Source organism: Streptomyces hokutonensis (genome assembly GCF_000376565.1).
In the GTDB taxonomy this organism is placed as follows: Bacteria; Actinomycetota; Actinomycetes; order Streptomycetales; family Streptomycetaceae; genus Streptomyces; species Streptomyces hokutonensis.
In genome coordinates this window covers 110,491-225,833 of record NZ_BARG01000033.1, presented here as the reverse complement: position 1 = coordinate 225,833, position 115,343 = coordinate 110,491, and the positions used below count along the sequence as shown (strand labels likewise).

91 protein-coding genes and 1 pseudogene (1 of these 92 running past the window's edge) are annotated in these 115,343 nt (G+C 71.1%); 45 read left to right on the top strand and 47 right to left on the bottom strand.

Annotated features, from left to right (window positions below; translation table 11 throughout):
• Positions 1–645: the 5' portion of an ROK family protein gene (locus SSP08S_RS20290; protein ID WP_019069457.1), read on the bottom strand. The gene continues 312 nt to the left of window position 1, outside the view; 645 of the gene's 957 nt are visible here — the first part of the coding sequence; its start codon is at positions 643–645; its stop codon lies off the left edge, out of view.
• A 205-nt stretch (positions 646–850) separates the two neighbouring features.
• Between SSP08S_RS20290 and SSP08S_RS20285 the strand changes: the two genes are divergently transcribed.
• Positions 851–1,888, top strand: a complete 1,038-nt coding sequence (locus tag SSP08S_RS20285; protein WP_019069456.1) for a LacI family DNA-binding transcriptional regulator — start codon at positions 851–853, stop codon at positions 1,886–1,888.
• An 8-nt stretch (positions 1,889–1,896) separates the two neighbouring features.
• Complete coding sequence (locus SSP08S_RS20280) at positions 1,897–2,688, top strand: hypothetical protein (RefSeq protein ID WP_019069455.1); 792 nt, start codon at positions 1,897–1,899, stop codon at positions 2,686–2,688.
• Here SSP08S_RS20280 and SSP08S_RS20275 read toward each other — a convergent pair.
• On the bottom strand, positions 2,634–4,559 hold the full coding sequence (locus SSP08S_RS20275) for a serine/threonine-protein kinase (protein WP_026178663.1): 1,926 nt from the start codon (positions 4,557–4,559) through the stop codon (positions 2,634–2,636). The genes SSP08S_RS20280 and SSP08S_RS20275 overlap by 55 nt on opposite strands.
• A 95-nt stretch (positions 4,560–4,654) precedes the next feature.
• Complete coding sequence (locus SSP08S_RS20270) at positions 4,655–5,959, bottom strand: DUF6986 family protein (protein WP_019069453.1); 1,305 nt, start codon at positions 5,957–5,959, stop codon at positions 4,655–4,657.
• A 183-nt stretch (positions 5,960–6,142) separates the two neighbouring features.
• Between SSP08S_RS20270 and SSP08S_RS20265 the strand changes: the two genes are divergently transcribed.
• Positions 6,143–7,036: an endonuclease/exonuclease/phosphatase family protein gene (locus SSP08S_RS20265; RefSeq protein WP_019069452.1), complete on the top strand. Its 894-nt coding sequence runs from the start codon at positions 6,143–6,145 to the stop codon at positions 7,034–7,036.
• Positions 7,037–7,101: 65 nt separating this feature from the next.
• On the opposite strand, the gene SSP08S_RS20260 is transcribed toward SSP08S_RS20265, so the two are convergent.
• From SSP08S_RS20260 to SSP08S_RS55585, 4 genes are all read right to left on the bottom strand, one after another.
• On the bottom strand, positions 7,102–8,064 hold the full coding sequence (locus SSP08S_RS20260; protein ID WP_019069451.1) for an electron transfer flavoprotein subunit alpha/FixB family protein: 963 nt from the start codon (positions 8,062–8,064) through the stop codon (positions 7,102–7,104).
• A gap of 68 nt (positions 8,065–8,132) precedes the next feature.
• Positions 8,133–8,921 carry an electron transfer flavoprotein subunit beta/FixA family protein gene (locus tag SSP08S_RS20255; protein ID WP_026178662.1) on the bottom strand — a complete coding sequence of 263 codons (789 nt, stop codon included), beginning with the start codon at positions 8,919–8,921 and terminating at the stop codon, positions 8,133–8,135.
• A gap of 244 nt (positions 8,922–9,165) precedes the next feature.
• A complete protein-coding gene (locus tag SSP08S_RS20250) occupies positions 9,166–9,675 on the bottom strand; it encodes a flavin reductase family protein (protein ID WP_019069449.1) in 510 nt (169 codons plus the stop codon).
• A gap of 208 nt (positions 9,676–9,883) precedes the next feature.
• Positions 9,884–10,297: a TlpA family protein disulfide reductase gene (locus SSP08S_RS55585; RefSeq protein WP_019069448.1), complete on the bottom strand. Its 414-nt coding sequence runs from the start codon at positions 10,295–10,297 to the stop codon at positions 9,884–9,886.
• A 75-nt stretch (positions 10,298–10,372) separates the two neighbouring features.
• Between SSP08S_RS55585 and SSP08S_RS20240 the strand changes: the two genes are divergently transcribed.
• Both SSP08S_RS20240 and SSP08S_RS20235 read left to right on the top strand, forming a co-directional pair.
• On the top strand, positions 10,373–10,789 hold the full coding sequence (locus tag SSP08S_RS20240) for a DUF4395 domain-containing protein (RefSeq protein WP_019069447.1): 417 nt from the start codon (positions 10,373–10,375) through the stop codon (positions 10,787–10,789).
• Between the two features lie 185 nt (positions 10,790–10,974).
• Positions 10,975–11,703: a lysophospholipid acyltransferase family protein gene (locus SSP08S_RS20235; protein ID WP_019069446.1), complete on the top strand. Its 729-nt coding sequence runs from the start codon at positions 10,975–10,977 to the stop codon at positions 11,701–11,703.
• A 4-nt stretch (positions 11,704–11,707) separates the two neighbouring features.
• Here SSP08S_RS20235 and SSP08S_RS20230 read toward each other — a convergent pair whose 3' ends face one another.
• From SSP08S_RS20230 to SSP08S_RS20210, 5 genes are all read right to left on the bottom strand, one after another.
• Positions 11,708–12,400 carry a B3/B4 domain-containing protein gene (locus SSP08S_RS20230; RefSeq protein WP_019069445.1) on the bottom strand — a complete coding sequence of 231 codons (693 nt, stop codon included), beginning with the start codon at positions 12,398–12,400 and terminating at the stop codon, positions 11,708–11,710.
• An 8-nt stretch (positions 12,401–12,408) separates the two neighbouring features.
• Positions 12,409–12,981, bottom strand: coding sequence for a transglutaminase domain-containing protein (locus SSP08S_RS20225; protein WP_019069444.1), 573 nt, complete (start codon positions 12,979–12,981; stop codon positions 12,409–12,411).
• An 86-nt stretch (positions 12,982–13,067) separates the two neighbouring features.
• Complete coding sequence (locus SSP08S_RS20220; protein WP_019069443.1) at positions 13,068–14,138, bottom strand: threonine aldolase family protein; 1,071 nt, start codon at positions 14,136–14,138, stop codon at positions 13,068–13,070.
• Positions 14,135–14,881, bottom strand: a complete 747-nt coding sequence (locus tag SSP08S_RS20215; RefSeq protein WP_019069442.1) for an SDR family NAD(P)-dependent oxidoreductase — start codon at positions 14,879–14,881, stop codon at positions 14,135–14,137. The genes SSP08S_RS20220 and SSP08S_RS20215 overlap by 4 nt, the downstream gene beginning before the upstream one ends.
• Before the next feature lie 38 nt (positions 14,882–14,919).
• Positions 14,920–16,317: a DUF6421 family protein gene (locus SSP08S_RS20210; protein WP_026178661.1), complete on the bottom strand. Its 1,398-nt coding sequence runs from the start codon at positions 16,315–16,317 to the stop codon at positions 14,920–14,922.
• Between the two features lie 403 nt (positions 16,318–16,720).
• Between SSP08S_RS20210 and SSP08S_RS20205 the strand changes: the two genes are divergently transcribed.
• Positions 16,721–17,404, top strand: a complete 684-nt coding sequence (locus SSP08S_RS20205) for a glycerophosphodiester phosphodiesterase (protein ID WP_026178660.1) — start codon at positions 16,721–16,723, stop codon at positions 17,402–17,404.
• Positions 17,405–17,407: 3 nt separating this feature from the next.
• Here SSP08S_RS20205 and SSP08S_RS20200 read toward each other — a convergent pair whose 3' ends face one another.
• Positions 17,408–17,947 carry a GNAT family N-acetyltransferase gene (locus tag SSP08S_RS20200; RefSeq protein ID WP_019069439.1) on the bottom strand — a complete coding sequence of 180 codons (540 nt, stop codon included), beginning with the start codon at positions 17,945–17,947 and terminating at the stop codon, positions 17,408–17,410.
• 75 nt (positions 17,948–18,022) lie between these two features.
• On the opposite strand from SSP08S_RS20200, the gene SSP08S_RS20195 reads away from it, so the two are divergent.
• Together SSP08S_RS20195 and SSP08S_RS20190 are read left to right on the top strand one after the other, a co-directional pair.
• Positions 18,023–18,415, top strand: coding sequence for a VOC family protein (locus SSP08S_RS20195; RefSeq protein ID WP_019069438.1), 393 nt, complete (start codon positions 18,023–18,025; stop codon positions 18,413–18,415).
• A gap of 95 nt (positions 18,416–18,510) precedes the next feature.
• Positions 18,511–19,275, top strand: a complete 765-nt coding sequence (locus SSP08S_RS20190) for a VOC family protein (protein ID WP_019069437.1) — start codon at positions 18,511–18,513, stop codon at positions 19,273–19,275.
• Positions 19,276–19,302: 27 nt separating this feature from the next.
• Here SSP08S_RS20190 and SSP08S_RS20185 read toward each other — a convergent pair whose 3' ends face one another.
• The 3 genes from SSP08S_RS20185 to SSP08S_RS20175 all read right to left on the bottom strand — a co-directional run bounded on the left by SSP08S_RS20185 (position 19,303) and on the right by SSP08S_RS20175 (position 24,270).
• Positions 19,303–21,879: a carbohydrate-binding protein gene (locus tag SSP08S_RS20185; RefSeq protein WP_019069436.1), complete on the bottom strand. Its 2,577-nt coding sequence runs from the start codon at positions 21,877–21,879 to the stop codon at positions 19,303–19,305.
• A gap of 118 nt (positions 21,880–21,997) precedes the next feature.
• The gene (locus SSP08S_RS20180; protein ID WP_026178659.1) at positions 21,998–22,585 is read right to left on the bottom strand and encodes a MarR family winged helix-turn-helix transcriptional regulator; all 588 of its coding nucleotides are present in this window, start codon (positions 22,583–22,585) and stop codon (positions 21,998–22,000) included.
• Positions 22,582–24,270 carry an FUSC family protein gene (locus tag SSP08S_RS20175; RefSeq protein WP_019069434.1) on the bottom strand — a complete coding sequence of 563 codons (1,689 nt, stop codon included), beginning with the start codon at positions 24,268–24,270 and terminating at the stop codon, positions 22,582–22,584. The genes SSP08S_RS20180 and SSP08S_RS20175 overlap by 4 nt, the downstream gene beginning before the upstream one ends.
• Positions 24,271–24,454: 184 nt before the next feature.
• Here SSP08S_RS20175 and SSP08S_RS20170 point away from each other — a divergent pair, with 184 nt between their 5' ends.
• From SSP08S_RS20170 to SSP08S_RS20155, 4 genes are all read left to right on the top strand, one after another.
• Positions 24,455–25,012 (top strand): DUF5134 domain-containing protein, encoded by a 558-nt coding sequence (locus SSP08S_RS20170; RefSeq protein WP_019069433.1) that lies wholly within the window; start codon positions 24,455–24,457, stop codon positions 25,010–25,012.
• Positions 25,013–25,119: 107 nt separating this feature from the next.
• Positions 25,120–26,055 (top strand): M56 family metallopeptidase, encoded by a 936-nt coding sequence (locus SSP08S_RS20165; RefSeq protein WP_019069432.1) that lies wholly within the window; start codon positions 25,120–25,122, stop codon positions 26,053–26,055.
• 59 nt (positions 26,056–26,114) lie between these two features.
• Positions 26,115–26,777, top strand: coding sequence for a phosphatase PAP2 family protein (locus SSP08S_RS20160; RefSeq protein ID WP_019069431.1), 663 nt, complete (start codon positions 26,115–26,117; stop codon positions 26,775–26,777).
• Between the two features lie 25 nt (positions 26,778–26,802).
• Positions 26,803–27,498, top strand: a complete 696-nt coding sequence (locus SSP08S_RS20155) for an HAD family hydrolase (RefSeq protein ID WP_019069430.1) — start codon at positions 26,803–26,805, stop codon at positions 27,496–27,498.
• A 46-nt stretch (positions 27,499–27,544) separates the two neighbouring features.
• Here the strand turns inward: SSP08S_RS20155 and SSP08S_RS20150 are convergent, their stop codons facing one another.
• Complete coding sequence (locus SSP08S_RS20150) at positions 27,545–27,793, bottom strand: DUF2630 family protein (protein ID WP_019069429.1); 249 nt, start codon at positions 27,791–27,793, stop codon at positions 27,545–27,547.
• Between the two features lie 264 nt (positions 27,794–28,057).
• Here SSP08S_RS20150 and SSP08S_RS20145 point away from each other — a divergent pair, with 264 nt between their 5' ends.
• The gene (locus tag SSP08S_RS20145; protein WP_019069428.1) at positions 28,058–28,735 is read left to right on the top strand and encodes a TetR/AcrR family transcriptional regulator; all 678 of its coding nucleotides are present in this window, start codon (positions 28,058–28,060) and stop codon (positions 28,733–28,735) included.
• A 23-nt stretch (positions 28,736–28,758) separates the two neighbouring features.
• On the opposite strand, the gene SSP08S_RS20140 is transcribed toward SSP08S_RS20145, so the two are convergent.
• Entirely contained in the window at positions 28,759–29,223 is a 465-nt protein-coding gene (locus SSP08S_RS20140; protein WP_043259554.1) for a DUF6214 family protein, read from the bottom strand.
• 233 nt (positions 29,224–29,456) lie between these two features.
• Here SSP08S_RS20140 and SSP08S_RS20135 point away from each other — a divergent pair, with 233 nt between their 5' ends.
• Together SSP08S_RS20135 and SSP08S_RS20130 are read left to right on the top strand one after the other, a co-directional pair.
• Positions 29,457–30,803, top strand: a complete 1,347-nt coding sequence (locus tag SSP08S_RS20135) for an FAD-dependent oxidoreductase (protein WP_019069426.1) — start codon at positions 29,457–29,459, stop codon at positions 30,801–30,803.
• 127 nt (positions 30,804–30,930) lie between these two features.
• Positions 30,931–32,280, top strand: a complete 1,350-nt coding sequence (locus SSP08S_RS20130; RefSeq protein WP_019069425.1) for a nucleobase:cation symporter-2 family protein — start codon at positions 30,931–30,933, stop codon at positions 32,278–32,280.
• Here the strand turns inward: SSP08S_RS20130 and SSP08S_RS20125 are convergent.
• Positions 32,277–33,548, bottom strand: coding sequence for an SGNH/GDSL hydrolase family protein (locus SSP08S_RS20125; RefSeq protein ID WP_019069424.1), 1,272 nt, complete (start codon positions 33,546–33,548; stop codon positions 32,277–32,279). The genes SSP08S_RS20130 and SSP08S_RS20125 overlap by 4 nt on opposite strands.
• A 52-nt stretch (positions 33,549–33,600) precedes the next feature.
• Positions 33,601–34,929, bottom strand: coding sequence for an extracellular catalytic domain type 1 short-chain-length polyhydroxyalkanoate depolymerase (locus SSP08S_RS20120; protein WP_019069423.1), 1,329 nt, complete (start codon positions 34,927–34,929; stop codon positions 33,601–33,603).
• A 249-nt stretch (positions 34,930–35,178) separates the two neighbouring features.
• On the opposite strand from SSP08S_RS20120, the gene SSP08S_RS20115 reads away from it, so the two are divergent.
• Positions 35,179–36,129 carry a pectate lyase family protein gene (locus SSP08S_RS20115; protein WP_026178658.1) on the top strand — a complete coding sequence of 317 codons (951 nt, stop codon included), beginning with the start codon at positions 35,179–35,181 and terminating at the stop codon, positions 36,127–36,129.
• Positions 36,130–36,161: 32 nt separating this feature from the next.
• Positions 36,162–36,956, top strand: coding sequence for a pectate lyase (locus SSP08S_RS20110; RefSeq protein WP_019069421.1), 795 nt, complete (start codon positions 36,162–36,164; stop codon positions 36,954–36,956).
• A gap of 119 nt (positions 36,957–37,075) precedes the next feature.
• Here SSP08S_RS20110 and SSP08S_RS64520 read toward each other — a convergent pair.
• Together SSP08S_RS64520 and SSP08S_RS20100 are read right to left on the bottom strand one after the other, a co-directional pair.
• Positions 37,076–37,387: pseudogene (locus SSP08S_RS64520) on the bottom strand (hypothetical protein); the annotation flags it as partial.
• Positions 37,386–38,144: a PaaX family transcriptional regulator C-terminal domain-containing protein gene (locus tag SSP08S_RS20100; RefSeq protein ID WP_019069419.1), complete on the bottom strand. Its 759-nt coding sequence runs from the start codon at positions 38,142–38,144 to the stop codon at positions 37,386–37,388. The pseudogene SSP08S_RS64520 and the gene SSP08S_RS20100, both read right to left, overlap by 2 nt.
• A gap of 74 nt (positions 38,145–38,218) precedes the next feature.
• On the opposite strand from SSP08S_RS20100, the gene SSP08S_RS20095 reads away from it, so the two are divergent.
• Both SSP08S_RS20095 and SSP08S_RS20090 read left to right on the top strand, forming a co-directional pair.
• Entirely contained in the window at positions 38,219–39,886 is a 1,668-nt protein-coding gene (locus SSP08S_RS20095; RefSeq protein ID WP_019069418.1) for an acyl-CoA dehydrogenase family protein, read from the top strand.
• A gap of 86 nt (positions 39,887–39,972) precedes the next feature.
• Entirely contained in the window at positions 39,973–41,982 is a 2,010-nt protein-coding gene (locus tag SSP08S_RS20090) for a HEAT repeat domain-containing protein (protein WP_019069417.1), read from the top strand.
• A gap of 174 nt (positions 41,983–42,156) precedes the next feature.
• On the opposite strand, the gene SSP08S_RS20085 is transcribed toward SSP08S_RS20090, so the two are convergent.
• The gene (locus tag SSP08S_RS20085; RefSeq protein WP_019069416.1) at positions 42,157–42,741 is read right to left on the bottom strand and encodes an Rv1733c family protein; all 585 of its coding nucleotides are present in this window, start codon (positions 42,739–42,741) and stop codon (positions 42,157–42,159) included.
• A gap of 280 nt (positions 42,742–43,021) precedes the next feature.
• Between SSP08S_RS20085 and SSP08S_RS20080 the strand changes: the two genes are divergently transcribed.
• The 4 genes from SSP08S_RS20080 to SSP08S_RS20065 all read left to right on the top strand — a co-directional run bounded on the left by SSP08S_RS20080 (position 43,022) and on the right by SSP08S_RS20065 (position 47,373).
• Positions 43,022–44,107, top strand: coding sequence for a WD40/YVTN/BNR-like repeat-containing protein (locus SSP08S_RS20080; protein WP_051105946.1), 1,086 nt, complete (start codon positions 43,022–43,024; stop codon positions 44,105–44,107).
• A 172-nt stretch (positions 44,108–44,279) separates the two neighbouring features.
• The gene (locus SSP08S_RS20075) at positions 44,280–44,957 is read left to right on the top strand and encodes a uracil-DNA glycosylase (RefSeq protein ID WP_026178657.1); all 678 of its coding nucleotides are present in this window, start codon (positions 44,280–44,282) and stop codon (positions 44,955–44,957) included.
• Positions 44,958–45,340: 383 nt separating this feature from the next.
• Positions 45,341–46,354 carry an N-acetylglucosamine kinase gene (locus SSP08S_RS20070; RefSeq protein ID WP_051105936.1) on the top strand — a complete coding sequence of 338 codons (1,014 nt, stop codon included), beginning with the start codon at positions 45,341–45,343 and terminating at the stop codon, positions 46,352–46,354.
• A 95-nt stretch (positions 46,355–46,449) separates the two neighbouring features.
• A complete protein-coding gene (locus SSP08S_RS20065; protein ID WP_078532466.1) occupies positions 46,450–47,373 on the top strand; it encodes a sirohydrochlorin chelatase in 924 nt (307 codons plus the stop codon).
• A 112-nt stretch (positions 47,374–47,485) separates the two neighbouring features.
• Here the strand turns inward: SSP08S_RS20065 and SSP08S_RS20060 are convergent, their stop codons facing one another.
• Together SSP08S_RS20060 and SSP08S_RS20050 are read right to left on the bottom strand one after the other, a co-directional pair.
• The gene (locus SSP08S_RS20060) at positions 47,486–48,523 is read right to left on the bottom strand and encodes a lactonase family protein (protein WP_019069411.1); all 1,038 of its coding nucleotides are present in this window, start codon (positions 48,521–48,523) and stop codon (positions 47,486–47,488) included.
• A gap of 682 nt (positions 48,524–49,205) precedes the next feature.
• The gene (locus tag SSP08S_RS20050) at positions 49,206–50,699 is read right to left on the bottom strand and encodes an FUSC family protein (RefSeq protein WP_019069409.1); all 1,494 of its coding nucleotides are present in this window, start codon (positions 50,697–50,699) and stop codon (positions 49,206–49,208) included.
• A 168-nt stretch (positions 50,700–50,867) separates the two neighbouring features.
• On the opposite strand from SSP08S_RS20050, the gene SSP08S_RS20045 reads away from it, so the two are divergent.
• The 5 genes from SSP08S_RS20045 (at position 50,868) to SSP08S_RS20025 (ending at position 57,031) form a co-directional block, all read left to right on the top strand.
• Positions 50,868–51,344 carry an Lrp/AsnC family transcriptional regulator gene (locus SSP08S_RS20045; protein ID WP_019069408.1) on the top strand — a complete coding sequence of 159 codons (477 nt, stop codon included), beginning with the start codon at positions 50,868–50,870 and terminating at the stop codon, positions 51,342–51,344.
• A gap of 19 nt (positions 51,345–51,363) precedes the next feature.
• Complete coding sequence (locus SSP08S_RS20040; RefSeq protein WP_019069407.1) at positions 51,364–52,044, top strand: HAD family hydrolase; 681 nt, start codon at positions 51,364–51,366, stop codon at positions 52,042–52,044.
• A 58-nt stretch (positions 52,045–52,102) separates the two neighbouring features.
• On the top strand, positions 52,103–54,277 hold the full coding sequence (locus SSP08S_RS20035) for a TerD family protein (protein ID WP_019069406.1): 2,175 nt from the start codon (positions 52,103–52,105) through the stop codon (positions 54,275–54,277).
• Positions 54,278–54,473: 196 nt separating this feature from the next.
• Complete coding sequence (locus tag SSP08S_RS20030; RefSeq protein ID WP_019069405.1) at positions 54,474–55,154, top strand: class I SAM-dependent DNA methyltransferase; 681 nt, start codon at positions 54,474–54,476, stop codon at positions 55,152–55,154.
• Between the two features lie 161 nt (positions 55,155–55,315).
• Positions 55,316–57,031 carry a SpoIIE family protein phosphatase gene (locus tag SSP08S_RS20025; protein ID WP_019069404.1) on the top strand — a complete coding sequence of 572 codons (1,716 nt, stop codon included), beginning with the start codon at positions 55,316–55,318 and terminating at the stop codon, positions 57,029–57,031.
• A gap of 3 nt (positions 57,032–57,034) precedes the next feature.
• On the opposite strand, the gene SSP08S_RS20020 is transcribed toward SSP08S_RS20025, so the two are convergent.
• Positions 57,035–58,516: an MFS transporter gene (locus tag SSP08S_RS20020; RefSeq protein ID WP_019069403.1), complete on the bottom strand. Its 1,482-nt coding sequence runs from the start codon at positions 58,514–58,516 to the stop codon at positions 57,035–57,037.
• 281 nt (positions 58,517–58,797) lie between these two features.
• Here SSP08S_RS20020 and SSP08S_RS20015 point away from each other — a divergent pair, with 281 nt between their 5' ends.
• Complete coding sequence (locus SSP08S_RS20015; RefSeq protein WP_019069402.1) at positions 58,798–59,697, top strand: amidohydrolase family protein; 900 nt, start codon at positions 58,798–58,800, stop codon at positions 59,695–59,697.
• Positions 59,698–59,732: 35 nt separating this feature from the next.
• On the opposite strand, the gene SSP08S_RS20010 is transcribed toward SSP08S_RS20015, so the two are convergent.
• Positions 59,733–63,149 carry an ATP-binding protein gene (locus SSP08S_RS20010; RefSeq protein WP_026178656.1) on the bottom strand — a complete coding sequence of 1,139 codons (3,417 nt, stop codon included), beginning with the start codon at positions 63,147–63,149 and terminating at the stop codon, positions 59,733–59,735.
• 155 nt (positions 63,150–63,304) lie between these two features.
• On the opposite strand from SSP08S_RS20010, the gene SSP08S_RS20005 reads away from it, so the two are divergent.
• Positions 63,305–64,003, top strand: a complete 699-nt coding sequence (locus SSP08S_RS20005; protein ID WP_019069400.1) for a hemerythrin domain-containing protein — start codon at positions 63,305–63,307, stop codon at positions 64,001–64,003.
• A complete protein-coding gene (locus SSP08S_RS20000; protein WP_019069399.1) occupies positions 64,000–64,917 on the top strand; it encodes a pyridoxamine 5'-phosphate oxidase family protein in 918 nt (305 codons plus the stop codon). Before SSP08S_RS20005 ends, SSP08S_RS20000 begins: the two co-directional genes overlap by 4 nt.
• A gap of 7 nt (positions 64,918–64,924) precedes the next feature.
• Here the strand turns inward: SSP08S_RS20000 and SSP08S_RS19995 are convergent, their stop codons facing one another.
• Both SSP08S_RS19995 and SSP08S_RS19990 read right to left on the bottom strand, forming a co-directional pair.
• Positions 64,925–66,385, bottom strand: a complete 1,461-nt coding sequence (locus SSP08S_RS19995; RefSeq protein WP_019069398.1) for a glycoside hydrolase family 76 protein — start codon at positions 66,383–66,385, stop codon at positions 64,925–64,927.
• 33 nt (positions 66,386–66,418) lie between these two features.
• Complete coding sequence (locus tag SSP08S_RS19990) at positions 66,419–68,032, bottom strand: glycoside hydrolase family 27 protein (protein WP_019069397.1); 1,614 nt, start codon at positions 68,030–68,032, stop codon at positions 66,419–66,421.
• A 204-nt stretch (positions 68,033–68,236) separates the two neighbouring features.
• Between SSP08S_RS19990 and SSP08S_RS19985 the strand changes: the two genes are divergently transcribed.
• Positions 68,237–69,406, top strand: coding sequence for a glycoside hydrolase family 76 protein (locus tag SSP08S_RS19985; protein WP_019069396.1), 1,170 nt, complete (start codon positions 68,237–68,239; stop codon positions 69,404–69,406).
• 2 nt (positions 69,407–69,408) lie between these two features.
• Here the strand turns inward: SSP08S_RS19985 and SSP08S_RS19980 are convergent, their stop codons facing one another.
• From SSP08S_RS19980 to SSP08S_RS19965, 4 genes are all read right to left on the bottom strand, one after another.
• On the bottom strand, positions 69,409–70,398 hold the full coding sequence (locus SSP08S_RS19980; RefSeq protein WP_019069395.1) for a LacI family DNA-binding transcriptional regulator: 990 nt from the start codon (positions 70,396–70,398) through the stop codon (positions 69,409–69,411).
• Between the two features lie 135 nt (positions 70,399–70,533).
• Positions 70,534–71,829 (bottom strand): ABC transporter substrate-binding protein, encoded by a 1,296-nt coding sequence (locus SSP08S_RS19975; protein WP_026178655.1) that lies wholly within the window; start codon positions 71,827–71,829, stop codon positions 70,534–70,536.
• A gap of 38 nt (positions 71,830–71,867) precedes the next feature.
• Complete coding sequence (locus tag SSP08S_RS19970) at positions 71,868–72,779, bottom strand: carbohydrate ABC transporter permease (protein WP_019069393.1); 912 nt, start codon at positions 72,777–72,779, stop codon at positions 71,868–71,870.
• On the bottom strand, positions 72,763–73,725 hold the full coding sequence (locus SSP08S_RS19965) for a carbohydrate ABC transporter permease (RefSeq protein ID WP_245607915.1): 963 nt from the start codon (positions 73,723–73,725) through the stop codon (positions 72,763–72,765). The genes SSP08S_RS19970 and SSP08S_RS19965 overlap by 17 nt, the downstream gene beginning before the upstream one ends.
• 229 nt (positions 73,726–73,954) lie before the next feature.
• Between SSP08S_RS19965 and SSP08S_RS19960 the strand changes: the two genes are divergently transcribed.
• A complete protein-coding gene (locus tag SSP08S_RS19960; RefSeq protein ID WP_019069391.1) occupies positions 73,955–75,298 on the top strand; it encodes a glycoside hydrolase family 125 protein in 1,344 nt (447 codons plus the stop codon).
• Positions 75,299–75,328: 30 nt separating this feature from the next.
• Here SSP08S_RS19960 and SSP08S_RS19955 read toward each other — a convergent pair whose 3' ends face one another.
• Positions 75,329–75,721 (bottom strand): hypothetical protein, encoded by a 393-nt coding sequence (locus SSP08S_RS19955; RefSeq protein WP_158697183.1) that lies wholly within the window; start codon positions 75,719–75,721, stop codon positions 75,329–75,331.
• A gap of 231 nt (positions 75,722–75,952) precedes the next feature.
• On the opposite strand from SSP08S_RS19955, the gene SSP08S_RS19950 reads away from it, so the two are divergent.
• Positions 75,953–76,519, top strand: coding sequence for a dihydrofolate reductase family protein (locus SSP08S_RS19950; RefSeq protein ID WP_019069389.1), 567 nt, complete (start codon positions 75,953–75,955; stop codon positions 76,517–76,519).
• A gap of 18 nt (positions 76,520–76,537) precedes the next feature.
• On the opposite strand, the gene SSP08S_RS19945 is transcribed toward SSP08S_RS19950, so the two are convergent.
• Complete coding sequence (locus SSP08S_RS19945; protein WP_019069388.1) at positions 76,538–78,178, bottom strand: glycosyl hydrolase family 28 protein; 1,641 nt, start codon at positions 78,176–78,178, stop codon at positions 76,538–76,540.
• A gap of 246 nt (positions 78,179–78,424) precedes the next feature.
• Here SSP08S_RS19945 and SSP08S_RS19940 point away from each other — a divergent pair, with 246 nt between their 5' ends.
• The 6 genes from SSP08S_RS19940 to SSP08S_RS19915 all read left to right on the top strand — a co-directional run bounded on the left by SSP08S_RS19940 (position 78,425) and on the right by SSP08S_RS19915 (position 88,932).
• The gene (locus SSP08S_RS19940; RefSeq protein ID WP_019069387.1) at positions 78,425–79,960 is read left to right on the top strand and encodes an acyl-CoA carboxylase subunit beta; all 1,536 of its coding nucleotides are present in this window, start codon (positions 78,425–78,427) and stop codon (positions 79,958–79,960) included.
• Positions 79,961–80,029: 69 nt separating this feature from the next.
• The gene (locus SSP08S_RS19935) at positions 80,030–81,781 is read left to right on the top strand and encodes a fatty acyl-AMP ligase (protein WP_019069386.1); all 1,752 of its coding nucleotides are present in this window, start codon (positions 80,030–80,032) and stop codon (positions 81,779–81,781) included.
• On the top strand, positions 81,778–85,782 hold the full coding sequence (locus SSP08S_RS19930; protein WP_245607914.1) for a type I polyketide synthase: 4,005 nt from the start codon (positions 81,778–81,780) through the stop codon (positions 85,780–85,782). Before SSP08S_RS19935 ends, SSP08S_RS19930 begins: the two co-directional genes overlap by 4 nt.
• Before the next feature lie 113 nt (positions 85,783–85,895).
• Positions 85,896–86,819 (top strand): alpha/beta hydrolase, encoded by a 924-nt coding sequence (locus SSP08S_RS19925; protein ID WP_026178653.1) that lies wholly within the window; start codon positions 85,896–85,898, stop codon positions 86,817–86,819.
• Between the two features lie 122 nt (positions 86,820–86,941).
• Positions 86,942–88,195 (top strand): PucR family transcriptional regulator, encoded by a 1,254-nt coding sequence (locus SSP08S_RS19920; protein WP_019069384.1) that lies wholly within the window; start codon positions 86,942–86,944, stop codon positions 88,193–88,195.
• A gap of 95 nt (positions 88,196–88,290) precedes the next feature.
• Positions 88,291–88,932 carry a cutinase family protein gene (locus tag SSP08S_RS19915; RefSeq protein WP_026178652.1) on the top strand — a complete coding sequence of 214 codons (642 nt, stop codon included), beginning with the start codon at positions 88,291–88,293 and terminating at the stop codon, positions 88,930–88,932.
• A gap of 56 nt (positions 88,933–88,988) precedes the next feature.
• Here SSP08S_RS19915 and SSP08S_RS19910 read toward each other — a convergent pair whose 3' ends face one another.
• The 4 genes from SSP08S_RS19910 to SSP08S_RS19895 all read right to left on the bottom strand — a co-directional run bounded on the left by SSP08S_RS19910 (position 88,989) and on the right by SSP08S_RS19895 (position 95,054).
• Positions 88,989–90,722 (bottom strand): hypothetical protein, encoded by a 1,734-nt coding sequence (locus SSP08S_RS19910; protein WP_043259552.1) that lies wholly within the window; start codon positions 90,720–90,722, stop codon positions 88,989–88,991.
• A gap of 113 nt (positions 90,723–90,835) precedes the next feature.
• Positions 90,836–91,270, bottom strand: coding sequence for an OsmC family protein (locus SSP08S_RS19905; protein WP_019069381.1), 435 nt, complete (start codon positions 91,268–91,270; stop codon positions 90,836–90,838).
• 72 nt (positions 91,271–91,342) lie between these two features.
• Positions 91,343–93,265, bottom strand: coding sequence for a S1 family peptidase (locus SSP08S_RS19900; protein ID WP_019069380.1), 1,923 nt, complete (start codon positions 93,263–93,265; stop codon positions 91,343–91,345).
• A gap of 100 nt (positions 93,266–93,365) precedes the next feature.
• Positions 93,366–95,054, bottom strand: a complete 1,689-nt coding sequence (locus SSP08S_RS19895) for a peroxidase family protein (protein ID WP_019069379.1) — start codon at positions 95,052–95,054, stop codon at positions 93,366–93,368.
• Positions 95,055–95,374: 320 nt separating this feature from the next.
• Between SSP08S_RS19895 and SSP08S_RS64210 the strand changes: the two genes are divergently transcribed.
• Both SSP08S_RS64210 and SSP08S_RS19885 read left to right on the top strand, forming a co-directional pair.
• Positions 95,375–98,260 carry an AAA family ATPase gene (locus SSP08S_RS64210; protein ID WP_026178650.1) on the top strand — a complete coding sequence of 962 codons (2,886 nt, stop codon included), beginning with the start codon at positions 95,375–95,377 and terminating at the stop codon, positions 98,258–98,260.
• Positions 98,261–98,640: 380 nt separating this feature from the next.
• Positions 98,641–102,912: a discoidin domain-containing protein gene (locus SSP08S_RS19885; protein WP_019069377.1), complete on the top strand. Its 4,272-nt coding sequence runs from the start codon at positions 98,641–98,643 to the stop codon at positions 102,910–102,912.
• Positions 102,913–102,985: 73 nt separating this feature from the next.
• On the opposite strand, the gene SSP08S_RS19880 is transcribed toward SSP08S_RS19885, so the two are convergent.
• The 6 genes from SSP08S_RS19880 to SSP08S_RS19855 all read right to left on the bottom strand — a co-directional run bounded on the left by SSP08S_RS19880 (position 102,986) and on the right by SSP08S_RS19855 (position 110,422).
• Positions 102,986–104,338, bottom strand: a complete 1,353-nt coding sequence (locus tag SSP08S_RS19880; RefSeq protein ID WP_019069376.1) for a beta-1,3-glucanase family protein — start codon at positions 104,336–104,338, stop codon at positions 102,986–102,988.
• Positions 104,339–104,502: 164 nt separating this feature from the next.
• Complete coding sequence (locus SSP08S_RS19875; RefSeq protein ID WP_019069375.1) at positions 104,503–105,852, bottom strand: D-arabinono-1,4-lactone oxidase; 1,350 nt, start codon at positions 105,850–105,852, stop codon at positions 104,503–104,505.
• 65 nt (positions 105,853–105,917) lie between these two features.
• Positions 105,918–107,189, bottom strand: a complete 1,272-nt coding sequence (locus SSP08S_RS19870; RefSeq protein ID WP_019069374.1) for an MFS transporter — start codon at positions 107,187–107,189, stop codon at positions 105,918–105,920.
• Between the two features lie 41 nt (positions 107,190–107,230).
• The gene (locus SSP08S_RS19865) at positions 107,231–108,454 is read right to left on the bottom strand and encodes an amino acid deaminase/aldolase (RefSeq protein WP_051105945.1); all 1,224 of its coding nucleotides are present in this window, start codon (positions 108,452–108,454) and stop codon (positions 107,231–107,233) included.
• 46 nt (positions 108,455–108,500) lie between these two features.
• The gene (locus SSP08S_RS55575) at positions 108,501–109,364 is read right to left on the bottom strand and encodes an SDR family NAD(P)-dependent oxidoreductase (protein WP_051105934.1); all 864 of its coding nucleotides are present in this window, start codon (positions 109,362–109,364) and stop codon (positions 108,501–108,503) included.
• A gap of 86 nt (positions 109,365–109,450) precedes the next feature.
• Entirely contained in the window at positions 109,451–110,422 is a 972-nt protein-coding gene (locus SSP08S_RS19855; protein WP_019069371.1) for an SMP-30/gluconolactonase/LRE family protein, read from the bottom strand.
• A 112-nt stretch (positions 110,423–110,534) separates the two neighbouring features.
• Between SSP08S_RS19855 and SSP08S_RS19850 the strand changes: the two genes are divergently transcribed.
• Positions 110,535–112,076 (top strand): succinic semialdehyde dehydrogenase, encoded by a 1,542-nt coding sequence (locus SSP08S_RS19850; RefSeq protein WP_019069370.1) that lies wholly within the window; start codon positions 110,535–110,537, stop codon positions 112,074–112,076.
• 40 nt (positions 112,077–112,116) lie between these two features.
• Positions 112,117–112,926 (top strand): class II aldolase/adducin family protein, encoded by an 810-nt coding sequence (locus tag SSP08S_RS19845; protein ID WP_019069369.1) that lies wholly within the window; start codon positions 112,117–112,119, stop codon positions 112,924–112,926.
• Between the two features lie 20 nt (positions 112,927–112,946).
• On the opposite strand, the gene SSP08S_RS55570 is transcribed toward SSP08S_RS19845, so the two are convergent.
• Complete coding sequence (locus SSP08S_RS55570; protein WP_063739168.1) at positions 112,947–113,594, bottom strand: TetR/AcrR family transcriptional regulator; 648 nt, start codon at positions 113,592–113,594, stop codon at positions 112,947–112,949.
• Positions 113,595–113,776: 182 nt separating this feature from the next.
• On the opposite strand from SSP08S_RS55570, the gene SSP08S_RS19835 reads away from it, so the two are divergent.
• Positions 113,777–114,538 carry a class I SAM-dependent methyltransferase gene (locus SSP08S_RS19835; protein WP_019069367.1) on the top strand — a complete coding sequence of 254 codons (762 nt, stop codon included), beginning with the start codon at positions 113,777–113,779 and terminating at the stop codon, positions 114,536–114,538.
• Positions 114,539–114,584: 46 nt separating this feature from the next.
• Here the strand turns inward: SSP08S_RS19835 and SSP08S_RS19830 are convergent, their stop codons facing one another.
• The gene (locus SSP08S_RS19830; protein ID WP_019069366.1) at positions 114,585–115,331 is read right to left on the bottom strand and encodes a phosphotransferase family protein; all 747 of its coding nucleotides are present in this window, start codon (positions 115,329–115,331) and stop codon (positions 114,585–114,587) included.
• Positions 115,332–115,343: the final 12 nt, after the last annotated feature.

Sequence of the window (115,343 nt, the reverse complement as noted above, 5' to 3'; positions counted from 1 at the left end):
GGCCACCGCGGCGGCCGAGGTGTCACCGTCCGAGCCCGGCCGCCAGCCTCCCTCGACCGCCCGCCGGGCGATGTTGGGACCGCTGGCGATCCGCTCGACACAGCCGCGCGAACCGCACGGACAGGCGTCCCCGTCCAGGTCCACGCTGATGTGGCCGATGTGGCCCGCGTTGCCGGTCGGCCCGGGATGCAGCTGCCCGTTGAGGACGAGACCGCCCCCGACTCCGGTGGAGACCACCATGCACAGCGCGTTGGCGTGCCCGCGCGCCGCTCCCTGCCAGTGCTCGGCCGCCGTGATGGCCACGCCGTCACCGATCAGCTCCACGGGCAGGTCACCGGCCGCCGCACGCACCCGCTCGACGAGCGGATAGTCGCGCCAGCCGGGCACGTTGACGGGACTCACGGTGCCCGCGGAGGCGTCCACGGGACCCGCGCTGCCGATGCCGAGGGCGCTCGCGCGGGACCACGAGGGCGATGCGGTGAGTTCCGCGAGCACCTCCTCCACGGCCCGCATCACGGTGTCGCCGTCGTCCTGCGAGGGCGTCGGGCGCTGCGCGCGCACCAGGATCTTGCCGTGGCCGTCCACCAGCGCCCCGGCGATCTTGGTGCCGCCGATGTCGAGCGCGGCCACGAGGTCGGTGTGCATCAGTGTCAGATCTCCCCGTCAAACATGAGAACCACCAGAAGGTGAGTTGGACCGGTCTCGCGGTGGGGGCGCAGGCCGTTGATATCGGTGGACAGTCTCTCTCGCATATGACAACGTTGTCCAGGCTCTATGCTCGACGCCACATCCTCATACAAACCCATGGACCTATGCATCCCCCGTGGACGACAGGACAGGACAGCGCATCGTGCCAGAGACCGCCCGCCGCCCCGAGAACCGCTACGGCAACCGTCCGACCATGAAGGACGTGGCCGCGCGCGCCGGTGTCGGCCTGAAAACGGTGTCGCGGGTGGTCAACGGCGAGCCGGGCGTCACCCCCGACACCGAGCGCCGCGTCCAGGAAGCCATCGACGCACTGGGGTTCCGGCGCAACGACAGCGCCCGCGTCCTGCGCAAGGGCCGCACGGCCAGCATCGGCCTCGTCCTGGAGGACCTCGCCGACCCGTTCTACGGCCCCCTCAGCCGCGCGGTCGAGGAGGTGGCCCGGGCCCACGGCGCCCTGCTCATCAACGGCTCCAGCGCCGAAGACCCGGACCGCGAGCAGGAGTTGGTGCTCGCGCTGTGCGCCCGACGGGTGGACGGTCTTGTCGTGATCCCGGCCGGGGACGACCACCGCTACCTGGAGCCGGAGATCAAGGCGGGCGTCGCGACCGTGTTCGTGGACCGTCCGGCCGGACAGATCGATGCCGATGTCGTCCTGTCCGACAGCTACGGCGGCGCACACGAGGGGGTCACCCACCTCATCTCCCACGGCCACCGGCGCATCGGCTTCATCGGCGACATGCCCCGCATCCACACGGCCGCCGAGCGCTTGCGCGGCTACCGGGCCGCCATGGAGGACGCCGGTATAGCCGTCGAGGACTCCTGGATGTCCCTCGGTGTGACCGACCCCGTGCGGGTGCGCCGGGCCGCCGAGGAGATGCTGTCCGGCCCCTCCCCCGTCACCGCGATCTTCGCCGGCAACAACCGCGTGACGGTCACCGTCGTCCGCGTCCTCGCCGAACAGTCCCGCCGGATCGCCCTCGTGGGCTTCGACGACTTCGAACTCGCCGACCTGCTCCAGCCCGGCGTGACCGTCGTCGCCCAGGACGCCGCGGCCCTCGGCCGTACCGCCGCCGACCGCCTCTTCCGCCAGCTGGACGGGACGCTCATCGCCCCGGAACGCATCGAGTTGCCGACCCGGCTGATCACCCGGGGCTCGGGCGAGCTGCCGCCGTCGGACTGAGCCGAACCGTGAACGACCGTACGCTGGAGGCTCTGGGGCTGGCCCGGGCACCGCGCGAGTTCCCGCTCGACTACCCGGGCGTCTGGCCCGCCACCTCCGGACTCCTCGTCGGGGACCGGCTGCTGCCCCTCGACGACCGCGTCACCTACGACGACCGCACTCCGGTCCTCGCCATCGGTTCCAACGCCTGCCCCGCCCAACTGCGGCACAAGATGGCGGAGTTCGGGATCGACTCCCCCGTGCCGATGGTGAAGGTCCGGGCCACCGGTGTCGACATCGGCGTCTCCGCGCATGTGAGCCGCGTGGGCTATGTGTCCGCGTCGCCGGTCAACTCGCCGGGTGTCGTACGGGAGTTGTTCGTGACGTGGTTCGACGCGCGGCAGCTCGCGGTCGTAGATGCGAGCGAAAGGGCGTACGACCGAGCATGGTTGACCGGGCCCGAGTTGCGTTTCACGTCGTCGGACTCCGGGGAGTCGCTGCGGGGCGCGTATGTCTACGTCAACCGGTACGGGGTGTTGCGTGACGTGCGTAACGGCACGGGTGTGCCGCGCCGGCATCCGGGCGAGCAGGCGCTGCTCACCGAACTTCTCGCCGCCTCACCGGAGTTGAGGAAGCTGTTCGGGCGGACGCCGGAGGAATTCTGCACGCGGTCACGCGCCGACCGGGAGTTGTGCGAGCGGGGTACGCGGCTGTTCCGGGAGGAGGGGTTGGTGACGGTGTCCGGTCTGGAGCGGTTCGTAGCGCCTCAGCAGACCGGCAGCCCCGGGACGGGTTCGTCGTTGCCCCCGCCCTTGATGTAGACGTCGCTGACATAGACGTTCGTGTTGCCGCTGTCGTCGTCCGTCTTCGCCCACCAGACATTGGTCCACTGGCCGTAGGTCTCGCGGCGGCCCAGATTCACCTGGCAGTAGAAGTAGTTGGTGCCCGCGCCGAGGACGCCGACCTCGGTACCGGACGCGGTGTAGGACTTGGCGGTGCGCCACACCTGGCAGTTGTACTTGCCGCCGCCGATGGACTGACAGGCGGGGGCGGGGCTGGAACTGGGGCTGGTTCCGGTGGTGGGGGTGCTGTTGCCGCCCGTGCCTCCGCCGCCGGAGGACGTGGACCTGCTCGGCGAGGCGGTCGGCGAGTGACCGGCGGTCGGGTCCCCGCCCTTGCCGGTGTGCTGCTCGGTCGGTGCCTGCGTCCCGTCGGCGCCCTGTCCCGTGGGCTTGGCCGAGTCCGAGCGCTTGGCGTCCGCGCGTGCGGTGGGCGAGGTGTCGCCGGCGTCCTGGGCCGGGGGTGAGCCGCCCTGCGAAGTGACCGACGCGTCACCGGAGTTGACGTAGTGGGCGACGACCACTCCGGCACCGGCGAGCACGACCGCTGCGGCAGCGGCGGCGATCAGAACGCGTGCCTTGCGGCGGGGATGGGCGGGGTGCGCCATGGGCCCGGTCGGTGGGGTCGGTGCGGGCATCGGGGCGAGGGGCGGGCCGAAGCCCTGGGGGACAGAGGTGGGAGCGGGCGTGGAGACGAGTGGGAGGGCGTCCGATCCAGCCGGCGGAACCGGTGAACCGGGGGCTTGGGCTCCCGGTCCGGGCGGATTTCCGGAGGTACCCGCCGCGCTCGGCTCTCCTGCTCCGGCCGGGACGTCGAGCTGCGCCGCACTCCCAAGCCCCGTGGTGCGGGCCGCCGTTGACTCCTGCGGGTCCTTAACCCGAGCTTCCGGCCCAGCACTTCCGCTCGGTGTCGGCGCCCCCGCTCCGAAGCCCACCGCCACCGCAGCAGCCCCTCCCCCGGCCCCCCGCAACACGGTCGTCGCCGAGTCCGTCTCCGGCGCCTGTGCCACCGCTTCCAGCAGTCTGCGTGCCTGATCGGCGTCGGGGCGCAACTCGGGGCGTTTGTCGAGGAGTTGGCGCAGGACGGGGGTGAGCGGGCCGGCGCGGTGGGGTTCCGGCAGGGGCTCGTCGACGATCGCCGTGAGAGTGGAGTACGTCGAGGTGCGGCGGAACGGTGAGGCGCCCTCGACGGCGGCGTACAGCGTGGCGCCCAGGGCCCAGACGTCGGAGGCCGGGCCGGGGTCGGCGCCCTGCGCCCGCTCGGGGGCCAGGTAGTCCAGGGAACCGATGAGTTCGCCACTGCGCGTGAGGTGCGTGGCGGAACCGTCGCCCGGGTCGTCCATCGTCGCTATGCCGAAGTCCGTGAGGACGACCCGGCCCGAGCGCTCCAGGAGGATGTTCCCGGGCTTCACATCGCGGTGCAGCACACCGGCGGCGTGGGCGGCGGCCAGCGCCTCCATCACCTTCGCGCCGATCCCGGCCGCCTCGCGCGGGTCGATGGGACCGCGCTCCCCCAGTACGTCGTCCAGGGAGGGGCCGTCGATCAGCTCCATGACGATCAGCGGGCGTCCGTCGACCTCCGCGATGTCGTGCACGGCGACGACGCCGGGATGGCGGACCCGTGCCGCCGCCCGCGCCTCGCGCTGCATCCGCAGCCGCAGATCGGCGAGTTGGGGCGCGTAGTCGTCGGTGAAGGTGCGCAGTTCCTTGACCGCGACCTCACGGCCGAGGACCTCGTCGACGGCGCGCCAGACCACACCCATGCCGCCCCACCCGAGCCGGGCCACGACGCGATAGCGTCCGGCCAGCAGTCGGCCGACTCCGTCCACGCGTCCGCTCTCCCCCGAAGACACTGCCGCTCCGTTCCTGTGGCACATCCATGAACGCCGTACAGCCTACGGGGCGACAGTGACAACGGGAGATGGCGGCGACAGCTGTGACAGGTCCGCTACTTCGCGGACACCGTCAGGTCGCCCCGGCGGGGCGCCGCGAAGCCCTCAAGGTCCGTCCGGGTCAGCCCGGTCGCGCCGGCCACCTCCGCGATGTCGAGCGCGCCGCAGTCCAGGCCGCGCAGCAGATAGCCGCTGAGGGCCTTGGCTGTCGCGGGCTCGTCCATGACGTCGCCGCCGGCCCGGTTGGCGTAGCGGGCGAGGCGGGCCGCGGCCTGTTCGAAGCCCTCGCGGTAGAAGGCGAAGACGGCCGCGTAGCGGGTGGGGATGTGGCCGGGGTGCATGTCCCAGCCCTGGTAGTACGCGCGGGCCAGCGCCCGCCGGGTGAGGCCGTAGTGCAGCCGCCAGGCGTCGTGGACTCGCTCCGTCGGCCCGACCGGCAGCACATTGGTCGAACCGTCCGAGACGCGTACGCCCGTCCCCGCCGCCGCGACCTGCATGACCGCCTTCGCGTGGTCGGCGGCCGGGTGGTCGCTGGCCTGGTAGGCGGCGGAGACGCCGAGGCAGGCGCTGTAGTCGAAGGTGCCGTAGTGCAGGCCGGTGGCGCGGCCCTCGGCGGCCTGGATCATGCGGGCGACCGTGGCGGTCCCGTCCGTGGCCAGGATGGACTGGCTGGTCTCGATCTGGATCTCGAAGCCGATCCGGCCGGCGTCGAGCCCGTGCGCCTTCTCGAAGGCCTCCAGGAGCCGCACCATCGCGGTGACCTGCTCGGCGTAGGTGACCTTGGGAAGGGTCAGGACCAGCCCCTCGGGCAGTCCACCGGCCGCCATCAGTCCGGTCAGGAAGATGTCGAGGGTGCGGATGCCCCGGTCGCGCACCGGCGCCTCCATGCACTTCATCCGGATGCCCATGTACGGCGCCGCCGTGCCCTTCGCGTACGCCTCGGCGATCAGCCGGGCCGCGCGGGCGGCGGCCTCGTCCTCCTCGCCGTCGGGGCGGGGGCCGTAGCCGTCCTCGAAGTCGACCCGCAGGTCTTCAATGGGCTCGCGCTCCAACTTGGCCCGCACGCGCGCGTGGACGGGTTCGGCGAGTTCGTCGGAGAGGCCGAGGACGGCGGCGAAGGAGGCGGCGTCGGGGGCGTGTTCGTCGAGGGCGGCCAGCGCGCGGTCGCCCCAGGTGCGGATCGTGTCGGCGGCGAAGACGTCACCGGGGACGTAGACCGTGTGGACGGGCTGGCGGGTGCCGGGGTCGCCGGGGTAGCGGCGCTCCAGTTCGGCGTCGACCGGTGCCAGGGAGGCGCTGATCTCCTCGCCGACCGCGCCCGCAAGGCTCGTCGCCACCTTCTCCTGCTCGCCCTGACCCATCCCACAGCCTCCAGGTTTCCGCTCTACGGAATCAACAATCCGTAGAACGAAGTTATCCGTGGATCTTCCCGCCGGTCAACACCCTGTCCACGGCGTGAACCCACGGCGTTCACTCCCGCCCCGAGGCCCTCTTCCGCCCGACGCCCCGCCCCTTCATCCTGACTCGCAAGGGGAGGGATGCACATGTCGACTGCCTGGACGGTGACCCGTCGCGCGGGGCTCACCACGCTGGTGGCGGCCGCCATCGCCGTGCCACTGATCGGAACCGTACGCGCCGACGCCGTCCGGCACGAGACCCGTCTGCTGGACGTCATGACCTTCAACCTGCGCTACGCGAGCAGCTCGGAGCCCAACAGCTGGCAGGTCCGCCGCCCGGTGATGCGCGACCTGCTGCTCCGCGCGGCGCCCGACATCATCGGCACCCAGGAGGGCCTCTACGGGCAGCTCCAGGACATCAAGCAGGACCTGGCACCGCACTACGACTGGATCGGCAGCGGCCGCAAGGGGGGCAGCCACGACGAGGAGACGGCGATCTTCTACGACACCCGCCGGCTCGCCCCCGTCGAGTACGACCAGTTCTGGCTCTCCGACACGCCCTCCGTGATCGGCTCGAACACCTGGGGCGGCGCCCATCCGCGCATCGCCACCTGGATCCGCTTCCGCGACCTCGGGGACGACGGACGGCAGTTCTACGTCCTCAACACCCACCTGGACAACGCAAGTCAGTACGCCCGCGAGCGCGCCGCCACGCTCATCGCCGAGCGCCTCGCCCGCCTCGACCGCTCCCTGCCGCTCGTGGTGACCGGCGACTTCAACACCGCCGCGTACACCACCTCGGTCTACGCCACGATGCTGGGCGCCGGCCTCAGGGACACCTGGGACGCGGCGGCCGGGCGCGGGCAGCTGTACGGCACCTTCCACGGCTATCGGGCGCTCATTCCGGAGGGGATCCGCATCGACTGGATCCTGGTCGGCGAGGGGATCACCGTGCGCCGTACGGTCATCGACACGTTCTCCGAGAACAGCCAGTTCCCGAGCGACCATCTGCCCGTGCAGTCCACGATCAGCCTGGGATGAACAAAGGCTCCCGCGACCACGTGGGTCACGGGAGCCTCGTACAGCCCGAAGGCATCAGCCCGGTATCAGCCCTTGCGGGTGTTGATCTCCTCGGTGAGCTGCGGGACGACGTCGAAGAGGTCGCCGACCACGCCGTAGTCGACGAGGTCGAAGATCGGGGCCTCGGCGTCCTTGTTGACGGCCACGATCGTCTTCGAGGTCTGCATGCCCGCGCGGTGCTGGATCGCGCCGGAGATGCCGTTGGCGATGTAGAGCTGCGGGGAGACGCTCTTGCCGGTCTGGCCGACCTGGTTGGAGTGCGGGTACCAGCCGGCGTCGACGGCGGCACGCGAGGCGCCGACGGCCGCACCGAGGGAGTCCGCGAGGGCCTCGATGATCGCGAAGTTCTCCGAGCCGTTGACGCCACGGCCGCCGGAGACGACGATCGCGGCCTCGGTCAGCTCCGGGCGGCCGGTCGACTCGCGCGGGGTGCGCGCGGTGACCTTCGTGCCGGTGGCCTTGTCGGAGAAGGTGACCGCGAGGGCCTCGACGGCGCCGGCGGCCGGGGCGGCCTCCACGGCGGCCGAGTTGGGCTTCACGGTGATGACCGGGGTGCCCTTGGAGACACGGGTCTTGGTGGTGAAGGAGGCGGCGAACACCGACTGCGTGGCGACCGGGCCCTCGTCACCGGCCTCCAGGTCGGTGGCGTCGGTGATGATGCCGGAGCCGATGCGCACCGCGAGGCGGGCGGCGATCTCCTTGCCCTCGGCGGAGGACGGCACCAGGACGGCGGCCGGGGAGACGGCGTCGTAGGCGGCCTGGAGGGCGTCCACCTTCGGTACGACGAGGTAGTCGGCGTACTCGGCGGCGTCGTGCGTGAGCACCTTCACCGCGCCGTGCTCGGCGAGCGCGGCGGCGGTGTTCTCGGCACCGGAGCCGAGGGCGACCGCGACGGGCTCGCCGATACGGCGGGCCAGCGTCAGCAGCTCCAGGGTGGGCTTGCGGACGGCACCGTCCACGTGGTCGACGTAGACGAGAACTTCAGCCATGGGAATGGTCTCCTGCGTGCTTGCGAAGTCTGAGGGGCGGTGAGGGAGCCTGCGGAGGGTCGGGGCCCTTAGATGAACTTCTGGCCCGCGAGGAACTCGGCGAGCTGCTTGCCGCCCTCGCCCTCGTCCTTGACGATCGTGCCGGCGGTGCGCGCGGGGCGCTGGGCCGCGGAGTCGACGGCGGTCCAGGCGCCCTCGAGGCCGACCTCGTCGGTGTCGATCTCCAGGTCGGAGAGGTCCCAGGCCTGAACCGGCTTCTTCTTGGCGGCCATGATGCCCTTGAAGGACGGGTAACGCGCCTCGCCCGACTGGTCGGTGACGGACACGACGGCCGGCAGGGAGGCCTCCAGCTGCTCGGAGGCGGTGTCGCCGTCCCGGCGGCCCTTGACGACGCCGTCCTCGACGGAGACCTCGGAGAGCAGCGTGACCTGCGGGACACCCAGGCGCTCGGCCAGCAGGGCGGGGATCACACCGGCGGTGCCGTCGGTGGAGGCCATGCCGGAGACGACCAGGTCGAAGCCGGCCTTCTCGATCGCCTTGGCCAGCACCAGGGAGGTGCCGATGACGTCGGTGCCGTGCAGATCGTCGTCCTCGACGTGGATCGCCTTGTCGGCACCCATGGACAGCGCCTTGCGCAGGGCGTCCTTGGCGTCCTCCGGGCCCACCGTCAGGACGGTGATCTCCACGTCGTCGTCCGAGTTCTCGGAGATCTGCAGCGCCTGCTCGACCGCGTACTCGTCGAGCTCGGAGAGCAGACCGTCCACGTCGTCCCGGTCGACGGTCAGGTCATCGGCGAAGTGCCGGTCGCCAGTGGCGTCGGGCACGTACTTCACAGTGACAACGATCCTCAAGCTCACGCCGGCTCTCCTACTGCATCGTCATTTTTCGGCTGCCTACTTCCAGGCAGCATAGGCGCCTTGAACGGCCGTTCCCGGTGCGGGCGGCCGGTGCTCCGAGCGAAATATTACTCGCCAGTACGCAGCACTACGCTCCCTCAGCAGGTGCCCGCTAAGCAAGCGCTTTGAACTGTGACCTGTGCAACGCAGCGTAATCGGAACTCGACGCTTCCGCAGGGTGGCCCGTCACCCACCGGGAGTGGTCTCAGTCACGCAGCCCGTTGAAGCGGCCCTGGTGATAGAGGAGCGGGCGGCCGGAGCCCGCGTGGTCACCGAGGACGACCTCGGCGATGACGATGCGATGGTCCCCTGCGGGCACGCGCGCGACGACCCGGCACACCAGCCAGGCGAGCACGCCGTCGAGGACCGGAACGCCCTCGGGCCCCTCGTGCCAGACGGTGGGCGCCCCGAACCGGTCGGCGCCGCTGCGGGCGAAGGTGGCGGCCAACTGCTCCTGATGCTCGCCGAGTACGTGCACGCCGACATGGTCGGCCCCGGATATCGCGGGCCAGCTGGACGCGCCGGTGCTGATCCCGAAGGACAGCATCGGGGGCTGGGCCGAGACGGAGCTGAGGGAGGTGGCGGTGAAGCCGACCGGACCGGTCTCACCGTACGCGGTGATCACCGCCACACCGGCCGCGTGCTGCCGGAAGACGGAACGCAGGAGGTCGGGGGAGGCGAGCTGAGAGGTGCCGAGATCGGGCGTGGCCGTCATGGGGCTGTCCTTCTTGGGGAGGCGACGAGCTGGACCGTGGCTGCTCAACAGCCCGGACAGCACGCGCTCGCGGTGCGTGCGAGGTCGACGTGCGCCCGCCCGAAAAGAAGGAGTTCCGAAGGCATACAGTCAGGCTGACGATAGGTGGTGTGCGCAGTCAAGTACGTTCCGGCATATGGGAGATGACTCACCGCTTCCGCCCGAATCGTCAAACCGCCTCCCCCAGGGCCGCGATGACATCCGCCTTGCGGGGGAGCCCGGTGGCGCGCCGCACGACCCGTCCGTCCGCGTCGAGCACCAGCACGGTGGGGGTCTTCAGGATGTCGAGTTCCCGTACGAGGTCCAGATGGTCCTCGGCGTCGATCTCGATGTGACGCACTCCGGGGACCATGCCGGCCACCTCGCCCAGCACCCGGCGCGTGGCCCGGCAGGGGGCGCAGAAGGCGCTGGAGAACTGCACCAGGGTGGCCTTCTCGCCGAGGTCGCCGCCCAACTCGGCGACGCCGAGCCGTTTTCCGCCGTCGCGCCCGCGCACCCGTACCCTCCCGCTCCGCCGCCGATGCAGCACTCCGTAGGCGCTCGCCGCCGCGAGCACCACCACGCACACCACGAGTCCGGTCATCCACTGCTCCAGCGTTCACGAGACTGCAAAGATTCCCAGCACCACGAATCGTTTCCGCTGCGGAATCCTAGGTTCATGGACATCGATGTGAGAGGACCGCGTTTCGGGGCGGCCCTGACGACCGTGGTACTGGCGGTCGTGCTGGTCACCGGCAGCTTCTGGCTGCTGGCGTGGCAGACCCTGGCGTTCGCGCTGGGCGCGGCAGGCGGCGTGGGCCGTTCGCCGTACGGCTGGCTGTTCCGGAAGGCCGTACGGCCGCGGATCGGGCCGCCGACGGAGTTCGAGTCGCCGGAGCCGCCGCGGTTCGCGCAGGCGGTCGGGCTGGTCTTCGCGGGGGTGGGCCTGGTCGGTTTCGGCCTGGGGCCGACCTGGCTGGGGCTCGCGGCGACCGGTGCCGCGCTGGCCGCCGCGTTCCTCAATGCCGCGTTCGGGTACTGCTTGGGGTGCGAGATGTACCTGCTCGTACGGCGGGTGACGGTTCGCGCAGAGTAAAGGAAATTTAAAAGTCCGAGGTGGATCAAGTGATGGACGTGACGAGGATCTCGCCGTTCTCCGGCACGAGGACTGGCCAGTCGTTCGTTCTTCGGGCACGATCTGCGCAATGCCGTAAACCTACGGCTGCGTAACTTTCCCGCCCGGAGAACCCCTTCAGGCAGAGAGAAGGGTCCACCCCGTCCATGGCTGAGCTTGTCTACCGCCCCGTCGTCGGTCTCGCCCAAACGTTGTTCAAGGTCTGGGACCTCAAGATCGACCTCAAGGGATCGGAGAACATTCCGCGCTCGGGCGGCGCCGTGCTGGTCAGCAACCACATCAGCTACCTGGACTTCATCTTCGACGGCCTGGCCGCCCTGCCGCAGAAGCGCCTGGTGCGCTTCATGGCGAAGGAGTCGGTGTTCCGGCACAGGATCTCCGGTCCGCTGATGCGCGGCATGAAGCACATCCCGGTGGACCGCAAGCAGGGCGAGACCGCCTACCAGCACGCGCTGGAGTCGCTGCGGTCCGGCGAGATCGTCGGCGTCTTCCCCGAGGCGACGATCTCGCAGTCCTTCACCCTGAAGAGCTTCAAGTCCGGTGCCGCGCGCATGGCCCAGGAGGCCGGCGTCCCGCTGATCCCGATGGCCCTGTGGGGCACGCAGCGGCTGTGGACCAAGGGTCACCCGAAGAACTTCAAGCGCAGCCACACCCCGATCACCATCCGGGTCGGCGAGCCGGTGGAGGCCCCTCAGGACCAGTACGCGGGCGCGATCACCCGCCGGCTGCGCGAGCGCGTCCAGGAGCTCCTGGAGGCCGCCCAGCGCGCCTATCCGGTACGCCCCAAGGGTCCGGACGACACCTGGTGGATGCCGGCCCATCTCGGCGGCACCGCGCCCACCGCCGAAGAGGTCAAGGCCGCCGAGGCTCGCTGAATCGTCACGCCGGGGCGTGGACAGTGATCCGCGCCCCGGGGCTGAACTTCTCCAGCAGTACGGCGAGTTCGGCGCCCGCGCGTTCCACCTCGGCGACGGACATCGGCGCCAGGCTCTCCAACAGGAAGACGGCGGACATCGATTCCTCCGTGAGCCTGGTGCGCGGCCCCTGTCGCCAGTTCCAGCGGCGACAGGTGACACCGGCCGCGTCGGTCCACACCACCTCGCCCGCGTCGGGGTGTTCGACGATCTCCTCGCCGCCCGCGACGGTCACGAACTCCTCGTCCCCGGTGGCCCGTTGGAGGGTCATCCCGCCCTGGATGCGGTCGGTGTCCTCACCGCCCACGGGGATCAAGTACGCGACGCTGATGGCGTTGTAGAGGTCGACCAGCACATTGATCCGGGGCAGTCCGGCGTCCGTGAGCGCCCTCTTGGCCAGCGCCTCGGCCGAGTTGCGGGTCCGCGACGGCTTCGACCCGAACGCCGTGTACACCTCGCGCCAGGCCGCCATGTGCGGGTCCTCGTGCGGGGCACGACCGTCGAGTCGTACGGCGAGGCGGCGGGCCGCGTCGTCGAGGAGCGCCGAACTCGCTTCGGTGCTCGGCCCGTTGACCAGTCCGTGCGCCTCGATCACGACATGCGTGAAGCCGGGTGCGAGGGTGCGGACTTCGTCGGACACGGTCAGGGTCAGCGTCATGAGGTGCCTCAGAGTGCGGTCGGGAGCGTCTGCCACAGGTACGGCCGGTCGGGAGCGGCCTTCAGGGCGCTCAGGACGACCGGGTGCGGTTCAGCGTACAGCACCGGATAGTCCAGCTCATTGAACTCCGGATCGGGTACCAAGGCCAGCCGCTCGCCGTCGAGGGAGAACTGCGCGTCCACGCCCGGTTTGTTGCCGCGCGGATCCTGCCGGTGCCAGGCCCCGTTGAACCGTACGGCGATCAGCCCGTGCACCACGTCGAACTTCTGGTAGCACAGGGCCGTCGGGATGTCCTCGGCCCGCAGCAGCGCGGCCAGCGCGTGCGCCTTGGCGTAACAGATGCCGGTGCCCTGCTCCAGGACGTCGGAGGCCCGCCAGGTGACGCGCGGGTCACCCGCGTCCTGCGAGTGGGGGATGGCGTCCCGCACGAACTCGAACGCCAGTCGTGCATAGCCATACGAATCCACGGCGCTCTTGGCGAGTCGCGCGGCGGTCTCGCGCACGAGGGGATGACCGTGGTCGATGACCTCGTCGGCGGCCAAGTAGGCGGACAGATCGGGGGTGTTCTGGATCAGCTCCATGGGTGGAGAGCATAGGAAAGCGATCACCCGAGAGTCAATGACTTTTCAGGCGACCGCATACCTATGCATCATCTGTTCAAGCTTGACTAGCGGGCCATCTCCTCCTTGAGCGCCGCCACGAACGCGTCCACGTCGTCCTCGGTCGTGTCGAAGCCGCACATCCAGCGGACGTCGCCGGCCGCCTCGTCCCAGAAGTAGAAGCGGAACCGCTCCTGAAGGCGCACGCTCACGTCGTGCGGGAGGCGGGCGAAGACGCCGTTGGCCTGCACCGGGTAGAGGATCTCCACCCCGTGCACCGCGCGCACGCCCTCGGCGAGGCGCTGGGCCATCTCGTTCGCGTGACGGGCGTTGCGCAGCCACAGGTCCTTGGCGAGCAGCGCCTCCAACTGCACAGAGACGAAGCGCATCTTGGAGGCCAGCTGCATGGACAGCTTGCGCAGGTGCTTCATGTGGCTGACGGCGTCCTGGTTGATGACGACGACCGCCTCGCCGAAGATCGCGCCGTTCTTCGTCCCGCCCAGGGAGAGGATGTCGACGCCCACCGCGTTGGTGAACGTCCGCATGGGGACGTCCAGGGAGGCCGCCGCGTTGGCTATCCGGGAGCCGTCGAGGTGGACCTTCATGCCGCGCGCGTGGGCGTGGTCGCAGATCGCGCGGATCTCGTCGGGCGTGTAGAGGGTGCCGAGTTCGGTGCTCTGGGTGATCGAGACGACCTGTGGCATCGCGCGGTGCTCGTCGTCCCAGCCGTAGGCCTGCCGGTCGATCAGTTCGGGCGTGAGCTTGCCGTCGGGCGTGGGCACCGTGAGCAGCTTCAGGCCGCCCATGCGCTCGGGGGCGCCGCCCTCGTCGACGTTGATGTGGGCGCTCTCGGCGCAGATCACCGCGCCCCAGCGGTCGGTGACCGCCTGGAGCGCGACGACGTTGGCGCCGGTGCCGTTGAAGACCGGGAATGCCTCGGCCGTGGCGCCGAAGTGGCTGCGGATGATTTCCTGGAGGTTCTCGGTGTAGTCGTCCTCGCCGTAGGCGACCTGGTGGCCGCCGTTGGCGAGGGCGAGGGCGGCGAGCACCTCGGGGTGGGCGCCGGCGTAGTTGTCGCTGGCGAAGCCGCGGATCTCCGGGTCGTGGTGGCGCCGTGCGTCGGTCTTCGGAGGGTTCACGGCTTCTCGGTCAGCCACAGACGGTTTCCGTTCACTTCGGTGGCGGGCTTGTCCCAGACGCCGGCGATGGCCTCGGCGAGGTCCTTGACGTCGGTGAAGCCCGCGAACTTCGCGTTGGGGCGTTCGGCGCGCATCGCGTCGTGCACCAGCGCCTTCACCACCATGATGGCGGCGGCGGAGGTGGGCCCGTCCTCGCCGCCGGCCTTGCGGTAGCCGTCGGCCATCGCGAGGGTCCAGGCCTCGGCGGCGGCCTTCGCGGCGGAGTACGCCGCGTTGCCCGCCGTGGGCTTGCTGGCGCCCGCCGCGCTGATCAGCAGATAGCGGCCGCGGTCGCTGCGCTCCAGGCCGTCGTAGAAGGCCAGGGAGGTGTGCTGCACGGTGCGGATGAGCAGCTTCTCCAGCAGGTCCCAGTCGGCGAGGTCGGTCTCGGTGAAGGTGGCGCTGCCGCGCCAGCCGCCGACGAGGTGGACCAGGCCGTCGACGCGGCCGAAGTCCTTCTCGATGTGCGCGGCCCAGTCACGGGTGGCCTGCGGGTCGAGCAGGTCGACCGTGTCGCCGACGACGGTGGCACCGCCGTGCGCGTAGCGGGCCGCGTCCACGGCCTCCGCCAGGCGTTCGGGATGCGCGTCCGAGCCGACGACGGTCGCGCCCGCCTCCGCCAGCCGCAGCAGCACGGCCCGGCCTGCCGGTCCGCCCGCTCCGGCCACCGCGATCACCGCGCCGTTGAGCGCCCCGTTCCCCATGGTCCTCGCCTCCTGAGCCACTTCGGTGCTGCGGTCGCTCACGCGGCGATCCGCTCGGCGCTCTCCGCCGTGATGCCCTTGGTCGAGGCGATCACGTTCTTCAGCTTCTTGGAGAGGGCCTCATAGAACATGCTCAGCGGAAACTCGTCCGGAAGCACGTCATCCACGAGTTTCCGCGGCGGCTGGCTCAGGTCCAGGGCGTCGGGACCCTTGGCCCACTTGGAGCCCGGGTGCGGGGCGAGATAGGTCGCGACCAGGTCGTAGGCCTTGAACCAGTGGACGAGCTTGGGGCGGTCGATGCCGGCGCGGTAGAGGTCCTCGATCTCGGCGCACAGCTGGTTGGTGACCTCGGGGGCGCGGCGCCAGTCGATGTGCAGCTTGTTGTCGGTCCAGCGGACGACGTCGTGCTGGTGCAGGTAGGCGAAGAGGAGCTGGCCGCCGAGTCCGTCGTAGTTGCGGACGCGCTCGCCGGTGACCGGGAAGCGGAACATGCGGTCGCACAGGACCGCGTACTGCACGTCACGGGCCTGCGGGACGCCGTCGGCCTCCAGCTTCACGGCCTCCTTGAAGGCGGTGAGGTCGCAGCGCAGCTCTTCGAGGCCGTACATCCAGAACGGCTGGCGCTGCTTGATCATGAACGGGTCGAAGGGCAGGTCGCCGTGGCTGTGGGTGCGGTCGTGGACCATGTCCCACAGGACGAAGGCCTCCTCGCAGCGCTTCTGGTCGTCGACCATGGTGGCGATGTCCTCGGGCAGTTCCATGCCCAGGATGTCGACGGCGGCCTCGGTGACCCGGCGGAAGCGGGCGGCCTCGCGGTCGCAGAAGATGCCACCCCAGGAGAATCGTTCCGGCGCCTGGCGTACGGCGATGGTCTCCGGGAAGAGCACGGCCGAGTTGGTGTCGTAGCCGGTCGTGAAGTCCTCGAAGGTGATGCCGCAGAACAGCGGGTTGTCGTAGCGGGTCGCCTCCAGCTCGGCCAGCCAGTCGGGCCAGACCATGCGCAGGACGACCGCTTCGAGGTTGCGGTCCGGGTTGCCGTTCTGCGTGTACATCGGGAAGACGACCAGGTGCTGGAGTCCGTCCCGGCGGTTCGCGGCGGGCTGGAAGGCCAGCAGCGAGTCGAGGAAGTCGGGCACCTGGAAGCCGTCGGCGGCCCAGCGCTCCAGGTCCCGGACCAGGGCGGCGTGATAGGCGGCATCGTGCGGGAGCAGCGGGGAGAGCTCCTCGACGGCACCCGTCACCCGGCGCACGGCGTACGCGGCCTCCGCGCGGTCCGGCGCCCCCTCGGCCGCGAAGTCGATCGACCCGTCCTTGGTCTGCCATGGCCGGATCCGCTCCACGGCATCCTTGAGCACGGGCCATGCCGGATGCTCCACCACCCTGGTCACGGGAGGAACCCGCTCCTCCGAACCCACCTGCACAAGAATTTCCGTCATGTCCCATCCTCCACGGGAGAATCCAGCGTATGGGAACCGTATACATATGTGGATTCTCTCAGCAAGAGGATCTTCGGGAGATTATCCTGCCAACCCCTACCCGTGACCGAACTTTTTCCTGCCGGAAACCCTGATGACCACCGAAGGGGCATGGCGCCGCTACCCAGGGACCGAGGCGCCGAAACCGGCCACCGGTCAATCGCCCAGGGACGCGCCCACGCCAGGGTGACCGCTCCGGCCGGTGCCGTGCAGGTCGGCCGCCGCCGTCTCCGCGATCCTCCGTGTACGCGCGGGTCCATCGCCGGGCCCGGCCGTTAGGCTGCGGCTCTGCCGCGTGGACGCCGGTGTCCGGCCGCGCCCGCGCGCGCGTGCCGAGCCGCCGTCGACGGAAGCGAGTTGAACCTTGAACTTCCTTACCATCGGTCACCGCGGAGTCATGGGTCTCGAACCCGAGAACACTCTCCGTTCCTTCGTCGCCGCCGAGCAGGGCGGCCTCGATGTCATCGAACTCGATCTGCATCTGAGCAGGGACGGCGCCCTCGTCGTCATGCACGACGCCGACGTGGACCGTACGACCGACGGGACCGGTCCGATCGCCGAGCGGACCCTGGACGAGCTGCGCACCCTGGACGCGGGCCGCGGCGAGCGCGTACCCACCTTCGAGGAGGTGCTGGACGCCGTCCGCTCGCCGCTCCAGGCCGAGATCAAGGACCTCGCGGCGGCACGGGCGCTGGCCGAGGTCATGCACCGGCGGGACCTGGTCGGACGGGTCGAGGTGTCCTCGTTCCACGACGAGGCGATCACCGAGATCGCCCGTCTGGTGCCCGGTGTACGCACCGCGCTGATCGCGAGCCGCTTCGGTCCCGAGGTGGTGGAGCGGGCGACGGAGGCCGGTGCCGAAACAGTCTGCCTGAACATCCGCCGACTGACCCTGGAGGTCGTCGAGGCGGCCCGCAAGGCGGACTTGAAGATCATCGGCTGGGTGGTGAACACCCAGGACCACCTGCGGCTCGTACGCGCCCTGGAACTGGACGGCGCGACCACCGACTACCCGGAGATCAAACGCACGGGCCGCTTCACCGCGTGAGGGCTACGCGAGTTCCTTGACCAGCAGCTCGAACTGAAGGTCGTCGCGCTGCGGAATGCCGAACCGCTCGTCGCCGTACGGGAACGGGGTCATCCGGCCCGTACGGCGATAGCCGCGGCGCTCGTACCAGGCGATGAGGTCGTTGCGCACGGAGATCACGGTCATGTGCATCTCGCGCACACCCCAGGTCTCCCTTGCCGCGCGCTCCGCCTCCGCGATGATGACCTTGCCGAGGCCGCCGCCCTGGAGCTGGGGGCTGACGGCGAACATCCCGAAGTAGGCGTGGTCGCCCCGGTGTTCGAGCTGGCAGCAGGCGACCACCCGGCCGTCGCGTTCGACGACCAGGAGACGGCTGTCGGGAGACTTGATGACCGCGAGCACGCCCTCGGGGTCGGTCCGCTGCCCTTCGAGGATGTCCGCCTCGGTGGTCCACCCGGCCCGGCTGTCGTCACCCCGGTAGGCCGACTCGATCAGCACGACGAGGGCGTCCACATCGGCGTCGGTGGCGTCGCGGAAGGTCAGTCCGGTGGCGGCGGTGTCCATGGTGCACAACTCCGATCAGAGGCGCGGCTCGGCAGTGACGAGAGTAACGCGGCCCGAAGACTAGGCTCCGGCCGCATGGTGCACGTACTGAGCAGCCGTATCCTGCTCCGCCCGACCGACCCCGACCGTTCCCGCGCCTTCTACGGCGAGCAGCTGGGCCTGCCCGTCTACCGGGAGTTCGGGACGGGGGTCGAGCGCGGGACCGTCTACTTCCTCGGCGGCGGCTTCCTGGAGGTCTCCGGACGCTCCGAGACCCCGCCCTCGCCCGCCGTGCGGCTGTGGCTGCAGGTCGCGGACGCGGGGGCCGCGTACGAGGAGTTGCGGGCGAAGGGGGCCAAGATCGTACGGCCGCCGGTGAAGGAGCCCTGGGGGCTGGTGGAGATGTGGGTGGCGGATCCGGACGGGACGCGGATCGTGCTGGTGGAGGTGCCCGCGGACCATCCGCTGCGGTATCGGCCGGGGATCTAGGCCTACGGCGGGCAGGGGCCGTTCCGTGTCGGTTGGCCGGGGTCGTGGCCCGGGCTTAGCGTGCTGGAAGGAGTACTTCCTGCGGAAGGAACGCCATGAAGCTCGACAGGCCGGTGACCGGCGGGCCCTGTTGGGTCGAGCTCGGGACCAGTGACCTCGAGGCGGCCAAGGGGTTCTACGCGGACGTGCTCGGCTGGCGTCCGGAGACCGATCCCCGGCAGGAGGCGGGCGGCTACACGGTCGCGCACGTCGGGGACGCGGCGGTCGCCGGCCTGACGCCCCTGTTCCAGGAGTCGCAGCCGGTGGCGTGGAACGTGTCGTTCGCGGTGACGGACGCCGACGCGACCGCGGAACGGGTGCGTACGGCGGGCGGGACGCTGCTGATGGAGCCGATGGACGTGTTCGACATCGGGCGCTTCGCGGTCGCCCTGGATCCGGGCGGTGCCGTGTTCCAGATGTGGCAGGCGCGGACCTTCCCCGGCGCCGGACTGTTCAACTCGCCCGGCGCGCTGGGCTGGGTGGAGCTGCTGACGCGGGCGCCCGAGCGGGCCGAGGCCTTCTACACGAGCGTGTTCGGCTGGACCGTCCGGCCGTCGGCGCACTACCCGCAGTGGGGCATCGACGGCGCCGACTTCGGCGGCATGATGGCGATGGACGACAAGTTCCCGCCCCAGGTGACACCGCACTGGCTGCCGTACTTCGCGGTGAACGACGTCCACGCGGCCGCCGCCGCGACGACCTCGGCGGGCGGCGCGGTCCTCATGGAGCCCCGGTCCGTCGGCGACGTACGGCGGATCGCGGTGCTGCGGGATCCGCAGGGGGCGGTCTTCGGGGTGCACGCGGCGAGCGGGGAGGGCTGAGCCCGTTCGCCCGCCCGCCACACGCGGTCAGGCCAGCGGTGTCACCGTCACCTGGTCGATCACCGGGGCGTACGCGGAGCGTTGGCCGTACGGGTTCCTGGACCGGCCGTCGTGGTCCGGGAGTTCGTCGGCCGTGAACGTGAGGGTGTTGGCGCCCTCGTCGAGGGTGACGGGGACGCTCAGGTCGTGGAAGTTGTTGAAGTGGAAGGTCGTGGGGAACAGGACGCGCTGCGGGGCGGCCCCGTTGACCGCGATGTCCGCGTGGCGGCAGACCGGGTCCGGGTTGTAGTGGGTGGCGGGCGCCTGCTCGCCGTTGGAGTAGCGGATCGTGAGCGCGTACCGGCCGGCCCGCTCCGCCGTCACGGTGAGGGTGAGGGCGTTCCCGGGCCCGCCGCCGATGCCGTCGACCGCCTTGCCGCCGGTGGCGAACGTGTGGGCGCCGGTGACCCGGGCACCGCCGGTCGTGGTGCCCTCCTCGGCCGGGTGCGTCGAGGTGGGGAGGAGACCGCGTGACGGGTCTGTCCGGAGGCGGTCCAGGACGAGGTCGTCGGAAGTGGCGGTGACGGTGACCTTGTTGATGCCCGACGTGAGGAAGAGGGACAGGGGAGATCGTTCAACAATCCCTACGTTCTCACCGTTGATCGTCAACTCGCCCTCCCCGGGGCCGATCCGGTCGACGGTCACCGTCGCCTCCCCGTCGTCCGCCGCGTGCACCCAGAAGGTGGAGGTGCCACCCCGCGGCAGTACGGCGACACCCGGGCCGGAGGCTCCCCTGATCGCGTAGTCGACACGCGCGCCACCACCCAGGGCGGCGAACTCGGCGTCGTACAGCGCGGACCCGGTCCCCCGGTCGTCGCGGAGGGCGAGGTCGAGCTTGTCGACGACCGCATCGCCCCGCGTGACACCGAGGTCGGGGTCCTTGGCGGCGAGGGTGATGGTGTGCGCGCCGGCGGTCAGTTCGACCTGGGTGTCGGTGTGGCCCCACACCGCCCACTTGTAGCCGAGGGGCAGCCGAAGTTCGCACGGCTGACCGCCGTCGACGCGGAGGAAGACGTTGGTGGGTCCCTGCTCGCACACCGCGTCGGCCAGGTTGTACGAGTTCGCGAAGACGCTCACGTCGTACGTCCCGTCCTGCGGGACCTCGACGGAGAAGGCGAGCACGCCGTCGGAGCCGGTGCGGAGTCCGCCCACGTGGTAGCCGGTCGAGGTGGCGAACTTGTCGACGTCGGACGGCGACCCCTCGGGCCCGTTCAGGGAACGGCCGCCACCGAGATAGGTCGCGAACTCGGCCTGGTACGTCCGCCGCCAGCGGACCGAGGGCGGCAACGCTACGGCGCCCTCGCCGCCCGGGGACAGGATCACCTGGTACGCCGACATCTCCTCCAGATCTGTCAGACGAAGCGTCACTTTCCCGTCCACGACGGCGAGTTCATGGTCAGCAAGTCGCAACGGCTGCGCGGAGGCGCCGACTTGGCCCGTCCACGGGATCTCCAGGAGCCGAGCGTGGACGGTCGTACCGAAGACTTCCGGGTCGACGTGCTCGAACACGACGTCCGCCGAGCCGCCCGCGCCGCCGAGCAGCACCCGCGCCTGCCGCTTGTCCCGGTCGAGCGCGGCGACGCCCTGGAGCGTGTACTGCACGTTCGGGTGGGGCGCGGTGACCCGGACGGTGTGGCCCGTGAGCTGGCCGTAGGCGTTGAACAGCCACCACTGCCCGTTGCCCTTGTTGGCCTGGACCGCCGAGTCGTTGAGGTTGCCGTCGATGTTCCAGTACGCCATGTCGGCGTCGACCTTGGACTCCTCGATGGCGGCGATCCACTGGATCATCTGCCCCGGGACGGACAAGTGGTAGTTGTGGGCGTACTCGTTGATGTTGACGGGGAGCGGACCGATGCCCAACTCCCGTTCCAGGGCACGGTATTTGGTGACGTTCGTGCGGATCTCGTCCGGCGAGGACAGCTCGTGCCAGGTGACGATGTCGGGCAGTACGCCCTCGGCCTCGGCGAACTCCAGGAAGCCCTTGACCTCGTCGTACAGTTCGCAGGTGTTGGGGCCGGCGATGCGGGCGTCGGGGTCGAGGTCCTTGATCAGGCGGTAGATGTCCCGCCAGGCGGTGAAGTAGGCGCGCGGGTCGGTGCGCCAGGAGGTCCCGTCGTAGCTCCACTCCCCCGTGCCGAACATGTTGCCCTCGGGCTCGTTGAACGGGACGTACACGACATGGGACCGGTACTCGCCGAGTGCCAGCACCTGTTCGACGTGCCTGCGGACGCGTGCCGTGAAGTCGGCGAGGCGCTCGGGGCCGGTGGCGCCGGGCCATTCGTAGGGGAAGCCGCGGTAGATGTCGGTCAGGTAGACGTAGACGTCCTTGCCGCCCGCCTCGACGAAGGGGCGCAACATCTCCAGGGCGTCGGCGCCCGGGTGCTGGACGCCGTCCTGGGCCTTGGTGGAGACCGTGCGGACGTACATGCCCTCGACGACGTTGCGGCTGGGGACACCGTCGCCGTAGAGGCCGTAGAGCGTGCCGCTCGCGCCTCCGTGGAAGGGGCCCGTGTCGGTGCCGAGGTCGATGGTGAGCGTCTCGCGGGCGGAGGCTTCGGCTGCCACGGCATCAATCCCTTGTTCGGCATGTCGTACGACAGTCGGCGTCCCGAACCGACCTGGTCGAACGTAGGGAGATCACGCGGCCCACGTCAACGGTCCGTCACCGCTCGCCTACGGCGGCTCAGACGCGCAGCACGCCCAGCCGGCCTTCCAGCTGGACCAGCAACTCGCCGAGCAGCGTGGCGAGTTCGCCCTGTCCGGGGGTGTCGAGACCGGCGAGCACGGTGGTCTCGTAGGCGAGCTGCTCGGGCAGGATCGCGTCGACGAGCTCGCGGCCGGTGTCCGTCAGGCGGACGTGCGCGACGCGGCGGTCGCGGGTGTCGCCGCGGCGCTCGACCAGTCCGCGTTCGGTCAGCTGCTTGAGGCGCTTGGTGACGGCGGCCCCCGAGGAGAAGGTCTCCCGGGTCAGCTCGCTCGGCGTCAGCTCGTGCCCGGTGCGGCGGAGCGCGCCGAGCAGGTCGAACTCCGGGCGGCTGAGCCCGGCCCGGCGCAGCGGCGCGTCCTCGGCCTGCTGGAGCAGGGCGGCACACCGGTTGATACGGCCGATGATCTCCATCGGACCGGTGTCGAGATCGGGGTGCACGGCCTGCCACTGCCCGACGACGGCGGCGACGGTGTCGTGGCGGGGAGCGCTCGGTGAGGGGTCGTCGCGGGCCACATCCGGAGAGGCACCGTTTCCGTCCGCCGGCCGTCCGTTCATTGACGTCATCCCCGTACGCCCTCCGTCTTCCTGCACGTGCGCCGATCCGCGGCCGGCCGGGGCTGCGGTCCCCGGCGTCGTACCGTCGCGGCGAGCGTACGGTGTCCGGACTGCTCGGCGAGCACGACCCGCTCCTGGGGCAGGGCACGCTGCCACCACTCGCCGGACGCGGCGTCGACGGTGGCCCGCAGTTCGACCAGCGCGGCGGCGAGCGCGCGATGCGCGGAATCCAGGGCTCCGGGGACGGGGGCCGGTTCCGTCAGGAGGCGCGCGGCCCGCCCGCGCGCCCCTTCGACCGCGGTCAGCGCCTCCTCGATGCGGTCGGTCGCGCGGCGATTGGTGACGACGACCGCGGCCACGAGGCCGACCAGAGCGCCGACAAGGGTGTCCACGACCCGCTCGGTGATCAGCTCCCCGGGCTGCTGGGTCCGGGCGAACTCGGTGATGAGCAGCGCCATCGGGGTCACACAGACGCTGCCGAGCCAGTAGTTGCGGCCGATCAGCGCCTCGGCGCCGAAGTTGAACGCGAGGCAGCACAGCACGAGCGCCGCCGGATGGGAGTGCGCGAGCGGGGCCACACCGGCGAAGACGAGCACGCCCACGAGGTTGCCGACGACCCGCTGCACTCCGCGGCCCCAGGTGAGGGTGATGTTGGCCTGGTAGAGGGAGGCGGCGGTGACGAGTGCCCAGTAGGGGCGGCCGACACCGAGGGCGAGGGAGGCGTATCCGGCGAGGGCACAGCCGATCGCCGTGCGCAGCACGAGGGGGGCGAGCGGGCCGAGCCTGGTCCACAACGGGAGGGCGGGGGTGGCGAGTTCGGCGTCCACACCCATGAGTTCGGCTACGGCGTCCACCGGGTCGTCGGTCCGTGGGACCGGTCCCTTGCCGCGCAGTTCGCGGGCCCAGGTGCGCAGCGGCTCCGGGTCGGTGTCCGCGGGCGCGGCGAGGGCGACCTCGGCGCGGACGACGAGGCGTTCGAGAGCGCGGCGGGGCTCGGTGCGGGCGCCGGTGGCGAGCAGGGACTGCCAGGCCGCCTGGACGGCCGCCGCCGTGGCGGCACGCGCGCGTGCGTGGCCGTCGCCTGTGCCGTGGGCGGCGGCGTACCCGGCGGCGGCATCCAGGGCCTGGGCCGTGGCCCTGCGCTCGGGGCCGTAGGGCCGGACCAGGCCGGGTGCCATGCCGACGAGCCAAGCCCAGACGCCCGCCGCGGCGGCCAGCGCGAGGTGGCCGGGGACCTGGGCGGGCGTCTGCGGTGCGAAGAGCGAGGCGGAGCTGATGAAGGTGAGGACGACGTTGCCTGGCGGGCCGATCCGGGTCGCGTCGCACAGTCCCTTCTGTACGGCGGCCAGGACGGCGCCGACCGTGACCAGCACGACGGCGTTCGTCGCGAGGGAGGCGGTGACCAGTGCGACGGCAAGACCGCCGATCATCCCGAGCACCACCCAGAGCAGCGCGCGGGCCCGGGCGGCGTAGGGCTTGTTGTGGGCGTAGAGCGCGCACAAGGAGCCGGCCATCGTGTACATCGCCAGATCGAGGCGGCCCAGGGCGAGCAGGGTCAGGTTGGGCGGGGCGACCGAGGCGACCGCGCTGAGCGCGGGCTTGAACCAGATGTCGGAGGGCCGGCCGAGGCGCAGCACACCGACGAGCGGAAGGCGTCGGACGCGCGGGGTGGGGACGGGGGTCGCACTGCTCATGTCGGACAAGTTTAGCAGGTGTTTTACTCGTGAATTAGTTGCGCGAATACGCCTCCGACCTGCCGCACTCCGCCGAGTGCTCCCCATGTACACCGTTGCGCTCGATTGCGCCCCGTGCGGCACGGGCAACCTGTGACCGATCGTCTACGAAGAGTGAGAACCGGGGTGGAACGGGGGGCTGCGCATGCACGGACCGGCTTCGCCCGGCTGGCTGCTGGTCGCGCTGTGCGCGGCGACCGGGGCCTACTGCCTGCTGCGGATGCGCAGCCCCGTCGAGGAACAGCGGCGGGCCGCCGGCGGCGAGGCCCTGATGGGCTTCGGGATGGCCGCGATGGCCGTACCCGCCGCGGTGTTCGCACCGCCGTCGTGGGCCTGGCCCGGCTACGCTGCGGTGTTCGGCGCGGCGGCGCTGCGCGCCCTGTGGACCGCGCGCAGGAGCCCGCACCATGTGCACCATCTGCTGGGCACCGCCGCCATGGTCTACATGGCGCTCGTGATGGGCTCCTCCCCCGGTCACCACCATGAACACGAAGGCTCCGGAGTCCCGCTGGTGACAGGTGTGTTGCTCCTCTACTTCGTGGGATACGTGCTGCTGTCGGGCATACGGCTGGTACCCGTCACCGGCGTGACCGTCGCCGACGGCGGGGGCGGGAGCGTCGGGTGGGGCGACCGACCGGAGCTGGCCAGGGCGTGCCGGCTGTCGATGGGGATCGCCATGGTCGCCATGCTGTTGACGCTCTGAGGATCCGAGGGTTCAGGAGATCCTCGCACTGTACGAAACCGTGGTCTGCGTCACTTTGCCGTAGCAAGCCGTACCCCTGATCACCGCGGCGCTCATAGGGTGCTCCCATGATGGTCCCCGCGGCACTGTTGCTGCTCGGCGCCTTGGCCGCCGTCGTCGCCCCACGGCTGCTCGCCCGGGCCGACTGGCCGGACCATGAGCCGGTGCTCGCGCTGTGGGTGTGGCAGTGCGTCGTGGCGGCCGTCCTCCTGTGCTGCGCCCTGTCGATGACGCTCAGCGCCGCGGCCGCGTGGCAGGCGGTGCGCGGCCATGTCTTCGCCAACGCCCCGCACGCCGTCCTGGACGCCTATCCCCTTGTGACGACCGGGCCTTGGGCCGCGGCGACCGCGGTAGCCCTCGCGTGCGGCGGGGCGTGGACGGCGGCGATGCTGGTCCGTGAGGTCCTGCGGGCCCGGTCGCGGCGTCGGCGGCGAAGGGCCGAACTCCTCGTACGCGCACCCCTGTTGCCCGGCGAGGGGCCGGGCGCCGAGCCGCTGGTCGTGCTGGAGGGCGAGCGCCCCGACGCGTGGTGGATGTCCGGTCCCGCGCCTCAACTGGTCATCACCACAGCCGCGTTGCGCCGACTGAAGGGGCGGCAACTGGACTCCCTGCTCGCGCACGAACAGGGGCACGCGCAGGCCCGGCACGACTGGCTGCTGCACTGTTCGGCCGCGCTCGCGACCGGGTTTCCGCAGGTGCCGGTGTTCGCCGCGTTCCGGGACGAGATGCACCGCCTGGTCGAACTCTCCGCCGACGACATGGCCTCCCGCCGCTTCGGCCGCCTCACGACCGCGCTCGCGCTCGTCGAACTCAACGAGGACCGTGGGGTGTTCGGGCCGTGCCCGACCCCGCATGCCCATGTCCCGCAGCGAGTGCACCGGTTGCTCGCGCCCCAGGACCGGCTCACGACGACACGCCGTCTGGGGCTGACCGCCACGGCGGCGCTGGTGCCGGTGATTCCGGTGCTGGTGGCGTTCGTACCGGGGCTGCGGGCGCTCGGCTGAGGTCGACGTGGACCGGCACGGAGGGGCATGGACCGGTACGGATCGGTGAGGATCGTTCCATGCACCGTCCGTCCCGCCCTGCTCGTCGGCACACCACCGTCGTCCTGGCCCTGCCCCTGACTCTGGCCCTGTGCTCCGGGCTGCTCGTCACCCTCATCGCGGTCGACTGGCGTCCGCTGATCGACCTCGACCGCCGGATCGCCGTAACCACTCATCGCTGGGCGGTCGAGGACCGCGGGGTGACACAGGTGTGCCGCATCCTGACGGACTGGGTCTGGGACCCCCTCACCCTGCGCCTTGTATGCGCGGCCACCATGGTGTGGCTGGTGTGGCGGCGTTCCGCGTGGTGGACGGCACTGTGGCTGGCGGCCACATGTGCGCTCGGCACAGTGCTGCAGCAGACCCTGAAGGCACTGGTCGACCGCCCCCGCCCGGTGTGGCCCGACCCCGTCGACTCCGCCCATTACGCGGCCTTCCCCTCGGGCCACGCCATGACCGCCACCGTGGTCTGCGGACTTCTCCTGTGGCTGCTCCACCGCTCCGACGCCGGACGTGCCGTGTGGCGAACGGCCATGACTCTGGCCGTGATCTCCGTGGCGGGTGTGGGACTGACCCGTGTGTGGCTGGGTGTGCACTGGCCGTCGGACGTGGTGGGCGGCTGGGTGCTCGGTGCGTTCGTGGTGGCAGTGGCTGTCGGGGTGTACGAACGGCGGTGGGCGTGAGCGAGTGGCTGAGTAAGATCACCGCATGAGTGCCGTCCTCTTCGACTTCTCCGGAACCCTCTTCCGTATCGAGTCCACCGAGTCCTGGTTGCGTGCCGTACTGCGGGAGACCGGGATCTCGCTGCCCGAGCCGGAGTTGGCCGAGGCCGCGCGGGCACTGGAGTCGGCCGGGGCGCAGCCGGGTGGGGCGCGGCCGGAGCGGCTGCCCGCGGAGTTCGCCGAGATGTGGGCGGTCCGGGACCGGAGTGCGGAACAGCACCGGGCCGCTTTCACCGGAGTCTCCCGCCAAGTCCCGCTCCCCGACCCGGCGTTGCACGACGCGCTGTACGACCGGCACATGAAGCCGGCCGCCTGGACGCCGTACCCGGACACGGAATTCGTGCTGCGCACGCTGCGCGAGCGCGGCATCGCCGTGGGCGTGGTGAGCAACATCGGCTGGGATCTGCGGCCGGTGTTCCGGGAGCACGGCCTCGACGCCTACGTGGACACGTACGCGCTGTCGTACGAACACGGCATTCAGAAGCCGGACCCGCGGCTGTTCGCGGTCGCCTGCGAGGCGCTCGGGGTCGACCCGAAGGACGTGCTGATGGTCGGCGACGAGCGACACTCGGACAGCGGGGCGGCGGCCCTGGGCTGCGGGGTTCACTTCGTGGACCACCGCCCGGTGACCGAACGGCCGGACGCCCTGCGCCCCGTGCTCGACCTGGTCGGTCAGGGCTGAGCCGGGGCCGGCTCCAGGAGTCCAGGAGCCGACCCCGCCCGCCGAGTCACCCCTGATACCCCTCGACCTCGGACTCCGGGCGCACTCGCGCCTCGTCCGGGTTCTCGCCGAACTCCACCTTGGCGCGGCGCTGCCGCAACAGGTCCCAGCACTGGTCGAGTTCGCGTTCCAGCTGGCCGAGGCGCTGGTGCTCCGTGGTGCTGTCGATCGTGCCGGAGGCGAGGGCCTCCCGGAGCTTGCGCTCGTCGTCGACCATCTCGTTGATCCGCGCGAAAATCTGCTGGTCCTGGTCCATGCCCGTGCGCCTCCTCGGCTCGTCACCCGTGCCCACTCTAGGGACGGATCACGTGCCGTGCGACAGATGTGCGAGAAGGCGCGGCGCCGGACGCCGGGCCAAAGGTCGCCCCGGGTAACCATTGGGGTGAAAAGGAGCCGCCCGCCTGAGACGATCCCCCGCGTCGCCCCAGACGGACGGCAGCATTTCGACGGGTCCTCGCGACGGGGACCCGTACGTCCTGAGTATAGTTGGCTGATAGCCAGTCAACGCAGGAGTTACAGCATGTCCCCGCGAAGCGCCTCGGTCAATGAAGAGTTGCGACGGCGTTCCCGGGAGCGGCTCCTGCAGGCGGCGGTCGAGTTGGTCGGTGAGCGCGGCTTCGAGGCCACGACCTTGGGTGACATCGCGGACCGGGCCGGCTCGGCGCGCGGACTGGTGTCGTACTACTTCCCCGGAAAACGCCAGTTGGTGCAGTCCGCCGTGCACCGGTTGATGCACCGCACGCTGGAGGAGGCGCTGGAGCGTGAGCCGCGCACCACGGACGGACGGGAGCGCATGGCGCGGGCCATCGACGCGATCCTGGGCCTCGCGCACGACCGGCCCGTGCTGATGCGCCAGCACATGGCCGGGCTGCTCCAGGGCGAGGGCTTCGTACAGTGCCCGGAGCAGCGGCGCCTGGCCGAACTGCTCGGGGAGACGATCGCGCGGTACGGATCGGGGAGCGCCCCGTCCGACTACCCGATGCTGCGGGCCCTCCTCATGGGCGCGGTCTACGCGGCACTTGTGCCCGGGGTGCCGATGCCGATCCCGGTGCTGCGTACCGAGTTGTTCCAACGGTACGGACTCGACTGGGAGTTGGGGATCCCGCCCGACAACGGCACGCCGCGCCCCGCGGCCGACACGGACCTCTCACGGTTCTTCGCGACGGACGACCGGCCGGTCGAGGATCCCACCACATAGCTCACCCCGCCCAACTCACCGGCTCAGCGGCGCGCATGACGAGGCGTCAGGTAACCCGCGTCGCGCGCCTGGGAGATGAGCCGGAGCGAGCGGCGTCGGCTGTGTCCGGTCGCGCACATCACCGCGAGGACGGGATCGACGCCCTCTTCCTGTGCGGCGCGGTACTCCTGGGCGACCAGCCACCGTCCCTCGATGCCGCGCGGCCAGGGCGGCCGGGCCCGGCGCGCCCCGCCCACCTCTGCCTCCTCCTCGCCCACCGGCCCCGGTTCCAGGCCGCACGCCTCGAAGAGCGGCCCCTCGATCCAGTCGGCCAGCACCGTCAAGTCGTCGAGGGAAAGGGCCGGTTGGGCCCGTACGTCCTCGACGGAGAGGCCCTGGTCGGAGACCACGGCGAGGGCGTCGACCCGGGCGCCGTCGGTGAAGGCCAGCCGGACGTGGAACCACGAGGTGGCGCCGTCGTGCTCCTGCACTTCCCACGCGGGCCACACGGAGACCGCGCCGTCCTCCGGGCAGCGATCGGAAAGATTAACAAAGGATGCTTCTAGCACACACGCAACGTAACCGCATGATCACATTCCATACGAACGGACACGCGCGCCCCGGTCGCGTACGGGTCCGCACGGCACCCTGTCAGCGGAGCCCCTGTGGTGGGACCCTGGAGTTGCCAGCGGTCTGACGATTCACCGATCTCCTGTGTGCCTGACGGGTGAGGAGTTCCGCCGTGCTGCGTGTCGCCGTCGTCGGTTCCGGGCCGAGTGGGGTCTACACCGCCCAGAGCCTGGTCCAGCGGGAACCCGGGGTGCTGGTCGACGTCCTGGACCGGCTCCCGTGCCCGTACGGCCTGGTGCGCTACGGCGTGGCACCGGACCACGAGAAGATCAAGTCGCTGCAGAACAATCTGCGGACGGTGCTGGAGCACGAGCGGGTGCGATTCCTCGGCGGGGTGCAGGTGGGACCCGGCGGGCTGCCTGCCGCGCGGCTGCGGGAGCTGTACGACGCGGTCGTGTACTGCGTGGGCGCCGCCACCGACCGTCACCTGGGGATTCCGGGCGAGGAGCTGCCGGGCAGCTGGTCGGCGACCGAGTTCGTGTCCTGGTACAGCGCCCACCCGGACTCCACCGCCGACGGTTTCGTGCTCGGCGCGCGCTCGGCCGTGGTCATCGGCGTGGGCAATGTGGCGGTGGACGTCGCGCGGATGCTGGCGCGCGGCGCGGCCGAGCTGAGCCGGACCGACATCCCTCAGGCGGCGCTCACCGCGCTGGCCGCGAGCGGGGTGACGGACATCCACATGGTGGGCCGGCGCGGCCCCTCGCAGGCCCGCTTCACCACCAAGGAGCTGCGCGAGCTGGGCGGTCTGCCGGACAGCGAAGTGACCGTGGATCCGGCCGAGTTGGCGCTCGACCCCGACTTCCTCGATCCCTCCGCCCTGCCCGCCGCGCAGCGCCGCAACGTGGAGACGCTGCGCACCTGGGCGGCCCTGCCTCCCTCGGGAGCCGCCCGCCGTATCCACCTCCGCTTCTTCCTCCGTCCCGTCGAACTCCTCGCCGACGCGGGGCGGGTGGGCGCGGTGCGCTTCGAACGGACCGCGCCGGACGGGCACGGCGGGGTGCGCGGCACGGGTCAACTGGAGGACATCGAGGCGCAGTTGGTGCTGCGTTCGGTGGGCTATCGCGGGGTGCCGCTGGACGGACTGCCGTTCGACGCCGAGCTCGGCGTCGTGCCGCACCGGGCGGGCCGCGTCCTCCGCGAGGGGAGGGCCGTACCCGGCGAGTACGTGGCCGGCTGGATCAAGCGGGGCCCGACGGGCGTCATCGGCACCAACCGCCCGGACGCCAAGGAGACGGTGACGTCCCTGCTGGAGGACGCCTCCACGCTCGTACGACAGGAAGCGTCCGAAGACCCGCTCACCGTGCTGCGTGCCGAGGGGATCGAGCCGGTCGAGTGGGCCGGGTGGGAGGCCATCGAGCGGGCCGAGGCCGAGCTGGGGGCCTCGCTCGGGCGGGGCGGTGTGGTGAAACTGCCCGGCTGGGAGGCCCTTCGGGAGGCTGTGCGCGCGTCGCGCGCTTAGCAGATGGGCATGACACACGGCGGCAACACCTCAGAAATCAACAAACTGTTCAAGGCGCTTACGGTCTCGTGCTGTCCGCATGTCTCTCCCCTCCCCCTCCTCCCCTCTCCGCCGCTCAGGAGTGTCCATGGCAACGACCACACCCGTGCATCCCGTCGACGAGGTCCCACCCGTACGGCAGTTGGCCGCCTTCGGACTGCAGCATGTGCTCGCGATGTACGCGGGCGCGGTGGCGGTTCCGCTGATCGTCGGCGGGGCGATGAAGCTGTCGGCCGCCGATCTGGCGTATCTGATCACCGCCGACCTGCTGGTGTGCGGTATCGCGACGCTCATCCAGTGCATCGGCTTCTGGCGGTTCGGGGTGCGGTTGCCGATCATGCAGGGCTGTACGTTCGCGGCCGTGTCGCCGATGGTGCTGATCGGTACGACGGGCGGCGGACTGCCCGCGATCTACGGCTCCGTGATCGTCGCGGGGCTCGCCATCGCGCTCCTGGCACCGGTGTTCGGCAAGCTGCTGCGCTTCTTCCCGCCGCTCGTGACCGGCACGGTGATCCTGATCATCGGTCTGTCGCTGCTGCCCGCGGCGGGCAACTGGGCGGCGGGCGGCCAGGGTTCGAAGGACTTCGGTGAGCCGAAGAACCTCGCTCTCGCGGCGTTCGTCCTCGTGGTCGTGCTGGGTGTGCAGCGGTTCGCGCCCGCGTTCCTGAGCCGGATCGCGGTGCTGATCGGCATGGCCGTGGGGCTGGTGGCCGCGGTGGTGTTCGGTTTCACGGACTTCAGCGGGGTCGGGGACGCCGACTGGGTCGGCATCAGCACGCCGTTCCACTTCGGTACGCCCACCTTCCACGCCTCGGCGATCGTGTCGATGCTGGTGGTGGCGCTGGTGACGATGACGGAGACGACCGGCGACCTGATCGCCGTCGGCGAGATGACCGACCGGAAGATCGAGCCGCGCTCCCTCGCGGACGGCTTGCGCGCCGACGGCCTGTCCACCGTCCTCGGCGGCGTCTTCAACACCTTCCCGTACACGGCCTACGCCCAGAACGTCGGCCTCGTCGGCATGACCCGGGTCCGCAGCCGCTGGGTCGTCGCCGTCGCCGGCGGCATCCTCGTCGTCCTCGGTCTGCTTCCCAAGCTGGGCGCGGTCGTCGCCGCCATACCGGCACCGGTGCTCGGCGGCGCGGGCCTGGTCATGTTCGGCACGGTCGCCGCGAGCGGCATCCGCACCCTGACCCAGGTCGACTTCAAGGACAACCACAACCTCACCGTCGTCGCCGTCTCGGTGGCCGTGGGCATGCTGCCGGTCGGTGTGCCGACGGTGTACGCGCAGTTCCCGGACTGGTTCCAGACGGTCATGAACAGCGGCATCAGCGCGGGCTGCCTGACGGCGATCGTGCTGAACCTGGTGTTCAACCACCTTGCGGTGAAGGGCAGTTCGGCCGCGGCCCCCGCCACCGCGAAGGAGCCGGCCGTCTAACGCAGCAGTCCGGCGGGAACCGTCGCGGCCAGCACGCCGTACCCCGCCGGATTGAGATGCAGCCAGTCACCCACCTGGAGGGACTCCAACAGGCGGCGCGGGTCGGCCGGATCGCGTACGGCGCGGTCGAAGTCGAGGACCGCGTCGAAGTGACCGCCCGTCCGGATCCAGGTGTTGACGGCCCGGCGGGAGAGCTCGCGTTCGCCGGCCGGGTCGTCGTAGGTGTTGCCGCCGAAGGGGAGCAGGGTCGCGCCGTAGACGCGGATGCCCTGGGCGTGGGCGCGGACGACGATCTGGTCGTAGGCCGCCAACAGGTCCTCGGTGACCTGGTGTTGGGCGGCCGGGGTCGCGTCGGCCGTGCCGATGTCGTTGACGCCCTCGAAGACGATGAGGCGGGTGACTCCGCTGCGGGAGAGGACGTCGCGGTCGAGGCGGGCGAGGACGTTGGGGCCGAGGCCGTCGTTGAGGACCCGGTTGCCGCCCGCCGCCTGGTTCAGGATCGCTACGGCGGCGGTCGCGGGGTGGGCCCGGAGGCGGTCGTAGAGCTGGTCCGGCCAGCGGTCGTTGGCGTTGGTCGTGGAGCCGCGGCCGTCGGTGAGCGAGTCGCCCAGGATCGCCACGGCCGTGATGGTGCGCGGGGCCAGCACCTCGACGTCGCTCAGCAGATACCAGTGGTCGACCGGGGTCGCACCGGGCAGGTCCTCGCCCCGTGTGTGGTCTCCGAGTTGGAGATACGACGTCGTGCGCGAGCCCGGGTGCGAGGTGAGCGCGAGTGACGGCTGGCCCGTCGCCAGGTAGGTCGTCACGGTCAGGACGGATGCGGCGGGCAGGTCCAAGTCCAGGGGATCCGAGACCAGTTGGGCGCCGACCGGGACGGTCGCCGAGCCGCGTCCGGCGAACGTGACCGGTCTGCCGCTGCCGGGCACGATCGCGCTCGCACCCGCCTTGCCGTCCTGCGGGAGCGCCACCGTCACCGCGGTGAGCGGCAGCGGAGTGTCGCCGTAGGCGTTGGAGAAGCGCAGTCGCAGGGTGCGGCCTCCGGTGGTGACGCGAAGGGTCTGTCGCAGGGTGGTGTCGACCAGGACCGATCTGGTGCCGATGAAGGGCGCCGGTGGCAGGTTGCCGGGCTCGGTGAGCTGGGGCATCGCTGTCCAGGTGTTCACCCAGTGGGAGCCGGGGAGCGTCGAACTAACCTCGGCACGCATCGAGTTGGGGGCTACCAGCGCCGAGGTCGTGGCGCCGATCACGGTCCGTCTCGTGAGGTGCACGGAATCCGCCTTCCTCGGGGAGGAGTTGGGAGCGAGGGACACGGGGTGCGGGTCAACCGACCGTGCAGGCAGTCCCGTTGAGCGTGTAGGCGGTGGGTGCGGCGCTGTTGCCGGTGTGGTTCGCCTGGTAGCCGATGGTCACGCTCGCGTTCGGGGCGATCGTGCCGTCGTACGACGCGTTGGTGGCCGTCACCGTGCCGGAGGCCGGTGTGTACGTGGCGCCCCAGCCGTTGGTGATGGTCTGGCCGGTGGGCAGGGTGAAGCCGAGCTGCCAGCCGCTCACCGTACTCGTGCCGGTGTTGGTGATCGTCACGGAGGCGGTGAGGCCGGTGTTCCAGGCGCTGGTCGTGGCCGTCACCTTGCAGGGGCCGGTCGAGGGCGGGGGCGTGGTGCCGCCGCCGGAGAGGCCGAAGAAGGTGAGGACGCGGGCGCCCATGCCGTAGGTGTAGAGGTTGTGGGTGACGCCCTGGAGGCTGATCGCCTCGACGGGGGCCTGGTCACCGGTGGCGCCGTAGCGGGTGCGGGTCCAGCCGGTGGCCGGGGAGTCGGTGGCGGCCGGGGTCTGGCTCACGCCCTGCACGTTGGTCCACTGTTTGATCTCCTCGCCGAAGTTGGGGTAGCGCAGGGTGTCGTCGGCGGTGCCGTGCCAGAGCTGCATCCGGGGGCGGGGGCCTGTGTAGCCGGGGTCGGCGGCGCGCACCAAGTCGCCCCACTGCTGCGGGGTTTGGACGACCGTCCCGTTGGCGCAGGCGGTGTTCCACTCGGAGCCGTCGGTGGTGGCGAAGCAGCCGAACGGCACGCCGGCGAAGGCGGCGCCGGCCGCGAACACGTCGGGGTAGTCGCCGAGCAGGACGTTCGTCATCATCGCGCCGGAGGAGATGCCCAGGGCGAAGACGCGGCCCGGGTCGGCGGAGTAGGTGCTCTTCACCCAGTCGACCATGGACTTGATGCCGACCGGGTCGCTGCCGCCGTCGCGGTGCAGGGCCTGGGGCGAGGAGACGTCGAAGCACTTGCTGGCGCGGGTGACCGACGGGTAGACGACGATGAAGCCCAACTGGTCTGCCAGCGAGGCGTATTCGGTGCCGGAGTACATCGCCGGGCCCGATCCCCCGCAGTAGTGCACGGCCACGACGACCGCAGGGTGGGCGGTGACGGCGGCCGGGACATACACGTACATCTGGAGGTTGCTGGGGTTGGCGCCGAAGCCGGTGACCTCGGTGAGGGTCGCGGTGGGGACCGCCTCGGTGCGGGCGGTGGCCGGGGGCGCCAGCAGGGTCAGGGCCGCGAGCAGCGGCACCAGCGCTCCGAAGAGGGCGACGAGTACCGAACGCGGTTTCTTCCGGGCGGACTTGAGGGTGTTGTCGGCGGCTGTGATGCGCACGTCATCGTCCCTTCCTGATCGCGGCTCGTGCGGCTCGTGCGGCGTCGTTCAAGGGGGGAACCATCGGCATCGTGACATGGACATGAGTCTCATGGAAGCGCTCCCACGCTCCGAATAGTTTCGCGCGGGGCGTTGACTAGAAAGCGCTTGCACCCTACGTTCCGTTCAGAAGTGTGACCGCGCGGTCCTTCATGGCGTACATCGTTCACGTATCCGATCACCCATGCCCTGTTGAAGGGACGCACCCGCATGCGTACTCGTAGATCAGCTCTGACGGCGGTCGCGCTCGCCGCGACGGCCGTGCTCGCGCTCCCCCACTCCGCCTCCGCGGCCGACGCCTCACCGGTCGGCTTCGGCGCCGGCACGACCGGCGGCGGCAGCGCCACGACGGTCACGGTGTCGACGCTGGACGCCTTCAAGTCGGCCGTCACCGGCAGCACTTCGAAGGTGGTGAAGGTCAACGGCCTGATCTCGCTGAGTGGTCAGGTCGACATCGGATCCAACACGACGGTCCTGGGCGTGGGTTCGGCGTCCGGATTCACCGGTGGCGGGCTGCGCCTGAAGAAGGTGACGAACGTCGTCGTGCGCAACCTGAACATCAGCAAGCCGGTCGCGCCCGCCGACGGCATCACCGTGCAGGCGTCGACGAAGGTGTGGATCGACCACAACGCCTTCTCGTCCGACCTCGACCACGACAAGGACTACTACGACGGACTGCTCGACATCACGCACGCCTCCGACTACGTCACCGTCTCCTGGAACACCTTCAAGAACCACTACAAGGGCTCGCTCGTCGGCCACAGCGACAACAACGCGAGCGAGGACACCGGGCATCTGCGGGTGACGTACCACCACAACTGGTTCGACCAGGTCAACTCCCGTGTCCCCAGCCTGCGTTTCGGCACCGGGCACTTCTACGACAACTACGTCGTCGGCGCCGAGACCGCCGTGCACTCGCGCATGGGCGCCCAGATGTTCGTCCAGAACAACGTCTTCCGGGACACGGAGGTCGCCGTCACGACGAACCGGGACAGCGACCTGGACGGCTACGCCAACCTCAGCGGCAACGACCTCGGCGGAGCCGCCACCGAGATCTCGCAGGTCGGCACGTTCACCAGCCCGCCGTACAGCTACACCGCCGAGCCCGCCTCGACCGTCGTCGCCTCGGTGACCGCGGGCGCGGGCACCGGAAAGCTCTGACCACTCCCCCACCTCGGAGAAGGAATCGGGACATGACTTCTTCCGCACGATCGCGTGCGCTCACCGGCACGCTGGCCGCCTTCGGCCTCTCCGTTGGCATGATCATGGCATCCGGTGCGCTCTCGCCGGCCAGTGCCGCCACCTGGCCCACCGCGAGCGGCAGCCAGGCCGTCACCTCGACCATCTCGGTCTCGGGCACCAAGGACTACGGGATGCTGCGCCTGTACGGCAGCGGTGACCTGGGCACGGGCAGCCAGGACGAGGACCAGGGCCCCATCCTGGAGCTGGCCCCCGGCGCCGTCGTCAAGAACGTCATCATCGGCTCCCCCGCCGCCGACGGCATCCACTGCCTGGGCAGTTGCACGCTTCAGAACGTCTGGTGGGAGGACGTCGGCGAGGACGCGGCGACCTTCCTGGGCTCCTCGTCGTCCAACGTGTACACCGTCAACGGCGGTGGCGCGAAGGAGGCCAGCGACAAGGTGTTCCAGTTCAACGGCGCCGGCACCCTGAACGTCTCCAACTTCGCGGCGCAGACCTTCGGTACGTTCGTCCGCTCCTGCGGCAACTGCAAGACGCAGTACAAGCGCACGATCAACCTCAACACCATCGAGGCGACCTACAAGGGAAGCCGGATCGTCGGCATCAACACCAACTACGGCGACAGCGCGACTCTGAAGGCGATCACGATCGTCGGGGACACCAGCAAGAAGATGATCCCCTGCCAGAAGTACATCGGAAACAACACGGGCGCGGAACCGACCACCAACGGCACGGGCGCGGACGGCACTTACTGCAAGTACGCGGCTTCGGACATCACGTACAAGTAAGGCCGCCGCGGTGACGGCGGCCGCACGAAGCGTCCCCGCACGACGCTTCGCACGGCCGCCGTCATCGTGCGGGACGACCGGCAAGGTCACCGGCTCCGTCGCGGCGGCCGGGAACGGGGCTACGGCCTGGCGATCTCTTGCCGGAGCTGATGCGTGAAGCGACGCAGCAGGTCCAGCGTCTCCCGGAATTCGGCCCGGCGGTCGTCCCTGCCGTCGGAGGGCAGGGTGCTCCAGACCCGACGCGCGAGAGCGTCCGCGAGATCGACGGTCTCTTCGGCGCAGAGCAGGTAGAGGGCCGAGCGCGCCTCCTGCATCCGGTTCGCCAACTCGTTGGCTCCGGGACCGTCGTCACTCAGCTGCGTTTCCTTCAGGTGGTCCAGTAGCTGAACTACGGCTGTGTTGAAGCCGATCCCGGCTTTCAGCTTCTTGTCAACTCCCCGGATTCCCCAGCACCGTCGCGATCAACTCCCGCCGGTGGCTGGTGTATTCGGCGCGCAGGGTGGGTCCCGGCCAGTCGGCGGGCAGGAGTTCGGGGGGCAGGACCGGGTCGGCGAGCAATTGGCGTACGACGGCGGCGAGTACGGTGAATCGGTCGCCCGGGCGGTCGGCGGTGGCGTCGATCCGGGCGAGCAGCGCCTCGGCCGTTTTCGCCCAGGACTCAAGTGGCCACAGGTTCTCAGCCAGTTGGCGGGCCGATTCCTCCGGTCGGGTGGTGAAGTGCCGGGCGACCGTGCCGAGTTCGTCGGGTCGGGGTCGTAGCAGGTTGGCCGGGCGGAGCCAGACTCCCTCGCGGAGTTCCGCGAGCCGCAGTGCGGTCAACTTGCCGCGCAACTCCGCGCGTTCGGCGGGGCCTCGGCCCGTCGCGGTGACGACGGTCATCTCCCAGTCGCCGTCCCAGGGGCGGGTCTCGGGGTGTACGGCGATGTCCTGGCGGCGCTGGCGTTCCAGCAGCCGGTCGCTGAGCCGGTAGACGGCGTCCGTGCTCCGCAGATCTCCGGCCGCGACCATCCGGCTGAGCGCGGCCCGCAGGGTGGATCCGGCGACGCCGAGCGGCTCGACGGCCCGCAGCAGATCCCGTACGGGCAGCTCGGGCGGATGCGTGCCCAGCAGCAGGCTGAGGACGACCGAGCGCGCGGACAACGGACGCAGGTCCACCTCACCGGGCCCTTCCGACTCGTTCATCCGCATGGCCTCGTACTCTACGGGGCAGCCATCGTGTTACATCATTGATGCGACCGCAGGAATAGTGCAACACTGCCCGTATGGCCCACACACTCGCGCACACGCCGCCCCAGCCCCGGAACGCCACGCACGACGTCACCAACCAGCCCCCGCCCCTGACCCCCTACGACGCCTCCGAGGACACGGCCCTGCTCGAGGGGCTGCGCCGGGAGGGGGCCGGCTGGGCCGAGGAGGACGTACGGCGGCTCGGTCGGGCGGCGGGGAGTGCGGAGGCGCAGGAGTGGGGTGAGCAGGCGAACCGGCACGAGCCGGAGCTGCGCACGCACGACCGGTACGGCAACCGGATCGACGAGGTCGAGTTCCACCCGAGCTGGCACCGGCTGATGGGCGTCGCCGTCGCCGAGGGACTGGCGGGCGCGCCCTGGGCGGACGAGCGACCCGGTGCCCATGTGGCCCGTACCGCACGGGGGTTGGTGTGGGGGCACACCGACGCCGGACACGGCTGCCCGACCTCGATGACGTACGCCGCCGTTCCCGCGCTGCGCGCCCAGCCCGAACTGGCCGCGGTCTACGAGCCGTTGCTCACCAGCCGGGTGTACGCACCGGGTCTGCGCGCCCCGACCGAGAAGCGCGGGCTGCTGGCCGGCATGGGGATGACGGAGAAGCAGGGCGGCTCGGACGTCCGCACGAACACCACGGCGGCCACCCCGACCGCCGAACCCGGGGTGTACACACTGCGCGGGCACAAGTGGTTCACGTCGGCGCCGATGTGCGACGTGTTCCTCGTGCTGGCGCAGGCTCCGGGCGGGCTGTCGTGCTTCCTGGTGCCCCGCGTGCTGCCCGACGGCAGCCGCAACGTGTTCCGTATCCAGCGGCTGAAGGACAAGCTGGGCAACCGGTCCAACGCGTCCTCGGAGCCGGAGTTCGACGGGACCGTCGCCTGGCTGGTCGGACCCGAGGGGCGCGGTGTCAAGACCATCATCGAGATGGTCAACTGCACCCGCCTGGACTGCGTGATGATGTCGGCGACGCTGATGCGCAAGACGCTCGTCGAGGCGGGTCACCATGTGCGCCACCGCGGCGCGTTCGGCGCACGGCTGCTCGAACAGCCGCTGATGCGCAATGTGTTGGCCGATCTGGCGCTGGAGTCGGAGGCCGCGACGACCCTCACCCTGCGGCTGTCGGGCGCGGCGGACCGTGCGGTGCGCGGGGACGACTCCGAGGCCGCGTTCCGCCGGATCGCCACCGCCGTGGGCAAGTACTGGGTCACCAAACGCGGCCCGGCCTTCACGGCGGAGGCCCTGGAGTGCCTCGGCGGCAACGGCTACGCCGAGGACTCCGGCATGCCCCGCCACTACCGCGAGGCGCCCCTCCTCTCCATCTGGGAGGGCTCGGGGAACGTCAACGCCCTTGACGTACTACGGGCGTTGAGCCGGGACCCCGGCCCGGCGGAGGCCCTGTTCACCGAACTCGCCCTGGCGCGAGGCGCGGACGCCCGCCTGGACGCGGCGGCGAGCCGGCTGAAGAGCGCGCTGAGCGAGGCGACGGAGACGGGCGCGCGCCGCCTCGTCGAGCAGATGGCGCTCACCCTCCAGGCGTCCCTCCTGGTACGGCACGCCCCGCCCGCTGTCGCCGACGCCTTCTGCGCGACCCGGCTGGGCGGCGACTGGGGATACTCCTTCGGCACCCTCCCCGACTCCACCGACCTCGGCGCGATCCTCTCCCGCGCCCTGCCCGACGGGGACTGACCCTCGGTCACCTCTCGATTCCGCTTCGTTGTCAGTGGCGTGGTGCAGACTCGCGATCAGTTGGCACTTCGTCTGGGGAGGGCAACGTGTTCACGGGGATCGACGAGGTCGACTGGGCCTCGCTGCGCCATGCGTACGGCAGTGCGGAGGACGTGCCCGGACTGCTCAGAGGACTGGCCTCCACGGACCCTGTCGAGCGGGCGAGCGCCCTCGACGGGATGTACGGCGTGGTGCACCGCCAGGGGACGGTGTACGACTCGACGCTCGCCTGCGTTCCGTTTCTGCTCGAGCTCGCCGTCGAGGAGGGGGTCGCGGAGCGGGGCGAGTTGGTGGAGCTTCTGGTCGGCATCGGGCGGGGGCGCGGGCCGGCGGAGGCCGCCTTACGGGCCGGGGCCGAGGTCTTCGTCGTGCTCGTCGGCGACCGGGACCCCGGTGTGCGCCGGGCCGCGGCCGAGGGCCTGGTCCGGTTCCTCGATCAACCCGCGCGCGTGCTGGACCTGTTGCGGCAGCGGATCACGGTCGAACGCGACGACCGGGTGCTGCTCGCTCTCGTCGAGAGCCTCGGTCTGTTCGTACGACGGTTTCCGGCCCACGCCTCCGAGGCCCTGGACACCCTGCTGGCACTCGGCACTCCGCCGTACGATCCCGGGCTACGGCTCGCCGCACTCGGCCAACTCGCGGGCTGCGCACCGGATCTGCTCCCCGCCGACCTGGTCCCGAGGGTCGTGGGCCTGCTCGGGGAGCGGTCCGAGCGGCGCCGGTCGGGCCTCCATGGACGGGACGACATCGACTGCCCGGACACGCTCGCCGGGCGGTTGTGGCGACTTCGCCCCTCGGACGAGGAGGGCGCGCAGCTCGTGCGCACGCTGCACACCGCGCTCGGCGGGCGGCTCGCCGAGCGGATCGCCCTGTTGGAAGGGCAGTTGGCCGCTCCGGACTCCACCGATCGGTGCAACGGGGTGTGGATGTCGGCCGGACTGTTCCGCGAGTGGCGGGCCGACCACTCGGCACTGGTCGCGCTGGTCGGAGAGCAACTGGGCACGGAGGCGGGCCGGTTGCGCGATGCCGCGTCGTCGGTCCTGGGGGAACTCTTCCACCTGGCCGCGCCGGCCGCCGATCACCTGCAGGCGCTGGTGAGCGCGCGCCCCGACCTGTGGACGGAGCGCTGGGAGCGTGGGGCGCCGGCGCTGGGCGGCGCGCTCAAGGCCCTTGCCCGCAGCGGCGATCCACGGGCGGCACCGGTACTGGCCGAGGTGCTCGCGGGGCCCGTCGTACCCGACGACCTGGGGCGGGTGATCGTCCACCTGGGCCGCTCGGCCGCACCGCTCGCCCCGGCGTTGCGGCACCGGCTCGGCCGTGTACCCCTCGACTCCCCGGAGACGTCCGACCGCGCCGTACCGCTGCTGTCCGCGCTGACCGCGCTCGCCGACCGGGAGGCCGTGCCGGAGGTGCTGCGGCTGTTGCGCGGGGTGCCGGACGGGGTGCGGTCCGGGCAGCGGGTCGTGGCGTCGGCGGTGCGGGCGCTCGATGTGTTCGGGGTCGGGGCGGAGGGTGTCGTACCGGTGCTGCGGGGGCTGTTGGAGTCCGACTGTGCGGGTGTCGCGGCGGGTGCGTTGTGGTCGGTGGAGGGGGATGCGCCGGCCGTACTGCCGTCCCTGTTGCGGGAGTTGGCGAGTCCGGACGGGCAGCGGCGCCGGGTGGCTGCGGACGTGCTGGCGCGGGTGGGGGTGGCCGCGCGGGTCGCGTCGGACGGGCTGGCGGGGATGGTGGCGGCGGAGTGCGTGGAGGAGCGGGTCGGGGGGGCGCGGGCGCTGTGGCGGGTGACCGGGGATGCGGAGAGGGTGCTTCCGGTGCTGCGGTCGGCTTGGACCGGGCATCCGCGTATGCGGGGCGCTGTCGCCGCGTGCCTGGTCGGCATGGGGGCGGCCGGGGCATCGCTGCGCGACCTGGTGGAGGCGGAACTCGCCGCGCCACGACGGCACTTGGCGCGGAGCGGCGGACATGGGAGCCGGGACGTATTGGAGGACGAGCGGCTGTTGGCTGTGTGCCGGGAGATGGTGGCGAGAGGTGGCGCCGCGTGGGGCGGGGAGGGGTGACGGGTGGTGGCGCCGCGTGGAGCGCGGAGAGGCGACGGGCGGTCGTACCGCGTGCGGCACGGAGAAACGACGGGCGGTCGTACAGCGTGGAGCGGTGACGGGCACAACGAGGGCCCCCGCAGCGACCTGCGTGCCGGGGCGCTCATGTCGTGCCGGGCGGTCGGCTCGTACTCCTCAGCCCGTCTTACGGCTCCACAGCGGGCCGAAACGTGCCCACTCCTCGTCCCACTGGTCCATGCGCCGGCGTTCCAGCCGGATGCGGAGGGCGCGCGCGCTGATGAAGGGGACGGCCGCCGCGCCCATTCCCAGCAGGGTGCCGATCAGCGCCGCCCGCAACTGGGCCTGGGACGCGGTGGCGGGCTTGGTGACCAGATGGCCCCGCGGGTCGGTCCAGATGGTCACCGGAGTGCCGATGCCGCTGCCGGAGGGGACACGGATCTGGCCGGTGTGCGAGGAGCCGTCCACGGCCGTCCAGCGGACCTTCGCCCAGACGAGTTCGCTGTTCGTTCTCCCGGAGTTGGCCGGGGAGGGGCCGGGCGCGTCCTGGGTCACCAGTGCCACCACCGGTTTCCACTCGACGCGTTCCTGGGCCAGTTCGTGTTCGACGGACCGGGTCGCCGTCAGACCGGCCAGCACGCCTGCCAGGACGGTGATCAGCCAGGCGCCGAGCACGATCCACGACTCCACCGCATCGGCGCGGCGCTTGAGCGGATTGCGCCGCCACCGCCACAGCCACACCTTCGGACCTCGGAACGCCATCGAAGGCATCCTCCTCATGAACGCACTGACATGCCGAACCGACCTCCCATACGGGAGACGTCCCCTCGATGCTCACGACGAATACCCCGACTCGACGGTCCCATGGCTGACGAGGTGTTCGCGGGCTTTTCGCGAGAGGCGTCCCCGGGATCCGTCCCTCGGGCCCGGATCGTGGCGCTGACCTGCGGTGACGTCCGTTCCGGGGGTGACTGTCAGTGGTGGGGTGCAGACTGGCGGGTGAGGGGGCGAAATGGCCAAAAACGCGGTGGAGGTGATCGTCATGACAGAGGTGCTGCTCGCGGTGGGCACGCGAAAAGGCCTGTTCATCGGGCGCAGGCGGGGTGGAATCTGGGAGTTCGACGAGAGTCCGTACTTCAACGCGCAGGCGCTGTATTCGGTCGCGATCGACACACGGGGCCACATGCCGAGACTGCTGGCCGGTGGTGACAGCGCCCACTGGGGTCCGTCCGTGTTCCACTCCGACGACCTGGGGCGTACGTGGGTCGAGCCGGAGGAGCCGGCCGTCAAGTTCCCCAAGGACACGGGGGCTTCACTGGAGCGGGTGTGGCAACTGCACCCGGCCGCGGCGGAACCGGACGTGGTGTACGCGGGTACGGAACCGGCCGCGTTGTACCGCTCCGAGGACCGCGGTGAGAGCTTCGACCTCGTCCGTCCCCTCTGGGAGCACCCCACCCGCTCGCGCTGGGTGCCGGGTGGCGGCGGGGAGGGGCTGCACACCGTCCTCACCGACGAGCGCGACCCGAAGGCCGTGACGGTCGCCGTCTCGACTGCCGGAGTTTTCCGCACCCGTGACGGGGGCGCGAGCTGGGAGCCGTCCAACTCCGGTGTCTCCGCGGTGTTCCTGCCGGATCCGAACCCGGAGTTCGGCCAGTGCGTGCACAAGATCGCGCAGGACGCGGCGACCCCGGACCGGCTGTATCTGCAGAACCACTGGGGGGTGTACCGAAGCGACGACGCGGGCGCGCACTGGACGGACATCGGCGAGGGGCTGCCGTCCACGTTCGGCTTCGCGGCGGCGGCCCATCCCCATCGCGGCGACACCGCCTATGTGTTCCCGATCAACGCGGACGCGGACCGGGTGCCCGCCGGACACCGGTGCCGGGTCTTCCGTACGGCCGACGCGGGCCGGAGCTGGGAGGCGTTGTCGGCGGGGCTTCCGGCCGAGGACCACTACGGCACGGTGCTGCGCGACGCGATGTGCACGGACGGCGCGGACCCGGCGGGCGTGTACTTCGGCAATCGCAACGGCGAGGTGTACGCGTCGGACGACGACGGGGACAGCTGGCGGCAGTTGGCGTCCCACCTCCCCGATGTGCTGTGCGTGCGCGCCGCGGTGATCGCATGAGGACGGGAACTCCCCCGCGCACGTCGGCATCGGCCTCGGGCGCCGGAACCGCCCAGTGGGCAACTGCCTTATGGGGAGGCTTCGTTCACGCGGGCCCACGGTCCGGTCGTTCTCGATCGGGCCCGGGCCACCGGTTGATCGTCGAGCCGTGTACGGCAGTAGGGTGACGCCCGTGGCACCACGACCGTTGCATGAGATTGTCGAACCGGGCTGGGCGAAAGCCCTGGAACCCGTGGCCGGACGCGTCGCCGAGATGGGGGACTTCCTGCGCGCGGAAATTGCCGCCGGGCGCACCTATCTACCGGCCGGACCGAATGTCCTGCGGGCCTTCCAGCAGCCCTTCGACGACGTCCGCGTCCTGATCGTCGGACAGGATCCGTACCCGACGCCGGGGCACGCGGTGGGGCTGTCGTTCTCGGTGGCCCCCGAGGTACGTCCGCTGCCGCCGAGCCTGCTCAACATCTACCGCGAGCTGAACACGGACCTGGGGCTGCCCCAGCCGTCCAACGGTGATCTGACGCCGTGGAGTCAGCAGGGGGTGCTGCTGCTCAACAGGGCGCTCACCACTGCCCCGCGCAGCCCGGCCGCCCACCGCGGCAAGGGCTGGGAGGAGGTCACCGAGCAGGCGATACGAGCGCTGGCCGCGCGCGGCAAGCCGCTGGTGTCCATCCTGTGGGGCCGCGACGCCCGCAACCTGCGCCCGCTCCTCGGCGACCTGCCCTCGGTGGAGTCCTCCCACCCGTCCCCGATGTCGGCCGACCGCGGCTTCTTCGGCTCCCGCCCCTTCAGCCGCGCCAACGACCTGCTGGTCCGGCAGGGAGGACAACCGGTGGACTGGCGCCTGCCGTGACGACCGGTCCGGGGGACACCGGTTCGGACGGGGCGGCGGAATCAGCGGGGGTGCCGGACGGAACGGTTTCCGCGGGCGGGGCTGCCGGGGCCGGCGGCAACGCCGAGGGGACTTCGGAGGGGCCGATTTCCGTTGGCCCGTCGGCTGAGACCAGAAGCAGCGCCACGAGACCCTCGGACGGACCGGTGTCCTTGGCCCGGTCCGCCGAGGCCGGCGTTCCGGATGGGACGGTGTCCTTCAGCCGGGCCGCCGATGCCAGAAGCAGCGCTGAGGGGATTCCCGGCGGTCAGGTGTCCCTTGGCGGCACCGCCGGGGCGGGCACAGCCGCCGGGAGTGCGTCGGGCAGGCTCCCCGAGCCGGCTCCCTCCGCGATTCCTTTCGCGGTGCCTCCACCGGCACCCCCCGCACAGGACACCCGCGCCGGATTCCTCGCCGTGGACTCCGGGGGTTCCGGGCTGCGGGTCGTCGTGGGGGAAGTCGGGCGTCCGGTGTCCGTGCCGCTCGTGTCCGGGGAGCCGGTGTGGACCGGTGCGCGGGGGATCGACGCCGGGCATTTCATGGAGCAACTGGCCCCCATGGTGCGGGAGTTGGCCGGTGATGCCGGGCATGCCGAGTGGGGTACGGCCGTCATCGGGGCCACCGGGCTCGCCACCCTTGGAGACGGGTTGCGGGAGGAGTTGCCGGGGGCTCTGGCGCGGGAGTTCGGGGTGCGGGCGGTCGCGCTCGTCGCCGATGCCGTGAGCGCCTATGTCGGTGCCCTCGGGATACGGCCCGGTGCCGTGGTCGCGGCCGGTACGGGACTCATCGCGATCGGCACCGATCTCACCGGCTGGCGGCGGGCCGACGGCTGGGGACATCTGCTGGGCGACTGCGGCGGCGGGGCGTGGATCGGGCGGGCCGGGCTGGAGGCGGCGCTGCGGGCGTACGACGGGCGGGACGGCGGTTCGGTGCCGCTGCTGGCCTGCGCGGAGGAGCAGTTCGGGCCGATGTCCGGACTGCCCGGCAAGCTCTACCCACGGCCGGACCGTCCCGCCGTACTCGCCTCCTTCGCGCCCCGGGTCGCCCAGTGCGCCCCGGACGACCCGGTGGCGGCGGGCATTCTGCGTGCCGCGGCCCGGCACATGGCCGAGTCGGCGGCCGCGGTCTGCCCGACGGCCGGCGAGCCTCAGGTCGCCCTCACCGGTGGCCTGTTCCGGATGGGCGCCCCCCTCCTCGTACCCGTGCGCGAGGAGTTGGCGAAACGGCTGCCGCACGCGCGACTCGTCGCGGCGGCGGGCGATCCGCTGGACGGTGCCGTACGGATCGCGCGCGACCTCGCGGCGGACGCGCTCACCCTGCCGGCCGACGGCGTGATGGTGCACGTGGTGGGCGTGGCGGGCCAAGGTGATCACTTCTGATCCGTACGTAACTCATCAGACAAAACAGGACGGATACCGCTCACCTGCACCCTCCCCGAACAGGGGAGCCCAAGAAGCCAGTAACATGCCTCGCCATGAGCTCCCCCACTGGGCCCGCGTCCGGCCTGCCAGTACGAATGCCGCGACCTCGCCAGCCCGGGCGGCACCGCCGACCCGAGCCGCTGGCGGCTCCCGAGGGCGCGCCCGCGCTGGTGCTCGCCGTTCCGGGCACGCCCAGCGCCGCCACGCGCAGCCTCGCCGAGGAGGTCGTGAGCATCGCGCGCTCCGAGCTGCCCGGTCTGGACGGGCGCATCGGTTACCTCGACGGGGACGACGCCGAGTTCCCCACGCTGACGGCCGTGCTCGCGCACGCGGCCGAGGAGCGCACCGCCCGCTTCGAGCGGGCCAAGGCCGCCGGTGCCGACGTCAAGGAGCCCGACGGTCCCGTCGCCGTCGTCGTGCCGCTGCTCGCCGGTCCGGACAGCGCGCTGCTGCGCCAGGTCCGCCAGGCCGTCATGGACAGCCGCGTCGCGGCCGACCTGACCGATTCGCTCGGCCCGCACCCGCTGCTCGCCGAAGCACTCCACGTACGGCTCTCCGAGGCGGGTCTCGCCCGTGCCGACCGGGCCCGGCTGTTCACCGTGGCGACCGCCGCGGACGGCATCATCCTCGCCTCCGTGGGCGGCGAGGAGGCCGTGCAGGCGGCCGGTATCACCGGCATGCTGCTCGCCGCGCGTCTCGCCGTGCCGGTGATGGCGGCGGCGCTGGACCAGGAAGGTTCGATCGCGGCCATCGCGGAGCAGCTGCGCGGGTCCGGCTCGCAGCAACTGGCCCTGGCGCCCTACCTGATCGGCCCCGAGATCGACCCGGGTCTGCTCCAGGCCGCGGCCGCCGAGGCGGGCTGCTCGGCCGCCGAGGCGCTCGGCCCGTATCCGGCGATCGGCAAGCTCGCGCTCGCCAAGTACACGACGGCGCTGGGTATCGCCCCGCCGCAGCAGCAGGGTGCACCGGTTCGCTGACCCGATCCGGTCCGGCTTGGCCCGGCCTGGCACGTGTAACGCCGTAGCGCCGAAAGGGCCCCTCCTCACGCGGGAGTGGGCCCTTCGGCATGCCGTGGACACGGCCGTGGGGTCAGTCGAACACCACGCAGGACGCGGCGGTCACGTCGATCGAGCCGCCGGGGCGCGGAACGCCGGTGACGGGGTCGACGGCGAACCAAGTCACGTCTCCGGACCGCTCGTTCGCCACGTACAGGTGTCCGTCGGCCTCGGCGAGGGCGCGCGGCCAGTGGCCCCCGCAGGGCACCGTCCCGACCAGGCGCAGCCCCTCCCCCTCGACGGCGAGCACGGACAGCACGTCCTCGCCGCGGGTCGCCGTCCAGACGAAGCGGCCGTCCGGTGAGGTGACGATGCCGGAGGGGTAGGCGGCGTCGCCGACCGGGGCGCCCGGCAGTACCGGGGTCTCGGCCAGCGGTTTCAGTGCGCCGCGTTCGGCGTCCCAGCGGCAGGCGGTGACGGTCGGGGTGAGTTCGTTGAGGACGTAGGCGCGGTCGCCGTCGGGGTGGAAGGCGAGATGGCGGGGGCCCGAACCGGGTCTGAGGGCGATCTCGCGGTGCAGTACGGGGCGCCCGTCGTCCAGCGTGCACACCAGCACGGAGTCGGTGCCGAGGTCGATGCCGACGGCCCAACGGCCGCTGGGGTCGGGCTGGATCTGGTGGGCGTGCGGACCCTGCTGGCGCAGTTCGTGCGGGCCCGAGCCGGTGTGCCGGAGCTGTCCGGAGGGGCGGTCCGCCAGGGTGCCGTCGGGGCGGACCGGCACGGCGGTGACGCTGCCGGAGCCGTAGTCGGCGGTCAGGACGTGCCCCGCGTACAGGCTCAGGTGGGTCGGTCCTGCGCTGCCGAGGCGCACCGGCGGGCCGAGCGGTTCGGGCTTGTCGCCGTTGACGCGGTACGCGGCCACCGCACCCTCGTCCGTCTCGCTGACCGCGTAGAGGGTGTCCCCCTCGGGCGCCAGGGCCAGATACGAGGGGTCGGGGACGCCGTCGACACTGCTCAGGACGGTCAGTGCACCGCTGTGCGCGTCCACGGCCACCACGACGACACCGGGACCGCCCGCCGCCGTGAACGACCCGATGAAGGCCCGCCGTTGCCGCCCGCCGCCGTCTGTCACCGCTGTCCCCTCTCGGTTCAGTGCTGTCCGGGGTGACGGTAGCAGTCGATCATCAGCGGTCTAGACCAAAGCGCGGAGTCTGTCTCAGCAGAACCTGTCGGACCGCGCACGCAAGGCTGGGCAAGTTCGGCGCGGGGCCGTTCCAGCCGGTACAGATGGGCCGACGCGGATTGGCCGGACAGGCGCGTCGTGCCGCGGCCGCCACCCCACCGGGCCGAACCGCTCAAACCCCGACGAGCCCGAACCGGGCCGCACCCGCAGCGGACCCGCGAATGCCGCGGGAGCCCGCTCCAACCCGTACAGATGGGCCGGCTCGAGTTCCACCGGCAGCCCGGGCCTACGGGGCGTCGAACGGCGACATCACGCCGTCAGCGAGGGCCTCAACCGCGGTCCCGACGCGGTGACCGGGCAGACCCGGCGCGTGAGACCCACCCTCACAGGGCCGAACCCGCTCAAGCCCCGACGAGTCGCGAACCCGACCGCACCCGCAGCGGACCCGCGAAGGCCGCGAGAGCCCGCTCCAACCCGTACAGATGGGCCGGCGCGAGTTCCACCGGCAGCCCGGCCTACGGGGCGTCGAACGGCGACATCACGTCGTCAGCGAGGGCCCTCAGCCGCGGTCCCGACGCGGTGACCGGGCAGACCCGGCGCGTGAGACCCACCCCCATCGGGCCGAACCCGCTCACGCGCCCACGAGCCGCGAACCCGATCCCGCCCGCAGCGGAGCCGCGAGTTCCGCGAGGGCCCGTTCCAGCCCGTGCAAATGGGCCAGCGCCGGTTCCGTCGGCGGCCCGCCAACAGTCGCCGTGAGCGGTGACACCTCGCCTCCGGTGAGTGCCTCGACCGCGGTCTCGACGCGACGGCACGCGGCGGCGAGGCGAGCGTCGTGGGAGGCCTGCGGGTCGGCGGCCACCACGGCCAGGCCGCGGATCTCGTGGGCGCAGTCGTCGAGCAGGGCCAGCACCCGGCGGGCGCGGCGTTTGCGGCCGAGCATCGGGTTCAGCGGGTGGACGAGGGGCGCGACGGAGAGCCGTACCCGGCCGAGGAGTTGTTCGAGCTCCGTAATGCGTTCGGCGGGGTCGGCGCGGCCGGAACCGGCCAGGCGGGCGGTGGCCTCGGCGGTGCAGGTGTGGACGCAGCGCAGGGCGCGTTGGATCCAGGCGTCCGTGGTGGTGTGGGTGGTCACCGGGAGCACCAGCAGGACGGCCAGTACGGCGCCGAGCGCGCCGACGCCGGTCTCGGTGAAGCGCAGGGCCAGCAGGCCGGGGGTCAGGACGCCGAGGAGGCCGTAGAGCAGCTCGGCCATCAAGGTCACCGAGAGCATCATCCAGGTGTAGGAGACGGCGGCCGAGTAGAAGATCCCGAAGACGCAGGCGGCTACCAGGATCGCGGTCACGACGGGGGCGCCCGCGACCGGTACGGCGACCAGCAGGCCCAGCGCGATGCCGAGGACCGTGCCGAGGACGCGGCGGAAGCCTCGGACCACGGTCTCGCCGCGTGAGGCGGTGTTGACGAAGATCCACCAGGTGGCGCCGACGGCCCAGTACCAGCGCTGACCGGACACCAACTGGCCGACGACCAGGGCGAATCCGGCGCCCGCGGTCGCCTGGACGGCCTGTCGGGTGGTCACCCGGGCCAGGCCGCGGCCGGCCGGCGTGGCGGGTACGGCGGGCGGGGGCAGCCGGCGTTCGTAGCACCACAGGCCGAAGCGGACCGTCGCCGCGGTGAGCACGGAGAGGGCCACGGCGGCGTAGAGCGCGGGCAGTTGGGCGGTGGTCGCGTGCAGGAACTGGGCCACGAAGAAGGTCATGAACGCGAACACGCCGAGGCTGTGGCCGCGCGGTCCCCAGCGGCGGGCGTAGACGCCGGCGCCGACCACGGCGAGGAAGGTGAGGTCGCGGGCGACGGGGTAGGCGTGCAGTTCGGCGGCTGCGGCGAGCACCGGGAGGCCCACGCAGGGCAGCAGCGCGGTGGTGACGGCCTGTCCGCGCACCGTGGCGTCCGTGACGGTGAACAACGCGAGCAGCGCGGCGAGGCCACCAGTGACGGTGCCCGCGAGGGACTGTCCGGTCAGGCCGCAGACGGCCACCGCCAGGCCGATGCCGAGGACGGCCCGCGCGGCGAACCGCAGCCGTATCCGCCCCGGGTCCGGAGCCACGAACACCCGCTTCAGCACTGCTTCCCCGCCCCTTGCGCACGCCCACGAAAAAGGCGCCGCGGAGGTCCGCAGCGCCATCGACGCGCCCATCACAGCATCACCCGGCAGGCTGGCTCAAGTGACCTCTGAATCACTGGGCCATTGGCACAGCCAATTGTTATTGAGCCATTGGTACAGTCATGACCCATGAGCGTGGACGAACTCGACACCCGCATCCTGCGACTGCTCCTGGAGCAGCCGCGTACCAGCGTGCGCGAGTACGCCCGGCTCCTCGGCGTCGCCCGGGGCACCCTCCAGGCCCGGCTGGACCGGATGGAGCGGGACGGGGTGATCACCGGTACCGGCCCTTCCCTGTCCCCCGCCGCCCTCGGTCACCCGGTGCTCGCGTTCGTGCACATCGAGGTCACGCAGGGGCATCTCGACGAGGTGGGGGACGCGCTGGCCGCCGTACCGGAGATCGTGGAGGCGTTCTCGATCACGGGTGGCGGGGATCTGCTCACCCGGGTCGTGGCGCGGGACAACGGTCATCTGGAGGACGTGATCCAGCGGCTGATCAGCCTGCCGGGGGTGGTGCGCACGCGTACCGAGATGGTGTTGCGCGAGCGGGTCCCGCACCGCCTGCTGCCGCTGGTGGAGGCGGTAGGCCGCGCGGCCGGGAAGTGACCCTTGGCATCCTGAGGTCATGAGCAACCTCGGCGGCCTCTCGGTCATCTTCGATCTCGACGGAACACTCGTGGACAGCGAGCCGAACTACTACGAAGCCACCCGGCAGACCCTCGCCGACCACGGCGTCCCGGACTTCACCTGGGCGCAGCACGAGCGCTTCGTCGGCATCAGCACCCAGGAGAGCCTCGCCCTCCTCAAAGAGCGCCACGGGCTGAAGGCGCCGGTGGAGGAGCTGCTCGCGGAGACGAACAGCCGCTATCTGGCGCTGGCCCGGGCCGCCACGCACGCGTATCCGGAGATGCGGAAGTTCGTGGAGCTGCTGGCCGCCGAGGGGGTGCCGATGGCCGTGGCCTCGGGTTCGTCGCCGGAGGCGATCGAGGCGATCCTGAGTGGGACCGGGCTCGACGCGGTGCTGCGGACCGTGGTCTCGGCGGACGAGGTGGCGTACGGCAAGCCCGCGCCGGACGTCTTCCTGGAGGCCGCGCGCAGGCTCGGGGCGGCTCCGGCCGACTGTGTGGTCCTGGAGGACGCGGCTCCGGGCGCGGCGGCGGCGCACGCGGCCGGCATGCGCTGCATCGCGATCCCGTACGTGACCGCGCAGGCCGACGCCCCCGAGTTCGGCACGGCGGGACTGCTGCTGCGGGGCGGCCAGGCGGAGTTCAGCGCGCAGGGGGCCTACGCCTGGCTGGTCGGCTGACCTCCTGGCGACGTAAACCCGAATGCGCCCGCTTGTTCGGTTCTGGGAGCATGTCGGAATGATCGACCGACTCGAACCGCTGGTCATCCGGCACACGCTCCGCGTCCCCGCGCCCACGGGTCCCGTGGGTGAAGGCGCCACCGTCGCGCGGCAGTTCGACGCCGCGCTGTTGTCCGTGGGCTTCAAGCTCTCCCCGGAACTGCTGGAGCGGCTGTCGGGGCTGGCCGGGGAGACGGTCGTCCGGATCGCCGGCCGCACCCTGCGGACCGTCCGCGCGATGGTCGGCGACCACGTCCGGCACAACGTCTACTTCCTCGACTTCCCGGCCAACGTGCCCGACACGGTGGACTTCTGGATGTCGTGCGTCGCCGCCGCGCTCTACGACGAGGAGACCTCGGCCGCGACGCTCAAGCAGTTGCGGACCGGTGTGGTGAACCTGCTCGACCTGCCGACCTACGGCCGGTACCAGCACACGTACGCCGAAATGCTCGCCGCCCAGGACGAGTTGATCGCGGCGGTGGGCGACCGGATCACGGTGCTGCACCCGGGCGGCGACCTGGCTGATGAACTCACCGCCCTGTACCTGCAGTTGGCGGGCAGCGTCACACCGCTGAGCGAGGAGCACCTGAGTGATCTCCGGGCGCTGGCCGAGCGGTGCGGCGACGGGCCGCAGCCCGAGGCGATCCCGGTCCGGGAGAACCGCGCGGTCGTCAACGAGGCCCGGTTGAAGGCGGGTTCGGACCTCCTGCTGGACACCGTCACCGATGTGCTGCGGCTGGCCTGCGCGCTGTCGGACGGCGATGTGGCGCTCGCGGAGCCGACCCGCTTCAAGTCGCTGTCGCGTCCGGTGCGCCGGGCCCTGCTCGCGGGGCTTGACTCGGTGGTCGCCGCGGCGCCCGCCAAGCTCGCCGACGTGACCGCCCACCGTGAGGAGTGGAAGCGGCTCGGTGAGCGGCTGCACCCGCACGAGTACCCGAAGTGGCCGCACGCCGCCGAGGTGTTCGCGGTCGCGCGGGGTGAGCTGAAAGCGCGGTCGTTCGACGGGCGGGTCGAGGCACTCCTCGCGGAGAACGACGTGTTGGGGGCGGTAAAGCTGCTGAGGTCCGCGCCCGGCAAGCTGTTCCGCGCGCTGGACCGGCTGCTGCGCACCGCGCTCACGCAGGAGGAGCGGGACGCCGTGGTGGCCGCCGCCGAGGAGGTCGCGCCCGAGGTGTCCGGCCGGGTGGTGCTGTCGGTGCGCGAGCATCTGCACAACAGGGCCCGGGAGACCGGGGAGTTGCGGGTGTTCGTGAACCGGCGGGGCCGTGCCTGGGTGGCCGACGACGAGCGGACGGTCGTAGGGCCGGTGGAGCGGGAACGGCTCATCGCCGCGCTCGACGACGAGACGCGGCGTCGACTGCCTTCCGCGGAGCGGCTGTTGGTCGATCCGGAGGTGCTCGACGTGGCCCTGCCGTTGAGCGGGAAGGCGACGGCGGCGGGGCTCGGGGTGCTGCCGCGCGGGTCCGTGTCGGCGGTGGAGGGCGAGTTGCTGCGCTTCTTCGTGTACTGGAAGGAGTCCGAGCAGCGCACCGACTTCGATCTGTCGGCGCTGATGCTCAACGCGGACTACTCGACGAACACCTGGTTGTCGTACACCTCGCTGACCGATGTCGAGGGTGAGCACTCCGGTGACATCGTCGAAGCACCGGACGGGGCCTCGGAGTTCATCAATCTGCGGCTGGGTGCCGTGCGCGGGGCGTTCATCGTGCCGCAGGTCAACATCTTCGCGGGCGAGGGCTTCGAGGAGGTCGAGGAGTCGTTCTTCGGATTCATGCTGCGCGAGAGCGAGCAGCAGGGGCGGCCGTTCGAGCCGCGTACCGTGCGGATGAAGTCGGAGCTGCGCGGTGCGGGGCGGGTCGCGCTGCCGCTGGTGTTCCTGCGCGGGGAGGACGGTCGCTGGCGGGCGAAGTGGCTGCACCTGTATCTCAAGGGCAGCCCGTCGGCGAACCGGGTGGAGGAGAACCGGGTGACGGTGGCGAACCTGCTGCGCGGCATCGTGGAGCGCGAGCAGCTCACGGTGCGGCATCTCGTCGGCCTGATGAGCGGGGAGACGACCGAGGTGACGCTGTGGGACGGCGGGGCGGTGCCGGACGACGGTCCGGTGACGTATGTCGGTCTGCGCCGCCCGGACGGGCTGCCCGAGGGCTCGCGGATCGTGACCCTGGAAAATCTGCGCGACCTGATCCCCGCCTGACTGGTAACGTCGGCTTCGGCGAGGCCATGAACGGACTTCCTTCTCATCTTCCTAATGAATTTAGTCCGTTCGCTTTCCTCGCCCCCGACGTCGCGTGAGGGGTGCCCCAGGGCACCCCTCACGGCGTTCCCCCACTTGAAACGCACTTTCCCCACTTGTGGGACAATCCTCTATGCGCGGATGAAAGGCCACTTCAGTGAGCAGAGCGAACGACGGGGCCGACTACGGCAGCCTGCGGCTCGACCGCTCGGGTCAGGCCGAGGCCTTCGACGCCATCGGGGACCGCTACGACGAGGCCTTCCCGCACAAGGAGGGCCAGATCGCCGCCGGTGACTGGCTGATCGAGTCCCTCGCCCCGGGCTCCCGGGTGCTGGACCTCGGCAGCGGCACCGGCGTGCCGACCGCCCGCCAGCTGGCGGAGGCGGGCTTCGAGCTCGTGGGCGTGGACCTGTCCCGGCGGATGGTGGAACTGGCCCGCACATACGTCCCCGGCGGCACGTTCCACCAGCTCGACCTGGCCGACCTGCGCCCGGGCGGCCCCAGTGACCTGGGCCGTTTCGAAGGCGTCGCCGCGTTCTTCTCCCTGCTGATGCTGCCGCGCGTGGAGATCCCCCTCGCCCTGCGCACGATCCACCACCTGCTGACCCCGGGCGGTCTGTTCGCCCTGTCGATGGTGGAGGCGCATGTGGACGACTTCGCGATCCCCTTCCTCGGCAACACGATCAGGGTCTCCGGCTACCTCCTCGACGACCTGCACAAGATCCTGGACGACGCGGGCTTCGAGATCGTGAAGGAGACCTCCTACACCTACGCCCCGGCGGTCGCCGACGTGCCGCCCGAGGAGCAGGTCTTCCTCTGCTGCCGACGGCGCGACTGAGGCCGTAGCACCGACCCGGCGGCCCTGGGCCGCACCAGTGGACGGGACGAAGCGTGACGGAGCCACACAGCCCCCGCGAAGGCCCCGCCGGAACCGCCCGGCGAGGCGGTCCGGCGAGCGGCCGGGCCCCGGTCCCGCCGCCGGATCCGGGATGGGACCGGGTGCCTCTCGCAGCCGTACCGCAGACCGACCGGCTCCAGTACCTGGACGTGGCGACCCGGCGGATCGCCCGTGGAATGGACCTGGACGAGACGCTGCGCGAGTTGCGGTGGGCGGCGGTGCCCGCGTTCGCCGACGCGATCGTCATCCACCTGCACGATCCGCTGCCCGTCGGGGACGAGAAGTCGGCCGCGCCCGTCGTTCTGCAGCTGCACAGCATCGACCGGGCGCCGGAGGCGCGGACCGCGCTGCTGATGCCGCACGCCGAGTACGCGGACGTGACCGAGCGGATACAGCCGGTGCTCGACGGACGGCTCGCGAAGCTGCTGCTGGCCGGACAGCCGGCCTTCGGCGACGCGGACGACATCGGGCCCGCGGTGGCCGAGCTGCTGGGGCCCGCGGCGAGCGCGCCGGGGACGCTGCCGCAGGGCCGGAGGCTGATCATCGCCCCGCTGCACGGCCGCCACCACGTCATGGGCACGGTCGTGCTGCTGCGCCGCCCCGACCGCTCCGCGTTCACCGGCGACGACCTCCTCGTCGCCTCCCAGCTGGCCACCCACACCGCGATCGGCGTCCAGAAGGCGGTGATGTACGGCCACGAGGCCTCCGTCGCGGACACCCTCCAGCACACGATGCTCCCGTCCTCGCTGCCCGAACCGACCGGTGTGCAGCTGGCCAGCCGCTATCTGCCCGCGTCGAAGACCGCGCAGGTCGGCGGCGACTGGTACGACGCGATACCGCTGCCCGGCAACCGGGTCGCGCTGATCGTCGGCGACGTGATGGGCCACTCCATGACCTCGGCCGCGATCATGGGCCAGCTGCGCACCATCGTGCAGACCCTCGCCGGTCTCGACCTGCCCCCGCACGAGGTGCTGCACCACCTCGACGAACAGGCCCAGCGCCTGGGCAGCGACCACATCGCGACCTGCCTGTACGCGATCTACGACCCGATCTCGCACCGCCTCCTCATGGCCAACGCCGGCCACCCGCCCGCCGTGCTGCTGCGCCCGAACGGCCACGCGGAGGTCCTGCGGGTCCCGCCGGGCGCCCCGATCGGCGTCGGCGGAGTCGTCTTCGAGTCGGTGGAGATGCCCGCGCCCACCGGCACCACCCTGGTGCTCTACACCGACGGCCTGGTCGAGTCCCGCGACGTGGACGTGGGGACCGGCGTCGAGGCCCTGCGCACCCACCTCCAGTCCACCAGGCACGGACACCGCCTGTCCTCGCTGGAGCGGCTCTGCGACCGCATCCTCGCCGCACTGGCGCCTGGTCCGCGCGACGACGACATCGCGCTGCTCACCGCCCGCTTCGAGGGCTTCCCGCCGGACAGCGTCGGCTACTGGCACCTCGACCCGCACCCGCTCACCGCGGGCCAGGCCCGCCGGCTGACCCGCCGGGTGCTGCGCCGCTGGGGCCTGGACGCCCTGCTCGACCCCACGGAACTCATGGTCAGCGAGATCGTCACGAACGCCGTACGGTACGCCTCGCGCCCGATCTCCCTGCGGCTGCTGCGCACCGACGTGCTGCGCTGCGAGGTGACCGACGACTCGCCCCAGGTGCCCCGGATGCGGGAGGCGGAGCCGGGCGACGAGGGCGGCCGGGGACTGTTCCTAGTGGACCGGCTCGCGCAGCGCTGGGGGGCGACGCGGCTGAGCACGGGCAAGGTGGTGTGGTTCGAGCAGCGGATCCCGAAGGAGCCGCCGTATCACGGGAGTTGACGCTCAGACCGGTCCGACTCCCGTGCCGCCCTTGAGACGTTCCAGGTCGGACGGACGGACCTGGATGACGACCACGGCGATCAGCGCGGCGACCACGGTGAAGATCGCGGCCATGACGAAGGCGGCCGACGCTCCGGAGGTGAGGACCTGGTCGCCCCAGGTGCCCGGGAGCTGCCCGGTGTGCTGGAAGCGGAGCCGTTCGGCCGGGGTCGCCTGGGAGAGGAACGCGGGGATCTGGTCCTTCGCCTCGTTCCTGCTGGCCGTGCCGAACATCGTCACCAGGATGGACAGGCCGAGTGAACCGCCCACCTGCTGCATGGCGTTGAGGAGTCCGGAGGCCGCGCCGGTCTCCTGGACGGGGACGTCGGAGAGCGCCATCAGGGTCAGCGAGACGAACTCCATGCCCATGCCCAGGCTGAACACCAGCATCGGGCCGAGGACACTGCCCGCGTAGGTGGAGTGGACGTCCGTCAGCGTCAGCCAGGACAGGCCCCCGGCCGCGAGGATCGCGCCCACCACCATGAACGGCTTGGGCCCGTAGGTCGGCAGGAACCGTGAGGCCAGGCCCGCGCCGACCGCGATCACCGCGCTGACCGGCAGGAAGGCGAAGCCGGCCATGAGCGGGCTGAAGCCCAGCACGTCCTGCACGAAGAGCGTGAGGAAGAAGAACATGCCGAAGATCGCCGCGGCGAGGCAGAGCATGATGCCGTACGTCCCGGCCCGGTTGCGGTCGCGGAACATGTGCAGCGGGGTGATCGGCTGCCGGGAGCGCCGCTCGACCATGACGAACAGGGCGAGGACGACGACGGCCGCACCGAACGAGGCCAGGGTGAGCCAGTCGCTCCAGCCCTCCTGCGCGGCCCGGATGAAGCCGTAGACCAGCAGCACCATGCCCACGGTGGAGGTCAGCGCGCCGGTGAGGTCGAAGTGGCCGGGATGGCGTTCGGACTCGCGGATCCAGCGCGGGGTGGCGAGGACGATGAGCAGTCCGATGGGCACGTTGACGAAGAGCACCCACCGCCAGTTCAGCCACTCGACGAGGATCCCGCCCATCAGCAGCCCGATCGCGCCGCCGCCCGCCGAGACACCGGCGAAGACCCCGAACGCCCGGTTGCGCTCCGGTCCTTCGCGGAACGTCGTGCTGATGAGGGCGAGGGAGGTCGGTGAGGCGATGGCGCCGCCGACGCCCTGGAGGGCACGGGCGGCGAGGAGTTCGCCGGAGTTCTGGGAGAGCCCGCCGAGCAGCGACGCGAGTACGAAGAGCAGCACGCCGAACACGAACACGCGCCGCCGGCCGAGGATGTCGCCCGCCCTGCCGCCGAGGAGCAGCAGACCGCCGAAGGTGAGGGTGTAGGCGTTGACGACCCAGGCCAGGCTGGTGGTGGAGAACCCCAGCGCGCTCTGGATGTGCGGGAGCGCGATGTTCACGATGGTGATGTCGAGGACCACCATCAACTGGCAGGAGGCGATCACCAGCAGCGCCATGGTGTTTCCGCCACCGCCCGTGTCCCGGGTGGTGGCGGTCTGCGCTGGGGAGACTTGCCGAGGGCCGCTGCTCATGGTGCTTCGCACTCGCGAGAGGACGGTGGACGGTCGCGCCCACCGGATTGCTCACCGTTCGACGGTACGCCCGGCCCCCGCTCCCCACCACTCGATCATCACCGGCCGAGCCGCTAGGTTCACTCATGACAGGACATGGGGAGAGACCATGGGTGACCGTGGTCGTCGTCGACGGGCACACTCAACGCCTTGGCGGGAGAAGCGACATGACCAATGTCGACGTACACCAGCATCTGTGGACCCCTTCGCTGGTGACGGCTCTGCGCGCCCGCCGCGAACCGCCGTATCTGGACGGCTGGACCCTGTTCCTGGACGGTGAACCGCCCTTCGGGATATCGCCCGCCGACCATGACGTCGCCCGGCGCGCGGAACTCGCCGCCGCCGACGGTCTCGACCGGGTGCTCGTCTCGCTGTCGGCCCCGATCGGCGTCGAGTGGCTGCCCGCCGCCGAGGCACGGCCGCTGCTCGACGCGTACCACGACGGCGCGGCGGCACTGCCCGAGCCGTTCGGGGCCTGGGCCGCGGCCTGTGTGCGGGACATCGACGCGACGGCGACCGCCAAGGACCTCGACCGCGGCTTCGCCGGTCTCCAGCTTCCCGCCAACTCCCTTGCGGACGCGGCCGGTTACGACCGCTGCGCCCCGCTCCTCGACCTGCTCGAAGAACGCGACCTCCCCCTCCTCGTCCACCCGGGGCCCGCGGTGGGTTCCCCGGCGGACCCCGGCTGGTGGCCCGCGATGGTGCCGTACGTCCAGCAGATGCACGCCGCCTGGTACGCCTTCCACGCCTTCGGCCGGCCGCGCCACCCGCGCCTGCGGGTGTGTTTCGCCCTGCTGGCCGGACTCGCACCGCTGCACGGGGAACGGCTGGCCGCCCGGGGCGGCGGACCCGGGCACGCCGACCTCGGGGTGTTCGTCGAGACGTCGTCCTACGGCCCGACCGCCGTCGAGGCGACCGTCCGCGCCCTCGGTGTGAACGCCGTGGTCCAGGGCTCGGACCGGCCGTACGCCGAGCCGCCGCGGCATCCGGGCCACGGGCTGGGCGGAGCGGCGGCGTACGCCTTCCGCATCGCCAACCCACGCAGGCTGCTGACCGGCCAGGGATGACGGGCCAGGGATGACGGGCCGGCTCCTCGCCCTTCCTACGTCGCGAACGTCCGGCGTTTGGACTGCGCTGCCGCCAGGGCCGCCGTCGCCTCGCGGGCCCGGTCGGCCAGGTGGGCCGAGCCCCAGGCGAGGGCGGTCCGCTCGGCCAGGGTGTAGTGGTCGGCCGCCGGACCGTCCTCGCCCAGGAGCCGGTACAGGTCGGCGAGGGCGTGGGCGAGGGGGCGGGTCGCGTAGGCGGCTCCGGCCGCGCCGGCGAGCTGGTCCCGGACCGGCAGCAGCTGCGGGACCAGTGCCGACGCCAGGTCCAAGTCGCCTTGCAACACGGCGAGTTGGGCGCGGAAGTCGAGCTCCAAGCCGTACAGGTGGTCCGTCACGGGCTCCGGCGGGCAGCGCACCGCGAGTGACTCGTCCAGTCTGCCGAGGCGGGCCAGGATGAGGGCGAGCGCCACCCCGCAGGGGGCGCCGACGGTCTCGTAGACCTTCCGCATCACCGGTTCGATCTCGGCCACCCGGTCCTGGGCGAGCCGGATGGTGGTCAGTCCCAGCGTGCGCAGTCCGCGGGCGTGGTGCGAGCCGACGCGGCGCAGCAGGACGTCGGCCTCGGCGTACCCGGCCTCGGCCGCGTCGAAGCGGCCGGCGACCGTCGCCAGCATGGCCGAGGTCGCGACGCCCAGGCCCTGCGCCCACACCATGCGGTAGCGGTGGGCGAGTTCGAGTCCCCGCTCGGTGTGCCGGCGTACCGCCGCGGGGTCGTTGAGCGTGCCGGCGGTCATGCCGTCGAGGTGTTCGGGGACCCAGCGGTAGGCGGGCAGGTCGTGCGCGTGGGCGAGCCGGCGGAGTTCGGCGACCAGCGGGGTCCGCGCGGCGGCCTGTGTCTCCAGCGGCAGGAGCCTGGCCGAGGTCATCAACGCGGCGGCGAGCAGGCGTGGTTCGCCGTTGGACCGGGCCAACTCCAGTTGGGTGCGGGCCGCTTCCAGGGCCTGGGGCGCGTTCTCGGCCGCCACCGCCTCGACGTAGACCTGCAACACCCGTGCGCGGGTGGGGTCGTCGAGGCCGGGATCGGCTGCGAGCCGTTCCAGGCGCTCCAGTGTGGTCCGGTCGCTGAAGCCCTCCAGTCTGCTGCGCCAGGGCGAGGGTTCGGTCCAGGCGCCGTAGACCGCGGCCACCAGGTCGCCCCGGTCGGCCTGTTCGGCGAGTTCGACGGCACACTGCCGGGTGCGGCGGGCCGCGTCGGTGGAACCGGCCCTGACCTGCGCGCCGAGCAGCCGCACCAACAGGCCTACGGTGTCCTCCAGTTGAGCCGGGCCGTCGGCCGCCGCGCGGGTCTCGATCGCCTGCTGGATCAGGTCAACGGCGACGTCGTGGGCGTAGCGCCGTTCGGCCGCCTCGGCGGCGCGGAGCGCGTAGTCGACGGCGAGGGGCGCGTGCGCGGTGCTGCCGGAGTGGGCGAAGTGGTGCGCCAGGGCGGCGAGTTCGTGCGGGCGGTGGCGGCGCAGCGCGTGCGCGACGCGGGCGTGCAGGCGGGCCCGGCGTACGCCGGACAGGTCGGTGTACACGGTGTCGCGGACCAGCGCGTGCACGAACCGGACGCGTCCGGGGCCGGACTCGGTCAGCAGGTCCGCGGCGAGGGCCGCGTCGAGGCCCGCCAGCACGGTGTCCTCGTCGGTGTCGGCCGCGTCGATCAGGACGGCCGCGTCGGCCTCCAGGCCCACGACGGCCGTGAGCCGCAGGGCCGCGCGGGCGGCTGCGGGCAGCAGCGCGAGCCGTCTGCGCAGGACGTCGCGTACGCCCTGCGGGACCTCGGAGACGGCGACGAGGGCGCCCTCGCTGGACAGCAGCCGTGCGCTCTCCAGGACGTAGAACGGGTTGCCGCCGGTCCGTTCGGCGAGGGCCGTGACCGTCCAGGCGTCGACGGGTTCACCGCACACGGCGTCGACGACGGTCGCTACGTCGTGCGGGCGCAGACCGGTCAGCGCGACGCGGCGCGGTGCGACGGGGGCGAGGTGGGCGAGGGTCTTGCCCAGGTCCTCCCCCGCCTCGGCGGGCCGGTAGCTGGCGACGGTGAGCAGGGGTACGCCGGTGACGGTGGCCGCGGCTTCGAGCAGGGCGAGGGTCTCGCCGTCGGCCCGGTGCAGGTCCTCCAGGACGACGGCGAGGGGGAACTCACCGGCCGCCGCGCGGAGCCAGGCGGCGAAGGCGCGATGCATCCGGAAGCGGCCGGCGGTCGCCTCGTCCCGGGTCGCGACGGCCGCGCTGTCCTGCTCGCGCAGCAGCACGGCCAGTTCGTCGGGCCGGGTGGGCGGCAGTTCACGGGCGAGCGCGCCGAGCGCCTCCGCCCAGGCCCAGGCGGGCGGCGCGCCCTCGTACTGCGGGCACCGCCCGACGACCACCGTCCATCCGGCCGACCGCAGCCGTCCCTCGACCCGCCCGAGCAGCGCGGACTTGCCCACCCCGGCCTCACCGGTGACCAGCACGACACCGCCCCGGCCCCGGGCGGCCCGCGCGGCGGTCTCCACCGCGTGCAGCTCGCTGTCACGGCCCACGAAGAGGGCGGCTCCGGCGCGTGGTTCACCGCTGTGGGTGGGCACGAGGCCGGTTCCGCCACCGAACTCGCCAGCCCTCGCTCGGTGTTCGCCGTGCCCGGCGACCAACGCGCTTGACTCGGCGCGCGGTTCACCACGGTGCGGCACCTGTGCGCGCAGCACGTCGAGCCGTCCGTTCAGTACCGCCTGTTCCAGTTCGGTCAGTGCCTGGCCGGGGTCGCAGCCGAGTTCCTCGCGCAGGACCCGGGTCGCGCCCCGCAGTGCGGCAAGGGCGTCGGCCTGTCGTCCGCAGGCCCACTGGGCGAGGGCGAGCAGCCGCCATCCCTCCTCGCGCAACGGGCTTTCCCGTACGAGGAGTTCGGCGGCCGGTACCGCCTCGGCGGGGCGGCCGGTGCGCAGGTCGGCGCCGACGGCGAGTTCACGGGCCTCGGCGCGCAGCGCGGTCAGGCGGGTTACTTCCGGCTCGGCCCAGGCCTCGTCGGCGTGTTCCGCGAAGGCCGGGCCCTGCCACCAGGCGAGCGCCTCGGCGAGCAGGGCGCGGGCCTCCTCGGCCGGTGCCTGCCGGGCGCGGGCGACCCAGCTCTCGAAGCGCCAGGCGTCCACCGCGTCCTCGGGCAGCCGCAGGGCGTAGCCGGGCGGAGCGGTGACCAGGACGGTCGCCGGGGTGCGCGGCGGCCGGCCCGGTTCGAGGGCGCGGCGCAGGTGGGACACATAGGTGTGCAGGGAGACCGTGGCACGGCTCGGCGGTGCCCCGCGCCACAGCGCGTCCGCGATCCGGTCGACGGGTACGACGGTTCCGCGGGCCGCGATCAGCAGCGCCAGCACGGCCCGTTGGCGTGGAGCACCGAGTTCTACCGGTCGCCCCTCGTCATCGGCGCCCAACGAACCCAGGACTCGAATACGCAGCACGGCGCGGGAATCTACCCGAGCCGTGTCGAAGCCCGGTCAACGGACGATAAACGCCCTTCCCACAAGCCTGCGGCCGAGGGCGCCAAGTGAACACCAAGAGGGTCGTACGACCCTCGGAGGCTGTTGCCGATATCCGATCGTTGGAGCAAGCAAGCGTGTCACCCACCAGCACGACGGACGAACTTCCCACGGCCGAGCGTCCGTACACCCACGAGATGATCGTGGTCCACCGCGTCTTCCGCCGCGAGTCGGCGTATCTGCCCCGCCTGGTACGAGCCGTCCCCGACGGCGACACCGCCCGCGCGAAAAAGATCGCCGACCATCTGCGCGAGTACGTGGCGGGACTGCACAGCCACCACTCCGTCGAGGACGAGCTCATCTGGCCGCACCTCCAAAACCGGGCCCCGGACGCCCGGTTGGTGGCCCGTATGGAGGAGCAGCACCAGCGGATCGACGTGAGCCTGACGGTCGTGACGGAGTGGACGGCCGCGTGGGAGCGGGCGGCGGACACCGTCGCCGGTGAGGAGTTGGCGCTCGCGCTGGAGCAGCACTCGGCCGTGCTGCTCGAACACCTCGCCGACGAGGAGCAGTTGGTGCTGCCCCTGGTCGCGGAGCATCTGTCGGTCGAGGAGTGGGACCTGGTCGGACGCCGCGGTCTTGAACGGATCCCCAGGAACAGGCTGTTGATCGCGCTCGGCGCGATCCTGGAGGACGCCACGCCCGAGGAGCAGGCGTACTTCCTCGGCAGGACCCCGCTGGTCGGCCGGCTGCTGTGGAAGGCCGTCGGCCGCCGCCAGTACGCCGCCGCCTGCCGGGCGATACGCGGCCCGCTGGACGGGGAGCAGAGCCGATGACCCTTCTCGACTCCGCGCCGCTCGACGTCCTGGACGCCTACCGCACCTGCGAGTTCGTCACCCTCGGCCGCGACGGCACACCGCTGGCCTGGCCGACCGCCGTACGGCGGCAGGAGGACGGCACGCTTCTGCTGAGCACATCCCTGGCCTTCGCGCAGAAGGCGCTGAACATCCGCCGGGACGGCCGTGTCGCCCTCCTCTTCTCCGACCCCACCGGCAGCGGCCTCGACCACGCCCCGCAGATCTTCGTCGGCGGCCGTGCGGAGTGTCCCGACGAGATCATGACGGGTCCTCAGGGAGCCGAAGACTACTGGCGGATGCTGTTCGAACGGCAGCCGCACAGCAGGGCCTATGTCTCCCCTCCCCTGCGGCCGTTGACGACCTGGTACTACCTCCGGCTCCTGATCACCGTGACCCCGGACCAGGTCGTCGTACGACCGCCGCTCCCCGCGTCGGACCAACAGGCCCCGGGGACGGAGCACTTGCTGCCGGGCGCGGCCCAACTCGCCCGTTTCTCCTCGGCGGTGCTCGCCGCGCGCGACACGTCCGGGGCACCGGTGCTCGCCCGCACACGGCCCGTGCCGACCGGGGACGGCTTCGCGGTGGAGGTGCCCGCCGGCTGCGCGGCGACCGAAGGCCCGGCCTCGCTCCTGGTGCACCGGCACGACGAGCAGCTGAACAACATGCACAACGCCCTGGTCCGGGGCACCCTGAAGGCCGTGGGCGACGGCTGGCTGCTGGTCCCCACCAAGGTGGTGGAACCCATGGGCACGGGCCGCCCGACCGACGCGTTCCGCGTCCTGCGCGACACCCGCCGCGCCACCGCCCGCTATCTGGAGCGCCGTGGCCTGACTCGTCCCCGGGTCCGGTGGGACGAGTTCAAGGCCTTGGCAGCAGCCGCGAAACGGAGGTGACGGACCGTCAATTCGCCGCGTTCATCAGGTCGAGCGCGCTCTGTTGCCGGGCCGCGTCGGTGGAGTCCAGCGGCCCGGCCCAGTGCAACCCGTATGCGTCGAGGGCGTTGCGGTCGCTCGCGTAGGCGGCGGTGGCCTGGCGTGTGATGTACGAGGTGTAAGGGCGGTCGGACAAGCGGGAGTTGAAGGCGCTCAGCCCCCGGATGTACGCCCCCTTGAACGACGGCCCGTCACCACCGCAGCCGCTCGCCTCGCACGGTTCCCGAAGAATCCCACCGGAGTTGAGAGCCGCCGACGTGGTCGAGGCGTCGCCGATCTGCCGGCCGGTGGTGAGGAGGCCGGCGTCGCCGGTCGCCCGGTACAGCTCCGAGAGGCCGCCGAGCAGCACGCCCTGGTTGTACGACCATGTCGTGTCGCCGTTGTTGCCGCAGGTCGCCAGGTTGATGCCGTCGTTGACCAGATGGGAGCCGTTGATCATGCCGGTGCCCTTGAACCAGGACCACTCGGCGCTGGCACGTCCGAGGTACGTCGTGTCGCCCGCGATGCGGTTGTGCAGGGCCGCGTTCAGCTCCAGGTAGAGGGAGTTGGCGATCGCGTTCTTGTAGGTCTTGGCGGTGCTCCACCACACGCCGCCGCCGCAGGTCGAGTCCCAGTAGCGGGCCATGTAGTCGGCGTCCGCGCGGGCGGTGTTGAGGTAGCGGGAGTCGCCGGTGAGGTCGTATGCGTCGACCCACGCGAGTCCCCACCAGCCGGTGTCGTCGATGTAGTCGTTGGTGAAGTTGCCGCCCTGGGCGGAGAGGTTGCGGTCGTAGGTGTTGGCGACGGCGTACTTGTAGCTGCCCATCCCGGTGACGCGGATGTTGTCGATGAGGGCGGTCAGGGCGTTGGCGGAGTTCCACCAGCCGGTGGTGTCGAAGAGGCCGGTGCCCAGGTTGTACGACTGCATCAGCGCGGTGGCGGCGGCAGTTGGGCGGCTGCCGGCGTTCCAGGTCGTCCGGGCCCACTGCGTACAGGCGATCTCAGCCCGGTCACCGGCCTTGCCGCAGGCGCGCAGGGCGCCGACGCCGAGGGCGTTCCAGTCGTCGACGTTGTACATCAGCGTGCGCCAACCCCCTTGCCCCGCAGGGATGGTGGTGTCGCCGAGCTTGCTGCCCGAGCTCCAGGTACGGCCGCCGTCGAAGGAGCGGTCGAGCCAGACCTCGTCGCCGGGGCTGCCGTTGGTGATCGAGGCCCAGCCCATCGCGTCGGTGTCGTCGAAGTGCAGGGTGAGGGTGCGGGAGTAGATGGTGGCGGACACGGGTTGCCGGTCCACCGGGGACAGGGCGGGGTCGCGGGCGTCGCAGTACTTGTTGCAGATCGTCGCCTCGGCGGCGGCGCTCGCGACGCCCGTGGAGACCGGCACGAACAGGGCCAGGGCGGCGATCAGACCGGTCCCGACTCGTTTGACACGTCTGGCAGTTGAGTTCATGCCGGCTCCATCGAAGTGGGGGATTGCGGATGGTCAGCCCAGGCGCCACTGCTGGTTGGCGCCGCCGTTGCAGGACCAGAGTTCCAGCGCGGTGCCGTTGACATTGCCCGCGGGCTGGTCGCCGCCGGTGACGTCGAGGCAGAGGCCCGACTGGGTGCCGGTGACGGTGCCGTTGGGGTTGAGGCTCCACTTCTGGTTGGCGCCGCCGTTGCAGGTGTAGAGCTGCACCTTGGTGCCGTTGCTCGTCTGGTTGTTGTAGGCGTCCAGGCACTGGGTGCCGCCGTAGAGCCGGAGTTCACCGGCGGCGGTGATGGTCACGGCCTGGTTGGTGCCGCCGCCGCAGTCCCAGATCTCGATCTTGGTGCCGGGGGTGGTCTCGCCGTTGTAGGCGTCGAGGCAGCGGTTGGAGGAGGCGCCGATGAGGGGGTGGGTGGTGCCGACACTGGTGCCGCTGCCGGCGGAGACCCGGTACATGACCGAGCCGTGGCCGGGGACGCTCGCCGAGATGGTGCCGGTGGTGGAGCTGATCACGTGCGACCAGAGGTTGTTGAGCTTGTACGAGGACGCCGAGGGGAGGCCGGCCGCGGTCGCGGAGGTGGTGATGGTGGCGGCCGAGGAGTTCTCGTTGAAGAGGACCACCGAGACGTCGCCGTTGGCGAGCGGCTTGGAAAGGACGTGCAGGCCACCGGAGTTGGCGATCTCGGTGCCCTGTTTGCCCAGGGAGTCCTGGTCGACGGCGATGACGTCCTTGTTGCCGTAGAGGGAGAGCGTGGCGGCGGTGGCCTTGCGCAGGTCGGTGCCGGCGATCAGGGGTGCGGCCATCTCCGACCAGAGGCTGAAGTGGGCACGGTCCTCGGTGAACGACATGCCGTTGCCGACCTCGAGCATGTCCGGATCGTTCCAGGCGCCCGGCTTGGCGTACGAGGCGAGTTTGACGTTGGCCTTGTAAATGGACACCACGGTCGAGAAGTTGACGTTGATGTCGTCGGTGGTGCGCCAGCTGTTGCCGACGCCCGCGCCCCAGGTCCACACGTCGGCGAGACCCCAGTTGCAGAGGCTGTAGACGATCGGGCGGCCGGTCGCCGCGAGGGCGTCGCGCATCGCGGTGTAGCGCTGCTGGTCGGGCACGTTCTGGTGGTTGCAGTTGTCGTACTTGAGGTAGTCGACACCCCAGGCGGCGAAGCTGTTGGCGTCCGTCTGCTCGTGGCCGAGGCTGCCGGGGTAGCCGGCGCAGGTGGCGGTGCCGGCGCTCTCGTAGATGCCGAGCTTGAGGCCCTTGCCGTGGACGTAGGCGGCGGTGCCGCTGATGCCGTTCGGGAACTTGACCGGATCGGGGACGAGTTGGCCCGCCGCGTTGCGGGCCGAGGTCATCCAGCAGTCGTCGATGTTGACGTACTGGTACCCGGCGTCCTTCAGCCCGGAGGAGACGAGGTAGTCGGCGGTCTGCTCGACGAGCTGCTCGGTCACGTTGCAGCCGAAGGCGTTCCAGTCGTTCCAGCCCATCGGGGGCGTCCTGGCGAGGCCGTTGTCGAGGGCCTGGGCGGGCGGTGCGGCGCGGAGTACCAGCAGGGCCGGGACGAGGGCCAGCAGCAGCGCCATGGTGAGGGCGGCGCTCAGGCGTCTCTGGAACGGTGCCGGAACGGTCATGTCGAGGTCTCCTGCTTCGCCGTGGGGGGCTGCACGAACTCACCGTTGGAAACGTAACCATCGCGAGGGTTCCACTCGCCCGGTTCGCCCGTCAATGGTCCGGACCAGAATGAACCGGGAGTGAACTGCCCGTGCCGTCAGAGGCGTTGACGGCCTCCTGAGTCGATGGCAACGTTTCCATCACCCGCACCCTTGGAGGCCACCATGTCCCTGCGCCCCTCCCGGCGAGTGATGATCGGTTCCGGTCTGGCCGCGCTGACGGCGACGGCCGTCACACCGGCGGACGCGGCCGAACGGCCCGGCTCCGTAAAGGCGTTGTCCCGCGCGAGAGACGCGTACTCCGCGCTGAGAAGACACTTCGACACGTCGGACGGCTCCGGGCTCGTCCGCGAACAGATCCCGGCGGCGGGCGGCGACAACCCGTACTCGTACGAATGGCCCTTCTCCCAGGTGCACATCGCCGCCCTCGATCTCACCGCCGTGGACGGGGAGTTCGAGCCGGAACTGTCCCGGCGGGCGGCGGCGCAGGAGCACTACTGGAAGCCCGGCGGAGGCACCACCGGCCTTCCCGGTTACGCCTCCTACCCGGTCGCGCCGTTCGGCTCGGGCGGTGACATGTTCTACGACGACAACGAATGGGTCGGCCTGGCCAAGATCCAGCGGTATCTGCAGACCGGGGACACCGCCGCGTTGGACCGTGCCAAGGAGATCTTCGCCCTCGTCCGGTCCGGCTGGGACACCGACAGCGGTCATGCCGCGCCGGGCGGGGTCTTCTGGACGCAGGCCGACTGGAGCCACGACCGCAACACCGTCTCCAACATGCCGGGCGCCCAACTCGCCCTGCGGCTGCACCAGATCACCGGGCAGAGCGACTACCTGGACTGGGCGAAGCGCTTCTACGACTGGACGAACACGCACCTCCAGAGCCCAAGTGGCCTGTACTGGGACCACCTTGACCTCCAGGGGACCGTCGAGAAGACGTTCTGGTCCTACAACCAGGGCGTACCGGTAGGTGTCGCGGTGCTGCTGTACGAGATCACCCGGGACCGCTCCTACCTGCGCCAGGCGGAGCGGATCGCCGCCGCCGCGTACGCCTACTACGTCACGCAGGGGCGGCTGTTCACGCAGCCCGTGTTCTTCAACTCGATCTTCTTCAAGAACCTGCTGCTCCTGGAGTCGGTGACCGGGAAGGACACCTGCCACCGGGCGATGGCCGGCTACGCCGACCAGGTGTGGGACACGATGCGGGACCCCGCCACCGGACTCGTGCACTTCGACACGGCCGGTGGCACCCAGGCGATCCAGCAGGCGGCCCTGGTGCAGCTCTACGCCGTGCTCGCCTGGCCGCGTGCCAAGTGGCGGACGCTGTACTGACGTTACGGGTGCCCGATCTCCCCCGTGCCGCGCGCGATCAACTCGACCGGGAGGACGGTGCGTTGGGAGGGGGAGTCGTCGCCGTCGATACGGTCCAGCAGGATATGGGCGGCCCTGCGGCCGAGTTCCTCGGTGTCGGAGGTGACGACGGTGACCGGGGTGGGCAGCATGTCCGCGAGCTTGAAGTCGTCGAACCCCACTACCGCCAGGGAGACTTGGAGCTCGCGGCAGGCGCGCAGGACGCCCTCGGTGAGGAAGCCCGTGGTGGAGAAGACCGCGGTGGGCGGGTTCGCGGAGGTGAGCAGGGTGCGGGTGGCTGCCTCGGCCTCCTCGGTGGTGCCGGCGCGCAGGGTGACGACCAGGTCGTTGTCGGGCTCGATGCCGCTGCGGCGGAGCGCCTTGCGGTAGCCGCGCAGTCGGCGGCCGGTGCTGTAGTAGGAGGGCGCGACGAGGATCGCGATCCGTTGGTGGCCCTGGTCGACGAGGTGCTGGGTGGCCTTGCGTCCGCCCTCCTCGTTGTCGACGAGGACGACATCGGCCTCGGCGCCGGTGGCCGGGCGGTCGACGAAGACGATGGGCACGTGGTCGTGGCCGTTGATCTCGTTCAGGAAGGCGTGGTCGCCCTGGTCGGGGACGATGATGAGCCCGGCGACCCGGCGACCGATCAGCTCGCCCACGGCCCGGCGCTCCACCTCCGGATCCTCGTCGGCCGTGCTCAACAGGACCGCGTAACCGGCCTCGTTGGCGACCTCGACGGCGGCCTTCGCGAGTGAGGCGTAGAACGGGTTGGTGAGGTCGCCGAGCAGCAGGCCGATGGTCATCGAGTTCTGGCCGGGGCGCAGGGAGCGCGCGATCTCGTTCCGCTGGTAGCCGATGGCGGTGATCGCCGCGTTCACGCGCTCGGCCGTCTCCTCCCGGACCGTGCCGATGCCGTTGACGACGCGGGAGACGGTGACGACGGCGACTCCGGCCCGCTCCGCGACGTCGCGCATCGTGGGCCTGGTGTTCTGGCTGTGCGGGGGACGACTTCTCACGTGAGTTGAAGACCAACCTTCCATCGCGTACCGGGGGCCGGGACCGCTCCCAGGATACGTTTCGGGTCCCGGCCCGCCGCTCGGCCTGCGGCCCTAACCGTTGCTCTTGATCACATCGTTGATCTTGCCGGTCATCGTCTGGAGGTCGGAGAGCGGCTTCTTGCCGTTGAGGATGTCCGGCCAATAGGCGGTGATCAAGTCGTTCGACTGACTGGCCCACTGGGTGGTGAAGCGGACGCCGATGGTGGTCGGGGTGTTCAGGCCCGCCTTGACGGTGGACGCGACAGTCGTCAGACCGGCCTTGTCGAGGGCGCCGAAGTAGGCGCTCTGCGCCGAGAGATAGGCCGGGGCCGCGACCGGGGAGTCGGGCAGCACCTTGGTCCACACGGTGGAGTCGAGGTACTTGAGGACCTTGAAGGTGGCGTCCGCGTTCTGGGTGTACGACGGCGTGCAGATGCCCACCGCGTCGTACAGGGTGGCCGCCTTGGTCTGCTGGGGCAGCGGCGCGAAACCGTACTTGATCTTCGGCTTGTCGGTGAGGAAGCCGGCCGCCAGCCACTGGCCGCTCCACAGCATCGGGATCTGTCCGGCGGCGAACAGCGCCTGCTGGTTGCTGATGTCGTATCCGGGCGGTGCGACGGCCCCGCTCTTGATCCCCGCCACGACCTTGCCGACGCCTTCGGTGTACGTCGTGTCGATGGTCGTCTTCGTGGGGTGGTGGACGTCGTCGGCGAACGGCGCGCCGCCCGCCGAGAGCGAGTACGTGCTGAGCGAGAACGGGCCGTCCGTTGAGGTCAACGCATCAGCTACGAGGCCGTACTTGGCGCCCTTCGCGTGCAGCTTCGCGGCGTCGGCGAACATCTGGTCCCAGGTCCAGCCGGCCGCGGGGACGGTGAGGCCGGCGGCCTTGAAGGCGTCGACGTCGTACCAGATGCCGTAGGTGTTGAGCAGGGAGGGGACGCCGCCGATCTTGCCGTCGGCGGTCTTCCAGTTCTTCATGGTGGAGGAGACGAAGCTGCTCGCGCCGAAGTCGGTGGAGCCGGAGAGCCGGGAGGCCCAGTCGGTGAGCAGGCCCTGGCTGGTGTACTGCTGCTCGGTGTCGTTGCCGCACCAGAACAGGTCGGGCAGCTTCTTGGCCTGGGTGAGGGCGGCGAGCTTGTCGCTGTAGTTGCCGTTGGGGGTGTCGACGCGCTTGACCGTGATGTTCGGGTCGTGGAAGCCGGTCAGGGCCTGGTCGATGGCCTTGTTGGTGGTGGCGGACTCCCAGGTCATGAGGGTCACCGTCACCTTGCCGTCCGACTGCTTCCCGGACGAGCCGCCGCAGGCCGCCGTCGCGAGCAGTCCCCCCGCCGTCAGCAACGCTCCGGCTAGACGGGTCCATCGTTTCATCATGGCCTCCTGGTAACTGGGTCGGAACTGGGCGCGGTTCAGCGCTGGTTGACGGTGCCCAGGGCGCTCAGCCCCTGGATGAAGTAGCGCTGGGCGACGAAGAACACGGCCAGTGGGGGGAGCATGTAGAGCAGGTTGGTGGCCATGTAGAGGTTCCAGTCCGGGGTCTGGCCGGCGAACTGGGTGACGAAGGAGGCCATGCCGACGCTCAGCGGCCACTTCTGGGACGAGTACAGGTAGATCAATGGGTTGAGGTAGTCGTTCCAGGACATCTGGAAGGCCAGGATTGACATCGTTATCCAGGCGGGCTTCGTGATCGGCAGCATCACACTGAAGAAGATCCGGACGTGGCCCGCGCCGTCGACCTTGGCCGCCTCGTCGATGGAGTGCGGGATCGACAGGAAGTACTGGCGGGCCAGGAAGATGAAGAGCGGATTGCCGCCGAGGAAGGCCGGGACGATCAGCGGCAGCCAGGTGTCGTACCACCCAATGTCCTTGAAGAGCTGAAACAGCGGGATGATGCCGACCACCGGGGGCAGCAGCATGCTGCCGACGAAGACGTAGAACCACACCTTGCGGCCGGGGAAGCGCAGCCGGGCCAGGGCGTAGCCCGCCATCATCGAGGTCATCACCCCGCCGATCACCGAAAGTCCGGTGATGACAAGGGAGTTGAGCAGCAGGCGCGGGAAGTGGATGACCCTCGGACCGTCGATGAAGTTCTTGAAGTGGAACTCGTGGGGCAGGAGCCGGGGCGGGACTTCGAAGACCGCCGAGGGGCCCTTGAGCGCGACGGTGAGCATCCAGAGGATGGGCACGATCATCACCGAGGCGATCAGCAGCGCGACGGCGTACCAGGACGCTGTGCGTACGGCCCTGCCGCGCGGCTTGGCCGGGGCGGCCGGCTTCGGCGCCGTCGTCGGCGCCCTCGTGACGTCAGGAGACGTGGTCACTGTAGGTCCAAATCGACGAGAAGCGGGCGGTCGCGGCGATCACGACGACGATGACGAGGAAGAGCACCCAGACCTGCGCGGACGCATAGCCGAACTGGGAGACCTGGCCGAGCCGGGGGAAGCCGTTGTTGTAGATCGACAGCATCAGGGTCCTGGTGCTGAACCCCGGTCCGCCCTGGTTGTCCGGCGAGAGGATCTTCGGCTGGTTGAACGCCTGGAGGGCCGTCACCATCTGCATGACCACCTGGAGCAGCATGATCGGGCTGATCAGCGGCAGGGTGATGCGGAAGAACACCGTGCGGGGCCCTGCGCCGTCGAGTCTGGCCGCCTCGTACAGCTCGGTGGGGACCGCCTGGAGCGCGGCGAGGAAGATGATCATCGTGGAGCCGACGCTCCACAGCATGACGATCACGATCGACGGCATCGCGGAACTGTCCCCGGACAGCCACTCGCTGGTGGGCAGGTGGAGCCAGTTCAACACCTGGTTGGCCAGGCCGACTTGGGGGTTGAACACGAACTTCCAGAGCGTGATCGTGGCGACCACGGGCAGGACGACCGGCAGGTAGCACAGGGTGCGCAGCAGGCTGACGCCGCGCATCCGCTGGTTGCAGAACACCGCCAGGGCCAGTCCGACGGCCAGCGACAGCGGCACGTACAGGACGACGAGCAGCAGGGTGGCGCGCACCGAGGGCCAGAAGGACGGGTCGGTGGTGAACATCCGGCGGAAGTTGTCGAGGCCGATGAACTTCGGGTCCGACAGGCCGTTGTAGCTGGTCAGCGCGAAGTAGGCGGACCTGAACAGCGGGTAGACGACGAACGCCGTGAAGCCGATGAGCGCCGGGGCGAGGAACACGTACGCGGCCAGGGTGTCCGAGGAGCGCCTGCGCCGTCGTCGCCAGGGGCGTCCGAAGCGTCCCGGGCTCCCCCGGTCCGGCGGTCGGTCCACGGGTGGTGCGGTGGTTCTCGTCTCTTGGTGCGGAGCGGCTGTCACACGCGCTCACCTTCTTCCTCCGAGGAGTTGGCGAAGTCCCGGACCGGGGCCGACCCGACCGTCTGGTGGTCGCCGACCGCCGCAAGGTAACGTTTCCATTCCCTGGCGATCACACCGTGGCGCACGCCACATGAGGGAGTCAAGAGGCGCGATGGTAACGTTTCCCGGGTCAACATCCGGAACAGTGTGGGCAGTTCCGGAGTCGCTGAGCACGCTCGGGCGGCGGCTGGCGGGCGGGCTGCGGGGCGGCCCTGCGACGGACATCGTCGAGCGGTGTCTGACCAACACCTGGACCACGTCGATGAGTTGGGGCACTGGGTCGGCGTCCGGCCCGGAGGTGTTCGTCAAGACCGGTGACATCCCGGCGATGTGGCTGCGGGACAGCACGGCACAGGTCCGCCCCTACCTCGCGGTGGCCACGGACCCGGAGGTCGGCGACGTCCTGGCCGCCGTCTCGCGCCGGCAGATCCGCTGTGTGCTCCTCGACCCGTACGCCAACGCCTTCAACGACGGCCCCTCCGGCGCGCACGGCGAACCCTGCGACCAGCCCACTCCGGGCGACTGGATCTGGGAGCGCAAGTACGAACTCGACTCGCTCTGCGCGCCGTTGCAGCTGGCGTACGCGATCCGGCGGGCGACCGGCCGGGAGGACCATCTCGACGAGGCGTTCCACCGGGCGGCCTGGACGATCGTCCGGCTGTGGCGGGCGGAGCAGTCCCACGGGCGGGACTCGCCCTACGGGTTCGTCCGCCCGTCCGGCCCGTTCTCCGGTGACAGTCTGCCCCTCAACGGCCGTGGCGCGCCGGTGGGTTGGACCGGTATGACGTGGTCGGGCTTCCGGCCGAGCGACGACGCGTGCGTCCACGGCTATCCGGTACCGGCCAACGCGCTGGCGTCGACGAGCCTGCACGGGCTGGCGGAGCTGGCGGCTGCGGTTCTCGACGACACCGAACTCGCCCATGAGGCATGGCGGTTGGCGGACGAGATCGACACCGGGATCCTGTCGCACGGGGTGACCGAGGTCGACGGGGCCGCCGTCCTCGCGTACGAGGTGGACGGCCTCGGGCGCGCACTGCTCTGCGACGACGCGAACCTGCCGAGTCTGCTGAGTCTTCCGCTGAGCGGCTGGTGCGCACCGGAGGACCCGCTCTACCGGGCGACCCGGAACTTCGCGCTCTCCGACGCCAACCCCTCTTATTTCAGCGGTAGTTACGCCGCTGGAATCGGCAGCACGCACACACCGGACCGGCATGTCTGGCCGCTGGCGATCGCCACGGCGGGCCTCACGGGGGACCAGGACGAGGCGGCTCGGGCTCTGGAGATCCTTGCGGGCACGACCGCCGGTACGGGCCTCATGCACGAGAGCTTCCATGTCGACGCGCCGGGCCGGTTCACCCGGGAGTGGTTCGGCTGGGCCAACGCGATGTTCTGCGAGCTTGCGCTTGAGGTGTGCGGGGAAGGGGTGCGGCAGCTGTTTCCGGTGCATCCGCGGGCGCTGCCGGGGGCACAGGGGCTCCTGTCTTCCTAGACCCGCGAAGGGATCGAGCCCGGCCAGCGCCTACTCGTCCCCAGCACGGTCGCGTCGCAGCAGGTCGGCGACCCGGCTCAGCCACCCTCGTCGGGGCTGGTTGTCCCGGTCCATCAAGAAGCGCGCTGTTTGCAGCGGGTCACGTGGGGGCCGGCCCGTTTGGTGGCGGTGCCAGTAGCCGGCCACCCTCCGCTCCAGATCGTCCAGGTCGACGCTGCCGGTCCTGGACACAACGACCGATCCCTCCGGCCCTTCGGGGGCCGTGAGCGTCAGCACGCCGCCGTCCGGTGAGTACGCCGCTGTGTACTCACCCTCATCCATGTCGATCGCCTCGATCCAGTTCGCAGCGTGCGTGGGGGACTCGAAGATGAGCAGGCCCTCGTCGCGATCGAAGACAAGCACGGTGTCGGGAGGCAGCTCCATGCCGATCACTGTGGCAGCCCCGCTCGTCGCCCCGCCACCAAAAAGACGGCGTCTTGGTCGAGGCAGCGTGTCGATCCGCGGATCCCCCGTTCGACGTACGGGTGAAGGCGCGGCCCGCAAGGGAATCCGGACGGGTCGCGGCCATGTGATCAGTAAGTACTGTCCATTCGTCGACGAGAGGTTCGGGTTGCCGGCCGTGTGGCCGGTCGCCGGACGCCCCGAGGAGAGATCATGCAGATCCGCGCCCGTATGAGCATGAGTGCCGATGGCTATGTGACGACGCCGAACGGGTGGCCCGCCCAGACCGCCGACCCCGCCTTCGTCTCCGGGCAGAGCCACGGAATCCGGGAGTTCCTCGAAGGCTGCGAGGCGGCGCTGATGGGCCGCACCACCTTTGAGCCCGCGCTCTCCAACAACCGCTGGCCGTGGCCGGACCTCGATGTGTTCGTGCTCGGCTCGCACCGTCCGGACGGCACCCCTGACCACGTCGTCACCGACAATGACCCGGTGCGGCTGCTGGCGAAGCTCCGGTCGGCCAACCGGGGCGGCGACGTCCATCTCATCGGGGGCCCTCGGACGATTGGAACGTTCCACGCCCTCGGCGCACTGGACACTCTCGAACTGGTCGTCCTGCCGATGCTGTTCGGCGGTGGGATGCAACTGACGCCCATGGTCGGTCCCGACACCGGGCTGGTCTTCCAACGTGAGCGTGCCCTCCCCGGTGGTTCGGTGGAGATCGTCTACTCATGCAAGGGCAGTCGCGCCGAACTGCCCAACAAGCCTGCCAGCCAGCGCTGATCCGGGTCCTGTCCGGTCTCACGACGTGATCGTCAGGCCGTCGTAGTCCGACAGGTTGGTGAGGTTCAGTTGAGTCGGGGTCGTTGCCCCGGTCGTGGCTCCCGGCATCACTACGTGGCTCAGGGCGATGTCTGAAATGGGCGCGCCCGGAAGGCCGTTGATGCGGGCGGCGGTCGTACCGGCGTTGCGGACGCGGACGTTGGAGATCGTGACGCCGGTGACCGGGCCGATGCCCGCCGTGTTGCCGGTCATCATCGCGAGCCAGGTCCGGTTGCCGTCGTTGCTGAAGCTGAGCCGTTCGATGTCGATGTCGTCGAACGTGAGGTCGGTCGCGGCGGCCGTGCCGTACTTGTGGTGGACGCCGATGCCCACGGCCGCGTCGTAGACGACGACGTGCTGGAAGGTGACCTTGTTCTGCGGCTCGTAGACGCCCTGGCCGACCTTGACGCCGTAGCAATAGGTCCAGGAGACAAGGTCGTTGAAGGTGACGTTGTCGAGAGGGCGGGCGGTGCCTGGGACCGTCTTGTAGATGTCGGCGACGTCCGGCCAGGTCTTCGTGCTGAAGGGGTCGTCGAGGCCGATGCCGATGGCGTGGTCGACGGTGACGTTCGTGGACTCCATGACGTCGATGCCGTCGTTCTCGCCCATGTCGAACCGGTTGAACAGCTTGATGTTCCGGAAGGCCAGGTCCGAGGAGCGCAGCGGGATGACCGCCCAACTGCTGGACTCCCGGAAGGTGATGCCGTCGACGGTGAAGCCGCTCGTGTAGATCGGGGCGAGGAGGTTGACGCCGAGGTTGGAGGGCGCGAGCGCCGCCTGGCCGTTGCCGTCGATGATGCCGCGGCCGTAGATCTTGATGTTCGTCGAGGAGTACCGGGTGGAGATGAACCAAGTGAGGTCCCGTCCTTGGGAGTTCTTGTGTCCGGTCACCGCATAGTGGGCGGCCTCGCCCGTGTAGCGGAGGACCGCGCCGGGTGCGAGGTAGAGCGCGAGGTTGCTGCGCAGGTAGAGGTTGCCGAGGGTGTAGACGCCGGCCGGGACGTACACGATGCCCTGGGTGGCGTTGGCGGAGCCGTACGCGGCCGCGTCGTTGAGGGCCGTTTGGAAGGCCGTCGTGGTGTAGGCGCCGGTGTTCGGCTGGGCCGAGTAGGGCGCGCTCTGCACGTTGAAGATGCCGGTGCCGCCGGTCGCCGGGCGGTTCGTCTCGGCCGGGTCGGCGGCGATGACCAGATTGGGGCGGCCGTCGAGCTTGACGATCAGGTACTCGTCGTTCTGGACGGTGAAGGTGAGGGTCGGGCCGCTGACGGTCCCCGTGATGCCCAGCTTCTGCGGGCTGATGCTGTACGCGCCGATGGCCGTGTTGTTGAGCTTGGTGACCGCGATGGTGGCGGTGCCGGTCCCGAGGGCGAGTTGGGCGATGTCGTAGCCCGTGTACTTGGTGACGGGCACGGAGGTTCCGTTGACGGTCAACTTGTAGTCGGTGGACGCCGGGTAGACGGACGGGACCGGGTACACCGACACCGGTCCCGCCGCGGCCCGGGCGGGGTGCGGGGTTCCCAGAAGTGCCGCCGCACCGAGCAGGAGTGCGGTGAGCACGAGGGCCAGTCGCCGGCGGAGCGGATTCCCGGCTCCGGCGATCGGCGTCAGTGATGATCTCATCCGGTGTCCTCCCGAAGGGCAACGTTTCCATTGCCATGACAGCACAGTGGTCTGGACCACGGAACCCCCCAGCCCCTGCCGCCCCCTCGCCGATCCGTTGTCACCTCAGGACGAACCTCCGTCGCGCGGGACTCAACTCCCGCAAACAGAACGGCGATCCTCCGGTCGTTCGCCGAATCGCTGCCATATTCGAGAACCACTTCGGAGGTGGCTGTGACGCTAGAGGCGACAACATCCCTGACGGCAGTGACACCCGCGACGGACCGCACCGCCGGACGCATCGCCGACCTGCAGGAGCGACGGGCGCGGGCGGTGGTCACGGGCGCGCCGAGAAGACACGGGGCGCTCGGTGCGCGGGAGCGGATCCAACGGCTGCTGGACGCCGGCTCGTTCGCGGAGACCGGTGTGTTCGTGCGGGCGAGAGCGGTGGGGGACGGCGCCCAACGGCCGTACGGGGACGGGGTCGTCACCGGGTACGGCACGGTCGACGGACGGCCGGTCTGTGTGTTCGCGCAGGACTCCACGGTCTTCGGCGGCAGCATGGGCGAGGCCTTCGGCGAGAAGACCGTGGCGCTCATGGACCTCGCCCTGAAGACCGGATGTCCGGTCGTGGGGCTCAACGACTCCGGCGGCGCCCGCATCCAGGAGGGCGTCAACTCCCTCGCGCTGTACGCCGAGTTGGTGCGCCGGAATGTGAAGGCGTCCGGGGTGATCCCGCAGATCTCCGTCGTCCTGGGACCGTGTGCGGGCGGTGCCGCCTACTCCCCCGCGATCACCGACTTCACCGTGATGGTGGACGGCGCCTCGCACATGTTCGTCACCGGCCCCGACGTCATCGAGGCGGTGACCGGTGAACGCACCACCGCCGAGGAGCTGGGCGGCGCCCGCACCAGCAACTCCGTGAACGGCAACGCCCACTTCCTCGCCGCCGACGAGGAGGACGCGCTCGACACCGTACGCGACCTGCTGTCGTATCTTCCCGCCAACAACCTGGAGCGGCCCCCGGAGTACGCGCCCGGAGCCGTCGCCGGCGGTGACTCGCTCGACGAGGTCGTGCCGGACCGGCTCGGCCATGCCTACGACATGCGGGACATCCTGCGCGCGGTCGTCGACGACGGTGAACTCCTGTACGTCCAGGAACTGTTCGCGCCGAACATCATCTGTGCGCTGGCCCGGGTCGAGGGGGCGAGTGTCGGGGTCGTCGCCAATCAGCCGCTGCACTCGGCGGGGGTCCTCGACATCGACGCCTCCGAGAAGGCCGCGCGTTTCGTGCGGTTCTGCGACGCGTTCGGCATCCCGCTGCTCACCTTCGCCGACGTCCCCGGTTATCTCTCGGGCGTGTGCCAGGAGCGGGGCGGCATCATCCGGCGCGGCGCCAAACTCCTGTACGCGTACGCCGAGGCGACCGTCCCCAAGGTCACCGTGGTGGTGCGCAAGGCGTACGGCGGCGGCTACGCGGTGATGGGCTCCAAGCACCTCGGCGCCGACCTCAACCTCGCGTGGCCGACCGCGCGGATCGCCGTCATGGGCGCGGAGGGCGCCGTGGGGGTGCTGCACCGGCGTGAACTCGCCGCGGCGGACGACCCGGAGGCGCTGCGGGCCGACCTGGTCGCCACGTACGAGGCCACGCACGGGACTCCGTACCTCGCCGCCGAACGCGGGTACGTCGACGACGTCATCGCGCCGCGCGACACCCGCGCCCACGTCGTCCGGGCCCTGCGCGCGCTGCGGGGCAAGCGTGCCCCGATGCCGGAGCGGCGGCACGGCAACATCCCGCTCTGACCGCCGAGTTCACCCCCTTTCGCGCCACTCCCCCGCCGCTCGCCCCGCTGTTCGTGAGGAGCCCGTCCGATGGACAGTCGCCGCCCGCCGCTCGCGCCCGCGTACCGGACCCTGCCCGAGTACGTGCGCCACTGGGCCGAACTCACCCCGGACCGCCGGGCGTTCACCTTCGTCGACCATCCCGCGCCCAACTCCCGTGGCGTGCACCGCACGTTGACCTGGCAGCGGCTCGATCTGCGGGTACGGGCGCTGGCCGCCCGGCTCACCGAGCAGGCCGAACCCGGGTCACGGGTCGCCCTGTTGTGCCCGCAGGGGACCGACTACATCACCGGGTTCCTGGCGGCGCTGGCCGCCCGGATGGTCGCCGTACCGCTGTATCCGCCCGGTCTGCCGGGGCAGGGCGACCGGCTCGTCGGGGTGTTGGGCGATGCGCGCCCCGCGGTCGTGGTGACCACCGGCCGGGTGCTGGCCGAGGTGACGGAGTTCTGCGAGCGTGCGGAGGTGCCGGTCCTCGCGGCGGACCGGGTTCCGGACACCGCCGCCCTCAACTGGCGGGCGCCGGAACCGGATTCGGACGCGACCGCCTATCTCCAGTACACCTCCGGGTCGACCCGGGCCCCGGCGGGTGTGGAGATCACCCACGCCAACGTCGTCGCCAACGCCCGCCAGGCGCTCGCCGCTTACGGTGCCGACGCGCATCCGGTGACCTGCGTGGGCTGGCTGCCGCTCTACCACGACATGGGGCTGGTGCTGAGCGTGGCGGCCCCCGTCGTACGCGGGGTGCCGTCGGTCCTCATGGACCCGACCGCGTTCCTGCACGAACCGGCGCGCTGGCTACGGCTGTTGGCCGCGCATCCGCGCGCGTTGAGCGCCGCGCCGAACTTCGCCTACGACTACTGCGCCTCCGCCGTCACCGAGGCGCAGAAGGAGGGGCTGCGGCTGGACGGGGTGGCCGCGCTGATCAACGGCAGCGAACCCGTCCGGCCCGGCACCGCCGACCGTTTCCACGCCGCGTTCGCCGCACAGGGGCTGGCGGCGGAGGCGCACTGTCCTTCGTACGGGCTCGCCGAGGCCACGGTGTTCGTCAGCGCCGCCCGGCCCGGCCGGCCGCTCGGCCGGTTCGCCCTCGACCGGGACGCCCTCACCGCCGGGAAGGCCCTGCCCGCACGGCCCGAGGATCCGCGGGCCGTCCTCCTCGCGGGGTGTGGAACTCCGGTCGGGCAGCGGGTTCGCATCGTCGATCCGGTCGCCCACGCCCTGCTGGCCGAGGGGGAGGTCGGGGAGATCTGGGTGCAGGGCGCCAATGTGGGGCGCGGTTACTGGAACAACTCCGCTCAGACCCGGCGGGTGTTCGGCGCCTCGCTCGGCGGGGACGCGCCGGGCGGCTGGCTGCGCACCGGTGACCTCGGGACGGTCCTGGACGGGCAGTTGATCGTCACCGGCCGGCTCAAGGACCTCATCGTCGTCGACGGCCGCAACCACTATCCGCAGGACGTGGAGGCCACCGCGCAGGACGCGCATCAGGCCGTACGACGGGACCGGCTCGCCGCGTTCGGGGTGCCGGGCGTTGCCGGCGGCGCGGGCGAGCGGGTGGTGGTCGTCGCCGAGCACACGCGGGGCACCAGCCTCGCCGACCTCGACGTACCGGCCCTGACGCGTGCCGTGCGCGCTGCCGTCTCCGCACGGCACGGGCTGCGGCTCGCCGACGTCGTCCTGGTCGCCCCGGGCACCGTGCCCCGCACCTCCAGCGGCAAGGTGTCACGGGCCCTGACCCGCGCCCGGTACCTGGAGGGCGACTATGCGACGGAGACCGCGGGATGACGGCCGTCGACGGGAACGGGACGGGGGAACGGATGACGGCCGCCGACGAGAACGCGCTGCGGCTGCGGATCGTGGAGCGGGTGGCCGAGTGGTACGGCACGCCGGTGCGTGACGTGGCGACGGACCGGCCGCTGGCCGAACTCGGCATGTCCTCGCGGGACGCGGTCGTGCTGGCGGGCGAGTTGTCGCTGCTGACGGGTCACGAGCTGCCGGCGACGCTGCTGTGGGAGGCGCCGACCGTGGACGCGCTGGTCGCGCGGGTGTGCGGCATGGACTCCCGGCCTTCCCCGCTTGGCATCACCGCACCGGCCGTGCGCGCAGCGCCCGGCGAGCCCGTCGCGGTCATCGGGGTCGGCTGTCGGCTGCCGGGTGGAGTGCACGGCCCGGACAGCTACTGGCAGTTGCTGATCGACGGCGTCGACGCCATCAGACGCGCGCCCGAGGACAGATGGGGCGACTTCACGCCGTTTCCGCCCGCCGAAACACCCGCGTTCGGCGGCTACTTGGACGACATCGCCGGGTTCGACGCCGACTTCTTCCGGATCACCCCGCGCGAGGCCGCGGTGATGGACCCGCAGCAGCGGATCCTCCTGGAGGTCGTGCGCGAGACCCTCGACCACGCCGCCGTCCCGGCGCCGGCCCTCGCGGGCACGGCCACCGGTATCTACGTCGGTGTCTCGGCCCCGGAGTACGGCCGCCTCACCGGCGCCGACGCGCACGCCGTCGACCCCTGGGCCCCGGCGGGCGCGGCACTCAGTGTGACGGCGGGCCGGCTGGCGTACGTTCTGGACACCCATGGCCCCAACATGGCGGTGGACACGGCTTGTTCGTCCTCCCTGGTCGCCCTGCACCAGGCCTGCGTGAGCCTGCGCGACGGCGAGACCGACATGGCGATCGCCGCCGGGGTCAACGTCCTGCTCTCGCCCTCCGTCGGTGTCGCCTTCGCCCGGGCGGGGGCTCTCGCGCCGGACGGCCGCTGCAAGCCGTTCGCCACCACGGCCGACGGCATCGGGCGCGGCGAGGGCTGCGCGGCCGTACTCCTGAAACGGCTGTCCGACGCGGAGCGCGACGGCGACCGCGTCCTCGCGGTGATCCGCGCCACCGCGGTCAACTCCGACGGCCGCTCGGGCGGCCTGCTGGCGCCCAACCCGGCAGCGCAGCAAGCCCTGTTGGCGACGGCGTACGGGCGGGCCGGACTCGCCCCGGCCCACGTGGACTACGTGGAGGCGCACGGCACCGGTACCCCGCTGGGCGACCCCATCGAGGCGGGCGCGCTCGGCGCGGTGCTGGGCGCCGACCGTGACCGTGAACAGCCTTTGCTGCTCGGCTCGGTGAAGGGCAACCTCGGCCATCTGGAGTGCGCGGCCGGTCTCGCCGGCCTGGTGAAGACGGTCCTCGCCCTCCACCACGACCTCGTCCCGCCGTCGCTGCACGGCACCTCCCTCCCCGACGCACGGCTGCGCCTGGTCACCGAGCCCGAGCCCTGGCCGCGCTACGGCGGTACAGCCACGGCCGGTGTCTCAGGGTTCGGCTTCGGGGGCACCAACGCCCATGCGGTGCTGGAGGAATGGCGGCCGACCGTGCCTCCGACCGAGAAGTCCGGGGGGACGTCGGCCGCCCGCCTCCATCTCCTCTCCGACCTCGACACCGAGCGGGTCCGTGACACCGCCGCCCGGCTCGCTGTATGGCTGCACACGCCCGTGGGGAGCGCGGCCCGTCCCGTCGACGTGGCCCGCACGCTCGCGGGACGTACCGGGCGCGGGCCCGTGCGCGCCGCCGTCGTCGCCCGCGACCAGCACGAACTGGCGGACGCACTTGGCGCGTTGGCGCAGGGCACGCCGAACCCACGAGTGTTCACCGGCGACCACGACCGAGTGGGGCGCGGTCCGGTGTGGGTGTTCTCCGGATACGGCAGCCAGTGGACCGGCATGGGACGCCAACTCCTCGCGGAGGAACCGGCCTTCGCCGCCGCCGTGGAGAAACTCGACGCCCAGCTCGCCGACGTCCTCGGCTTCTCCCTCCGCGCACACCTGGCCTCCGCCGGACCGCTCGACCGGCTCGACGTGTCCCAACCCGTCCTCTTCGGCACCCAGTTGGCGCTCGCCGAGCTGTGGCGGTCCTACGGCGTCGAGCCCGCCGCCGTGATCGGACACTCCCTGGGCGAGGTGGCCGCCGCGGTGTGCGCGGACGCCCTGGACGTGGTGGACGCGGCGCGGGTCGTCGCCGTACGGGCCCGGTTGCTCGGTGGGCTGCGCGGGGGCGCGATGGCCGTCGTGGACCTGGAGGACGGTGAACTGCCCGACCTGGAGCGGGAGTTCCCCGGTGTCCAGGTCGCCGTGCACTCCTCGCCCCGGCAGAAGGTCGTCACCGGTGACGAGGTGGCGGTCGCCCGGCTGGTGCGGCGGATGGAGGAGCGGGGGCGTGCCGCCCGGGCCATGCGGGTCGTCGGCGCCGGACACTCGCCGCAGGTGGACCCGCTGCTGCCGGAGCTGGTCGAGGCCCTCGCGGACCTCCGGGGACGGTCACCACGCGTCCCCGTCTACTCCACCGTCCTCGACGACCCGCGCGGTGCCTGCGAGTTCGGCGCCGAACACTGGGCCGCCAACCTGCGCCGGCCGGTGCGGCTGGACAGGGCCCTCGCCGCGGCCGCGGCGGACGGTCGTACCGCCTTCGTCGAGATCTCGCCGCATCCGGTCCTGGCCCGGGCCGTCACCGACACCGTGCCCGGCGCGCTCACCGTGGGCACACTGCGCCGCGACGCGGCCGGATCCGCCGCGTTTCTCGGGGAGTTGGGCGCCCTGTACGCGGCGGGGCTGCCCCTGCCGGTGCCCGCCGGGCGGGTCGTCGACCTTCCGCTGCCACGCTGGCGGCATGTGCGGTACTGGTGGACGGACGGGCGGGGGCGTGTCACAGGGGATCGGCCGCCGGGACCCGCCACTGTCGTGGAGTCCGCACCCGCTTCGGTGGTCGCCCGCGTCGGTCACCACATCGCCGCCGTCACCGGCCATCCCACGGCCCGCATCACCCCCACCACGGCGTTGGCCGACCTCGGCCTGGACTCCCTGCTGGCCGTCCGGATCCGTACCGCACTGGACCGCGAGTTCGGGATCGAGCTCCAGCTGCGCGACCTGTTCGACGCCACGACGGTCGACGAAGTGGCCGACCGGATACGGCAGTTGACGGACCACCCGTCTCCGCTCCGCACGCTGCACAGCGGCGGCACACACGCCCCGCTCTTCCTCTTCCACGCCGCCGGCGGCACCACCGATGTCTACCGCGCACTGGCCCAACACCTGGGCGACGACCGGCCGGTGCACGGCCTCGACCGGATCGAGGACGCCCGTACGGTGTCGGAGAAGACACGGCGCTACGCCGAGGAGATCACCGCCGTGCACCCCAACGGGCCGTGCCTGCTGGGGGGTTGGTCCTTCGGCGGGTTCCTCGCCCAGGAGACGGCACGCCTCCTCGTCGCCGCCGGGCGGGACGTCGAACTCGTCGCGCTCATCGATTCCGTACGCCCTCTCCATCGGCCCGGCCGTGTCCGCGCTCATCTCACTGGTTTCGCCCGGCACGTCGCCGACACGTATGGCGTCCAACTGTCCTTGCCGTACGACGAGTTGGTGGCAATGGACGACGACCGCGAACGCATCGACGCCGTGCTGCGCATCCTGCGCGGAGCCGTGCGGGTGCCGTCCGCCGCGCTGGAGCACCAGCGTGCCTCGTACCTGGACCTGAGGATCGGCGAGGCGCACCGGCCCGGCCGGTACGAGGGCCCCGTGGTGCTGTACCGGGCCACGGAACCGGCGCCGCACACCGTGCGCGACCCGGCGTACGAGCGGGACGACGACGCGCTGGGCTGGGACGAGGTGTGCCCGCACCTGACGGTCGTACCGGTGTCGGGGCACCACCTGTCGCTGCTCGACCCGCCGCACGTCGACGAGATCGCCGCCCATCTGCGGCGGGTGCCGGCCTCGCCGGGCGGACCCACCGCACCGGCCTGAGGACCCGCCGACCCGACCGAGGAGCCGCCATGCCGCACCACCGCCCCGCCGCACCACAGCCCGCCTCCGGGATCTCCCCACGCACCGCCCTCCCGCAGCGCCCTCCCGGCGGGATGTCCCGCCGTGCCGCCACGCGGTTCGCCGCGGCCACCGGGCTCGCCGTCCTCTTCGGTGCCACGGCCGGCGTGGGCCGGGCCCGGGCCGCGACGCAGGTCTCGGCTCGGACCTTCGACGTGTCGGTGTCCTCGGCCGCGCTGGGTCGCAGTGCGCCGGTGCGGCTGATCCTGCCGTCGGACTTCGCCGCGCAGCCCGGTCGGACGTATCCCGTGCTGTATCTGCTGCACGGGGCGCACGACGACTACACGTCCTGGACCCGGGAGACGGACATCGAGGCCTTCACCGAGGGGCGCGATCTCATCGTCGCGATGCCGGACGCGGGTCCGACCGGTATCCCCAGCGTCTGGCGCGAGGGGCCCGACTACGAGACCTTCCAACTCCTCGAGGTTCCGGCGCTGTTGGCCCGCGACTACCGGGCTTCCAGTGTGCGGGCGGTCGCCGGGGTGTCCACCGGGGGCTACGGCGCGATGGCGCACGCGGCCCGGCACCCGGGCGCGTTCACCGCCGCAGCGTCCTACAGCGGGATCCTCGACACCACGGCGCCCGGAGTGCCCTCCCTGGTGGACGCCATCGTGGCCCGGGAGAGTCTGGCGCCCCGCACGCTGTGGGGCAACCCCCTTCTGGACGGGCTGACTTGGCGTGCCTTCAATCCGCGCGCGCGGGCAGGCGGGTTGCGCGGCACACCCCTGTACGTGTCCAACGGCAGTGGTCTGGCCGGGGGTTCGGGCGACTGGCTGCCCGAGGCGCTGGAGAGTCTGCTGTGGCCGTCCGCGCACAGTTTCACCGGTGTGCTCGCGCTTCTCGGCATTCCGGTCACCGCCCACTTCTATCCGGGCGGTGGGCACAGCTGGGCCTACTGGAAAGGGGAGTTCACGGCCTCGTGGCCGATGCTCGCCGCAGCGCTGGGGCTGCCGGAGTGATGTCGGTGCAGCCGGGGCACGGAACGGAGCGCAGGGGACGGCCGTCCAACACGGGACGTCCCCCTCGTCCCACGGGCAACGGCCCGTGGGTGAGCCGCCTCCGGGGGAAAGGAGTGTCCGTCGTGGCCGTCCCCACCCCGCGCGGAGTTCCCGCCGATCCCGCCGCCACCCCGGTCCCGCCCGAGCTGGCCGAGCTGCTGCGCGCCCAACTGCCGCGTGTGGCCGACGAGGTGGAGGAGGAGGTCCGCAGACAGGTGCCCGAGTACGGGCTGCCGTCCGGTGCCGTCTACCGCGAGAATCTGCGGGCCGGTGTGGTGCAGGCGCTCACCCTGTTCATCGACCACATCGCCGACCCGCGCGACCAGCGGGCCGCGATGGCCACGACGTACTACGAGATCGGGCGCGGTGTGGCGCTGGAGGGCCGCAGTCTGGACGCGGTGCAGTCCGCGTTACGGGTCGGCGGGCTGCACGCCTGGCGGTTGATGGGGCGGACGGCGGAGGAACTCGGCCTGGACTCGCAAGTCGTCGCCGCGCTGGGCGAGTTGGCCTTCCGGACCGTGCACGAGGTCGCCGAGGCGGCGGCCGCCGGTTACGCGGACGCGCGGTCCGGCAGCGCGGACGAGCTGGAGCGGCGGCGCGGACGGCTGCTCGATCTGCTCCTTGGCGATGGGCCGGTGTCCCCGGAGGAGGTGCAGGACCTGGCGCACGGCGCGCGGTGGCGGGTGCCTTCGCGGGTCGCCGTCATCGCGCTGGCGGCACCGGCGGACCCGCGCACGGAGGACCGGCCGCCGGCGATGCCCGGCGCGCTGGCCGACATGGACTCACGGCCACCGCGTGTGCTGGTGCCGGACCCGGAGGGCTACGGCCGGTTCGGCGGGCGGTCGTTCGTGCTGGGCCTGGGCGGCCGTCCGGCGGCGGTCGGTCCCACGGTCCCGGTGGCGGAGGCGGCGCGGTCGTTGCGCTGGGCCACGCGGGCGCTGGGGCTGATGGGGCGCGGGGTGCTGCCCCGGCAGGGCGTGGTGCTGTGCGCCGACCATCTCTCGACGCTGCTGCTGCACGGCGACGAGCCGCTGCTCGCGCAGTTGGAGGCCCGGGTCCTGGCACCGCTCGACGCGGCGTCCGAGGGCCAACGCGCCCGGCTGGCCGAGACCTTGCTCGCCTGGCTGCTCAGCGGCAGCAACGTCCCCGATGTCGCCGCCCGGCTGCACATCCACCCGCAGACGGTCCGCTACCGCCTGCGCCAGCTGGAGAAGCTCTTCGGCGAGTCCCTGCACGACCCCGGCACCCGCCTGGACCTGATTCTCGCGCTGCGTTCGGCGGCGTCGCGGGAGAGCGAGCGCGACTCACGCGCCGACAAAAACAGGGACGGTTTCTGAATTCCCGTCCATAACACCCGGTGAAACAACGCGAATACCTTCGAGGTGTCCTTTCCACAGGCGCGTGACACGCGCCCCACCCTCAAAGGATTCTCATGCGTATTCGCTTGTGCCTGGCCGCGCTCTCGCTGCTCGGCGGAGCCGGTCTCGCCACTCTCACCGCGCCTTCGGCGTCCGCCGCCACCTGCGCGGACCTCGACGTCGTGGCCGCTCGCGGCACCTTCGAGCCGGGTACTCTCGGTCTGATCGTGGGCGACCCGGTGTTCTCCGCGCTCCAGCAGAAAATCACCGGAAAGACCCTCTCCAGCTATGCGGTGAACTATCCCGCCGACCTTTCCCTGACGTCCGCAGCGACGGGGAATCTCGACGTGGTGAATCACCTCAACGCGCAGGCGGCGGCCTGTCCGAATCAGCGTTTCATTCTCGTCGGCTATTCGCAGGGCGCGAATGTCGTCGACAACTCCATGGGGATCAGCAGTGACGGCGCGGTGGTCGGCAGCCCGATCGTGGCGACGATCCCGGCGGCGGTCGAGCCGAAGGTCGCCGCGGTGCTGCTCTTTGGCAACCCGATCCGCGCTCTCGGCAGGAGCGTCACCGGCACCTATCAGAGCCGCACCATCGACTTCTGCGCCACCGGTGACCCGATCTGCCAGAACGGCGGGACGGACGTGCTGGCCCACCTCGGTTACACCTCCGACGCCGGTGCGGCGGCGACGTTCGCGGCGGGCAAGGTCTGAGCCACAACAGCGCCGTGGGGCCCGGGAGTTGATCCTCCCGGGCCCCTGTCGGTGTGCTACTTGGGCGCTGCGGCGAATCCCGCGAGGCTGCTGGAGACGATCTCGGGCCGGCCGTTGTTCTGGACGGGCGCCGCCGTCAGGACGTCCAAGTGCTGGTATCCGGGGGCGATCACCGGGTGCAGGTCGGTCGGGATGCGGCCCGCGAGGAGTCCGTCGCCCGCGAGCACGGTGAGCGTCGGGTCGGCGGTCAACCCGCCCGGGTGGACGACGAGTTGCTTGACCTGCGGTGAGGTGGCCAGCTCGATGTCGGTGACCAGCTTGGTCGGGAAGTACTGCTCGGTGAAGTCCAGCGGCTGCTCGCCCATGCTGCGGGCCAGCTCGTGGATGTCGGTGACCTCCTTGGAGGCGTTGGTGAAGGGGGTGCCGTCGGCGGACCGGTACCCGGGGTCGTCGGCGGCGCCGACGCGGTCGTAGTTCCGCCAGGTGTAGAGCGGGCCGTGCGGCTGCGCCGGGATCGCCTTGTACTCGACGCCGAACAGCTGCGACTGCCCCGAACTCCCGTTGGCGGCCGGGAAGTTCTTGTCGGTGAGCGGCCCGCCGTCGAAGAGGCCCACGCTGCTCTGCAGGAACGCCAGCGGTTCGGAGTTGTCGTCCATGAGCGCGCCGAGCACGGCGTCGTTGGTGAGCCGGAAGTCCTTCACGGCGGGTGAGCCGGTGAGGAAGGTGGCGGTGTCCTTGGAGAACAGGAACCGGTTCGTGGCCTCGATGTTGACGTTGGAGGGGAGGTTGGCGGGCAGGTCCGACTCGCCGTCCGGGTCGCGTACGGCGCCGAGTCCCGCGATGGCGAGCAGGGTCATGGTCTCTGGGTTGAGCAGCACCGGCGCGGACAGGGAGCGGGACAGCACCCCGCTGTCGAGCCCCGCCTGTACGACGGCGTAACCGAGCCCGATGTCGGGCAGGTTGGTGTCGTCGGGGATGCTGCCGCTCAGGTCGGCGAGCGAGGTGGAGATCGTGGTGTCGAGGGCGAAGTAGCCGGCGCACTGGTTCTGTCCGGCGTCGGCCAGGGTGGCGGGGTTCCCGTCGAAGTCGGCCGCCGCGAAGTACCCGGTGATCACCCCGCCGAGCGAGTGTCCGCCGCACAGCACCTTGCTCTTGCGCGTGCCCTGGTCGGGCAACTCGGCGACGAGCAGGTCGTATTCGTCCCGCACGGTCTGCTCGATGCCGAGCTTCGCCATCCAGCCGAGCTGGTCGTTGCCGACGAACCCGGCGAAGGTCCGGCCGTCGACGGCCTTGCCGCGGTAGTAGTAGTCGACGGCCGTGTGCTGGTCGCCGGAGGCGATACCGGTGGGGTCCTCAAGGCAGTTGGAGCGCCAGTCCAGGGCCCAGAGCTCGAAGTGCCGTCCCTGCGCGGCGGCTTGGGCGACCGTGTCGCGGGCGACGCTGTCGAAGGCTCCGGCCCCTTCCAGGATGCCGGGCTGGGCCACGAGGATCCGGTCGGCGTCGGCCGACGCGCGCGGGCCGTCGGCGGAGCGGTAGCGCAGATACGACAGCCAGTCGCACGCCGCCGGGCGGGCGCCGAACGACTGCGGCAACGGCACTTTCACCCGCACCACCGACTCGACCACACCGTCGGCGGGGTGCGTCGACGCGACCGGGGTCTCGGTGCGCGCGCTCTCGCCCTGTGCCTGCGGGGCGGCGGCGGTGAGCGTGCCCGCGGTCAACAGTGCCGCAAGCGCGGCACCGCGCCACGTCCTCGCCCTTGTCCGTTCTGTGCTGCGACTCGTCTTCATGGCCGGACCGTAGGGCGCTCGCGCCCCGGGGATCAGGCAGTGCTCACAAGAACGCAGCGCCTCGCGAACCCCTTGTCACCGGCCCGCAGAGAACAGGGAGCCTTCCGTGCCCGTCAGACGTCCTTGATCGTCGCGGTGACGGGTGTGCCGGTCTCCACCGTGCGGCTGACCGTGCACAGCCGGTCGTGGGAGACGGTGACCGCCCGGGGCAGGATGGCGCGGGCCCGGTCCCCGGCCTCGCCCGCCGGGAAGGTCACGGCGAAGGTGACCGCGAGGTCGGTCATCCGGTTGCCGAGGTCGTCGCTGACCTTGTTGCCGGTCACCGTGACGGTGAACCCGTCCGGCTCGGCGTGCCGGGTGGTGGCCACGTCGACGTCGGCCGCGGTGCAGCCCCCGATCGCTGCGAGCAGCAGCTCGACGGGGGTGAACTCGGTGCCGCCGCCGTTCGCGGTGCCGAACTCGACGGTGCCGCCACGGGCGTTGGTGGCGGTGAACCGGCCGGGGCCGGTGCGGTCGACGGTGACGAGGCGCAGGGAGTTTTCGCTCATGCCGGAGATCTTTCCAGAGAACCCGGCCGGATCCCCCGCCGCGCGCCGCCGACCTTCGTCACCGGACAGGCCCTAGGGGCGGGCCGCGCGGCCGATCTCGGCCGCGACGGAGGCGTGGGACAGGTACTGCGTGATGTCGTGCGCCCGGTCCTTGCGGTTGGGGCACAGCACGTCGCGGACCTGTGGCCAGTCGTCGTGGAGCGGACAGCCGATGGCGACGGCGTCCGCGGCCGCCCACGCGTTGGTCCACACGTCGACCTGACCGGGGTGGACCGGTCCGCCGACGAGCAACCGCTTGTACACGGCGTCGAGTCCGAGCGGGCTGCCCGCGGTCACCAGCAGGGGGACCGAGGTCCGGTCCGGCAGCCTGGTGAACAGGTCGAGCGCGACGACGGTGCCCAGGCTGTGGCTGACCAGCACGAACTCGCCGCCTTCGGGCAACCCGGCCAGCACCGCCTCCAGCACGGCGTCGCGTACCGACTTGTTGCCGAGGTAGGCCGCTACATCGCGGAACACCGTCGCGATCACGACGTCGTCGAGGCCGCTGCGGGCCGCGATCCAGGACAACGGCCGCTGCAGCGCGGCGACCGCCCCGCCGAGCAGCCCCGACTCGTGCGCGGCATCGGACGCCCGCTCCGGCGCGGGCATCCCGGCGGCCTCGGCGGCTTCCGTCAGCAGCGCCGTGTACACCGCGCGGGCGGCCGAGTCGACGGGCACGTACGCCTCGGCCGTGGTCGTCGCCGTACCGGGGGCGACACTCTCGCGGGTGACCGAGGCGGCGGCCAGCGCGTCGCCGTAGAAGGGGAACCAGACATCGGCGGGGTCCAGCGGCGCGAGGCCCGCCGCCGCGAGGCCGGTGGCCAGGCCGCCGCACCAGCCGGTGCGCAGCTCGGCGGGGTTGTGTCCCTGCTGCCCGCGGCCGTGCAGGAACACCACGGGTCGGCCGTGGCCGGTCCGCCCGGTGACGCCGAGCCGCTCCTGAACTCCCCCGCCTCCGGCCGGCGGGACGGGACGAGCGTCCGGCGACACCGCCGGCGCCGCTTCCCTCGGCACCGCCTGGGGGCCCAACTCGGCGAGCAGCGCCCGCTGTTCGGGTGGCGGCTCCGCCGCGGCGAGGTGCCGCAGGACGGCGCTGACCCGGGCTCCTTCGTTGGCGATCCAGCCCGCGCCGTCGGGATCGGGCACTCCGGCGTGGTGCAGCGCGACGACCTCCCACTGGTCGTTGAACACGGGCGAGCCGGAGTTTCCGGGCTCGGTGTCCGTGCGGTAGTGCAGGAACTCGGGCAACTGGTTGAGGAGTTCGTTGGCGCGGACCGCGATCTCCTTGGGCCGTGCGTCCGGGTGGCCGACGATGTTCACCGGCTCGCCGATCACGATCTTCCCCTGCTGCGCGATCAGCTTCAGCCAGCCGTGGGTCGTGCCGGGCCGCGTCCCGGCGGCGCCCGCCGAGACCGCGACGAGTGTGTAGTCGAGCGCGGGGTCCGTGACGAACAGTTCGTCCGGGGCGAGATCGTAGGAGTCGACCGGTTTGGCCGTGCCGTCGACGTCGGATTCGAGGTCGAACTCCGCGAAGGACCCGGTCGCCGTCGCCGCGTCGGGCAGCACGTGGTTGTTGGTGAGCAGCAGGCGCTCCCCCACGAGAAATCCGGTGGCGAACCCGGCCCGCCGGCCGCCCTCGATGATCGAGACGCGCGCGACCGCGCGGGCCGCACGCGCCCCGCGGTCAAGGAAGTTGACGCTCTGCAGCTCGCTCGCGGCGCCGAGGATCCGTTCGAAGACGACGGCGGGACGCACCGGTTCCCCGTCGGACGGCAGGGCACCCGGATCGACCTCCCCCTTCCGCAACAGCCGCTCCGCGCGGGCGCGCAGCTGCTCCTCGCTGTCGGCGGCGAAGGGCGTGCCGGTCTCCGCCTGCCGCCGCCGGATGTCCGCGCGTTGGGCCACCGTGTCCCGGTAGCGCTCCGTCATGTTCTGCTGCTGTTGTCGTAGGTCCATGGGCGCATGCTCCGAGGAGCGGGACAAACGACGCTTCGGGGAATTCCCTACGGTGCGCCGCGCCCCCGCCGAAGCGGCTCGGCGGGGGCGTGACGTCGGGTCAGAGGACGCGGGCGAACCGGAGGAAGTCCGCGATCGTGCGCACCGGCCGACCGTTCGGGAGCAGGACTCCTTGGGCGGGGCTCCAGCTCGTCCGGTTGACGTACGAACCGGGGTCCTTGCGGAGCTGGCCGATGAGGGTCTCGGCGACGATGCGGCTGCCGACCTCGCCGAGGCGTCGGCCCAGCTCCCTCACCTCGGCCTCCTTGAGGATGTAGAACCACAGCGGGGTCCTGTCGAACAGGCCGCCCGCCTCCAGGGCGTCCTTGACCGGGCCGCTGCTGTCCTGCTCCAGTTCCGCGCGGGTGAGGGGCGCGACGCCGAGCGCTTCGGCGACCGCCTGTCCGGTGGGGGCGGCGAGCCGGTAGCCGCGCAGGAGGTTGCGTTGGGCCAGGTGCTTGAGCAGTTCCTTGATCCGCTCGGGCAGGCTCGGGTCGTTGCCCTCGTTGCGCAGTTGGGCGAGCGGGGGCGCGAGCCTGGTGTCGATGAGCCGCGCGAAGCGGTTGCCGAACTGGCTGTTCTTGTCGACCATCCGGTCCCATTCGGCCGGCCAGTTCGACGGGAGCGTCGTCAGCGGGCCGACGAAGCCGCCCCTGCCGGTGAACTGGAAGAGCTGGTCGAGGGTGGACACGGGGGCCCTGTCGCCGGGGCGGCCGAAGTTGCGGTTCCAGTCGTAGGCGCCGCGCACCATGCTGTGGCCGAAGCGGAAGGCCGCCACCGAGAACTCGATCGGCATGTAGGTGCCGCGCCGGTCCAGGTCGAGCAGGTTCCCCTCCGCGGTGTCGACGAGGTCGACGACGTCGGGGCGGGCCACGGTGCGCAGATAGTCGTGCACGCTCAACCACTGGTAGGTCCACCGGGTGAGGTCCCTGGCCCGGCGGAAGACCTCGGCGTCCGACTCGAACTCGGGCTCGTTCGCACGCACCCAGTCGACGGCCGCGTTGTGGAACCGCAGGAAGGCGACGTGCAGTTGGGCCACCACGAGGTTCTCGTCGTTGCGTGTGTCGCCGACGAGCGGGGTGCGGTCGGCCTTGCGCGGCAGGTCCCGCTGTGTGTCGTCGACCGGGGGGATGAGCGCGCCCACGGTGGCGGGAACCGGCGAGAGCAGGCCCAGCCGGAGCTTGATCCCGTCGTAGGGCACGGCGTCCGTGCCCGCCACCGGTGGCGCGAACGGTCCGTCGCCGTAGACCGAGTCGAGGTTCAGCGTCGGGATCCGCAGGTTCTGCAGCTTCTCGACCACCTCGTCCGGCGGCACCGGTGGCAGGTTCTCGTCGGTGATGTTGATGACCAGGTCGCGGTCGGTCGCGGCCGTCAGATCGTGGTCGACGAACTGGCCCCAGTACGTGTAGACCGGCGGAATCGGCGAGTTGAGCTCGGGGTCGCGCACCTCCTCGGGGGTCTCCACGATCGCCGAGCCCAGTGCGAGCAGGGCTTGGACGACCTTGGGGACGTCGTCCGTCGGCAGGTGGTTGTCCGGGAACTTCTTCGCGAGGTCGGGAAACAAGTAGTCGAAGGAAGTGGTGCCCACGTGCGCCGCGTCGTCGGTGGACTCCTGGACCACCGTGCTGCGCGTGCTGAGGCTCTCCTGGGTCTGGGCGGTCTTCTCCGCCTCGTCCGCACTGTCGAGGATCGCGTGTCCGCCGTGCGTGAGGTTCGTGATCACCCGCCGGAACTGTCCCTGCTCGGCCATCCCTGCCCCTTCCAGGTCTAGGAGCACGCGAGCCTTCCCGAACGCCCGCGGCACGGCTTCGGGGAACTCCCTCCCTCCGCCCGGGAGATGCGCCCCCGCCGTGCTGAGCGGCCCGCCCGCCGGAACTCCTACGCCACCTGCCGCACCGCCGGCGCCGGATGCACCCGGCAGGTCCTACGCCCCGTGCGCCCACCGCGCGGACGACACCGTACGGAGGCCGTCGTAGGACCGTCCCGACCCCTCACGCCGATCGCCCTTCCGGGGGCACCCTGGAGCCATGACGGACCGCCGCTGGGGAGCGGCGGAGGTACGGGGGCGTCATGGAAGAACCAACGATGACGGGCGTGCCGACGGGCGGCTCGGGGGTGCGCGGGCCGACGTCGGCCGTGGCGCACGAGCCGTACTGCGTCCTGACTTCCGACGTGCCGGACGAGGTGACGTCCGTCCCGCGGCCCGGTGCCCTGGTCGGCCGGCGCGCCGAACAGGATCTGGTGAACGGCCTGGTGGACGACCTGCCGCAGCGGGGCGGCGCGCTGCTGCTGAGCGGTGAACCGGGGATCGGCAAGACGATGGTGCTGCGGCACGCGGCCGCCCGCGGCCAGGACGCCCGGGTGCTGTGGGCCTGCGGGGTCGAGTCGGAGGCCGTGCTGCCGTACGCGGTGGTCGCCGATGTGCTGCTGCCGCTGCGCCACCACTTCGGCGACCTGCCGCCGGCCCAGCGGAAGGCCGTCGAGGGCTGTCTCGCGCTCACGGACGTGGCCGAGTCGAACCCGTACGCGGTGTGCGCGGGCGCGCTCGGCGTGCTGGCCGCGGCCGGAGAGGAGTGGCCGCTGCTGATTCTCGTCGACGACGTGCACTGGGCCGATCCCTCCTCGCGTCAGGTCCTGCAGTTCGTGGCCCGGCGGCTGGCCACGGAGCGGGTGGCCCTGGTCATGGCGGCGCGCCGGGGGCAGGAGGAGGACAGGATCCAGGAGAGCGTGCCGCACACCACGCTGAGGCCGCTGACCGACGACGAGTGCTGGACGCTGTTGCGGCGGCAGGCACTCGACCGGGCGGACCGGGCGGCGGGCCGGATCGTCCGGCTGGCGCACGGCAACCCCCTGGTCCTGGTGGAGTACGCGGCGGCGCTCGCCCGGACCCGTGCCTGCGGAGCCGAGCCGTGGGACGACTCGTGGGAGGCACCCGGGCCGCTGGTGGAGCGGGCGTGGCGCGGAATGCTGCGCATGCTGCCGCCCCGCAGCCGGGAGGCGCTGGTGTACGTCGCCGCCAGCCGCACCCCCCAATGGCCGCTGCTGCAGAGGGCGTTGGCGTCCGACGGACTCACGACCGCCGATCTGGACGCGGCCGAGGCGGCCGGGCTGGTACGGATGCGGGACGGCGCCTGCGAGCTGCGGCATCCCGTGCTGCGGCCGGTGGTGCTGGGGCAGTGCGCCACGGTCCGGCGGCTGGAGGTCTACCGGCGGCTGGCCACGCTGAGTTCGGGCGAACTGCAGACCTGGTACCTGGCCGCCGCCGCTCCCGGTCCTGACGAGTCGGTCGCCGCGCGCCTGGTGTCCGACGCCGGACAGGCGCGGCAGCGCGGGGCGTTGGCGGCCGCCGCACCCGCCTGGCGCCGTGCCGCCGAGCTGTCGCCGGACCCCGCGGACGCGGCCCGCCGACTGTTCGAGGCCGCGCACGACGCCTTCTACGGCGGTACGGCGCGCGACGCCGCCCAGTGGTGCGAGCAGGCGCTGTCCCACAGCCGGGACCCGTTGCTCACCGCGGACATCGAGTTCCTGCGCGGCCAGGCCTGTACCTGGCTCGGAGATCCGGGCCGCGCGCACCAGTTGCTGGTCGGCGCCGCCCGGACGGTGGAGCCGGTGGACCGCTCACGTGCCTCCCAGTTGTACGGGGCCGCGGTGGTGCCCGCGACGATGGACGGGCGGATCCGCGACGCGTGCGACATCGCCGCGCGCTGCGAGAAACTCGCGGACGGCACCCACGGCATCGGGCGCAGGCAGGCCGCCGTCATGCGCGCCCGGGCGCAGGTGCTGGGCGGCGATGTGCGCGAGGGCCGTACGACCCTGCTCGCTCTGCTGGAGGAGACACGCGGCCGAACGGGTCCCGAGGAACGCCAGGTGACGATGGAGATCGCGCAGGGCCTGTCCTGGACCGGCGACGGGGACCTCGCCCGCCGGGTACTGGACACGGTGATCGAGGGGATGCGCCGCGACCACTCCCCCGCCCTCCTGCCGTACGCGCTGCTCGCGCGGGGCCAGGTGGAGATGTGGTCGCGCTGGCCGATGGCTCGCGCGGACGCCACCGAAGCCCTGCGCTGGGCGGAGGAGTTCGGGCATCTGGCGATGACGGGGTACGCCCTGGTCCAGCTGGCGCGACTGGACGCGCTGCGGGGCGACTTCGCGCAGTGCCAGGAGCGGGTGGCGCAGTACGAGCGCTGGTGCGGCGGCCGGCTGCGCGGTCTGGCTCTGTTCGCCCGCGGTGCGCTCGGTACGTCCGCGCTCGCCGCCGGTGATCCGGAGGCGGCCCGTACGCATCTGGAGGCGGCGTTCGCCCTGGCGGACGAGATGGGGCTGGTCAATCCCTGCCTCATGCCGTGGGTGGCCGACCTCGCCGAGGTCTGTCTGCGGACGGGGGCACGGGAGGGAGCCGTCGCCGTCGCGGACTGGCTGCGGGAGCGGGAGTCGGCGACCGGTCTGGCGTGGCCGGCGGCCGCGCACGCCCGGTGCCGGGTGATGCTCGCGCGGTCCGCGGAGGAGGCCGCCGACTGGCTGGCCGTCGCCGAACGCGTCCAGGCCGGCAAGGAGATGGCCTTCGAGTCGGCTCGGACCCGGCTCGTCGCGGGAGAGGCGCTGCGCCGGTTCCGGCGGCCGTCGGCGGCGCGGGAGCCGTTGCTGCTCGCGCAGCGGACGTTCACCGCGCTGGGCGCCGTGCCGTGGGCCGTCCGGGCGGAGGCGGAGGTCGCGGCGGCCGGGCACCGCTCCGCCGTCCACGGGAACGAACCGCCCGCGGTCGCTCTGCTCACACCGCAGGAGCTCCAAGTGGCGCGCGCCATCGGTGAAGGCCTCAGCAACGTGGAGGCCGCCGCGTCGCTCTTCCTCTCCCGCAAGACGATCGAGGCCCATCTCACCCGCGTCTACCGCAAGTTGGGCGTCCGTTCCCGCTCGGACCTGGCCCGCTGCCTGGCCCGTGCCGGGGTCACCGGGTAGCGGGCCGGGTCCGCACCTCGCCGTCGACAGCGCCGGCGAGATTCACGCAAGAATTTACTCTTCTTGCGTCCACTTGCGCTCTCGAAGCGCAAGGCCACAACCGGCATCGAGTCGTGGACCGACCGCCCACCCGACTCGACAGTGACGCACGCGCCGCCACCACTCCCAAGTCATGGGTGCTTCTGGTGAAAATTGTGCTGCTCAGGCTGTAGACCTGTCCATGTCACTCTGCAATATTTCGATGAAACAGCGCAAAAACCAGAGGACATGGCACTCCGCACCCCCAGTTCGTCCTGCACCTTTCTGCACCACTCCGCCAGGAACGAGCCGCCCTCGCCGCCCCCACCGGCGCGCGAGCCTCCGCAGGAAGCGACCCCCGCATGACTCGACACAAGCAGAGATCCCCCGGGCGGCGCGCAGCGACCGCCGCGCTCGCCGCCACCGTCATGGTCCTGGGCCTGCCCGCCGTCGCCGCGCACGCGGCCGGCGGCCCCAACGCCGCGGCCGATGCCAGGACTTCGGCGGGCAGCACCCGTGGAAAGCACACCGCCGCGAACATCACCGACGGCGACCTCGACACCTACTGGCAGGCCGGGAAGAAGTCGGCCCAGTGGGTGCAGACCGACCTCGGGAAGAGCAAGCGCGTCCGTCAGGTCGTGCTGCGGCTGCCCGAGGGCTGGCAGTCCCGCAAGCAGACGTTCGCGCTCCAGGGCAGCGACGACGGCAAGAGCTTCGCCACCCTCAAGTCGTCGGCGCAGTACGTCTTCGGCCCCGCCAACGACAACACGGTGAAGGTCTCCATCCCCGCGACCCTCGCCCGGTACGTACGCGCCGACTTCAGCGCCAACTCGGTCGCCGGCACCGCCCAGTTGGGCGAGATGCAGGTCCTCACGACCGCCGCCTCGACCCCCAACCTCGCCCAGGGCAAGCCCTTCAGCGAGAGCGGCCACGCGGACGTCTACGGCGCGGCCAACGCCGGTGACGGCAACCGCGACACCTACTGGGAGAGCACCAACAACGCCTTCCCGCAGTGGCTCCAGGTCGACCTGGGCTCGTCGGTGAAGATCAACCAGGTGACGCTGCGGCTGCCCAGCGGCTGGCCGAGCCGGAGCCAGACCTTCAAGATCCAGGGCTCGACCGACAACGCGAACTTCACCGACCTGACGGCATCGAAGGCGTACACCTTCGACAGTTCCGACGACCAGTCGACGACGATCAGTTTCGACACGACCACCACCCGGTACGTGCGCGCGCTGTTCACCGCCAACACGGGCTGGCCCGCCGGGCAGGCGTCCGAGCTGGAGGTCTACGGGCCGGTCACCGGCGACACCCAGGCGCCCACCGCCCCGACGAACCTGGCCTACACCGAACCCGCCACCGGGCAGATCAAGTTGACCTGGAGCGCGGCGACCGACGACACGGCCGTGACGGGCTACGACATCTACGCCAACGGTCAGTTGAGGGCGAGCGTCGCCGGGAACGTGCTGACCTACACCGACACGCAGTCCGCCGCCACCGACGTCACGTACTTCGTGCGGGCCAAGGACGCGGCGGGCAACGTCTCCGCGAACAGCAACAGCGTGACCCGCAAGGGGACGGGCGGCGACACCCAGGCCCCGACCGCGCCGGGCAACCTCGCCTACACGCAGTCGGGCAGCGACGTGAAGCTCACCTGGCAGGCGTCGAGCGACAACGTCCAGGTGACCGGCTACGACGTGTACGCCAACGACCAGGTGATCAAGTCCCTTGCCGGTGACGTGACTTCGTACACCGACACCCCGTCGGCGACGGCCACGGTCACTTACTACGTGAAGGCGAAGGACGCGGCCGGGAACGTGTCGGTGGCGAGCAACAGCGTCACCCGGGCGGGCAACGGCGCCGGCTCCGACCTCGCGCAGGGCAAGCCCATCGAGGCCTCCTCGTACACGTTCACCTATGTCGCCGCGAACGCCAACGACGGCCAGATCGCGACCTATTGGGAGAGCGGGGGCGGCGCCTACCCGGCCACCCTCACCACCAAGCTGGGTGCCAACGCCGACCTCAGCCAGGTCGTTGTCAAGCTCAACCCGGACGCCGCCTGGTCCACGCGTACGCAGAACATCCAGGTGCTCGGCCGTGACCAGGACGCGACCGCGTTCACGAGTCTCGTCGCGGCGAAGGACTACACGTTCAACCCGGCCACCGGCAACACGGTGACCATCCCGGTCTCCGGCGCGGCGGCCGACATCCAGCTGAAGTTCGCCTCCAACACGGGCGCCCCGGGCGGGCAGGTCGCCGAGTTCCAGGTGATCGGCACCCCGGCCGCGAACCCGGACCTGAAGGTCACCGGCATCACCAACTCGCCTGCGGCGCCTGTCGAGTCGGACGCGATCACTCTCTCCGCGACCGTCACCAACAGCGGCAGCAAGGCGTCGAAGGCGACCGACCTGAACTTCACGCTGGGCGGCACGAAGGTCGCCACGGCCGACGTCCCGGTTCTCGCGGCCGGCGCGTCGACGACGGTCACCGCGAGCATCGGCGCCCGGGACGCGGGCAGTTACCCTGTCGGCGCCGAGGTGGACCCGTCGAACAAGGTCATCGAGCAGAACGAGGGCAACAACACCTTCACCCGCTCCGACGCCCTCGTCGTCAAGCCGGTCTCCAGCTCCGACCTGGTCGCCGCACCGGTGGCCTGGACCCCGTCCAGCCCCTCCGCGGGCGACAACGTCGCGTTCAGCGTGGCGATCAAGAACCAGGGCACGACGGACTCGGCCTCCGGCTCCCACGCCGTCACACTGACGGTCCAGGACGCGAACGGCGCCACCGTCAAGACACTCACCGGCTCCTACAACGGCACCATCGCCTCCGGCCAGACCACCGCACCGATCAGCCTCGGCTCCTGGACGGCCGTCAACGGCAAGTACACCGTCAAGACGGTCATCGCCGACGACGCCAACGAGGTGCCGGTCAAGCGCACCAACAACACCACGACACAACCCCTGTTCGTCGGCCGCGGCGCCGACATGCCGTACGACATGTACGAGGCCGAGGACGGCACGGTCGGCGGTGGCGCCACGGTCGTCGGCCCCAACCGGACCATCGGCGACGTCGCGGGCGAGGCGAGCGGCCGCAAGGCGGTGACCCTCAACTCGACCGGCCAGTACGTCGAGTGGACCACCCGCGCGGCGACCAACACCCTGGTCACCCGCTTCTCGATCCCGGACGGCACCGACTCGACGCTCGACGTCTATGTGGACGGCCAGTTCCTCAAGGCGATCGACCTCACCTCCAAGTACGCCTGGCTGTACGGCAGCGAGACCGCGCCCGGCAACTCGCCGAGCGCCGGAACCCAGCGCCACATCTACGACGAGGCAAATCTGCTGCTGGGCAGGACAGTTCCGGCAGGCTCGAAGATCCGCCTGCAGAAGGACGCGGCCAACTCCTCCACCTACGCGATCGACTTCATCAACCTCGAACAGGCGACGGCGATCCCGAACCCCGACCCGGCCGCCTACACGGTCCCGGCCGGCTTCTCGCAGCAGGACGTGCAGAACGCGCTCGACAAGGTCCGCATGGACACCACGGGCAAGCTCGTGGGCGTCTATCTGCCGGCCGGTGACTACGAGACCTCCAGCAAGTTCCAGGTCTACGGCAAGGCGGTCAAGGTCGTCGGGGCGGGACCGTGGTTCACCCGCTTCCGCGCCCCCTCCTCGCAGGAGAACACCGACATCGGCTTCCGCGCCGAGTCCACGGCCAACGGCTCGACGTTCTCCGGCTTCGCCTACTTCGGCAACTACACGTCCCGAATCGACGGCCCCGGCAAGGTCTTCGACTTCTCCAACGTCTCCAACATCACCATCGACAACATCTGGGCCGAGCACATGGTGTGCCTCTACTGGGGCGCCAACACCGACAACATGACCATCTCGAACTCCCGCATCCGTGACACGTTCGCCGACGGCATCAACATGACGAACGGCTCCACGGACAACCACGTCGTCAACAACGACGCCCGCGCCACGGGCGACGACAGCTTCGCCCTCTTCTCCGCGATCGACGCGGGCGGTGCCGACGAGAAGAACAACCTCTACGAGAACCTGACGTCGACGCTCACCTGGCGTGCGGCCGGTATCGCCGTCTACGGCGGCTACAACAACACCTTCCGCAACATCCGGGTCGCCGACACCCTGGTCTACTCCGGCATCACGATCTCCTCGCTGGACTTCGGCTACCCGATGAACGGCTTCGGGACCGATCCGACGACGATCGAGAACGTCTCCCTGGACAGAACGGGCGGCCACTTCTGGGGCTCCCAGGTCTTCCCCGCCATCTGGGCGTTCTCGGCCTCGAAGGTCTTCCAGGGCATCAGGGTCAACGACGTCGACATCGACAACTCCACCTACGGAGGAGTGATGTTCCAGACCAACTACGTAGGCGGACAACCGCAGTTCCCGGTGAAGGACACGATCTTCACCGACATCTCCATCACCAACTCCAAGAAGAGCGGAGACGCGTTCGACGCCAAGTCCGGGTGGGGCATCTGGGCCAACGAGCTCCCCGAACCCGGTCAGGGACCGGCCGTCGGTTCGGCCACCTTCGTCAACCTGCGGATGAGCGGCAACGCGCAGGACATCCGCAACACCACGTCCACCTTCACGATCAACGTCCAGTAGTTCCGGCCACCACCCCATGACGCGGGGCCGCCCTTCCTGACAAGGGCGGCCCCGCTTCACGCTGTCGACGTCCCTACCAGCCGACGGCGACCAGCAGCCACTGCGGACTGGCGTGCGAGATGAAGGAGGACTGGCCCGCCACGTCGTCGTAGGGGAAGCCGTAGGCAAGCTGGTTGATGGCGTTGTCGTGCCAGAACTTGGCGTAGTAGTTCGCCGGAGCCGCCTTGTAGAACTGCGCCGGGTCGGACTGCTGCGACGCCGGCAGCGTCGCCACATGGCGGTTGAGGGCGGCACACATATTGGGGTCGGCCGCCAGCGAGGCCGCGCACCCGAAGATGTCGGAGGTCGCCGCGTTCACGCCGACCGACTGGGCGTAGGACGTGAAGTAGTTGGCGTTGGCACCGCCCGCGCGGAAGCTCGGGTCGCTGCCGGGGGCGATGATCCGGTACGGCGCCTGGGTCTGGGCCAGCACCTTGAACTGGGACGGCACCGCGTCGGTGAACCGCTGGAAGGTGGTCGCGCGGTCCTCGGCGAAGGTCGCCCGGTTCTCGCCGACCTCGGTGTCGTAACCGTCCTTGCTGTGCAGGCGCATGGCGAGCTTGAGGCCGAAGGCGTCGACGCGGGTGGTGTTGCCGTTGAAGACGTTGTTGCCGACCGTGAACTCGATGAAGTCGTAGTACGAGCTGGTGGGCGAGCCGAGGTAGAAGTACATGCGGCCGGCGGAGTTGGCGGGCATGTCGAGGTACGGCTGCTCGGCGATGGAGTGCGTCTGCCCGTTGAAGCTCCAGTACACCTGGCTGTCGGGGTACTTGCCGTTGGTGCGGTTGAGGATCTTCACCTCCACGGCGTTGTTGGCGGCCGGTATGTCGCTGGTGCTGCCCCAGAAGTCGTCGGGCGGGGTGGTGCTTCCGGGGCCGTAGACCTGGAACTCCCAGAGGGAGTAGCCCCATTGGGTGGCCCGGGCGGTGCCGTACACGCGGACGTAGCGCCCGCTGCCGGTGACGGTGATGTTCTGGGTGCCGCCCGTGGAGGTGGTGGTGGAGTAGACGGTGGTCCAGGTGGCGGCGTCGGTCGAGGTCTGGATCTGGTAGCCGGTGGCGTAGGCGGTCTCCCAGTTCAGCGAGACGCGGGTGAGCTGCTGGACGGAGCCGAGGTCCACCTGTATCCACTGCGGATCGGCGAAGGCGGAGGACCAGCGGGTCCCGGTGTCCCCGTCGACGGCCGCGCTCGCGGGGAAGGACGCGCTCTCGGTCGAGGACGCAGTGGCGGGCCGTCCCTGGGACAGGAGTTGGTCGGCGGCGCGGGCGGGCGAGGGGGTCAGGGCGGCGAAGCAGGCGACGATCAGGACGACGACCAGACCGAGGGCCGTACGGGAGCGTACGGCGGCGGGCGAAGGTCTGCCGGATGTGCCGGCGGTGGTCTGCATGGGGGGTCTCCTCAAGGTTGGGAGCGCTCTCCCCGGGTTGTAGCCGCGTCACCGGCCGCCGTCAACAACTGAAGACATTGCTCATCCCAACCCGCCTTGTTCCTCCAGGACTTGACGCCTCTGGTATGGACTTTCGGGTGACTGCCGAGGACGACGGGCGCGGGTCAGTCGCCGAGCACCCTGCGCAGATAGGCGTTGGTGAAGCGCCGGTCGGGGTCGAGCCGGTGGCGCAGTGCCGTGAACTCCTCGAAGCGGGGGTAGGCGTTCGCGAGGTGGGCGGCGTCCCGGGTGTGGAGCTTGCCCCAGTGCGGGCGCCCCTCGTGGGCGACGAAGATGCGCTCCGCCTCCGCGAAGTACTGCTGATGGGGCGTCCCCCGGTAGACGTGGACGGCGACATAGGCGCTGTCGCGTCCGGACGCCGTGGAGAGGGCGATGTCGTCGCCGGGCGTGGTGCGGACCTCCACCGGGAAGCCGATGCGCAGCTCGGAACGCTCGATCATGGCCTTCAGTTCGTGGAGGACGTCGAGGACGGCCTCGCGCGGAACGGCGTACTCCATCTCGACCATCCGGACCCGGCGCGGGCTGGTGAAGACCTTGTACGGGATGTCCGTGTAGGTCCTGGCCGAGAGTCCCCGGCTGGTGATCCGCGCGATCGCGGGCACGGCGGAGGGAATGGTCCGGCCCAGCGAACTGAGCGCCTGGAAGACGTTGTTGGCGAGGAACTCGTCCTCGAACCAGGCACTGAGCCGGCCCAGCGGAGCGTGCGGGCCGACGGTCCGGTTGTTGCGCAGGGTGGTGCAGTTGTCCGTGTGCGGGAACCAGTAGAACTCGAAGTGGTCGTTGTGCGCGTGGAGTTCGTCGAAGCGCGCGGTGACCGCGTCGAACGTCATCGGTTCCTCGTGCGCGGCGAGCAGGAAGAGCGGCTCGACGGCGAAGGTGAGCGCGCTGACGACGCCCAGGGCGCCGAGTCCGACACGCGCCGCGGCGAACACCTCCGGGTTCCGGGTCGCGGAGCACGTCAGCAGTGATCCGTCCGCCGTCACCAGCTCCAGGCCACGGAGCTGCGCCGCGATCGCGCCCGAGTCGCGCCCTGTGCCATGGGTGCCGGTGCTGATGGCGCCGGCCACGGTCTGCTCCATGATGTCGCCCATGTTCCTGAGCGACAGGCCGTGTTGGGCCAGAGCCATGTTCATCGTCCTCAGCCGCGTCCCCGCCTCGACGGTGACGGTGCCGGCCTCGGGGTCGATCGCGCGGATGCCACTGAGCCGGTCGGGACGGATCAGTACGCCGTCGGTCGCGGCGGCGGCGGAGAAGGAGTGGCCGCTGCCCACCGCCTTCACGGTCAGGCCGTCCTCGGCCGCCCGGCGGACGACGGTTCGCAGTTCCTCCACCGAGGCGGGGGTGACGACTCGGGCCGGGCGGGCGGTGACGTTCCCGGCCCAGTTCCGCCAGCTGTCCGGCTTCGGGCTCGGATCGGCTCTGGGCCGGGGCGCGTTGGAGGGGAGCGTGTCCACGGCTTTCCTTTCTTCGCGGGGTTCTTCTCGGGGTTCTGCTCGCGGTTCTTTTCGGGGCGCGGGAGCTATCTGACGGACCGAACGCGGTACACGAGCACGACCCCCACGGTCGCGGCGACGCCGACGCAGGAGAACAGCAGCGGATAGCCGCGGTCGGAGGTGATGACGAAGCTGGCGATCAGCGGGGCCAGCGCGGGCGGGACGACCGTGCCGATGTTCATGATCCCGAGGTCCTGGGCCCGGCTCTCGGCGTCGGGCAGGACCTGGGTGATCAGCGCCTGGTCCACGGCCATGTACGCGCCGAACCCGGCACCCATGACGGCCGACGCCACCAGCGTGACGCCGAGGTCGGGAAAGCTCGCCAGCAGGAACCCGGCCGCCGCCTGGAGCAGCGCCGCCAGCGCGACGAAGATCCGCCGTCGGCCGAGACGGTCGGACAGCACTCCGGCGACGGAGCTGGCCAGGACACCGGCCACGAGGTAGAGGGCCGTACAGGCGAGCAGGCTGCCGGCCGGATCGGAGACCTTCAGGTCGTCGGTCAGGAAGTAGAGGGTGTAGCAGACGCCGAGGGAGTTGGCCAGGTTGACCAGGAGCCGTCCGCCGAACGCCCACGCGAAGTCGCGGTTCCTCAGCGAGCGACCCATGGAGGCGAGCAGGGTGCGCAGCCGCAGCGCGGGCTCGGAGTCGTACGAGGTGTCGCGGAAACGGGCGAGGAACGGCACGGTACAGACGACCAGCAGGGCCGCGACGACGAGGTAGCCGCTCGCCGGGGACAGCGCGAACGCGGAGACGAGGGCGATGCCGACCACCACGCCGAGGGCCTGGGGGCCGTAGATCGCGCTGGACACCACACCGCGCTGGTCGACGGGGACGCGGTCGGCGATCATCGCGGTGAGCCCGGCGGTGGCGGCGCTGAGGCCGAGCATGCTCGCCGACCAGGCGAGGGTCACGCCCGCCACCGTCGTCTGCTCCCCGGTGACGGTCAGCCCGGCCGCGAAGAACAGGGCGCCGCCCGCGAGCCAGAGTCTCCTGCGTCCGAAGCGGCTTCGGGAACGGTCGCACAGCGCCCCGCAGACCGGGAGGGCGAGCAGGGAGACCACTCCGGCGAGGGCGTTGACGACGGCGAAGCTGTGGACCTTGGACGCGGGGTCGATGACCTCCAGTTGCTGGGGCAGCAGCAGTTGGAGGGGCACGAGACTCGCCATCCAGTACCCGAACCAGACCAGGCCGAACAGGGTGATCCAGCCACGGGAGACGGGCTCGGCCGGCGCATGACCGGCGTCCGTCGCGATGGCAGTTACCGGCACCGGGGCCGGAGGGTGGAACTCGGTGGACATACGACCTCCGGAGAACGGAAACGGGCCGGTTCAGGTACGGATCACAGGAAGGCGTGTCCCTCGCCCCGGTAGGTCGCGACCTCGTCGACGATCTCCGCGCCGGACACCAGGTGGAGGGTGTTGACGCGTTCGCACAGTTCACCGGCCTTGGCGTGCCGGAACCACACGTGGTCGCCGAGCCGCAGCCCGTGCGCGGCGGCCCCCAGGACCGGTGTCTGGACCTCGCCGGTCCCCTCCCTGGGGTTGGTGCGCAGGCCGGGCGGCCAGGTGAGCGTCGGCTGCCGGTCGGGGCCGGTCGGGCCGGAGGCGATCCAGCCGCCGCCCAGCACGGTGGCGATCCTGGGACTCGGGCGGCGTACGACGGACATCACGAAGTAGGCGGCGGGCCGCGGGCGGAAGCGCCGGTAGAAGTCGAAGAGTCCGGGCCCGTAGAGCCCCGATCCGGCACCGATCTCCGTGATGACGTGTTCGGCGGCGGTCTGCTCGACGGAGCCCGTGCCGCCGCCGTTGACGAACTCCAGTGGCGCCACGGCCTCGACGGCGGCGACGACCGCTGCCCGCCGGTCGGCCAGTTCACCGGCGGACACGCGCTGCATGGCGCGGATCGCGGCCCGCCTGAGCAGCGACCCGGGCTGGTTGTCGCCAAGACCGGCGATGTGACCCTCGTAGGACATGAGCCCGGCGAGCCGGAATCCGGGCCGTTCCCCGATGGCGCGGGCGAGTGCGGCGGCCTGCCGGGGTGAGTGCACGGGCGAGCGGTACGGGCCCAAGTGGACGCGGCCACCCGCCAGTTCGAGCGAGGCGTCCAGATCGATGCAGACGCGGAGGTCGGGGCGGGAGAGACCCACCACCTCGTCGACGAAGTCCAGTTGGCCGATCGAGTCGATCATGAGGGTGACGCGTGCGGCGGCCCGCTCGTCCGAGGCGAGTCGTTTCAGCGCGGCGCGGTCCGTCGTCGGATAGCCGATCACCACGTCCTCGTGGTCCTCGGCCAGCCACAGGGCCTCGGGCAGGGTGAAGGCGAGGATCCCCCGGTACCCCTCGTGGCGGACGGCACGCCCGATCAGTTCACGGCTGCGGACCGACTTGCTGGCCAGGCGGACGGTCGCCAGGCCCGCCGCCCGGTGTGCCAGCTCCGTGGCGTTGGCGTCGAAGGCGTCCAGGTCCACCACGGCGAAGGGCGGGTCCAAGTGCTCGGTCGCCCTGCCGAGTTGGACCATCCGGTCCCCGTCCGGCCCGGTGACGGCGGATGCGGCCCTTCTCATGACCGGCCTCTTCGCGTCCGGCCGGGACGTCATGTGCGTACTCAACTCAGCGTCCTTTCTGGGAGGTTCGCGGATTCCCGACAGCCGGGATCCCCTGGGCGGCACGCAGCCTCTCCCGCTCTCGCAGGCCTCTGGCCTCGACGAGGGGGATCACGCGGCGCATCAGCCGGGGGAAGACTCCGACGGCCCGCTGGAAGCGGCCGGCGAACGGCGGGAACACCACCTCGACCGGCTTGGCGGTCATGGCGTCGACAACGGCCTCGGCGATGCGCTCCGGGGCGTAGGACTTCTCCGCGAAGGCGATGGCGGAGGAGGGATCGGCCATCTCCTGGTCGAGCATGCCGGTCCGGGTGGACGGCGGATGGACGATCGTGAAGTCCAGCGGTCCGTCGCGTTCCTCGATCGCGACGCTGTGGTGAAAGGCGCGGAGCGCGTGCTTCGTGGCGCCGTAGGTGGCGTATCCGGGCAGTGGCAGGAACGACGTCATGCTGCAGACGGTGATGACGTGTCCGTGGCCCTGCGCGGTCATGCGCTCGATCGCCGCGCAGACCCCGGTGATGGTGCCGAGCAGGTTGATCTCGACGATGTCGCGGTGCTGCTGGGGGCGGAGATCGCGGGCGGTTCCGGTGTGGGTGATGCCGGCGTTGTTGACCAGTACGTCGACGGCGCCGAAGCGTGCCCGGGCCGCGTCGAACGCCGTGTTCCAGCCCTCGGGGCTGCGGATGTCCAGGGCGTGTGCGGCGGCCCGCCCGCCCAGGGTGTGGGCCCGGGCCAGGACGGCTTCCTCGTCGACGTCGGTCAGCAGGACGCGGTGGCCGCGCGCGATCGCCAGTTCCGCGATGGCTGCTCCGATGCCGCCGGCCGCGCCGGTCACAAGGACGACCTGGCCTTTTTCGGGTGGTTTTGGCATGGCCACAGATTCTCCTGGTCAAGCGTCCAAGTCAATTGTTCAGATCGAATTCCCCCGGATTGTTACCGGGGGACGCGCGACCGGGCTCACAGCCGCACGGACTCGATGCGCCCGCCGTTGAGTTCGGCGGCGCGGACGGGATCGTCGGTCGGGACGGTGGCGGCGAAGAGAGTGCGTCCGTCATGTCCGGCCATCAGGCAGCTCAGCGTGTGCCGGCTGGTGACCACCCGGTCGAGGACGCGGCCACCGCGCGCGATCCGCACGCACTCGCCGCGCAGGGCGTTCGCGACCCAGACGGACTCGCCGTCGGCGTCCCACGCGATGCCGTCCGGTGCGATCGGGGACGAGGAACGCTTCGCGACGGCCGGGTGGTCGAGGAGCGCCGAGATCCTGCGGGTGACCCGGCCCGCCGCCCCCGGGTGATTCAGCAGGCGCCACAGGAGCGGCGGGATCAGGGGCGCCCACGGCTCCGGACCGGACAGGGTGCCGTCGGGGTTCCTGGAGAAGGCGGTGAGCCGCATGGCCAGCGTCTCGGCCACGATCACGCTCCCGCCGTCGGCGCTGAGCAGGGTTCCGTTCGGGAAGAGCAGGGGGTCCGTCAGTCCGAGCAGGCTGCCGTCCGGTGCCAGGCAGGCGATCGGGGCTCTCGTGGGGCCGGGCGGCGCGTACAGCATGGAGTTCGGGTGCTCGCGGGAGTGGGCGTGGTAGTCGAAGCCGAAGTTGCCGACGTAGGCGCGCCCTTCGGGGTCGACGAGCATGTCGTTGACCGGACCGCCGGCGATGTGCCGCAGATCGGCGTGTACGACCAGTTCGCCGTCGGCCTCCAGGCGGTGGACGCGGCCCCCGTCCATGGACACGACGAGCAGCCGGCCGTCAGGGAGCCAGCCGAGGCCGCCGGCCCGGCCGGGGACCTCGATCACCGTCTCCGGCTCCCCGGTGCCGTCCCATCGGCGCACCGTGCCGTGCGCGAGATCCGAGAACCACAGGGCTCCCCGATGCCAGCGCAGGGACTCGGGAACACCCAGGCCGCTCAGCGCGATCGATGTCGTTCTTTTCATCCAACCGCTCCTTCACGTCCACACTTGGACGCTTGTACAAGACGCTTGACTTGTACGGTTGACCGTCTCATTCTGGACGAAGGCAAGTCAACGTTCCGGTGGGGAGTTTTCGGTGACGCAGAATCAAGCCCTGACGGCGGACGGCCCCCCGGCGGGCACGGGAATCGCGGTGGACAACCCCGCCACCGGAGCGGTCGTCGGCGAAGTGCCCGACACGTCAGCCGAAGAGGTGGCCCAGGCGGTGGAGCGCGCCCGGCGGGCGCAGCGGGGCTGGGCCGAGCTGGACACGCGGGCCCGCGCCGCGTTCTTCGCGCGGGGCCGCCGCTGGCTGCTGGCCCACCGGGAGGAGATCGCCGACCTCGTCGTCGAGGAGAACGGCAAGGCGCGGGAGGACGCGGTCGTCGAGATCGTCTACTGCGCGAGCGCCTTCGCATACTGGGCGAAGCGGGCCCGCGGCCTGCTGGCCAGGACGAGGATCCGCTCCCTGTCACCCTTCGTCCTGGGCCGCTCCATGTACACCCGCCGGGTGCCGCGCGGTGTCGTCGGAGTCATCGGCCCGTGGAACAACCCGCTGCTCAACTCCTTCGGCGACGCCATTCCGGCCCTCGCCGCGGGCAACGCGGTCGTCCTCAAACCCTCCGAACAGACCCCGCTGACCGCGCTGTTGATGGAGCGCATGGCCCGTGAGTGCGGCTGGCCCGAGGACGTCTTCCAGGTCGTCACCGGCGCCGGGGCCACCGGTCGCGCGGTCGTGGACACCGTGGACTTCGTGATGTTCACCGGCTCGACCAGGACCGGCCGCCTGGTCGCGGCCCGCGCGGGCGAGCGGCTGATCCCCTGCTCACTGGAGCTCGGCGGCAAGGACGCCCTGGTCGTCCTCGCCGACGCGAACCTGGAGCGGGCCGTCAGCGTCACGATCCAAGGCGCCCTGTCCAACGGCGGCCAGATGTGCACCTCGGTGGAGCGGGTCTACGTCGAGGAGCCGGTCTACGACGCGTACGTCACCCTGCTGCGCGAGCGGTTCCAGCAGGTCACCTCGGGCCGGCCGGCCGGGCTCGGCAGTGTCGACGTGGGAGCCGTCACCTTCCCGCCCCAACTGGCGCTGATCCAGGACCATGTCGACGACGCCGTGCGCAAGGGCGCCCGGGTACTCGTCGGAGGGCACACCCCCGAAGGACCCGGCCGGTTCTTCGAACCCACCTTGCTCGTCGACGTCGACCACGGCATGAAGTGCATGCGCGAGGAGACCTTCGGCCCCACGCTCCCGGTGATGAAGGTCGCCGACGCCGAGGAAGCCCTGCGGCTCGTCAACGACAGCACGTACGGGTTGCAGGCCTCGATCATCGGCTCGGACACGAAGCGCGCCCGCCGCCTCGCCGAGCGGTTCGAGGCCGGCTGCGTCACCATCAACGACGCCCAGACCAACTACATGGCCCTCGGCCTGCCGATGGGGGGCTGGAAGGAGTCGGGCCTCGGTGTCCGGCACGGGGCCGAGGGCTTCCGCAAGTACACACGGCTCCAGGCCATCAGCACGAACCGGTTCCCGATGCGCCGGGACATGCACATGATCCCGTACGAGCCCTCGGCCTACCGGTTCGTCCTCCGCCTGGTGGACGTCATGTACGGGGCCGGCCTCCGCGGCCGTGCCAAGTAGCAGTACCCGCCCCGCTGTTCGGATCACGAAAGGCCGACCCATGACCACCACACCCGAGACGCCCACGCACGCCTCCGTCGGCGCCCTGCCCGAGGGCGTCTTCCTGCCGCTGCCCCAGCAGAACCTGTCCTTCGAGCAGGAGCGCGAGGTGCGCAAGCAGGAACTCGCCGCCGCCTTCCGCCTGTTCGCCCGCTTCGGCTTCTCCGAGGGCGTGGCCGGACACATCACGGCCCGCGACCCCGAGAACCCGTCGGCCTTCTGGGTCAACCCGTTCGGCATGTCGTTCAGCCGGATCCGCGTGTCCGACCTGATCCTCGTCGACCACGACGGCACGCTCCTGGAAGGCGGGCGCCCGGTCAACAACGCCGCGTTCTGCATCCACTCCGAGGTGCACCGGGCCAGGCCGGACGTGGTCGCGGCGGCACACACCCACTCCGTGCACGGCAAGGCCTTCTCCAGCCTCGGCGTCCCACTGCTGCCCATCACCCAGGACGCCTGCGCCTTCTACGACGACCACGGCGTCTACGCGGACTACCGGGGCGTCGTGAACGACACCGAGGAGGGCCGGCGGATCGGCGCGGCCCTGGGCGACGGCAAGGCGGTCGTCCTCAAGAACCACGGACTGCTGACGGTCGGGGCGTCCGTCGCGGAGGCCGCCTGGTACTTCATCACCATGGAGCGGTCCTGCCAGGCCCAGCTGCTGGCCATGGCCGCCGGGGAGCCCCGACTCATCGACTCCGGGACGGCGTTGACGGTCCGTGACCAGATCTCCGGTCCGTTGCCGGGCTGGTTCCAGTTCCGTCCGCTGTGGGACCAGATCACGGCGGAAGAGCCCGACCTGTTCGAGTAGGCAACGCACACGGCGCGCGTCTACGACGCCGGGCTCGGCTCCGCGGCCGGGCTCGGCCCGGCCGCCTGCCGGGTCCGCTCGCGGGCCAGCGTCAAGAGGTGCTCGCCGGTCAGCCGCAGGACCTCCTGGCTGTGTTCGCTGTCGCGGTCGACCAGCCAGCTCAGGGTGACACCGTCGAGCACCGAGTTGAGGTAGCGGGCCAGCACCGGAACAGGAACGGCCCACTCGATGCCGGCGGCCTCGGCGGCCTCCGCCAGGAGTTCCTCGTGGACCTCGCGGTAGTGCTGGTACTGGCGTCGGGCCAGGTCCTCGAACCCGGCCTGGCGCAGGGCGTAGTGGGTCAGCTCATAACTGACCTGGTGTTCCCCGGGGTTGAGCTCGACCGTGCCCCAGAAAGCACTCAGGCTCCTGGTGATCCGTGATCCGAGGTCCCCTTCCCCTTCGAACATCTTGCGCGCGGCGGCCACCGTGGCGTCGGTGAAGCGGGTGAGGACTTCCTGCAGCAGTTCCTCACGCGAGCTGAAGCAGTAGTGGAAGACGCCCAGCGGCATTTTCGCCTCGTTGACGATCGCGCGCGTCGTCGCCTTCGTGACTCCGTCGCGGATCATCACCCGCTGCGCCGCCGCGATCAGCTCTTCGCGTCGGTCCTTCGCCGCCATACGAGACATCTGGCCAGCTTTCTGCTTCGGGAACGGGAATGCGTGTGCCCTTCATGCTATCGCAGCGTCTTGGACGCTCGACCAACATGACACGAGGCCGCCGTGGCCGCAGCGTCCGCCGTCGGAGTTCCCGCAGGGCTAGTGTCTGCAGGGTGAGCACAGACGATGCGAACCGGCGGTGGACACGGTCCATGCCCGAGGCCTACGAGCGCCACCTGGTCCCGGTCTTCTTCCAACCCTTCGCCGTCGACCTGGCCGCCAGAGCGGCGGCGCTGCGGCCCCGCACGATCCTCGAACTCGCCGCCGGAACAGGGGCGTTGACCTCGGCCCTGCTCACCGCGGTGCCCACGGCCTCGGTGGTGGCGACGGACCTCAACGAAGCGATGGTCACCGCGGGGTCGGCCCGGGAACCGCGTGCGGAGTGGCGGCAGGCGGACGCCCAGGAGCTGCCCTTCGAGGACGGTGGCTTCGACCTCGTGGTGTGCCAGTTCGGGGTGATGTTCTTCCCCGACAGGCCCGCCGCGTACGCCGAGGTGCGCCGGGTCCTGGCCCCGCAGGGGCGGTTCCTCTTCAACAGCTGGGGCCCGCTGGCCTCGCACGGATTCGGGGCCGCCTTCCAGACCGCCCTGGAACGGTCCATGCCCGAGGGGGCACCCCCGTTCCTGAAGGCCGTGCCCCACGGCTACTCCGACCCGGCCGTGGTCACCGCGGACCTCACGGCCGCCGGACTGACCCTGGACACCGCCGAGGAGGTCACGCTGGAAGGTGTCGCGGAGTCCGCGGCCTCCGTCGCCACCGGGTTCCTCACGGGCACACCGGTGAGCGCCGCCGTGGAGGCCCGCGAGGACGCGCAGGCCCTCCGGGCCGCCGTCACGCAGAGGATGACGGACCAGCTCGGCAGCGGCCCTGTGAAGGCACCGATGACCGCGACCGTCTATACGGCGCACCAGTAGGCACGATCCTCCCCAAGGGGAGCAACGAAGTGGGGCCCGCGCAGCCTCACATCCGGGATCTCAGTACGTCGACCTCGCAGCCGGGCGCGAACGGGTCGAAGCCGTGCCCGCTCAGCCAGCGCACCACCAGCAGGCTCCGCAACGACCACCACGCACGGATCACCTCGAGGTCGACGTCGGCGCCGTAGCCGGCGAGGACGTCGCCGATGCGCTGCTCGTGTCCGAGCGTGAACGTGGCGAGGTCGTAGAGCGGATCGCCCTGGCCCGCCTCGGACCAGTCGATGATGCCGGTGACCTCCTCGCCGTCGACGAAGACGTGCGCGATCTGCAGGTCGCCGTGCGTGAACGCCGGAATCCACGGCCGGAGCGCGGCCTCGGCGACCTGCCGGTTGCGGATGACCAGTTCGGCGGGCAGGAGGCCGTTCGTCACGAGCGCCTCGCACTCGGTGTCGAGCTCCGCCGCCAGCGCGTCGATGCTCCGCCCGGCCCCGCCGGTCCTGGGCGGCAGCGGCGCGTCGTGCAGCTTGCGGATCGCGGCGCCCGCCGCGGCCCAGGCCGCCGGCGACCCGGTCGACGGCCCGCCCAGGAGCCCGAGCGTCGTCCCCGGGAGCGCGGCGAGCGCGAGGACGTGCGGCTTGCACCACAGCACCTCCGGCGTCGGGACCGGCGCGCGAGACATCGCCTCGACCTCGGCATCGATGCGCGCCTGATCGCCGTCCACCTTCAGGAACACGTCACCGACGCGCAGAGTCGCGCGCTCGGAATGGGCGACGACGACTTCGACCTCATCCATGGGCGACGAGTA

What these genes read in the sequence shown, in the direction of transcription:
- SSP08S_RS19900 (WP_019069380.1), bottom strand. Translation starts at nt 93,265, where the DNA reads ATGGACCTACGACAACAGCAGCAGAACATGACGGAGCGCTACCGGGAC.
- SSP08S_RS20130 (WP_019069425.1), top strand. Translation starts at nt 30,931, where the DNA reads ATGGCAACGACCACACCCGTGCATCCCGTCGACGAGGTCCCACCCGTA.
- SSP08S_RS55575 (WP_051105934.1), bottom strand. Translation starts at nt 109,364, where the DNA reads ATGCCAAAACCACCCGAAAAAGGCCAGGTCGTCCTTGTGACCGGCGCG.
- SSP08S_RS20000 (WP_019069399.1), top strand. Translation starts at nt 64,000, where the DNA reads ATGACCCTTCTCGACTCCGCGCCGCTCGACGTCCTGGACGCCTACCGC.
- SSP08S_RS19895 (WP_019069379.1), bottom strand. Translation starts at nt 95,054, where the DNA reads ATGGCCGAGCAGGGACAGTTCCGGCGGGTGATCACGAACCTCACGCAC.
- SSP08S_RS19865 (WP_051105945.1), bottom strand. Translation starts at nt 108,454, where the DNA reads ATGAGAAGGGCCGCATCCGCCGTCACCGGGCCGGACGGGGACCGGATG.
- SSP08S_RS20100 (WP_019069419.1), bottom strand. Translation starts at nt 38,144, where the DNA reads ATGCGGATGAACGAGTCGGAAGGGCCCGGTGAGGTGGACCTGCGTCCG.
- SSP08S_RS20190 (WP_019069437.1), top strand. Translation starts at nt 18,511, where the DNA reads ATGAAGCTCGACAGGCCGGTGACCGGCGGGCCCTGTTGGGTCGAGCTC.
- SSP08S_RS20250 (WP_019069449.1), bottom strand. Translation starts at nt 9,675, where the DNA reads ATGACGGCCACGCCCGATCTCGGCACCTCTCAGCTCGCCTCCCCCGAC.
- SSP08S_RS19955 (WP_158697183.1), bottom strand. Translation starts at nt 75,721, where the DNA reads ATGGAGCTGCCTCCCGACACCGTGCTTGTCTTCGATCGCGACGAGGGC.
- SSP08S_RS19990 (WP_019069397.1), bottom strand. Translation starts at nt 68,032, where the DNA reads ATGACCGTTCCGGCACCGTTCCAGAGACGCCTGAGCGCCGCCCTCACC.
- SSP08S_RS55570 (WP_063739168.1), bottom strand. Translation starts at nt 113,594, where the DNA reads ATGTCTCGTATGGCGGCGAAGGACCGACGCGAAGAGCTGATCGCGGCG.
- SSP08S_RS20230 (WP_019069445.1), bottom strand. Translation starts at nt 12,400, where the DNA reads ATGACGCTGACCCTGACCGTGTCCGACGAAGTCCGCACCCTCGCACCC.
- SSP08S_RS20235 (WP_019069446.1), top strand. Translation starts at nt 10,975, where the DNA reads ATGGCTGAGCTTGTCTACCGCCCCGTCGTCGGTCTCGCCCAAACGTTG.
- SSP08S_RS19830 (WP_019069366.1), bottom strand. Translation starts at nt 115,331, where the DNA reads ATGGATGAGGTCGAAGTCGTCGTCGCCCATTCCGAGCGCGCGACTCTG.
- SSP08S_RS64210 (WP_026178650.1), top strand. Translation starts at nt 95,375, where the DNA reads ATGGAAGAACCAACGATGACGGGCGTGCCGACGGGCGGCTCGGGGGTG.
- SSP08S_RS20045 (WP_019069408.1), top strand. Translation starts at nt 50,868, where the DNA reads ATGAGCGTGGACGAACTCGACACCCGCATCCTGCGACTGCTCCTGGAG.
- SSP08S_RS55585 (WP_019069448.1), bottom strand. Translation starts at nt 10,297, where the DNA reads ATGACCGGACTCGTGGTGTGCGTGGTGGTGCTCGCGGCGGCGAGCGCC.
- SSP08S_RS20095 (WP_019069418.1), top strand. Translation starts at nt 38,219, where the DNA reads ATGGCCCACACACTCGCGCACACGCCGCCCCAGCCCCGGAACGCCACG.
- SSP08S_RS19935 (WP_019069386.1), top strand. Translation starts at nt 80,030, where the DNA reads ATGGACAGTCGCCGCCCGCCGCTCGCGCCCGCGTACCGGACCCTGCCC.
- SSP08S_RS20065 (WP_078532466.1), top strand. Translation starts at nt 46,450, where the DNA reads ATGAGCTCCCCCACTGGGCCCGCGTCCGGCCTGCCAGTACGAATGCCG.
- SSP08S_RS20145 (WP_019069428.1), top strand. Translation starts at nt 28,058, where the DNA reads ATGTCCCCGCGAAGCGCCTCGGTCAATGAAGAGTTGCGACGGCGTTCC.
- SSP08S_RS19915 (WP_026178652.1), top strand. Translation starts at nt 88,291, where the DNA reads ATGCGTATTCGCTTGTGCCTGGCCGCGCTCTCGCTGCTCGGCGGAGCC.
- SSP08S_RS19985 (WP_019069396.1), top strand. Translation starts at nt 68,237, where the DNA reads ATGTCCCTGCGCCCCTCCCGGCGAGTGATGATCGGTTCCGGTCTGGCC.
- SSP08S_RS20110 (WP_019069421.1), top strand. Translation starts at nt 36,162, where the DNA reads ATGACTTCTTCCGCACGATCGCGTGCGCTCACCGGCACGCTGGCCGCC.
- SSP08S_RS20195 (WP_019069438.1), top strand. Translation starts at nt 18,023, where the DNA reads ATGGTGCACGTACTGAGCAGCCGTATCCTGCTCCGCCCGACCGACCCC.
- SSP08S_RS20115 (WP_026178658.1), top strand. Translation starts at nt 35,179, where the DNA reads ATGCGTACTCGTAGATCAGCTCTGACGGCGGTCGCGCTCGCCGCGACG.
- SSP08S_RS20180 (WP_026178659.1), bottom strand. Translation starts at nt 22,585, where the DNA reads ATGACGTCAATGAACGGACGGCCGGCGGACGGAAACGGTGCCTCTCCG.
- SSP08S_RS20175 (WP_019069434.1), bottom strand. Translation starts at nt 24,270, where the DNA reads ATGAGCAGTGCGACCCCCGTCCCCACCCCGCGCGTCCGACGCCTTCCG.
- SSP08S_RS20240 (WP_019069447.1), top strand. Translation starts at nt 10,373, where the DNA reads ATGGACATCGATGTGAGAGGACCGCGTTTCGGGGCGGCCCTGACGACC.
- SSP08S_RS19880 (WP_019069376.1), bottom strand. Translation starts at nt 104,338, where the DNA reads ATGCAGACCACCGCCGGCACATCCGGCAGACCTTCGCCCGCCGCCGTA.
- SSP08S_RS19975 (WP_026178655.1), bottom strand. Translation starts at nt 71,829, where the DNA reads ATGAAACGATGGACCCGTCTAGCCGGAGCGTTGCTGACGGCGGGGGGA.
- SSP08S_RS19835 (WP_019069367.1), top strand. Translation starts at nt 113,777, where the DNA reads ATGCCCGAGGCCTACGAGCGCCACCTGGTCCCGGTCTTCTTCCAACCC.
- SSP08S_RS20085 (WP_019069416.1), bottom strand. Translation starts at nt 42,741, where the DNA reads ATGGCGTTCCGAGGTCCGAAGGTGTGGCTGTGGCGGTGGCGGCGCAAT.
- SSP08S_RS20265 (WP_019069452.1), top strand. Translation starts at nt 6,143, where the DNA reads ATGTCGACTGCCTGGACGGTGACCCGTCGCGCGGGGCTCACCACGCTG.
- SSP08S_RS20160 (WP_019069431.1), top strand. Translation starts at nt 26,115, where the DNA reads ATGCACCGTCCGTCCCGCCCTGCTCGTCGGCACACCACCGTCGTCCTG.
- SSP08S_RS19855 (WP_019069371.1), bottom strand. Translation starts at nt 110,422, where the DNA reads ATGAAAAGAACGACATCGATCGCGCTGAGCGGCCTGGGTGTTCCCGAG.
- SSP08S_RS20200 (WP_019069439.1), bottom strand. Translation starts at nt 17,947, where the DNA reads ATGGACACCGCCGCCACCGGACTGACCTTCCGCGACGCCACCGACGCC.
- SSP08S_RS19930 (WP_245607914.1), top strand. Translation starts at nt 81,778, where the DNA reads ATGACGGCCGTCGACGGGAACGGGACGGGGGAACGGATGACGGCCGCC.
- SSP08S_RS20015 (WP_019069402.1), top strand. Translation starts at nt 58,798, where the DNA reads ATGACCAATGTCGACGTACACCAGCATCTGTGGACCCCTTCGCTGGTG.
- SSP08S_RS20080 (WP_051105946.1), top strand. Translation starts at nt 43,022, where the DNA reads ATGACAGAGGTGCTGCTCGCGGTGGGCACGCGAAAAGGCCTGTTCATC.
- SSP08S_RS20215 (WP_019069442.1), bottom strand. Translation starts at nt 14,881, where the DNA reads ATGGGGAACGGGGCGCTCAACGGCGCGGTGATCGCGGTGGCCGGAGCG.
- SSP08S_RS20040 (WP_019069407.1), top strand. Translation starts at nt 51,364, where the DNA reads ATGAGCAACCTCGGCGGCCTCTCGGTCATCTTCGATCTCGACGGAACA.
- SSP08S_RS19910 (WP_043259552.1), bottom strand. Translation starts at nt 90,722, where the DNA reads ATGAAGACGAGTCGCAGCACAGAACGGACAAGGGCGAGGACGTGGCGC.
- SSP08S_RS20165 (WP_019069432.1), top strand. Translation starts at nt 25,120, where the DNA reads ATGATGGTCCCCGCGGCACTGTTGCTGCTCGGCGCCTTGGCCGCCGTC.
- SSP08S_RS19925 (WP_026178653.1), top strand. Translation starts at nt 85,896, where the DNA reads ATGTCCCGCCGTGCCGCCACGCGGTTCGCCGCGGCCACCGGGCTCGCC.
- SSP08S_RS20035 (WP_019069406.1), top strand. Translation starts at nt 52,103, where the DNA reads ATGATCGACCGACTCGAACCGCTGGTCATCCGGCACACGCTCCGCGTC.
- SSP08S_RS20020 (WP_019069403.1), bottom strand. Translation starts at nt 58,516, where the DNA reads ATGGCGCTGCTGGTGATCGCCTCCTGCCAGTTGATGGTGGTCCTCGAC.
- SSP08S_RS20150 (WP_019069429.1), bottom strand. Translation starts at nt 27,793, where the DNA reads ATGGACCAGGACCAGCAGATTTTCGCGCGGATCAACGAGATGGTCGAC.
- SSP08S_RS19885 (WP_019069377.1), top strand. Translation starts at nt 98,641, where the DNA reads ATGACTCGACACAAGCAGAGATCCCCCGGGCGGCGCGCAGCGACCGCC.
- SSP08S_RS20155 (WP_019069430.1), top strand. Translation starts at nt 26,803, where the DNA reads ATGAGTGCCGTCCTCTTCGACTTCTCCGGAACCCTCTTCCGTATCGAG.
- SSP08S_RS19980 (WP_019069395.1), bottom strand. Translation starts at nt 70,398, where the DNA reads ATGCGCGACGTCGCGGAGCGGGCCGGAGTCGCCGTCGTCACCGTCTCC.
- SSP08S_RS19905 (WP_019069381.1), bottom strand. Translation starts at nt 91,270, where the DNA reads ATGAGCGAAAACTCCCTGCGCCTCGTCACCGTCGACCGCACCGGCCCC.
- SSP08S_RS19870 (WP_019069374.1), bottom strand. Translation starts at nt 107,189, where the DNA reads ATGTCCACCGAGTTCCACCCTCCGGCCCCGGTGCCGGTAACTGCCATC.
- SSP08S_RS19950 (WP_019069389.1), top strand. Translation starts at nt 75,953, where the DNA reads ATGCAGATCCGCGCCCGTATGAGCATGAGTGCCGATGGCTATGTGACG.
- SSP08S_RS20170 (WP_019069433.1), top strand. Translation starts at nt 24,455, where the DNA reads ATGCACGGACCGGCTTCGCCCGGCTGGCTGCTGGTCGCGCTGTGCGCG.
- SSP08S_RS20210 (WP_026178661.1), bottom strand. Translation starts at nt 16,317, where the DNA reads ATGACGGAAATTCTTGTGCAGGTGGGTTCGGAGGAGCGGGTTCCTCCC.
- SSP08S_RS19945 (WP_019069388.1), bottom strand. Translation starts at nt 78,178, where the DNA reads ATGAGATCATCACTGACGCCGATCGCCGGAGCCGGGAATCCGCTCCGC.
- SSP08S_RS20260 (WP_019069451.1), bottom strand. Translation starts at nt 8,064, where the DNA reads ATGGCTGAAGTTCTCGTCTACGTCGACCACGTGGACGGTGCCGTCCGC.
- SSP08S_RS19995 (WP_019069398.1), bottom strand. Translation starts at nt 66,385, where the DNA reads ATGAACTCAACTGCCAGACGTGTCAAACGAGTCGGGACCGGTCTGATC.
- SSP08S_RS20225 (WP_019069444.1), bottom strand. Translation starts at nt 12,981, where the DNA reads ATGGAGCTGATCCAGAACACCCCCGATCTGTCCGCCTACTTGGCCGCC.
- SSP08S_RS20270 (WP_019069453.1), bottom strand. Translation starts at nt 5,959, where the DNA reads ATGGGTCAGGGCGAGCAGGAGAAGGTGGCGACGAGCCTTGCGGGCGCG.
- SSP08S_RS19845 (WP_019069369.1), top strand. Translation starts at nt 112,117, where the DNA reads ATGACCACCACACCCGAGACGCCCACGCACGCCTCCGTCGGCGCCCTG.